The organism is Lentzea xinjiangensis (assembly GCF_900110955.1).
GTDB classification, from domain to species: Bacteria; Actinomycetota; Actinomycetes; order Mycobacteriales; family Pseudonocardiaceae; genus Lentzea; species Lentzea xinjiangensis.
Window position 1 is genome coordinate 1 of record NZ_FOFR01000027.1, and the last position, 109,087, is coordinate 109,087.

The 109,087-nt window shown below is 71.3% G+C and carries 114 protein-coding genes and 1 pseudogene; 65 read left to right on the forward strand and 50 right to left on the reverse strand.

Annotation, left to right across the window (positions count from 1 at the left end; translation table 11 throughout):
* Positions 1-125: 125 nt before the first annotated feature.
* Both BMW88_RS36220 and BMW88_RS36225 read right to left on the reverse strand, forming a co-directional pair.
* Positions 126-506, reverse strand: coding sequence for a hypothetical protein (locus BMW88_RS36220; protein ID WP_089960155.1), 381 nt, complete (start codon positions 504-506; stop codon positions 126-128).
* A gap of 438 nt (positions 507-944) precedes the next feature.
* On the reverse strand, positions 945-1,733 hold the full coding sequence (locus BMW88_RS36225; RefSeq protein ID WP_245778300.1) for an ESX secretion-associated protein EspG: 789 nt from the start codon (positions 1,731-1,733) through the stop codon (positions 945-947).
* A gap of 327 nt (positions 1,734-2,060) precedes the next feature.
* Between BMW88_RS36225 and BMW88_RS36230 the strand changes: the two genes are divergently transcribed.
* Together BMW88_RS36230 and BMW88_RS36235 are read left to right on the forward strand one after the other, a co-directional pair.
* A complete protein-coding gene (locus tag BMW88_RS36230; RefSeq protein WP_089960383.1) occupies positions 2,061-3,164 on the forward strand; it encodes a sulfite oxidase in 1,104 nt (367 codons plus the stop codon).
* Positions 3,165-3,261: 97 nt separating this feature from the next.
* A complete protein-coding gene (locus BMW88_RS36235) occupies positions 3,262-4,863 on the forward strand; it encodes an MFS transporter (RefSeq protein WP_089960159.1) in 1,602 nt (533 codons plus the stop codon).
* An 87-nt stretch (positions 4,864-4,950) separates the two neighbouring features.
* Here the strand turns inward: BMW88_RS36235 and BMW88_RS36240 are convergent, their stop codons facing one another.
* Complete coding sequence (locus BMW88_RS36240; RefSeq protein ID WP_089960162.1) at positions 4,951-5,895, reverse strand: LysR family transcriptional regulator; 945 nt, start codon at positions 5,893-5,895, stop codon at positions 4,951-4,953.
* Positions 5,896-6,001: 106 nt separating this feature from the next.
* Here BMW88_RS36240 and BMW88_RS36245 point away from each other — a divergent pair, with 106 nt between their 5' ends.
* Positions 6,002-7,390: an aminopeptidase P family protein gene (locus tag BMW88_RS36245; protein WP_089960163.1), complete on the forward strand. Its 1,389-nt coding sequence runs from the start codon at positions 6,002-6,004 to the stop codon at positions 7,388-7,390.
* On the opposite strand, the gene BMW88_RS36250 is transcribed toward BMW88_RS36245, so the two are convergent.
* A complete protein-coding gene (locus BMW88_RS36250; protein ID WP_089960165.1) occupies positions 7,385-7,891 on the reverse strand; it encodes a nuclear transport factor 2 family protein in 507 nt (168 codons plus the stop codon). The two genes, BMW88_RS36245 and BMW88_RS36250, sit on opposite strands and share 6 nt — an antisense overlap.
* Positions 7,892-7,953: 62 nt before the next feature.
* Between BMW88_RS36250 and BMW88_RS36255 the strand changes: the two genes are divergently transcribed.
* A complete protein-coding gene (locus BMW88_RS36255) occupies positions 7,954-8,835 on the forward strand; it encodes a LysR family transcriptional regulator (protein ID WP_218148348.1) in 882 nt (293 codons plus the stop codon).
* A gap of 39 nt (positions 8,836-8,874) precedes the next feature.
* On the opposite strand, the gene glpK (BMW88_RS36260) is transcribed toward BMW88_RS36255, so the two are convergent.
* Complete coding sequence (glpK, locus tag BMW88_RS36260; RefSeq protein WP_089960167.1) at positions 8,875-10,368, reverse strand: glycerol kinase GlpK; 1,494 nt, start codon at positions 10,366-10,368, stop codon at positions 8,875-8,877.
* Positions 10,369-10,393: 25 nt separating this feature from the next.
* On the reverse strand, positions 10,394-11,158 hold the full coding sequence (locus BMW88_RS36265) for an IclR family transcriptional regulator (RefSeq protein WP_089960169.1): 765 nt from the start codon (positions 11,156-11,158) through the stop codon (positions 10,394-10,396).
* A gap of 243 nt (positions 11,159-11,401) precedes the next feature.
* Here BMW88_RS36265 and BMW88_RS36270 point away from each other — a divergent pair, with 243 nt between their 5' ends.
* Genes BMW88_RS36270 through glpD form a run of 3 tightly spaced genes read left to right on the forward strand, consistent with a single transcriptional unit; the run spans position 11,402 to position 15,353 of the window.
* Positions 11,402-12,172 (forward strand): MIP/aquaporin family protein, encoded by a 771-nt coding sequence (locus BMW88_RS36270; protein ID WP_089960172.1) that lies wholly within the window; start codon positions 11,402-11,404, stop codon positions 12,170-12,172.
* A gap of 31 nt (positions 12,173-12,203) precedes the next feature.
* Positions 12,204-13,721, forward strand: a complete 1,518-nt coding sequence (gene glpK, locus BMW88_RS36275; protein ID WP_089960174.1) for a glycerol kinase GlpK — start codon at positions 12,204-12,206, stop codon at positions 13,719-13,721.
* Positions 13,722-13,739: 18 nt separating this feature from the next.
* Complete coding sequence (gene glpD / locus BMW88_RS36280) at positions 13,740-15,353, forward strand: glycerol-3-phosphate dehydrogenase (RefSeq protein ID WP_089960176.1); 1,614 nt, start codon at positions 13,740-13,742, stop codon at positions 15,351-15,353.
* Between the two features lie 34 nt (positions 15,354-15,387).
* On the opposite strand, the gene BMW88_RS36285 is transcribed toward glpD, so the two are convergent.
* The 3 genes from BMW88_RS36285 to BMW88_RS36295 all read right to left on the reverse strand — a co-directional run bounded on the left by BMW88_RS36285 (position 15,388) and on the right by BMW88_RS36295 (position 17,986).
* Complete coding sequence (locus tag BMW88_RS36285; RefSeq protein ID WP_245778307.1) at positions 15,388-16,242, reverse strand: helix-turn-helix domain-containing protein; 855 nt, start codon at positions 16,240-16,242, stop codon at positions 15,388-15,390.
* Positions 16,243-16,315: 73 nt separating this feature from the next.
* A complete protein-coding gene (locus tag BMW88_RS36290; protein WP_089960180.1) occupies positions 16,316-16,717 on the reverse strand; it encodes an SsgA family sporulation/cell division regulator in 402 nt (133 codons plus the stop codon).
* A gap of 327 nt (positions 16,718-17,044) precedes the next feature.
* Complete coding sequence (locus BMW88_RS36295; protein ID WP_089960389.1) at positions 17,045-17,986, reverse strand: pirin family protein; 942 nt, start codon at positions 17,984-17,986, stop codon at positions 17,045-17,047.
* Positions 17,987-18,018: 32 nt separating this feature from the next.
* Between BMW88_RS36295 and zapE the strand changes: the two genes are divergently transcribed.
* From zapE to BMW88_RS36315, 4 genes are all read left to right on the forward strand, one after another.
* Positions 18,019-18,987: a cell division protein ZapE gene (gene zapE, locus BMW88_RS36300; protein ID WP_218148349.1), complete on the forward strand. Its 969-nt coding sequence runs from the start codon at positions 18,019-18,021 to the stop codon at positions 18,985-18,987.
* A gap of 59 nt (positions 18,988-19,046) precedes the next feature.
* The gene (locus tag BMW88_RS36305; protein ID WP_089960396.1) at positions 19,047-19,829 is read left to right on the forward strand and encodes an ion transporter; all 783 of its coding nucleotides are present in this window, start codon (positions 19,047-19,049) and stop codon (positions 19,827-19,829) included.
* Between the two features lie 258 nt (positions 19,830-20,087).
* A complete protein-coding gene (locus BMW88_RS36310) occupies positions 20,088-20,942 on the forward strand; it encodes a geranyl diphosphate 2-C-methyltransferase (RefSeq protein ID WP_089960183.1) in 855 nt (284 codons plus the stop codon).
* A 17-nt stretch (positions 20,943-20,959) separates the two neighbouring features.
* On the forward strand, positions 20,960-22,024 hold the full coding sequence (locus tag BMW88_RS36315) for a family 2 encapsulin nanocompartment cargo protein terpene cyclase (protein WP_245778301.1): 1,065 nt from the start codon (positions 20,960-20,962) through the stop codon (positions 22,022-22,024).
* On the opposite strand, the gene BMW88_RS36320 is transcribed toward BMW88_RS36315, so the two are convergent.
* Genes BMW88_RS36320 through BMW88_RS36345 form a run of 6 tightly spaced genes read right to left on the reverse strand, consistent with a single transcriptional unit; the run spans position 22,015 to position 28,452 of the window.
* Entirely contained in the window at positions 22,015-22,905 is an 891-nt protein-coding gene (locus BMW88_RS36320; RefSeq protein ID WP_089960188.1) for an alpha/beta hydrolase, read from the reverse strand. The genes BMW88_RS36315 and BMW88_RS36320 overlap by 10 nt on opposite strands.
* Positions 22,902-23,720: a carbohydrate ABC transporter permease gene (locus BMW88_RS36325; protein WP_089960190.1), complete on the reverse strand. Its 819-nt coding sequence runs from the start codon at positions 23,718-23,720 to the stop codon at positions 22,902-22,904. The genes BMW88_RS36320 and BMW88_RS36325 overlap by 4 nt, the downstream gene beginning before the upstream one ends.
* Positions 23,710-24,597, reverse strand: a complete 888-nt coding sequence (locus BMW88_RS36330) for a carbohydrate ABC transporter permease (RefSeq protein WP_245778302.1) — start codon at positions 24,595-24,597, stop codon at positions 23,710-23,712. The genes BMW88_RS36325 and BMW88_RS36330 overlap by 11 nt, the downstream gene beginning before the upstream one ends.
* Complete coding sequence (locus BMW88_RS36335; RefSeq protein WP_089960195.1) at positions 24,594-25,787, reverse strand: ABC transporter substrate-binding protein; 1,194 nt, start codon at positions 25,785-25,787, stop codon at positions 24,594-24,596. Before BMW88_RS36335 ends, BMW88_RS36330 begins: the two co-directional genes overlap by 4 nt.
* Before the next feature lie 15 nt (positions 25,788-25,802).
* Positions 25,803-27,398: an FAD-dependent oxidoreductase gene (locus BMW88_RS36340; RefSeq protein WP_281249500.1), complete on the reverse strand. Its 1,596-nt coding sequence runs from the start codon at positions 27,396-27,398 to the stop codon at positions 25,803-25,805.
* Between the two features lie 58 nt (positions 27,399-27,456).
* Positions 27,457-28,452 carry a LacI family DNA-binding transcriptional regulator gene (locus BMW88_RS36345; protein WP_089960198.1) on the reverse strand — a complete coding sequence of 332 codons (996 nt, stop codon included), beginning with the start codon at positions 28,450-28,452 and terminating at the stop codon, positions 27,457-27,459.
* 134 nt (positions 28,453-28,586) lie between these two features.
* Between BMW88_RS36345 and BMW88_RS36350 the strand changes: the two genes are divergently transcribed.
* Together BMW88_RS36350 and BMW88_RS36360 are read left to right on the forward strand one after the other, a co-directional pair.
* Entirely contained in the window at positions 28,587-30,365 is a 1,779-nt protein-coding gene (locus BMW88_RS36350) for a hypothetical protein (RefSeq protein WP_089960200.1), read from the forward strand.
* 382 nt (positions 30,366-30,747) lie between these two features.
* The gene (locus BMW88_RS36360) at positions 30,748-31,560 is read left to right on the forward strand and encodes a mechanosensitive ion channel family protein (RefSeq protein WP_089960207.1); all 813 of its coding nucleotides are present in this window, start codon (positions 30,748-30,750) and stop codon (positions 31,558-31,560) included.
* 44 nt (positions 31,561-31,604) lie between these two features.
* Here the strand turns inward: BMW88_RS36360 and BMW88_RS36365 are convergent, their stop codons facing one another.
* Positions 31,605-31,949 carry a DUF6401 family natural product biosynthesis protein gene (locus tag BMW88_RS36365; protein WP_089960210.1) on the reverse strand — a complete coding sequence of 115 codons (345 nt, stop codon included), beginning with the start codon at positions 31,947-31,949 and terminating at the stop codon, positions 31,605-31,607.
* A gap of 118 nt (positions 31,950-32,067) precedes the next feature.
* On the opposite strand from BMW88_RS36365, the gene BMW88_RS36370 reads away from it, so the two are divergent.
* Positions 32,068-32,391, forward strand: coding sequence for a hypothetical protein (locus BMW88_RS36370; protein ID WP_143116425.1), 324 nt, complete (start codon positions 32,068-32,070; stop codon positions 32,389-32,391).
* A gap of 53 nt (positions 32,392-32,444) precedes the next feature.
* The gene (locus BMW88_RS36375; RefSeq protein ID WP_089960214.1) at positions 32,445-32,633 is read left to right on the forward strand and encodes a DUF3072 domain-containing protein; all 189 of its coding nucleotides are present in this window, start codon (positions 32,445-32,447) and stop codon (positions 32,631-32,633) included.
* 66 nt (positions 32,634-32,699) lie between these two features.
* On the opposite strand, the gene BMW88_RS36380 is transcribed toward BMW88_RS36375, so the two are convergent.
* On the reverse strand, positions 32,700-34,151 hold the full coding sequence (locus BMW88_RS36380; protein ID WP_089960217.1) for an aminotransferase class I/II-fold pyridoxal phosphate-dependent enzyme: 1,452 nt from the start codon (positions 34,149-34,151) through the stop codon (positions 32,700-32,702).
* A gap of 37 nt (positions 34,152-34,188) precedes the next feature.
* Positions 34,189-34,866, reverse strand: coding sequence for an AfsR/SARP family transcriptional regulator (locus BMW88_RS36385; protein WP_089960219.1), 678 nt, complete (start codon positions 34,864-34,866; stop codon positions 34,189-34,191).
* Positions 34,867-35,035: 169 nt separating this feature from the next.
* Between BMW88_RS36385 and BMW88_RS36390 the strand changes: the two genes are divergently transcribed.
* The 5 genes from BMW88_RS36390 to BMW88_RS36410 are packed head-to-tail and all read left to right on the forward strand — an operon-like array spanning position 35,036 to position 38,488.
* The gene (locus BMW88_RS36390; RefSeq protein ID WP_089960222.1) at positions 35,036-35,899 is read left to right on the forward strand and encodes a manganese catalase; all 864 of its coding nucleotides are present in this window, start codon (positions 35,036-35,038) and stop codon (positions 35,897-35,899) included.
* Positions 35,900-35,912: 13 nt separating this feature from the next.
* Entirely contained in the window at positions 35,913-37,127 is a 1,215-nt protein-coding gene (locus BMW88_RS36395) for an Nramp family divalent metal transporter (RefSeq protein ID WP_089960224.1), read from the forward strand.
* Complete coding sequence (locus BMW88_RS36400; RefSeq protein ID WP_089960227.1) at positions 37,124-37,552, forward strand: DUF2243 domain-containing protein; 429 nt, start codon at positions 37,124-37,126, stop codon at positions 37,550-37,552. The genes BMW88_RS36395 and BMW88_RS36400 overlap by 4 nt, the downstream gene beginning before the upstream one ends.
* On the forward strand, positions 37,531-37,989 hold the full coding sequence (locus BMW88_RS36405) for a general stress protein (RefSeq protein WP_245778303.1): 459 nt from the start codon (positions 37,531-37,533) through the stop codon (positions 37,987-37,989). Before BMW88_RS36400 ends, BMW88_RS36405 begins: the two co-directional genes overlap by 22 nt.
* A 4-nt stretch (positions 37,990-37,993) precedes the next feature.
* Complete coding sequence (locus BMW88_RS36410) at positions 37,994-38,488, forward strand: MSMEG_6728 family protein (protein ID WP_089960230.1); 495 nt, start codon at positions 37,994-37,996, stop codon at positions 38,486-38,488.
* Between the two features lie 4 nt (positions 38,489-38,492).
* Here the strand turns inward: BMW88_RS36410 and BMW88_RS36415 are convergent, their stop codons facing one another.
* Entirely contained in the window at positions 38,493-39,413 is a 921-nt protein-coding gene (locus BMW88_RS36415) for a sensor histidine kinase (RefSeq protein WP_089960233.1), read from the reverse strand.
* A 170-nt stretch (positions 39,414-39,583) separates the two neighbouring features.
* Here BMW88_RS36415 and BMW88_RS36420 point away from each other — a divergent pair, with 170 nt between their 5' ends.
* The gene (locus BMW88_RS36420) at positions 39,584-39,958 is read left to right on the forward strand and encodes an anti-sigma factor antagonist (protein WP_177221586.1); all 375 of its coding nucleotides are present in this window, start codon (positions 39,584-39,586) and stop codon (positions 39,956-39,958) included.
* A 72-nt stretch (positions 39,959-40,030) separates the two neighbouring features.
* On the forward strand, positions 40,031-41,197 hold the full coding sequence (locus tag BMW88_RS36425) for a PP2C family protein-serine/threonine phosphatase (protein ID WP_089960237.1): 1,167 nt from the start codon (positions 40,031-40,033) through the stop codon (positions 41,195-41,197).
* 71 nt (positions 41,198-41,268) lie between these two features.
* Here BMW88_RS36425 and BMW88_RS36430 read toward each other — a convergent pair whose 3' ends face one another.
* A complete protein-coding gene (locus BMW88_RS36430; protein ID WP_089960240.1) occupies positions 41,269-41,688 on the reverse strand; it encodes a hypothetical protein in 420 nt (139 codons plus the stop codon).
* A gap of 78 nt (positions 41,689-41,766) precedes the next feature.
* Positions 41,767-42,192: a hypothetical protein gene (locus BMW88_RS36435; RefSeq protein ID WP_089960242.1), complete on the reverse strand. Its 426-nt coding sequence runs from the start codon at positions 42,190-42,192 to the stop codon at positions 41,767-41,769.
* Between the two features lie 275 nt (positions 42,193-42,467).
* Here BMW88_RS36435 and BMW88_RS36440 point away from each other — a divergent pair, with 275 nt between their 5' ends.
* A complete protein-coding gene (locus BMW88_RS36440) occupies positions 42,468-42,806 on the forward strand; it encodes a VOC family protein (protein WP_218148357.1) in 339 nt (112 codons plus the stop codon).
* Between the two features lie 159 nt (positions 42,807-42,965).
* Positions 42,966-43,211 (forward strand): DUF2630 family protein, encoded by a 246-nt coding sequence (locus tag BMW88_RS36445; protein ID WP_089960243.1) that lies wholly within the window; start codon positions 42,966-42,968, stop codon positions 43,209-43,211.
* A 15-nt stretch (positions 43,212-43,226) separates the two neighbouring features.
* Here BMW88_RS36445 and BMW88_RS36450 read toward each other — a convergent pair whose 3' ends face one another.
* Together BMW88_RS36450 and BMW88_RS36455 are read right to left on the reverse strand one after the other, a co-directional pair.
* Complete coding sequence (locus tag BMW88_RS36450; protein WP_089960246.1) at positions 43,227-43,718, reverse strand: GtrA family protein; 492 nt, start codon at positions 43,716-43,718, stop codon at positions 43,227-43,229.
* 132 nt (positions 43,719-43,850) lie between these two features.
* The gene (locus BMW88_RS36455) at positions 43,851-44,759 is read right to left on the reverse strand and encodes a helix-turn-helix transcriptional regulator (RefSeq protein WP_218148351.1); all 909 of its coding nucleotides are present in this window, start codon (positions 44,757-44,759) and stop codon (positions 43,851-43,853) included.
* Positions 44,760-44,829: 70 nt separating this feature from the next.
* Here BMW88_RS36455 and BMW88_RS36460 point away from each other — a divergent pair, with 70 nt between their 5' ends.
* The gene (locus tag BMW88_RS36460; protein WP_089960248.1) at positions 44,830-45,456 is read left to right on the forward strand and encodes a class I SAM-dependent methyltransferase; all 627 of its coding nucleotides are present in this window, start codon (positions 44,830-44,832) and stop codon (positions 45,454-45,456) included.
* A 37-nt stretch (positions 45,457-45,493) separates the two neighbouring features.
* On the opposite strand, the gene BMW88_RS36465 is transcribed toward BMW88_RS36460, so the two are convergent.
* On the reverse strand, positions 45,494-46,186 hold the full coding sequence (locus BMW88_RS36465) for an NADPH-dependent F420 reductase (RefSeq protein WP_089960251.1): 693 nt from the start codon (positions 46,184-46,186) through the stop codon (positions 45,494-45,496).
* 203 nt (positions 46,187-46,389) lie between these two features.
* Here BMW88_RS36465 and BMW88_RS36470 point away from each other — a divergent pair, with 203 nt between their 5' ends.
* On the forward strand, positions 46,390-48,015 hold the full coding sequence (locus BMW88_RS36470; RefSeq protein ID WP_089960410.1) for a purine-cytosine permease family protein: 1,626 nt from the start codon (positions 46,390-46,392) through the stop codon (positions 48,013-48,015).
* Between the two features lie 31 nt (positions 48,016-48,046).
* On the opposite strand, the gene BMW88_RS36475 is transcribed toward BMW88_RS36470, so the two are convergent.
* Entirely contained in the window at positions 48,047-48,808 is a 762-nt protein-coding gene (locus tag BMW88_RS36475) for a GntR family transcriptional regulator (protein ID WP_089960252.1), read from the reverse strand.
* Between the two features lie 180 nt (positions 48,809-48,988).
* Between BMW88_RS36475 and BMW88_RS36480 the strand changes: the two genes are divergently transcribed.
* The 8 genes from BMW88_RS36480 (at position 48,989) to BMW88_RS36515 (ending at position 57,255) form a co-directional block, all read left to right on the forward strand.
* On the forward strand, positions 48,989-50,230 hold the full coding sequence (locus BMW88_RS36480) for an extracellular solute-binding protein (RefSeq protein ID WP_218148352.1): 1,242 nt from the start codon (positions 48,989-48,991) through the stop codon (positions 50,228-50,230).
* Positions 50,227-51,171, forward strand: a complete 945-nt coding sequence (locus BMW88_RS36485) for a carbohydrate ABC transporter permease (protein WP_089960255.1) — start codon at positions 50,227-50,229, stop codon at positions 51,169-51,171. The genes BMW88_RS36480 and BMW88_RS36485 overlap by 4 nt, the downstream gene beginning before the upstream one ends.
* Complete coding sequence (locus BMW88_RS36490) at positions 51,168-51,989, forward strand: carbohydrate ABC transporter permease (protein WP_089960259.1); 822 nt, start codon at positions 51,168-51,170, stop codon at positions 51,987-51,989. Before BMW88_RS36485 ends, BMW88_RS36490 begins: the two co-directional genes overlap by 4 nt.
* A complete protein-coding gene (locus tag BMW88_RS36495; protein WP_218148353.1) occupies positions 51,986-53,389 on the forward strand; it encodes a beta-N-acetylhexosaminidase in 1,404 nt (467 codons plus the stop codon). The genes BMW88_RS36490 and BMW88_RS36495 overlap by 4 nt, the downstream gene beginning before the upstream one ends.
* On the forward strand, positions 53,374-54,741 hold the full coding sequence (locus tag BMW88_RS36500) for a cellulose binding domain-containing protein (protein WP_177221587.1): 1,368 nt from the start codon (positions 53,374-53,376) through the stop codon (positions 54,739-54,741). Before BMW88_RS36495 ends, BMW88_RS36500 begins: the two co-directional genes overlap by 16 nt.
* Before the next feature lie 414 nt (positions 54,742-55,155).
* Positions 55,156-55,662 carry a hypothetical protein gene (locus BMW88_RS36505; protein ID WP_143116427.1) on the forward strand — a complete coding sequence of 169 codons (507 nt, stop codon included), beginning with the start codon at positions 55,156-55,158 and terminating at the stop codon, positions 55,660-55,662.
* Positions 55,663-56,437: 775 nt separating this feature from the next.
* Positions 56,438-56,932 (forward strand): hypothetical protein, encoded by a 495-nt coding sequence (locus BMW88_RS36510; protein WP_143116428.1) that lies wholly within the window; start codon positions 56,438-56,440, stop codon positions 56,930-56,932.
* Positions 56,933-57,006: 74 nt separating this feature from the next.
* The gene (locus BMW88_RS36515; RefSeq protein WP_089960266.1) at positions 57,007-57,255 is read left to right on the forward strand and encodes a hypothetical protein; all 249 of its coding nucleotides are present in this window, start codon (positions 57,007-57,009) and stop codon (positions 57,253-57,255) included.
* On the opposite strand, the gene kstR is transcribed toward BMW88_RS36515, so the two are convergent.
* Positions 57,248-57,823: a cholesterol catabolism transcriptional regulator KstR gene (gene kstR / locus BMW88_RS36520; protein WP_245778310.1), complete on the reverse strand. Its 576-nt coding sequence runs from the start codon at positions 57,821-57,823 to the stop codon at positions 57,248-57,250. The two genes, BMW88_RS36515 and kstR, sit on opposite strands and share 8 nt — an antisense overlap.
* Positions 57,824-57,982: 159 nt before the next feature.
* Between kstR and BMW88_RS36525 the strand changes: the two genes are divergently transcribed.
* Genes BMW88_RS36525 through BMW88_RS36550 form a run of 6 tightly spaced genes read left to right on the forward strand, consistent with a single transcriptional unit; the run spans position 57,983 to position 64,362 of the window.
* Positions 57,983-59,875 carry an acyl-CoA dehydrogenase family protein gene (locus BMW88_RS36525; RefSeq protein WP_245778304.1) on the forward strand — a complete coding sequence of 631 codons (1,893 nt, stop codon included), beginning with the start codon at positions 57,983-57,985 and terminating at the stop codon, positions 59,873-59,875.
* Positions 59,875-60,852, forward strand: coding sequence for an acyl-CoA dehydrogenase family protein (locus BMW88_RS36530; protein ID WP_089960267.1), 978 nt, complete (start codon positions 59,875-59,877; stop codon positions 60,850-60,852). The genes BMW88_RS36525 and BMW88_RS36530 overlap by 1 nt, the downstream gene beginning before the upstream one ends.
* Positions 60,842-61,969 (forward strand): acyl-CoA dehydrogenase family protein, encoded by a 1,128-nt coding sequence (locus BMW88_RS36535; RefSeq protein ID WP_089960270.1) that lies wholly within the window; start codon positions 60,842-60,844, stop codon positions 61,967-61,969. Before BMW88_RS36530 ends, BMW88_RS36535 begins: the two co-directional genes overlap by 11 nt.
* Entirely contained in the window at positions 61,969-62,853 is an 885-nt protein-coding gene (locus BMW88_RS36540) for a bifunctional MaoC family dehydratase N-terminal/OB-fold nucleic acid binding domain-containing protein (protein ID WP_089960425.1), read from the forward strand. The genes BMW88_RS36535 and BMW88_RS36540 overlap by 1 nt, the downstream gene beginning before the upstream one ends.
* Positions 62,840-63,223, forward strand: coding sequence for a MaoC family dehydratase (locus BMW88_RS36545; RefSeq protein ID WP_089960273.1), 384 nt, complete (start codon positions 62,840-62,842; stop codon positions 63,221-63,223). Before BMW88_RS36540 ends, BMW88_RS36545 begins: the two co-directional genes overlap by 14 nt.
* Positions 63,220-64,362: a lipid-transfer protein gene (locus BMW88_RS36550; protein ID WP_089960274.1), complete on the forward strand. Its 1,143-nt coding sequence runs from the start codon at positions 63,220-63,222 to the stop codon at positions 64,360-64,362. Before BMW88_RS36545 ends, BMW88_RS36550 begins: the two co-directional genes overlap by 4 nt.
* On the opposite strand, the gene BMW88_RS36555 is transcribed toward BMW88_RS36550, so the two are convergent.
* Genes BMW88_RS36555 through BMW88_RS36575 form a run of 5 tightly spaced genes read right to left on the reverse strand, consistent with a single transcriptional unit; the run spans position 64,342 to position 69,071 of the window.
* A complete protein-coding gene (locus BMW88_RS36555; protein WP_089960277.1) occupies positions 64,342-65,175 on the reverse strand; it encodes a MaoC/PaaZ C-terminal domain-containing protein in 834 nt (277 codons plus the stop codon). The genes BMW88_RS36550 and BMW88_RS36555 overlap by 21 nt on opposite strands.
* 9 nt (positions 65,176-65,184) lie before the next feature.
* Positions 65,185-66,153 carry a ferredoxin--NADP reductase gene (locus BMW88_RS36560; protein WP_089960280.1) on the reverse strand — a complete coding sequence of 323 codons (969 nt, stop codon included), beginning with the start codon at positions 66,151-66,153 and terminating at the stop codon, positions 65,185-65,187.
* Entirely contained in the window at positions 66,146-66,385 is a 240-nt protein-coding gene (locus BMW88_RS36565) for a hypothetical protein (RefSeq protein ID WP_218148354.1), read from the reverse strand. Before BMW88_RS36565 ends, BMW88_RS36560 begins: the two co-directional genes overlap by 8 nt.
* Entirely contained in the window at positions 66,382-67,503 is a 1,122-nt protein-coding gene (locus tag BMW88_RS36570) for a 3-ketosteroid-9-alpha-monooxygenase, oxygenase component (protein WP_089960283.1), read from the reverse strand. The genes BMW88_RS36565 and BMW88_RS36570 overlap by 4 nt, the downstream gene beginning before the upstream one ends.
* A complete protein-coding gene (locus BMW88_RS36575; RefSeq protein WP_089960286.1) occupies positions 67,500-69,071 on the reverse strand; it encodes an FAD-dependent oxidoreductase in 1,572 nt (523 codons plus the stop codon). Before BMW88_RS36575 ends, BMW88_RS36570 begins: the two co-directional genes overlap by 4 nt.
* 114 nt (positions 69,072-69,185) lie before the next feature.
* On the opposite strand from BMW88_RS36575, the gene BMW88_RS36580 reads away from it, so the two are divergent.
* The 8 genes from BMW88_RS36580 to hsaB are packed head-to-tail and all read left to right on the forward strand — an operon-like array spanning position 69,186 to position 76,693.
* A complete protein-coding gene (locus BMW88_RS36580) occupies positions 69,186-70,643 on the forward strand; it encodes an FAD-binding protein (RefSeq protein ID WP_089960289.1) in 1,458 nt (485 codons plus the stop codon).
* Positions 70,637-71,407 (forward strand): 2-keto-4-pentenoate hydratase, encoded by a 771-nt coding sequence (locus BMW88_RS36585; RefSeq protein WP_089960290.1) that lies wholly within the window; start codon positions 70,637-70,639, stop codon positions 71,405-71,407. Before BMW88_RS36580 ends, BMW88_RS36585 begins: the two co-directional genes overlap by 7 nt.
* Before the next feature lies 1 nt (position 71,408).
* Positions 71,409-72,296 (forward strand): acetaldehyde dehydrogenase (acetylating), encoded by an 888-nt coding sequence (locus BMW88_RS36590; RefSeq protein WP_089960430.1) that lies wholly within the window; start codon positions 71,409-71,411, stop codon positions 72,294-72,296.
* Complete coding sequence (dmpG, locus tag BMW88_RS36595; RefSeq protein WP_089960294.1) at positions 72,262-73,272, forward strand: 4-hydroxy-2-oxovalerate aldolase; 1,011 nt, start codon at positions 72,262-72,264, stop codon at positions 73,270-73,272. The genes BMW88_RS36590 and dmpG overlap by 35 nt, the downstream gene beginning before the upstream one ends.
* Positions 73,269-74,435 carry a 3-hydroxy-9,10-secoandrosta-1,3,5(10)-triene-9,17-dione monooxygenase oxygenase subunit gene (hsaA, locus tag BMW88_RS36600; protein WP_089960296.1) on the forward strand — a complete coding sequence of 389 codons (1,167 nt, stop codon included), beginning with the start codon at positions 73,269-73,271 and terminating at the stop codon, positions 74,433-74,435. The genes dmpG and hsaA overlap by 4 nt, the downstream gene beginning before the upstream one ends.
* A gap of 10 nt (positions 74,436-74,445) precedes the next feature.
* Positions 74,446-75,255 carry a 4,5:9,10-diseco-3-hydroxy-5,9,17-trioxoandrosta-1(10),2-diene-4-oate hydrolase gene (gene hsaD, locus BMW88_RS36605; protein ID WP_089960299.1) on the forward strand — a complete coding sequence of 270 codons (810 nt, stop codon included), beginning with the start codon at positions 74,446-74,448 and terminating at the stop codon, positions 75,253-75,255.
* Positions 75,255-76,157: an iron-dependent extradiol dioxygenase HsaC gene (gene hsaC, locus BMW88_RS36610; RefSeq protein WP_089960301.1), complete on the forward strand. Its 903-nt coding sequence runs from the start codon at positions 75,255-75,257 to the stop codon at positions 76,155-76,157. The genes hsaD and hsaC overlap by 1 nt, the downstream gene beginning before the upstream one ends.
* Complete coding sequence (gene hsaB / locus BMW88_RS36615; RefSeq protein WP_089960305.1) at positions 76,121-76,693, forward strand: 3-hydroxy-9,10-secoandrosta-1,3,5(10)-triene-9,17-dione monooxygenase reductase subunit; 573 nt, start codon at positions 76,121-76,123, stop codon at positions 76,691-76,693. The genes hsaC and hsaB overlap by 37 nt, the downstream gene beginning before the upstream one ends.
* Here the strand turns inward: hsaB and BMW88_RS36620 are convergent.
* Entirely contained in the window at positions 76,679-77,491 is an 813-nt protein-coding gene (locus tag BMW88_RS36620) for a class I SAM-dependent methyltransferase (protein WP_089960307.1), read from the reverse strand. The two genes, hsaB and BMW88_RS36620, sit on opposite strands and share 15 nt — an antisense overlap.
* Positions 77,492-77,533: 42 nt before the next feature.
* On the opposite strand from BMW88_RS36620, the gene BMW88_RS36625 reads away from it, so the two are divergent.
* The 3 genes from BMW88_RS36625 (at position 77,534) to BMW88_RS36635 (ending at position 79,524) form a co-directional block, all read left to right on the forward strand.
* The gene (locus BMW88_RS36625; RefSeq protein ID WP_089960309.1) at positions 77,534-77,926 is read left to right on the forward strand and encodes a helix-turn-helix domain-containing protein; all 393 of its coding nucleotides are present in this window, start codon (positions 77,534-77,536) and stop codon (positions 77,924-77,926) included.
* A 326-nt stretch (positions 77,927-78,252) separates the two neighbouring features.
* On the forward strand, positions 78,253-78,999 hold the full coding sequence (locus BMW88_RS42470; RefSeq protein ID WP_177221588.1) for a peptidase inhibitor family I36 protein: 747 nt from the start codon (positions 78,253-78,255) through the stop codon (positions 78,997-78,999).
* A 156-nt stretch (positions 79,000-79,155) separates the two neighbouring features.
* On the forward strand, positions 79,156-79,524 hold the full coding sequence (locus tag BMW88_RS36635; protein ID WP_089960311.1) for a peptidase inhibitor family I36 protein: 369 nt from the start codon (positions 79,156-79,158) through the stop codon (positions 79,522-79,524).
* Positions 79,525-79,645: 121 nt separating this feature from the next.
* Here the strand turns inward: BMW88_RS36635 and BMW88_RS36640 are convergent, their stop codons facing one another.
* On the reverse strand, positions 79,646-80,041 hold the full coding sequence (locus tag BMW88_RS36640) for a RidA family protein (protein WP_089960314.1): 396 nt from the start codon (positions 80,039-80,041) through the stop codon (positions 79,646-79,648).
* Positions 80,042-80,134: 93 nt separating this feature from the next.
* Between BMW88_RS36640 and BMW88_RS36645 the strand changes: the two genes are divergently transcribed.
* The gene (locus tag BMW88_RS36645) at positions 80,135-81,118 is read left to right on the forward strand and encodes a helix-turn-helix transcriptional regulator (RefSeq protein ID WP_089960316.1); all 984 of its coding nucleotides are present in this window, start codon (positions 80,135-80,137) and stop codon (positions 81,116-81,118) included.
* Here the strand turns inward: BMW88_RS36645 and BMW88_RS36650 are convergent.
* From BMW88_RS36650 to BMW88_RS36670, 5 genes are read right to left on the reverse strand one after another with little or no spacing between them, the layout of a single operon-like run.
* Positions 81,094-82,056 carry an acyl-CoA dehydrogenase family protein gene (locus tag BMW88_RS36650; RefSeq protein WP_089960319.1) on the reverse strand — a complete coding sequence of 321 codons (963 nt, stop codon included), beginning with the start codon at positions 82,054-82,056 and terminating at the stop codon, positions 81,094-81,096. The genes BMW88_RS36645 and BMW88_RS36650 overlap by 25 nt on opposite strands.
* Positions 82,053-82,856, reverse strand: coding sequence for an acyl-CoA dehydrogenase family protein (locus tag BMW88_RS36655; RefSeq protein WP_089960321.1), 804 nt, complete (start codon positions 82,854-82,856; stop codon positions 82,053-82,055). The genes BMW88_RS36650 and BMW88_RS36655 overlap by 4 nt, the downstream gene beginning before the upstream one ends.
* Positions 82,853-83,944 carry an acyl-CoA dehydrogenase family protein gene (locus BMW88_RS36660; RefSeq protein WP_089960324.1) on the reverse strand — a complete coding sequence of 364 codons (1,092 nt, stop codon included), beginning with the start codon at positions 83,942-83,944 and terminating at the stop codon, positions 82,853-82,855. Before BMW88_RS36660 ends, BMW88_RS36655 begins: the two co-directional genes overlap by 4 nt.
* Positions 83,944-84,774: an enoyl-CoA hydratase gene (locus BMW88_RS36665; protein WP_089960327.1), complete on the reverse strand. Its 831-nt coding sequence runs from the start codon at positions 84,772-84,774 to the stop codon at positions 83,944-83,946. The genes BMW88_RS36660 and BMW88_RS36665 overlap by 1 nt, the downstream gene beginning before the upstream one ends.
* Entirely contained in the window at positions 84,771-86,252 is a 1,482-nt protein-coding gene (locus BMW88_RS36670) for a FadD3 family acyl-CoA ligase (RefSeq protein WP_089960329.1), read from the reverse strand. The genes BMW88_RS36665 and BMW88_RS36670 overlap by 4 nt, the downstream gene beginning before the upstream one ends.
* Positions 86,253-86,306: 54 nt before the next feature.
* Between BMW88_RS36670 and BMW88_RS36675 the strand changes: the two genes are divergently transcribed.
* From BMW88_RS36675 to BMW88_RS36690, 4 genes are read left to right on the forward strand one after another with little or no spacing between them, the layout of a single operon-like run.
* On the forward strand, positions 86,307-87,380 hold the full coding sequence (locus BMW88_RS36675) for an acyl-CoA dehydrogenase family protein (protein ID WP_089960330.1): 1,074 nt from the start codon (positions 86,307-86,309) through the stop codon (positions 87,378-87,380).
* Positions 87,377-88,120: an SDR family oxidoreductase gene (locus tag BMW88_RS36680; RefSeq protein ID WP_089960333.1), complete on the forward strand. Its 744-nt coding sequence runs from the start codon at positions 87,377-87,379 to the stop codon at positions 88,118-88,120. The genes BMW88_RS36675 and BMW88_RS36680 overlap by 4 nt, the downstream gene beginning before the upstream one ends.
* Positions 88,121-88,134: 14 nt before the next feature.
* Entirely contained in the window at positions 88,135-88,731 is a 597-nt protein-coding gene (locus BMW88_RS36685; protein WP_089960334.1) for a TetR/AcrR family transcriptional regulator, read from the forward strand.
* A 14-nt stretch (positions 88,732-88,745) separates the two neighbouring features.
* A complete protein-coding gene (locus BMW88_RS36690; protein ID WP_089960335.1) occupies positions 88,746-89,876 on the forward strand; it encodes an acetyl-CoA C-acetyltransferase in 1,131 nt (376 codons plus the stop codon).
* Here the strand turns inward: BMW88_RS36690 and BMW88_RS36695 are convergent.
* The 4 genes from BMW88_RS36695 to BMW88_RS36710 are packed head-to-tail and all read right to left on the reverse strand — an operon-like array spanning position 89,860 to position 93,167.
* Positions 89,860-90,921, reverse strand: coding sequence for an NAD(P)H-dependent flavin oxidoreductase (locus BMW88_RS36695; RefSeq protein WP_089960337.1), 1,062 nt, complete (start codon positions 90,919-90,921; stop codon positions 89,860-89,862). The genes BMW88_RS36690 and BMW88_RS36695 overlap by 17 nt on opposite strands.
* Entirely contained in the window at positions 90,918-91,631 is a 714-nt protein-coding gene (locus BMW88_RS36700; RefSeq protein ID WP_089960339.1) for a CoA-transferase subunit beta, read from the reverse strand. The genes BMW88_RS36695 and BMW88_RS36700 overlap by 4 nt, the downstream gene beginning before the upstream one ends.
* The gene (locus tag BMW88_RS36705; RefSeq protein ID WP_089960342.1) at positions 91,628-92,425 is read right to left on the reverse strand and encodes a CoA transferase subunit A; all 798 of its coding nucleotides are present in this window, start codon (positions 92,423-92,425) and stop codon (positions 91,628-91,630) included. Before BMW88_RS36705 ends, BMW88_RS36700 begins: the two co-directional genes overlap by 4 nt.
* Entirely contained in the window at positions 92,400-93,167 is a 768-nt protein-coding gene (locus BMW88_RS36710) for an enoyl-CoA hydratase family protein (RefSeq protein WP_089960345.1), read from the reverse strand. The genes BMW88_RS36705 and BMW88_RS36710 overlap by 26 nt, the downstream gene beginning before the upstream one ends.
* A gap of 63 nt (positions 93,168-93,230) precedes the next feature.
* Between BMW88_RS36710 and BMW88_RS36715 the strand changes: the two genes are divergently transcribed.
* From BMW88_RS36715 to BMW88_RS36725, 3 genes are read left to right on the forward strand one after another with little or no spacing between them, the layout of a single operon-like run.
* Entirely contained in the window at positions 93,231-93,998 is a 768-nt protein-coding gene (locus tag BMW88_RS36715; protein ID WP_218148355.1) for an SDR family oxidoreductase, read from the forward strand.
* Positions 93,995-94,861: an SDR family oxidoreductase gene (locus BMW88_RS36720; protein WP_089960348.1), complete on the forward strand. Its 867-nt coding sequence runs from the start codon at positions 93,995-93,997 to the stop codon at positions 94,859-94,861. The genes BMW88_RS36715 and BMW88_RS36720 overlap by 4 nt, the downstream gene beginning before the upstream one ends.
* Before the next feature lie 9 nt (positions 94,862-94,870).
* Positions 94,871-95,866, forward strand: coding sequence for a protein kinase family protein (locus BMW88_RS36725; protein ID WP_089960352.1), 996 nt, complete (start codon positions 94,871-94,873; stop codon positions 95,864-95,866).
* Here BMW88_RS36725 and BMW88_RS36730 read toward each other — a convergent pair.
* Complete coding sequence (locus BMW88_RS36730; protein WP_089960353.1) at positions 95,850-96,977, reverse strand: steroid 3-ketoacyl-CoA thiolase; 1,128 nt, start codon at positions 96,975-96,977, stop codon at positions 95,850-95,852. The two genes, BMW88_RS36725 and BMW88_RS36730, sit on opposite strands and share 17 nt — an antisense overlap.
* Before the next feature lie 127 nt (positions 96,978-97,104).
* Here BMW88_RS36730 and BMW88_RS36735 point away from each other — a divergent pair, with 127 nt between their 5' ends.
* On the forward strand, positions 97,105-98,331 hold the full coding sequence (locus tag BMW88_RS36735) for a cytochrome P450 (RefSeq protein WP_089960357.1): 1,227 nt from the start codon (positions 97,105-97,107) through the stop codon (positions 98,329-98,331).
* Positions 98,332-98,381: 50 nt separating this feature from the next.
* Here the strand turns inward: BMW88_RS36735 and BMW88_RS36740 are convergent, their stop codons facing one another.
* Genes BMW88_RS36740 through BMW88_RS36760 form a run of 5 tightly spaced genes read right to left on the reverse strand, consistent with a single transcriptional unit; the run spans position 98,382 to position 102,825 of the window.
* A complete protein-coding gene (locus BMW88_RS36740; RefSeq protein WP_089960361.1) occupies positions 98,382-98,819 on the reverse strand; it encodes a nuclear transport factor 2 family protein in 438 nt (145 codons plus the stop codon).
* Entirely contained in the window at positions 98,816-99,676 is an 861-nt protein-coding gene (locus BMW88_RS36745) for a TIGR03619 family F420-dependent LLM class oxidoreductase (protein WP_089960364.1), read from the reverse strand. The genes BMW88_RS36740 and BMW88_RS36745 overlap by 4 nt, the downstream gene beginning before the upstream one ends.
* Positions 99,673-100,815, reverse strand: coding sequence for a thiolase domain-containing protein (locus tag BMW88_RS36750; RefSeq protein ID WP_089960366.1), 1,143 nt, complete (start codon positions 100,813-100,815; stop codon positions 99,673-99,675). Before BMW88_RS36750 ends, BMW88_RS36745 begins: the two co-directional genes overlap by 4 nt.
* A complete protein-coding gene (locus tag BMW88_RS36755; protein ID WP_089960369.1) occupies positions 100,816-101,871 on the reverse strand; it encodes a thiolase domain-containing protein in 1,056 nt (351 codons plus the stop codon).
* A 9-nt stretch (positions 101,872-101,880) separates the two neighbouring features.
* The gene (locus BMW88_RS36760) at positions 101,881-102,825 is read right to left on the reverse strand and encodes a Zn-ribbon domain-containing OB-fold protein (protein ID WP_089960372.1); all 945 of its coding nucleotides are present in this window, start codon (positions 102,823-102,825) and stop codon (positions 101,881-101,883) included.
* A 45-nt stretch (positions 102,826-102,870) separates the two neighbouring features.
* On the opposite strand from BMW88_RS36760, the gene BMW88_RS36765 reads away from it, so the two are divergent.
* The 4 genes and pseudogenes from BMW88_RS36765 (at position 102,871) to kstD (ending at position 107,606) form a co-directional block, all read left to right on the forward strand.
* Positions 102,871-103,899, forward strand: coding sequence for an LLM class F420-dependent oxidoreductase (locus tag BMW88_RS36765; RefSeq protein ID WP_089960374.1), 1,029 nt, complete (start codon positions 102,871-102,873; stop codon positions 103,897-103,899).
* A gap of 25 nt (positions 103,900-103,924) precedes the next feature.
* Positions 103,925-105,457: an acyl-CoA synthetase gene (locus BMW88_RS36770; protein ID WP_089960377.1), complete on the forward strand. Its 1,533-nt coding sequence runs from the start codon at positions 103,925-103,927 to the stop codon at positions 105,455-105,457.
* Complete coding sequence (locus BMW88_RS36775) at positions 105,450-105,905, forward strand: pyridoxamine 5'-phosphate oxidase family protein (protein ID WP_218148356.1); 456 nt, start codon at positions 105,450-105,452, stop codon at positions 105,903-105,905. Before BMW88_RS36770 ends, BMW88_RS36775 begins: the two co-directional genes overlap by 8 nt.
* A pseudogene (kstD, locus tag BMW88_RS36780) lies at positions 105,902-107,606 on the forward strand (3-oxosteroid 1-dehydrogenase). The gene BMW88_RS36775 and the pseudogene kstD overlap by 4 nt, the downstream one beginning before the upstream one ends.
* A 14-nt stretch (positions 107,607-107,620) precedes the next feature.
* Here kstD and BMW88_RS36785 read toward each other — a convergent pair.
* Complete coding sequence (locus tag BMW88_RS36785; protein WP_177221590.1) at positions 107,621-107,899, reverse strand: hypothetical protein; 279 nt, start codon at positions 107,897-107,899, stop codon at positions 107,621-107,623.
* A 116-nt stretch (positions 107,900-108,015) separates the two neighbouring features.
* Positions 108,016-108,258 (reverse strand): hypothetical protein, encoded by a 243-nt coding sequence (locus tag BMW88_RS36790; RefSeq protein WP_143116430.1) that lies wholly within the window; start codon positions 108,256-108,258, stop codon positions 108,016-108,018.
* 423 nt (positions 108,259-108,681) lie between these two features.
* Here BMW88_RS36790 and BMW88_RS36795 point away from each other — a divergent pair, with 423 nt between their 5' ends.
* Positions 108,682-109,080: an IS5 family transposase gene (locus BMW88_RS36795; RefSeq protein WP_177221422.1), complete on the forward strand. Its 399-nt coding sequence runs from the start codon at positions 108,682-108,684 to the stop codon at positions 109,078-109,080.
* Positions 109,081-109,087 lie beyond the last annotated feature (7 nt).

Consider the following 109,087-nt stretch of genomic DNA (forward strand, 5'->3'; position numbering starts at 1 on the left):
GGTGCGATCGCGACGCCCAGTTCTGCGGGTCCGTCAGGACCGGGACGTTCTCGATTCGACCGGGGTCGGTCTCGGGGGGCATGACCGCCTCGCCTCTCACGTCGGTGGCACCAGCCGGCCGCAGCTCAGCCGGCACCCATGTGCTTCTTCAGTTCGGCCTGGTGTTCCTCGTCGAGACGGGTGAAGTTCTCGATCGCCGCCACGATCGAGTTCTTCGTCTGCTCCAGCACCGCGCGGTACGCGGTCATGACGCTGACGAACGAGTACTGCTCACCTTCGGCCCGATGGGTGAACTTGTCGCGCATCTTGTCGACCACCGGGTTCGCACCCAGCGGCGCCGGACGGGCGATGCTGCTGTTCGCACGCTCGATCCACGAGTCGACCTGGTCGATCTGGGCCTGGAACTGCTTGCGGAGCTCCTCGCCCGCGGCCGGGTCGAGCTGCACCTGACCCGAGCTGACGGTCTCCCGCAACGGGACAGCGTCTTTGTCACCGACGATGTACATGCGGGCAGTATCGGTGGTTCTTCCGCGCAATGCTCGCTTTCCCCTGCACGAGTTACCAATTGAGACTCGTGTTCACAATGCGTTGTGACACAGTCAAACGGGCCTCTACCAGGTGAACGGCGTGTAACAAACGTGATCGTTTGCGCAGGTTGTGGGAGCGCTCTCCGCCTGCTGCCCGAGTGGGCGTCCCGCCCCTGTTCACACCGCAGAAGTGGAACTATGCCACAAGTCCCTGTGATCCAAATCACGTAGGGGAATACCTGGGATTTAGGGCGCTCTTGAGGTTTGTCGCGCCGGTCCGGTCTGTCACCGGATCGGGCTAATCGGTCGAACTGGGCGGACCCGTGCGGGCGCATTCCGAAGAGTACGCCCGCGACGCCGGTTCCGGGATCGGCGTGCGCCGGTTCCAAGAGGACTGACGGGCCTGCGGAACGCGCCTCACGCCAGCACGGCGTCGATCCGGGTGGCGATGCGCTCGTTGTCCGTGGGCGACAGGCTCAGCCAGCCGTCGGAGCGGACCATCAGGTACCGGCCCTGGTGGGTGTCGAACCAGTTGATGACCACGTCGGCGCGGTGCCGCCCGTGCGTCACGCCGAACTGCCCGCCGGCGACGCGGTTGGACGCGAGCTCGTCCATCTGCCTCGCGTCCTGTGCGGACAGTCCCGCCCTCAGCAGCGCCTGGCGGTCGTCGAGCTCGTCGTCGGCCGCGCCCCACGGGTCCTCGGAGTCTTCGTCGTCCTGCTCGGCTTCCTGCAGCGCGACGGCCTGCTGCAGGGTCTCGAGCCGCACGGACAGCGCGCTGCCGGGACCGGCCTCGCCCGCGGGGAGCACGCGGACGATCTCCCTGGCCAGCGCGGTCGGCCTGATCTCGGTGAGGCCGACCTCGTCGCCGTCGATCACGGCCAGCACGGCCTGGAAGCCGTTGGACGCGGCGAGCGCCCGCACGGTCCTGCCGAGCCCCGCGACGGCGTCGACGGACACCTCGTGGTCGTCGAGCACCCGGAACAGGTCGTCGAGCCGGGAGCCGGTCCCGATCCCACGCCGGCGCAGTCCCTCCAGCGTCCTGTCCTGCAGCGCTTTCCGTTCCTGCTCGGTGTCTCCCTCGCTGGGCACGTCGAGCGGGTACGGCATCCTGCCGAGCCGCAGCGTCTGCCACAGCACCTCGAACTCGCGGGTCGACAGCAAGTACTCGGGCGTGATCACGAGTGCTCGGACCTTCCTCTTCACCGGCGGCTGTCCGCGCAGTATCGAGCAGATTCCGGCGCGGTGGTCGCGGTTCGGCGCAGGCGCACCCGGCCGAGGTGGTCACCCGCCCCCCGGCGTGCAGGGGTGGGCACGCCGCGCCCGGACCGGTTCGAGGGCCCCTGAGCAGGTCTTTCGCGTGTCCTGGAAGTGTGCTCGGGCGGTCACCGGAGGGGCGGCGCCCGTCCGTTCACCCGGCTGGGCGAACTCGATCACACCTCGGTTGTGATCCGACTCACGGCCTCGTGCCTCCTGTTGAGACGGTTCCGCGATGTGGGAGGGCTGTTGTGGTGGGCCGATAGCGTCGTGCGCATGATTTCTCGCCGCGGCGTCCTGCTCGCAGCAGGACTCTCGTTGCTGCCGTCCAGGGCCTCGGCCGCGCCTTCGATCGTGAAGCCGCTGCCCGCCACCGACTTCGTCGTGCACGGCACCAACGCGGAAACGCGCTGGGAAGCCCTGCGCGGGACCGGCTCGCTGACGCCGGTCTCGAAGTTCTTCGTCCGCAACCACACCTCGACGCCGTTGCTGGACGCCACGTCGTGGCGGCTGCGGATCCACGGCTCCGGGGTCTCGCGCCCGTTGTCGCTGTCGGTGCGCGACCTGCGGGCGCTGCCGTCGTGCTCGGTCGAGGCGGTGATCGAATGCGCGGGCAACGGCCGGAGCTTCTTCACCTCGCAACAGGGCCAGGCGGTCGCGGGCACCCCGTGGAGGCTCGGCGGGATCGGCAACGCGCGGTGGCGCGGCGTGCCGCTCGGGCTGCTGCTGCGGCTCGCGGGACTGCGGGCGGGCGCGGTCGACGTGCTGCCGGCCGGGCTCGACGCCGACTACGTGACCGGCGGCGTGAACCTGGGCCGCGTGCGGCGCCCGCTGCCGGTGGCGAAGGCGCTGGACGACGTGCTGGTCGCCTATGAGATGAACGGCGCGGACCTGCCGCCCGACCACGGGTTCCCGGCGCGGCTCGTGGTGCCGGGCTGGGCCGGGATCGCGAGCATCAAGTGGCTGGGGTCGATCGAGGTGTCGACCTCGCCGCTGCACTCGCCGTGGGACACGCAGTACTACCGGCTGCTCGGTCCTGCCCATCCCCCCGAGGGGACGCCGGTGACCGAGCAGGTCGCCAAGAGCGCCTTCGAGCTGGCCTGGGGTGCCACGGTGCCCGCCGGTCGCCACGTGCTGACCGGGCGGGCGTGGGCGCCGGGCGGCGTCCGGCGGGTGGAGGTCTCGACGGACGGGCGGACCTGGCGGCGGGCGACGCTGGTGTCGCGCGGCGGCTGGACCCGGTGGCAGCTCCCGTGGCAGGCGGCACCGGGGGAGCACGTGCTGCGGGTGCGAGCCGACGACCAGCCCGACGAGTCGCCGTACAACACCCAGGGCTACCTGTTCGGCGCCGTCGTGCGGCACCCGGTGACGGTCGTCTGAGCCTTCACCACCTCAATAGCTTCAGTGTTGACCGAAGTCAATCCGGTGCGCGGCGCGCGGAGCTGCCCGCCGGCCGGGGAGGTGTGAAGATCGGCAGGTGACTGCCTCCGCTTGGGCGCCCCTGCGCCGCGGCGCGTTCCGCGCGTTGTGGCTGGCCCAGTTCGCCTCCAACATCGGCACGTGGGCGCAGACCGTCGGCGCCCAGTGGCTCATGGGTGACCTCGGCGGCAGCGCCCTGCAGGTGGCGCTGGTCCAGACGGCCACGACGCTGCCGGTGTTCCTGCTGGTCGTGCCGTCCGGAGCGCTCGGCGACATCCTCGACCGCCGGCGCGTGCTGATGTCCGGTCAGGCGCTGATGCTGGCGGGCGCCGGCGGGCTGGTGCTGCTGGCCGGCGCGGAGAGGGCGACACCCGCGAGCCTGCTCGGGCTCATCGCGCTGATGGCGATCGGGCAGGCGCTGTCGATGCCGTCGTTCCAGGCGATCCAGCCGGAGCTCGTGCCGCGCGAGGAGATCCCGCAGGCCGCGCTGCTCAACGGCGTCAACATGAACGTCGGCCGCGCGATCGGGCCCGCGCTCGGCGGCCTGCTGATCGCGCTGGCCGGACCGGAGGCGACGTTCGCGTTGAACACCGTCTCGTTCATCGGGGTGCTCATCGTGCTGGCCAGGTGGCGGCGGCCGTCGGACCACCGTCCCCTCGGCGCGGAGCACATCACCACGGCGATGCGCACCGGGGCGCGGTATGTGGGCAGCTCGCCGTTGTTCCGGCGGGTGCTCGCGCGGCTGTTGTTGTTCATCGTGTTCGGCAGCGGCCTGTGGGCGTTGCTGCCGGCGATCGCCCGCGGGCCGTTGCAGCTCGACGCGAGCGGGTACGGCGTGCTGCTCGGCAGTGTCGGCGCCGGCGCGATCGGCGGCGCGTTCATGGTGCCGAAGCTGTTGCAGCGCATGAGCAAGAACCGCATGGTGCTGCTGGCGACGTTCGTCTACGCGGCGGCGACCAGCACGGCGGTGCTGGTCGGCAGCATCGCGGTGGTGATCGTGGCGATGCTGCTGACGGGAGCCTGCTGGATCGCGACGCTCTCGACGTTCAACGCGACCGCGCAGGTCCTGCTCCCGGCCTGGACGCGGGCGCGGGCACTGGCCTACTACCAGCTGATCCTCATGGGCGGGCAGGCGCTCGGCGCGGTCGTGTGGGGTGCGATCGCGGACGTCCACGGCCTCCAGGCCGCCATGATCGTGCCCGCGGTGGCGATGGCGGCCGGTGCGCTGGCGGCGTCGCGGTGGCTGCCTCTGCTCGACCGGCCGCTCGATGTCAGTCCCGCGACCTACTGGGAGGAACCGCCCGAGGTCGACGAGACCGACGCCGGGCCCGTGCTGGTCACCGTCGAGTGGCCGGTGGCGGAGGAGAACGAGGACGACTTCATCGACGCCATGCAACGCGTCGGCAGGGCGCGCCGCCGCACGGGCGCCACGATGTGGGGCCTGTTCCGGGACACCGGCAAACCGGAGACGTTCCTGGAGACCTTCACCGTGGCGACCTGGCAGGAGCACCTGCGCCAGCACCTCGAACGCGGCACGGTCGTCGATCAGCAGAACCAGGAGGCGGCACGCGCGCTGGCCAAGGAGGCGCCGCAGGTGCGGCACCTGCTGTTCGCGGAACCCGGGAAGCCCGAGGAAGGTTCCCATAGCGGCAGGCTATGAGGGGCGGCCCTCCGGGCGCGCCTCACGGTTCGCGGGGAGTGGTGAGGCGGAGGTCGTGAGCGCGTCGCACCGGTTCGCCGTGGCGGCTCACCGCGCCGAGGCGAGGACCGCGCCCCGCTCCTCCCACCACGGCCGGAACACCGGGCTGGCCAGGGCCTGGTCGGAGTAGGCGGCCAGCACGTCGGCGAACACGCGACCGGCCTGGGCCGAGGTCAGCCGCTCCCGCCGCCAGCAGAACACCAGCCGCATCCGCAGCGGCGCCCCCGCCAGCGGCCGCACCGCCACCCCCGGACCGCCCTGCGAGGTCGGTTCCACCAGCGTCACCGCCTTGCCCGCCGCGACCAGCGGCCGCCCGGCCCCGCTCGGCATCTCGAAGCGGATCCGCGGCGCGAACCCGGCCGCCCGGCAGGCGGCGCGCAACGCCGTCAGCGACCCGTCCTCGGCACCGGGTGGCGCCACCCACGCCTCACCGGCCAGCGCGGCCAGCTCCACCTCGGGCGCGGCGGCCAGCGGGTGCGCGGCGGACAGGGCGATGTGCACCGGTACCCACGGCACCACGATCCGTTGCGCGACGCCGCGCGGCAGGCCCAGGTCGCTCTCCTCGTCGACCGCGATCACCGCCGCGTCGAGGTGGCCGTTGGCGAGGGCCAGCGCCAGCCCGGTCGACGACGGGTCCACGTGCAGCGTCACGTCGTCCAGGGTCGACTCGAGCCGGGAGTACAGCGCCGGCACGCACTCCATGTGCACCGAGCCGAACCGGGTCGGGCCGCCGCGGCTCGCCATGTCCGAGCCGAAGGCGTCCAGCTCCACCAGCAGCAACCGGGCCCGCTGGAGCATCTGGCCGCCCAGTGCCGTGGGCACGGCGCCGGCCCGGCCGCGTTCGAAGAGCTTGCCGCCCACCAGGCGTTCCACCCGTTGCAGCAGGGTGGTGAGCGACGGCTGGGAGATGCCGAGCTGCGTCGCCGCGCGCGAGAGGCTGCCCGCGTTCCCGATGGCGCAGATCGCCCGCAGGTGCCGGATCTCCAGTTCCATAGCCCGAGGCTATCGCCGTTCCGGATTGGCGGGACGTCCCGGCGGGCGGGAAGGCTGGTGGCGAGGCCGACCGGAGGGGTGCGAAGTGGCTCGGACACGCCGTGACATGGCGAAGCTGGTGGACGCGGAGGGCTTCCGCGCCCACATCCGCGAGGGCTGGGGCCCGTGGGACAGCTCGATCGACCTGCCGGAGGGCACCGCCGAGGCGGCCGGGGCGCACCGGGCGAGGCTCGCGGCGGCGTTGCCCGGCAAGCGGATCGCGCTGGCCGCGGGGCGTGCGCACGTCCGGTCCAACGACACGTTCCACGAGTTCCGCGCCGACAGCGACTTCGTGTGGCTGACCGGCTGCCAGGTCGAGGGTGCGGTGCTGGTGCTGTCCGGCCAGGACGCGACGCTGTTCGTGCCGGTGCCGTCGGAGGCCCACAGCGTCGACTTCTTCGGTGACGCCGACCGCAGCCCGTTCTGGATCGGCGCCGCGGCCGGGCCGCGGGAGTGGGGCGAGGCGCTCGGCATCACGGCCCGCCCGCTCGAAGACCTCGCGCACGCCCTGCGTGGCCGCCACCCCGGGACGCTCACGGCCAAGGGCGTCGACCCGGTGCTCGACGCGCTGACCGGTTCGCACAGCGACGAGCTGCGCACGACGCTCGCCGAGCTGCGCCGCGTCAAGGACGACTGGGAGGTCGGCCAGCTCCGCCAGGCCGTCGACGCGTCGGTGAAGGGCTTCGCCGACGTCGCCGCCGAGCTCGGCCAGGCCGTGCGCGGCGGGGGAGAGCGCTGGTTGCAGGGCACGTTCGACCGCCGGGCCCGCACCGAGGGCAAGGGTCCCGGGTACACCTCCATCGTCGCCGCCGGGCCGCACGCGCCGGTCCTGCACTGGACGCGGTGCGACGGCCGGGTCGGCGAGGACGACCTGCTGCTGCTCGACGCCGGTGTCGAGGTGAACTCGCTCTACACCGCCGACGTCACCCGCACGTTCCCGGTGAGCGGCGAGTTCTCCGCGGCCCAGCGCCAGGTCTACGACCTCGTGCACGCCTCGCACGTCGCCGCGCTCGCCGAGGTCAAGCCCGGCAACGACTACAGCGCCTTCCACCACACCGCCATGCGCGTGCTCGCCGAGGGCCTGCACGACTGGGGCCTGCTGCCGGTCGGCGTCGACAAGGCGCTGGACCCGGCCGGTCAGCACCACCGCCGCTACATCGTCTGCGGCACCGGGCACTTCCTCGGCCTGGACGTGCACGACTGCGCCGAGGCCCGGCCGGAGGCCTACCAGCAGGGCGTGCTGGAGCGCGGCATGGCGCTCACGGTCGAGCCCGGCCTGTACTTCCACCCGAACGACGAGACGCTGCCACCGGAGCTGCGCGGCATCGGCGTGCGGATCGAGGACGACCTCGTCGTGACGAGCGACGGCGCCGACGTCCTGTCCGACGCACTGCCGATCACCGCCGACGACGTCGCCGCGTGGGTGAGGAAGCAGCGCTCCCAGCCGGCTTCATGATCGGGTGCCGAGGCGTGCCGGGATCGGGGCGAGGGGGTACTGCCGCCAGAAGAACGCGTCGGCCGCGTGCTGGTCGGCGGCGAAGTTCACCGCCTCGACGATCTTGCGCCCCCGGATCCGGTAGGCGAGCGTCCACGTGATGTCCAGGCCGGCCGGCGTGGTGCTCCAGCCGCGGTGCATGTCCACGACCCAGTCGCCGTCGGCGGCCAGGAACAGGATCTCCGCGCGGAACCCCGACCGGCCGAGCTGCGCGAAGAAGGCGAGCACCTCGGTGGCGCCGACCTTGGTGCCGGCGAGCGGGTGGTGCCCGGGGATGCTCCAGCGGATGTCCGGGGCGAAGAAGGGCCGCAGCGCTTCGAGGTCACCGGAGGCGTAGGCGTCGTAGTAGCGGCGGATCAGGGTCACGTTGGGGTGCTCGGGAGCGGCCGAGGCCGCCGGCGTGGCCACGGCCGTGGCCGCCAGACCTGCCGTTCCCGCGCGGATCACGGTGCGTCGGTGCATGACCGCTACGCAACCAGCACGACCTCACGACGGTCCAATACCCGCCGCCATACGTTCCAGGCATGGACGTGGACACGCGGTTGCTGCGTTATTTCGTGGTCGTCGCGGAGGAGCTCAGCTTCACCAGGGCGGCGAAGCGGCTGTACGTCGCGCAGCCGTCGCTGAGCCGGCAGATCAGGCAGCTGGAGGCGCGGCTGGGCGCGGACCTGTTCACCAGGACCAGTTCCGCGGTCGCGCTGACGGCCGCGGGACGCGCGTTGCTGCCGGCGGCACGGCGGCAGGTCGCCGAGTGGCAGGAGTCCGTGCGGCTGGTACGCACCGCCGCGGCGGCGGAGCGGAACGTGCTGCGGATCGGGTTCGCGGCCACGGGCGGCGGTGACCTGGCGCGCAGGGCGCGGTCGGCGTTCACCCGGCGGTATCCGGGCGTGACCGTCGAGCCGAAGCGGTTCGAGTGGGGTGGCGAGGCGCGGGCGGTGCGCGACGGGCTGGCGGACGTCGCCTACGTCTGGCTGCCGGCGGAGCTGGACGGGTTGTGCTCGGAGGTCGTGGCGACCGAGCGGCGGTGGGTGGCGGTGAAGACGACGCATCCGCTGGCGTCGCGGGAGGAGGTCGGCATCGGCGACCTGCGCGACGAGCCTCTCATGTGGACGCGGGTGGCGCCGCCGGAGTGGGTCGACTGGTGGGCGGTCAACCCGCGGCCGGACGGGTCGGAGCCGGTGTGGGGACCGGAGAACGCCAACGTGGAGGAGATGCTGGAGCACGTCGCGACGACGTCGGGGGTGTGCATCGGACCGGAGTCGATGAAGAGCTTCTACGTCCACCCGGACCTGACGTGGCGTCCGGTCGTGGACATCGAGCCGTTGCGCATCGCGTTGGCGTGGCCGGAGCACTCGGCCAACGCCCTGGTGCACGCGTTCGTCGAGATCGTCCGCCGGCTGGCGTGACAGGGCGCGGGGTCTGCATCGGCGGCACCTCGGCAGGTCTCAAGTGGACGGGGTGGAGCGGGCCCACGCGAACGTGAGCTCCACGGCCCGCTTCCAGTTCGCGTACTCGTCCTCGCGGTGCCGGGCCTCCATCGCCGGGTTCCACCGCGCGGCCAGGTGCCAGTTGCGCCGCAGCCCTTCGAGGTCCGGCCAGTAGCCGGCGGCGAGCCCCGCGGCGTAAGCGGCGCCCAGCGACACGGTCTCCGCCACCAGCGGCCGCACCACGGGGATGTCCAGCACGTCCGCGATGAACTGCATCAGCAGGTGGTCGGCGGTCATCCCGCCGTCCACCTTCAACACCGGCGTCGGCGCCCCGAGGTCGGCGTTCATCGCGTCGACCACCTCCCGCGTCTGCCACCCGGTCGCCTCCAGCACGGCCCGCGCCAGGTGCCCCTTGTTGATGTAGGAGGTCAGTCCGACGACGAGCCCTCGTGCCTGCGCGAGCCAGTGCGGCGCGAACAGCCCGGAGAACGCGGGCACGATGTAGCAGCCGCCGTTGTCCTTCACCGTGCGCGCCAGCGTCTCGATCTCCGGTGCGCTGTGGATCAGCCCGAGGTTGTCGCGGAACCACTGCACCAGCGACCCGGCGACCGCGATCGAGCCCTCCAGCGCGTACGCCGGTTCGCCGCCGATCTGGTAGCCGATCGTCGTGAGCAGGCCGTGCTTGGAGCGCACCAGCTCGTCGCCGGTGTTCATCAGCAGGAACCCGCCGGTGCCGTACGTGCCCTTGATCGAGCCCTTCTCGAAGCACGCCTGCCCGAACAGCGCCGCGTGCTGGTCGCCCAGCGCGGCGGTGATCGCGATGCCGGGTACCACCCGCGTGGTTGTGCCGGAGATCTCGGTCGACGGCCTGATCTCGGGCAGCATCGGCGCCGGCACGCCGAAGAACTCCAGCAGCATCGGATCCCATTGCCGCGTCGAGAGGTTCATCAGCATCGTCCGCGACGCGTTGGTCACGTCGGTGACGTGCAGGCCGCCGTTGACGCCGCCGGTGAGGTTCCAGATCAGCCAGGTGTCCATGGTGCCGAACAGGACGTCGCCGCGTTCGGCCTTCGCGCGCAGCCCGGCGACGTTGTCGAGCATCCAGCGCAGCGACGGCGCCGAGAAGTAGGTCGCGAGCGGCAGGCCGCAGCGGTCGCGGACCTCCTCGATGCCGGGCTTGCGCCCCAGCTCGGCCACCAGATCCTCGGTGCGGATGTCCTCCCACACGATCGCGCGTCCGATCGGGACGCCGGTGTGCCGGTCCCACAGCACGAAGGTCTCGCGCTGGTTCGTGATGCCCATCGCGACGACCTGGTCGGCGGTGATCCCGGCTTGGCGCAACGCCTGCGGCACGATCCGGTCGACGTTGCGCCAGATCTCCACGGCGTCCTGCTCGACCCAGCCCGGCCGCGGGTGGTACTGGCGGTGCTCGCGCTGGGCGACCGCCACCAGCCGGGCGTTCTGGTCGAACACGATGCAGCGCGTCGACGTCGTGCCCTGGTCGACCGCCATCACAAACCGTTGCACGCCGAGCCCCTCAGTTCTCGTCGACGAGAGAAGTCGTGACCGCCTCGGCGGCCTGGCAGACCTGGCGCACGAGCGTCGCGCGCGGCCGTCCTGCGGAGTCGCACAGCCGGTCCGCGGCGCCGGAGACGCCGATCGCGCCCACCACGAGGCCGCCGGGGATCCGGATGGGCGCGGCGACGCTCGCCTCACCCGGCATGTACTCCTCGGCCTCGCCCGCCCAGCCCTGCCCGCGCACCTCGGTGAGCACCCGTTCGAGCATCTGGGGGCGCGTGATCGTCCTGCGCGTCAGCGACGTCAGCTCCCGCCGGCGCACGGTCGCCGACAGGTCCGGGTCGTAGGCGAGCAGCACCTTGCCGAGGGCCGTCGCGTGCAACGGCAGCATCGCGCCGATGCCGAGCGTCTGCACGGAGTCGTCGGGGCGGAACACGTGGTGCACCACGAGCACGGAGCCGTCGTGGTGCATGCCGATCCGCACCTCCTGACCGCTGCGCGCGGCCAGCGTGTCGGCCCAGTTGATCGACCGGGACCGCAGCTCGTTCGCGTCCAGGTAGGACGTGCCCAGGTGCAGCAGGGCCGCGCCGAGCCGGTAGCGGCCGGTCGCCTGGTCCTGCTCGACGAACTCGACCCGTTGCAGCGTGCGGAGAATCCCGTGCGCGGTACCCCGCGCGAGACCGAGCGAGTCGGCGATCTCCGTGAGACCGTGGTGGCCGGAGCCACGCGCCAGCAGCCGCAGCACGGCTGCGGCGCGTTCGATCGACTGAATGGGTCCCGGCACGCGTGAAACGTAATTGAGACGACCCGTGTCGGCAATGTCGAACCGGTATGGCCGGCATCGGCCCTGGAAACAGCCCTGAAACGCCTTGCCTGCGCGCAGCGTGACCGGCCGGTCACACGTTCGGGGGTGCGGGGTGTCGACATTGTCGAAACGCTGCCGTTGAGCAGCGGTGACGTGGCTCATTACGTTCCGCGTCAATCACCACGGGGTGATCAGCCGTTCAAGGACGAATGGGAGGCCAGCGTGGGTCTCGGGACAGTGTTCCTCAGCGAGGTGCTCGGCACGGGCATCTTGCTGTTGCTGGGTGCGGGCGTGGTGGCCAACGTGCTGCTCGCCAAGTCGAAGGGTTTCGACGGCGGCTGGCTGTTGATCAACTTCGGGTGGGGGCTCGCGGTCTTCGCCGGCGTGTACATCGCGTACAAGTCGGGTGCGCACCTCAACCCCGCCGTGACGGTCGGCATCCTCACCAGCGGCGCGGACGAGTTCGCCCCCGGTGTGCCGGTCGGCGTCGGCTCGACGCTCGTCTACTTCGCGGGTGAGATGCTCGGCGCGTTCCTCGGCGCCGTCCTCGCGTGGCTCGCCTACAAGCCGCACTTCGACGCGACGCCCGACGAGGGCCTCAAGCTCGCCGTCTTCTCCACCGGCCCGGCGATCCGCAGCTACGCCTGGAACCTCGTCTGCGAGATCATCGGCACGTTCGTGCTGGTCTTCGTCATCCTCGCGCTCGGCAAGACGCCGACCCAGCTCGGCCCGCTGGCCGTGGCGATGCTCGTCGTCGGCATCGGCGCCTCCCTCGGCGGTCCCACCGGCTACGCGATCAACCCGGCTCGCGACCTCGGCCCGCGCATCGCGCACGCCCTCCTGCCGCTGTCCTACAAGGGCACCGACGGCGAGGCCGCTCCCGCCGGTGCGACCGGCAAGAAGGACTCCGACTGGGGCTACGCGTGGGTGCCGGTCGTCGGCCCGGTCGTCGGCGGCGCGCTCGCCGGCATCGTCGCCGCGCTCGCGTTCTGACGTGTTCTGACCATCCCGAAAGGACTTCCCGATGACGCAGTACGTCCTCGCCGTCGACCAGGGCACGACCAGCACGCGGGCGATCATCTTCGACCACGGCGGCTCGATCGTCGCCGTGGGCCAGAAGGAGCACGAGCAGATCTTCCCGAGAGCGGGCTGGGTCGAGCACAACCCGGTGGAGATCTCCGAGAACACCCGGTTCGTGATCGGCCAGGCCCTCGCCAAGGCCGACCTCAACACCGGCGACCTCGCCGCCGTCGGCATCACCAACCAGCGCGAGACCGCGGTGGTGTGGGACCGTCGCACCGGCGAACCGGTCTACAACGCGATCGTCTGGCAGGACACCCGCACCCAGGCCATCGTCGAGGAGCTCGGCGCCCTCGGCGGCGGTGCCGAGCGCTACAAGGCGAAGGTCGGCCTGCCACTCGCGACCTACTTCTCCGGTCCCAAGATCCGCTGGATCCTCGACAACGTCGAGGGCGCCCGCGACCGCGCCGAGGCCGGTGACCTGCTCTTCGGCAACACCGACACCTGGACGCTGTGGAACCTCACCGGCGGCCCGAACGGTGGCGTGCACGCCACCGACGTCACCAACGCGTCGCGGACCATGCTGATGGACCTCGACACGCTGCAGTGGGACGCCGACATCGCCGCGGAGATGGGCATTCCGCTGTCCATGCTCCCGGAGATCCGCTCCTCCTCCGAGGTCTACGGCACCGGCGGCCCCGGCGGAGTGCTCAAGGGCGTACCGATCGCGGGCATCCTCGGCGACCAGCAGGCCGCGACGTTCGGCCAGATCTGCTACGAGCCCGGCACGGCCAAGAACACCTACGGCACCGGCAACTTCATGCTGCTCAACACCGGCACCGAGAAGGTGATGAGCGAGAACGGCCTGCTCACCACCGTCTGCTACAAGATCGGCTCCGAGGCGCCCGTCTACGCGCTGGAGGGCTCGATCGCGGTCACCGGCTCGCTGGTGCAGTGGCTGCGCGACAACCTCGGCATCATCGGCTCGGCCCCGGAGATCGAGACGCTGGCCCGGTCCGTCGAGGACAACGGCGGCGCGTACTTCGTACCCGCGTTCTCCGGCCTCTTCGCCCCGTACTGGCGTGCGGACGCGCGCGGCGCGGTCGTCGGCCTGACCCGGTTCGTGAACAAGGGCCACCTCGCCCGCGCCGTGCTGGAGGCGACGGCGTTCCAGACCCGCGAGGTGCTGGACGCGATGAACGCCGACTCCGGCGTGCCGCTGACCGAGCTGAAGGTCGACGGCGGCATGGTCGCGAACGAGCTGCTGATGCAGTTCCAGGCGGACGTGCTCGACGTGCCGGTCGTGCGCCCGGTCGTCGCCGAGACGACCGCCCTGGGCGCCGCCTACGCCGCCGGTCTGGCCGTCGGCTACTGGTCGTCGCTCGACGAGCTGCGCGCGAACTGGGCGGAGGACAAGCGCTGGACGCCCGAGCTCGCGGCCGACGAGCGGGAGCGCCAGTACCGCAACTGGAAGAAGGCCGTCACCAAGTCGTTCGACTGGGTCGACTCGGACGTCCGCTGACCGTCTTAGGAGCTGAAGTTGTTCGCAAGGCTGGATCCGGCTCGGCGCGCTGACGCGGTGCGCTCGTTGAGCTCCACCGAGTTCGACGTGCTCGTCGTGGGTGGTGGTGTGGTCGGCGCGGGCGCCGCTCTCGACGCGGCGTCGCGCGGCCTCTCCGTCGCGCTGGTCGAGGCAGACGACTGGGCGGCGGGCACGTCGAGCCGGTCCAGCAAGCTCGTCCACGGCGGGCTGCGGTACCTGGAGCAGCTGGAGTTCAAGCTGGTCCGGGAGGCGCTGAAGGAACGCGGGCTGTTGCTGCGCCGGCTCGCGCCCCACCTGGTGCGGCCGGTGCCGTTCCTCTTCCCCCTGAAGAAGCAGTGGGAACGCGCCTACGTCGGCGCGGGCGTGATGCTGTACGACTCGATCGGCGGGGCCGGTGCGGTGCCGATGCACCGGCACCTGTCCCGGCGCCGGATGGCCGCTGTCGGACCGTCGCTCGACTCCGATGCCTTCGCCGGCGCGATCCGGTACTACGACGCGCAGGTCGACGACGCCCGGCTGGTGCTGACGCTCGTCCGCACCGCCGCCCAGCACGGCGCGACCGTGCTGTCCCGGGCCAGGGTGACCTCGTTGCTGCGGTCCGGCGGGCGGGTCACCGGGGCCTCGGTCCGCGACGAGGTCTCCGGCGTCACGCACGTGGTCCGGGCCCGGCGGGTGATCAGCGCGACCGGCGTGTGGACCGACTCGCTCAACGCGATGTCGCCCGGCAACCCGCCGTTCCGCGTGCGGATGTCCAAGGGCGTGCACGTCCTGGTGGACCGCTCCCGGATCCGGCTGGACGGCGGGCTGATCACGCAGACCGAGAAGTCCGTGCTCTTCGTGATCCCGTGGGGCGCCTACTGGATCATCGGCACCACGGACACGCCGTACTCCGGCGCCCCCGAGGACGTCGCCGCCACTCCCGAGGACATCGCCTACATCCTCGACCACGTCAACGCCGTGCTGCGGTCGCCGTTGTCCGCGGAGGACGTCGTCGGGTCGTACGCGGGACTGCGGCCGTTGCTCGACGGAGCTTCCGGGGACACCGCCCGCCTGTCGCGCGAGCACGCGGTGGCCGAGCCGGAGCCCGGCTTCTTCGTGATCGCGGGCGGCAAGTACACGACCTACCGGGTGATGGCCGCTGATGTCGTCGACGCGGCTGTCTCCGGGCTCGGGCGCGCCGTCGCGCCCTCGCTGACCTCGCGGCTGCCGTTGTGCGGTGCCGTCGGGTTCCACGAGCTGTGGGCGGACCGGACTCGTGTCGCTGCGGAGTCCGGCCTGCCCACGTCCACTGTGGAGCGGTTGCTGCGCCGGTACGGCTCGGCCGTCTCCGACGTGCTGGCGTTGATCGCCCAGGACTCCTCGCTGGCTTCGCCCGTCGGCGGGTACCTGGCGGCCGAGATCGTCTACGCCGTGACGCACGAGGGGGCGTTGGGGCTGGAGGACGTGCTGGCCCGGCGCACCCGGATCGCCATGGAGCACCTGGACTCCGGGGCCTTCCTGGCCGAACGGGTCGGCGCGCTCGTGGCGGAGGCGCTGGGGTGGTCCGCGCAGGAGCGGGATGCCGCCGTGTCGGCCTACCTGGCCGCGGTCGGGGCGCCGGCCCAGGGGTGATCGCGCTCCGCCCGTGGACCGACGCCGTCCGGGCTCAGAGCTGGTGGGTGACCAACGTGTGCACCTGTGCGCCCTGCTCGCGGCGGAGGGCGGACAGGTGTTCGGAGATCCTGCGGCGGGACTGCGCCTCGGTCAGCGCCAGCGACTCCAGCAGGTCGAAGAGGGCCCGGCCGCGTTCCACGGCTTCCTCGTCCTGGGCGAAGAGCGTGGCGAGGTCGGACTCCGCGCAGAGCACGGGCGGGGCGTTCTCGAACTCCAGGAGCGCGCAGGACGGGTGCAGGGCCGCCGCGGTGGAGCCCGAGGGCACGATGCGCACGATCTTCGAGTCGGCCAGGAGGGCGCGGTACTGGTCCTCCATCACCCCGGCGTCGCCGAGCACCGTGTCCAGCGCCCGCTCGTGCAGGTAGAAGAGGCACTCGGGGCGGTTCGGCCGCCGCAGGACCGACTGCCTGTCGACCCGCAGCCGCAGGCCCGCCTCGCAGTCCTCCCGCGGGGCGCGGCCGGTGGCCACGTGCAGGGCCTCCGCGTAGGCCGGCGTCCGCAGGAGCGGGTGCACGGTCATGACGTCGTAGGCGGTGATCTTCGTGGCGACCGCCTCGGACATCGCGATGGTGCGGACCTCGTCCGGCGCCTGGACCACGTACGGGTCGAAGGCGTGGCGGTAGCGGCGGAGGAAGTCCTCCAGGTAGCCGGTGTCCTTGCCGCAGGCGGTGACGTACTGGGCCAGGTCGACCTCACTGGCCCTGAGCTTGCCGTGCTCGAGGGTGGAGACCTTGCTCGGGTCCCAGCCCAGCCGGTGGGCCAGGCCGCGGCCGCGCAGGCCGGTGCACCTCTGCCTCAGGCGGCGGAGCTCGTCGCCGAGGTCCCTGCTGTACGCGGTGGAAGTCATGACGGTCACGAGCTCGAACGTATGACTTGTTCGCACTCCATGAACGGGCACGTTCGGGTGAAGCCGCTCTGAGTCAGTCGAGGAGCTTGCGCAGCTCGGCGTCGAAGTCGACGTAGTCGCTCTCGCAGCCGGGGGCGACCACGTCGTAGGTGGAGTTCAGGAACTCCTGCAGCTCCGAGGAGCGCACGTGGAAGACGGCGTGCGAGACGTCGGACTGCAGCTCCAGCACGGCCGTAGTCGAGTTGTGCGGGCGCAGCCGCACGTCGCCCGTGCCGCTCGTGGTGATCAGGCCGTCGGCGAGCAGGTCGCGGCTGACGAGCCACACGGTCTCCTGGCTGCCCATGCGGAACGTCATGGTCACCGCGTGCGGGTCGTCGGCGCGGTAGCCCAGCTCGACGTCGACGGGCATGGGACGCCCGGACGGCGCGATGAACGCAAAAACGGACTCGGCGCCCACTCGTGTCACGTTCTTCATGCCCCCTTAGACGCGTGGCAACCTCCGTGGATGCCTCGATCAGGAAATGCGATCGGACCGTGATTTTCAATGGGCCCGAAGTATGACTTCCGGCATCCAGGCGTAACTTCCGCTTGAGATTTGCGTCACTGAATCCGCTGACCTGCGTGTTTGTTCAGGCTCTGTCTCGTTACGGACAGCTTCGAAAAGTGATGAATCGGACAGAGTGGCCCTCTTGGTCCTCTTCCGGCCGCCATTCGGCGTAGTCCTGAGGCGCTTTGTGTAGTGGATTGAGCACAGCCAGTGATGCGAATTGTGCCGGTGTCGAATTCGACTGCCCGGACGTCGTCAGGCCGGGTTGCCACGCGGACGCAACCTGCCGCCGGGCAGGGGCGGCGCGGGCAAGCGGCCGCCGTCGTAGCCCTCCACCCGGCCGAACCTGTCGGTCCCGGCCTGCCACTCGTCCCGGTAGGCCGCGATCTCCTCGTGCGTGCGCCCCACGAAGTTCCACCACATCACGATCTCCTCGCCGAACGGCTCGCCGCCGAGCAGCACGACCCTCGCGCCCTCGCGGGTCGCGAGCGCCAGCTCCGGGCGGCCGGTGCCGGCGTAGCCCAGCTCGCCGGGGGCCAGCGCGGTCCCGCCGACGGTGACGTCGCCGGTGTCGAGCAGGACGCCGTGCTCGAACGACTCGGACACGGCCAGGGTCAGCTCCGTGCCGGCGGGCAGGACGACCTCCGCGCCGAGCACGGGCGTGAACGTGGCCACCGGCGAGGCCGAGCCGGCCAGCGAGCCGAGGAAGACGCGCACCGAGGCACCGTTCACCTCGACCGCCGCGGGGACGTGGTGCTGGAAGTCGCGCGGGGCGTCGCGGTGGGCGTCGGGCAGGGCCAGCCAGAGCTGCACGCCGTGCAGCACGGCCGAGGCCGCGGTGGACACCTCTGAGTGGGCGATGCCGCGGCCGCCGGTCATCAGGTTGAGCTCGCCGGGGCGCACGTGCGCGTGGACGCCGTGGCTGTCGCGGTGCTCGATCTCGCCGGTGAAGAGCCAGCTCACGGTCTGCAGGCCGGTGTGCGGGTGCGGGGCCACGTCCATGCTCACGTCATCGGGGCCGTAGTGGTCGCAGAAGCACCAGGCGCCGATCAGCGAGCGCTGCTTCTGGGGCAGCGTGCGGCGCACCCGCATCGCGCGCGGGCCGCCCAGGGGCACGTCCCGCGGGGGCAGGACCTCCACGCCGCCGGGGGAGGAGGCGCACGTCACTTCGGCGGGCTCGGTCTCGACATTGCTCACGGGCACGATCGTAAGCTGGGGCGGGGGGAACAGTGGATCTTCACGCCAGGCTGCTCGACCGGGTGTCCGGCACGGGCTACGAGCTGGACGACGCCCAGCTCGCTGCCGTCGCGCGGCTGGCGGAGCTGGGACAGCGGCGCCGCGGGGTCTACCTGCACGGGCCGGTCGGGCGGGGGAAGAGCTTCCTCGCGGACGCGCTCTTCGACGTCCTGCCGGTGCGGACCAAGCGGCGGGTGCACTTCCACGCGTTCTTCCAGGAGCTGCACGAGCGGATCTCGCAGCGGCTGCACCGGCGCGGCGCGGTCGCGAAGGCCGTGCGGGAGCTGCTCGGACGGGCCGAGGTGCTCGCGTTCGACGAGTTCCACCTGCACGACGTCGGCGACGCGATGCTGATGACCCGGCTGCTGGAGGAGCTCCGACAGCGGGAGGTGATGATCATCGCGACCTCCAACTACCCGCCGGACGGGCTGCTGCCCGACCCGCTCTACCACCACCTCTTCCTGCCGGGCATCGCGCTGGTCGAGCAGCTCATGGACACCGTCGAGCTCACCGGTGACGTCGACTACCGGCTCGTGCGCGGCCGCGCGAGGTCGCGGTTCGAGACCGGTGAGGTCCGCGCGCACGCCGAGGCACCGGGCGAGCCCGTGGTGCTCGACGTGGGCGGGCGGGCGATCACCGCGCTCGGAGTCGCGGGCGGCCAGGTCTGGTTCGACTTCGGCGACCTGTGCGCGACACCCACCTCGACGCGGGACTACCTGGCGCTCGCCGGCCGCTTCCGCGACTGGGTGATCATGAACGTGCCGCGGCTGCGGACCGCCGACCGCGAGGCGCGGCAACGGTTCGCGAACGTCGTGGACGTCCTGGTCGACGCGGACGTGCGGCTGACGCTGGTGAGCGACCACCCGCTGCGCGAGATCATCGGCGGTGAGATCGTCGGCGGTGAGCTCCGCGACCTCGCCCGCACCGCCAGCCGGCTGGAGCTGATCAACACGACCGGGTGAACAGTTGGACCACCTCCACGGCCGATAGCTTGCACAACCCCTGTGCCAGGAGAGTGAAGATGCTGCGCGCCCGCGTGGGCTCGGTTGTGGAGAGCAACCGGTTCCAGATGTTCATCCTCGGCGTGATCGTGGTCAACGCGATCACGCTCGGTGCCGAGACGTCGACGGTCCTGCACGCGGGGTTCGGTCCCGTGCTGGCGGCGATCGACCACGTCGCGCTCGCGATCTTCGCGGTGGAGCTGGCCGCGCGGCTCTACGCGTCCGGCCGGAGGTTCTTCCGCGACCCGTGGAACGTCTTCGACCTCGTGGTCGTCGCCGTCGCGCTCATCCCGGCCGCGGGCCCGCTGGCGGTGCTGCGCAGCCTCCGGATCCTGCGCGCGCTGCGGCTCGTCGCGATGGTGCCGAGCATGCGCCGCGTCGTCACCGCGCTGGTGCGGTCGATCCCCGGGCTGGTCTCGCTGTCGGGCTTGCTGGTGCTGCTCGTCTACGTCGGCGGCGTGATCGCGAGCAACCTGTTCGGCGACACCGGCGACCCGCGCTTCTCCGGCCTGGGACCGACCCTGCTGACGCTGTTCCAGATCACCACCGGCGACGGCTGGTCCGACGTGATGCGCGACCTGATGGACGAGAAGCCGTTCGCCTGGGTCTTCTTCCTGATCTACTTGCTGGTCGGGTCGTTCACGATGCTCAACCTGTTCATCGCGGTGGTGTGCAGCGCGATGCAGGAGGAGATCACGCTGCCCGCCCAGCGCTCCGGCTCCCACGACGACCTGTTGCTGCGGGAGGTCATGGCGTTGCGGGACGAGGTGCGGGCACTGAGGTCCGCCGCCGTCGAGAGGTAGTGCCGGAGCCGTCGTCACGACTTGGCCGTTGAGGTGGACCGCGGCCGTCCCCGATCATCCGGTCGGGCGCGGAAAACCCACGAAAGAGGTGACGCGGACCCGGTCGCGCGCACTAAGGCGTGCAACCGGGAGCATCTCCCGGGGTACCCGTTCGTGACCGAACCAAGCCTGAACGGTGGATCGCCGATTGGGCCGAATGCTGCAAAGGTCAATGCTGTTCGGCAGCGAGCATCACCACGAACAGGAGCCACTCAGGTCATGGCGAGCCCCACTGTGAAGCCGGTTCTGCGCACCGACTACCAGCGTTCCGTCGCGGACTACTGGAACAGGGAGAAGGACCCGGTCAACATCAAGCTCGGTGAGGTGGACGGGCTCTACCACCACCACTACGGGCTCGGGCAGTACGACCCGGCGGTGCTGGAGGCCCCCGCCGAGGTGCGCGACAAGGCGATCATCGCCGAGATGCACCGGCTGGAGACGGCACAGGCGGAGGTGCTGCTCGACGCGTTCGGCACCGTGCCCGCGGGCGGTCATCTGATGGACGGCGGTTCCGGCCGCGGCGGCACGAGCTTCATGGCCAACGCGCGGTTCGGCGTCCAGGTCGACGGCGTCAGCATCTCCGAGCAGCAGGTGGCGTTCGCCAACGAGCAGGCCAGGGAGCGCGGTGTCGCGGACCAGGTCCGGTTCCACTTCAAGAACATGCTCGACACCGGCTTCGAGACGGGCTCGTTCACCGGCATCTGGACCAACGAGACCACGATGTACGTGGACCTCCAGCAGCTCTACGGCGAGTTCGCGCGGCTGATCGCGCCCGGTGGCCGGTACGTCTGCATCACCGGGTGCTACAACGACCTGACGGGCGGCCGTTCGCGCGCGGTGAGCCAGATCGACCAGCACTACATCTGCAACATCCACCCGCGCAGCGCGTACTTCAAGGCGCTGGCGGACAACGGGTTCGTGCCGATCAGCGTCATCGACCTCACGCCGGACACCATCCCGTACTGGGAGCTGCGGGCGAAGTCGTCGGTCGCGACCGGCATCGAGGACCCGTTCCTGACGGCGTACAAGGAAGGCAGCTTCCACTACCTGCTGATCGCGGCCGACAGGATCTGATGGAGATCGTGGCTGACATGAGAGGCCTCCTCTCCGGGCCGTCCGGGCTGGGCACCTCCGCTGCCCGGCTCGGGCGGCCCGAGGCCGTCACGGCGCCGCCGGAACCCGGCTACGCGGAACGCCCGTGGGGCGACGGCACGGCGCCGCCGTTGTACGTGCCGGTGGTCGAGCGGGAGGACGCCCTGCTGGCCGCCGCCGTGGACGAGCGCCTGGTCACCTGGGCGGGCGAGTGCGGGTTCGCGGAGCCGGAGCGGTTCCTGGGCGGCATGTTCGGCCGGCTCGCCGTGCTGACCCACGTGGACACCGACGACGTCGAGCAGCTGCTGATCGCCGCGAAGCTCAACGCGGCGTGGTGGGCGGCCGACGACCTCTACGCCGACAGCACCGAGATGGGTGCCGTCCCGGCCGAGCTCCCGCCCCGCCTGGCACTGGCGATGGCCGCGATGGACCCGGTCGCACCCGCCGCCGAGTTCACCGTCGAGCTGGAGGAGGCGCTGGCCGCCGACCCGGTGCTCGTCGGCCTGCGGTCGGGCATGGCGCACCTCTCGTCGCGCAGCACGCCGACCGTCGTGCAACGGGTCTGCTACTCGACGTTCGCGATGTTCGTGTCCTGGTCGGCTTACGCGGCGTGGCGGCACACCGGTGACTACCCGCCGGCGTGGCAGTACCTCGCGACCCGGCAGCACGACACCTTCTACACGTCGATGACGCTGATCGACGCCGTCGGCGGCTACGAGCTGCCCGCGCCGCTGTACTACGACCCGCGCGTGCGGCAGCTGCTCACGGCGGCGGGCACGGCCTCGGTGATCGTGAACGACCTGGTGTCGGTGGAGAAGGACGCCGCCGACGAGAAGCCGGTCTGCAACATGGTGCTGCAGATCGCGGCCGACCGGAGGTGCTCGATCGCCGAGGCCACCGAGCGGACCGTGGAGCTGCACAACCAGCTGGTCCGCGACTTCGAGGCGGGGCACCGCCAGCTGCTCGCGATCCCGTCGCTGGAGCTGCACCGCTTCCTGAAGGGCACGAGGGCCTGGATGGGCGGCGGCTTCGAGTGGCACACCACGCACCCCCGCTACCGGTAGAGCACGCGCCCGAGCCACGCCATCCGCGCGGCTCGGGCGCGCTTCGACAGCGCCGCCTCCGGCACGAGCTGGTCGAACCCGTGGCAGCCACCAGGCCACACGTGCAGCTCGGCGTCCCCGCCCACGCGCCACGTCCGGACCGCGTAGTCGACGGCCTCGTCGCGGAACAGGTCCGCGGAGCCCACGTCCACGTAAGCCGGTGGCAGACCGGAGAGATCGGTTGCTCGAGCGGGTGCGGCGTACGGTGAGACGTCCGGCCCGCCTCGCGCGTCACCGAGCAACGCCGTCCACCCGGTGATGTTCGACGCACGCACCCACGTGTTGCCGTCGGGGAACTCGTGGCTGGACGGGGTGTCACACCGGTCGTCGAGCATCGGGCACATCAGCAGCTGACCGCGCACGGCCGGTCCGCCGAGGTCGCGGGCCATCAGCGTCACCGCCGCCGCCAGCCCGCCGCCTGCCGAGGTGCCCGCGACGACGGGGGAGCCGAAACCGTTGCGCGCCATCCACTCCAGGACGGTGAAGCAGTCGCGCACCGGCGCCGGGTGCGGGTGCTCGGGCGCCAGCCGGTACTCCGGCGACACGAGCACGACGCCCAGCTCGGTGACCCACTCCGCGAGCACGTGCAGGTCCGTGCGCCGGGTACCGGCGACCATGCCGCCACCGTGCAGGTGCAGGACCGGGGGACCGGACGCGCCGGCAGGCCGCAGCACGAGCACGGGCACGCCGTCGGCGTCGCTCTCGGCGAACGTCACCGCGCCGCCTCTGGCGAGCTCGGCGTCGGTGACGACCCGGCCGCCCGCGCGGACCACGGCGAGGTTCGAGGGCAGCACGGGCGGCAGGGTGAGGTCGACCGCGGCGGCGATCTCCGGATCGATCACCCCTTCACGCCCGTGTGCGCGAGACCCTCGATGAACTGCCGTTGCGCGAGCACGAACACCACCAGGACCGGCACCGCCGTCATCGTCGCCGCCGCCAGCTGGACGTTCCACATGGGACCACCGTAGATGTCGACGAACTGGGTCAGCGCCTGCGGCAGCGTGTACATGTCCGGGGTGGACAGGTACACGATCGGTTCCAGGTAGAGGTTCCACGAGTGCAGGAACGTGAAGATCGCGACCGCGCCCAGCGCGGGCCTGGCCAGCGGCAGCGCCACCCGGCAGAAGATCCCGGCGCGGCCCAGCCCGTCCATCCGCGCCGCCTCCTCGAGCTCCGGTGGCAGCGCGAGGAAGAACTGGCGCATGATGAAGATCGCCAGCACGCAGGGCGCGCCGAGGACCGGCACGATGATCAACGGCCAGTGCGTGTTGGTCAGCCCGAGCGACTGGAAGAACCGGAACAGCGGCACGATCGTCACCTCGCTCGGGATGAGCAGGCCGGTCAGCACCACCACGAACAGCGCGTTCTGACCGGGGAACCGGATGCGCGCGAACGCGTAGCCCGCCATCGCGGCGACGGCCATCGTGCCGGCCGTGACGATCACCGCGATGTAGAGGCTGTTCCAGTACTGCTGACCGAACGGCTGCATCCGGAACACCTGCGAGTACGTCGAGAACGTCCACTCCGACGGCAGCAGCGACTCGGAGAAGATCTCGCTGATCGGTTTCATCGACGAGGTGACCATCCACCAGGTCGGGAACACGAACGGCACGCACAGCAGGCACAACAACCCGTAGAGCGCGACCTTACGACTCATGCAGCACCCACCTCCGGCGCATCCGCCACTGCAACAGGGTCAGCGCGGCGACGATGACGAACAGCAGCACCGAGATCGTCGCGCCGTAGCCGAAGTGGTGGAACTGGAACGCCTGCTGGTACAGGTAGTAGATCAGCACGGTGGTCGACGTGCCGGGACCGCCCTGCGTGAGCACGGCGATCTGCGCGAACACCTGCAACGAGCCGACGATCGTGATGATCGACGTGAGCAGGATCGTCGGGCTGATCAACGGGATCGTGATGCGTAGGAACCGCGTCCACGGCCCGGCCCCGTCGATCTTCGCCGCCTCGTACAGCGACGCCGGCACCCCTTGCAGCGCCGCGAGGAACAGCACCATGTTGAGACCGGCGTTCTTGACCACCTGGACGACGACCACCGACACCATCGCGGTGGTCTCGCCGCGCAGCCAGTTCGGGCCGTCCGCGCCGAAGAGCCCGAGCAGCCCGTTGACGCTGCCCTCCGGTTGCAGCATGAGCTGCCACACCAGCGTCCACGCCACCAGCGACACCAGCACGGGGGAGAAGAACAACGTGCGGAACAGGGTGGTGCCGCGCAGCTTCTGGTTGAGCAGCACCGCGAGCAACAGGGCCAGCGACAGGTTCAGCACCATCAGGCCGGTGGCGAACCAGGCCGTCGCCACCAGCGACTCACGCAGCTTCTCGTCCGCGAGCAGCCGTTCGTAGTTCTCCGTGCCGATGAACTCGAACGTCCCACCGAGCACGTTCCACTCGTTGAGGCTGTACCAGCCGACCATCCCCAATGGGATCAGCACGAACGCGAGGCTGCCCAGCAGCGCGGGCGCGACGAACAGGTAGCCGACGAGGTTGTCGCGCCTGCGGTACGTCCAGAACGTCACGACCGCTCCAGCAGCGGCTTGATCTTCGCGCACACCCCGTCGAGCACGCTGTCCACGTCGGCGTCCGGCTTCCACATCGGGTCCAGTGCGGCGCGGATCGTCTGGTTCAGCTCCTCCTGGCCCTGGTGGCTCGGCTTCACCACGCCCTTGCCGATGCCGTCGATCACGACCGACTGCAGCGCCTCGGGCTTGATGAGCGGGTTGCTCTTGGCGAGCGTCTCGGCGTTGAGCAGCGAGGAGCGCGCGGGCGGGAAGAACTGCGCGAGCTTGGCCGAGTTGGCCGCGTTGGTGAGGAAGCCGAGGAAGTCCGCGGCCGCCTCGGCGTTCTTGGAGCGCTTCAGCACGCCGACACCCGCCTGGCCGATCACCGCGTAGTCGCCCTTCGGGCCCTTCGGCAGCGGCAGCAGGGTCCAGCCGAACTTCGCGTCCTTCAGCGCTCCCGCGCGGGAGATCTGGCTGACCGCCATCGCGGCGTTGCCCGCGAAGAAGTCCACCGTCGTGCCGGGGCCGGGGATCGCCTTGGCCGTGAAGATCGCCCTGTGGATGAACGCCATCGCGTCCTTCATCTCCCGGCTCGCGAACCCGCACGACCTGCCGTCCTCGCTCCACGCGTTCGCGCCCCAGCCGCGCCAGATCGCGGACAGCACCGCCCAGTTCTGGTACTTGAAGTCCGGCAGCACCAGGTTCTTGCCCGCCGAGGCCGCAACCGCCTGCTCCCAGGTCGACGGTAGCTGTCCGACGAGGTCGGTGTTGACGAACAGCCCGAACGGCGAGGTGGAGAACGGGTAGGCGAACAGCTCGCCGTCCTTCTCCCACAGCTTCGTCGCCGACGGCACCAGCTCGCCGGCCTGTTCGATCTCGGCCTTGATCGGCGCGAGCGCACCGGAGGAGACGAAGTCCGGCGCCGACTCCTCCAGGATCCACGCGAGGTCGGGCGCGTTGCCGCCGGCGATCTGCGTGGTGAGCGTCGTGGTGTAGCCGTCGGCCGGGATCGAGTCGAACTTGATCTCGGTGACGTCCGGGTGCGCCGCCCGGTACTCGGCGGCGATCTCGTTGAGCAGCCCGAGATGCGCCTCGTTGGCGGTCCACACGGTCATGCGCAGCGTTTTCGGGCCGGACTGGGCCGTGGAGCCGCTGCACGCGGTGAGGGCGAGCAGTGCGGCGACGATCAACGCGGTAAGTCTCGACATCGTTGTCTCCCTGCGTCAGTAGCCGGACACGTCCGGCCAGCGGAGCTCGACCCCGTCGCGTTCCAGCCGCTGCTGGAAGTCCGCGAGCAGGCCGGGGGTGTTGCGCACCGCGCGAGGGGTGACTCGGTGCGCCAGGCAGAAGTCCGCGAGCGCGCCCGCGACCTCGCCGACGTTCCACTCGACCGGGTGCAGCCGGTGGGAACCGTTGGTGATGTGGGTGGTGCCGATGTTCTTGCCGGCGGGCAGGAGGTTGTCCACCCGCACGGGGAGCAGCGCGCCCAGCGGGATCTCGAACGGGCAGCTCGCGACGTCGAGGTAGTTGTCACCGCCGGTCGAGGGGTGCAGGTCGATGCGGTACATGCCGACCCCTACGGCGTCGGCGTGCCGCACCGCGCCCTTGTCGCCGCGCACGGCGAGCGACAGGTCCTGCTCGACGATGGTGTACTCGGCCCTGATCCGCCGCGACTCCCGGATGTAGGGCGCCTGGGCGAGGCCGTCCGCGCTGCCGGTGACGTCACCGCGCAGCCGCAGGCCGGGGAAGCCGGTGCCGCCGTCCGGCCGCGGAGCCTCGGTCTGCAACCAGTACAGGACCGACCGCGAGAGCTCGCGTGCCGCCGCGACGTGCGCGCCGGCGTCCGGTACGTCGATCACGGGCGACTCGAAGTAGTCGATCATCGGCCAGTTGACCAGGCAGATGTCGCTGTCGTACGCGCCGTCGACGAAGTTGCGCCGCGCGGCGATGCGCCGGAACGTCCAGAGGTTGCTGTCGCCGGCGCACAGCCGCTGGTCGGAGACGACCGTCAGCGGGTCGTCGTCCGGGTTCGGCGTGAAGGTGCGTTCGGCGGTGGTCAGCGTGCGCGGGTCGGGGGAGCGGAACGACAGCATCCGGTCGCCCCAGTAGGACGGCTGGTAGTTCCGCCAGAAGTCGTACCGGGCCGGCTTGTCGATCGTGTGGTCGCCGTCGACGTGGTCGATCGCGAAGCACACCGACATGGCCTGCATGTTCGCCGGCTGCGCCACCTCGGGCGCACTCGGCTCGCCGGTGTCCAGCGCGGACTCGAAGCCGGTGACGTACTCCACGCCCGCCAGCGGGAGCAGCTCACCGGTCTCGGTCGCGTCGAGTACGTACGGCGCGGACAGCTCGACGTGCTCGCCGCGGTGCTCGACGGTGACCGACACGATCCGGTCGCCGTCGGTGCGCGCGGAGACCGGCCGGCAGGGCTGCAGGACGGTGAGCCTGCCGCTGCCCCGGTACGGCGCCAGCATCTCGTCGATCACGGCGACGGCGACGCGCGGTTCGTGGCAGAGCCGGCTCACGTTGCCCGCACCGGGGTTGAGCTCGCGCCATGCCCGTGCCCGCGCGGTGAGGGGGTAGTGGCGGCGGTAGTAGTCGCGGATGCCGTCGCGCAACGCCCGATAGCTCGCGGTGACGCCGAAGCGCTCGACCCAGCTGTGCTCGTCTGGCGGCACGGCCTGGCTGGTGAGCTGCCCGCCGAGCCAGTCGAACTCCTCGGTGAGCACGACCCGGCGGCCGGCGCGCAGCAGCGCCAGTGCGGCGGCGACCCCGCCGAGCCCGCCGCCGACGATGACGGCGTCTGTGTTGTCCTGCACCAGGTTCCTCCTGATCAACCGAGCGAATCGGGTTCCTCGGGGACGGTGGGCAACGGGCTCAGGCGCGGCCGAGCGTCGTGCCCTCGACGAACTCGCAGGCGAGCAGCTCCTGCGGGGTGGTGCCGTGCTCCAGCACCTCGGTCAGCGCCTGCACCGCGCGCCGGCCCATCTCGCGCCGGGGGATGTGGAACCCGGTGAGCGCCACGTCCTCCTGCGCCGGCCGGGTCGCCGCGCCGAGCGTGAGCACGGAGAGGTCTCCGGGGACCGACAAGCCGCGCTCGCGGGCGGCGAGCACGAGCTCGGCGCCGTCGGAGACCTCCTCGGCGAGCACCGCCGTGACGCCGGAGCCGAGCAGCTGGCCGAGCCCGGCGAACGGCAGGTGCGTGCCCTCGACGCCATGTGCCGCAACGGCTGCCTGAAAACCGCGCAACCGGTCGGCTGAGGACTCCGCGCCCGTTCCGGCGCCGGCGTAGGCGAACCGGCGATGGCCGAGGGCGACCGCGCGGTCCACCAGGTCGCGCACGGCGGCGGGGTAGTCGGCGCCGACGTGCGGCACCGGGCCGCCCGCGTCGTCGCGGCGGCCGATCGAGACGAACGGGACGGCCTCCGCGACGAGCTGGGCGAGGTCGTCGCGGTCGACCGTGCGGCCGAGCAGCACGCACCCGTCGGCGAGCCGGATCCTGCTGTCGTCGTTGAAGATCCGCCGCTTGCCCCCCGCGGCCCTGGCGCTGGTGAACAGCAGCAGGTCGCAGCCGGCCTCCTCGGCCTGCTCCTCGATGCCCTCCAGGAACGGCTGGTAGAAGTCCGCGCGGGTGCTCGGGAACACGGCCTCATAGGTGAACACGCCGAGGATGCGGTTGCGGTGGTCGTGCAGCCTGCGCGCGATCGGGTTGGCGACGTAGCCGGTCCGGCGGATCACCTCCAGCACCCGCGCGCGGGTCTCCGGCGCGATGCGGACGCCCGCGTCCTGCCGGTTGTTGAGCACCAAGGACACCGTGGCCTGGCTGACGCCCGCCATCCGCGCGATGTCCTGCTGGGTGAGCCTCTTGGCCATGAGCACCTGCCAATTCGAATCGGCAGGGAGTCTGCGTCAGCGTCGTGCCTGCCGTCAACCCTGTAATAATTCGAATTAGCATCTTGACGGGCGCTGCCGGGCGAGCGAGGGTGCTCCGCCAAGGAGGTAGGCCCGTGAACGCATTCAGCCGTCGCAGCCTGATCACCGGTGCCACCGCGATCGGACTGCTCGCCACCATGCCGTCAGCCGCACTCGCCCTGCCGGCGCCCCCGCCCGTCACACCCGACCGGCGCTCGTTCGCGCCGGAGGAACAACGGTTCGCGCAGTACCTGATGCTGGTCTCGCCGATGGTCGCCGACATGACCGGCGACGGCTTCTTCGCCGGGGGCTGGTGGCGCAGCCCCAACGCCCCGTACAACGCCCGTGTCCAGGAGCACGTCTACACGCTGGCGTGGTTCGCGACCCAGTCCCGGCCGTGGAACCCGTACCGCGGCAACGCGAACCTCGTCTCGGCTCTGGACGCCGGGCTCGGCCACTACCTCGGGCTCCAGCACGCCGACGGCTCGTGGCCGGAGTACTCGGCGACCCAGCACTCGCTCGCGGCCACCGGGTTCGGCATGGGCTACCTGAGCAAGACGAACGCCCTGCTGCGCCGCGCGGGGGTGCTGCCGGGGCGGCAGGCCCAGATCAGCGCGGCGCTGCGGCGGGCGATGACGTGGTTCCTCGACCCGTCGAACGACACCGTCTGGCAGTCGCCGCTCACCTGGGCGAACCAGACGACCGCCGGGCTCGCCGGCGCGGCGCTCGCGCTGAAGCAAGACCCGGACACCCTGCTGCGGCAACGGTTGACCGAGGCGTTCACCCGCCTCGCCGCGACCGGGCAGAGCCCCGCCGGGTTCTTCTACGAGGAGAGCGGCGCGGACACCAACTACAACTTCGAGGTGATGCTGCCGGAGATGGCCGACGCGTGGCGGCAGACCGGCGACGCGACCCTCGTCGCGATGGCGCGCCGGTACACCGAGTGGCTCGGTTACAACCTGCTGCGCGAACCCGACGGCTCCGGCTGGTTCGCGAACATCGCGCCGAACTCGCGGACTTCGTCCCGGTTCTACGCGGACGTGCGGCCCGATCCCGAGCGGACCGCGCTGAACAACCAGTTCGTCCCGGTGGTGCCGGACCTAGCCGCGTTCCTGTCCAGCCGGGAGGACCTGGCCGCGGCGCGGACCGCCTGGGCGGCCGACCCGGCTCCCGTGCCGCCGCTGGTCAAGCCGGACACCTCACCGCGGGTCCTGACGCACGCGATCTACGGCGAGCGGTACCCGAGCCGTGCCGAGAGGACGGCCGCGATCGCCCGCCTTCCCCAGCACCGCGCGCACTTCACCGAGCGGCGCAGCGACCAGGGGCAGGACTTCCTGTTCGTGCGCCGGCCGAAGTTCTACGTCGGCGGGTACTTCGGCGCCCGGCGGGCGACCTCGCTGGCGCGCACCGGGCTCACGTTCCTGTGGCACCCGGTGGCGGGCACACTCGTGCAGTCCATGAACAACAACAACCACGCGTGCTGGGCGACCGTCCTTCCCGGCCAGGTGCCGGACTCGAACGGGCCGCAGCAGGCCGAGTTCCTCGGTGGCGAGCCGTACCGGTTCCGCTACCGCACGCCGTCCGGGTCGGTCGTGACCGAGGTGGCGGTGGGCGATCGGATCGTGCGGTCGGTGCGGGCGACTTCGGCCGCGACGGAGCAGATTCCTTTGGTGGTACGCGATTCCGACACCGTGGTGCTCGACGCGCGCGGTCTCACGCTCACCCGTGGGCGGGTGGTGGTGCGGTTCGACTGGGCCAGGACCCTCGAACCGCGGCTGCGGACGGCGTCCTCGATCACCTACCCCGGCCGCCGCCTGCAGATCCTGACCGTCCCGCACGACGGGACCCTCACCCTCGTGGTTTCAGCGAGTTAGTCCACTTAGGACATACCTTCACCCTTATGTCGCAACGCCATGGCGAATGTTCGTGCTGCTCACGGGGTATTCGTTGATCCCAAACCCCACAGGTTCCACCGCTCACACGCGAGGGAGTGGTTGTGATGGCACACGTGCGTCATTTGATCGACGTCCGCACTGGTGACGAATTCGATCAACCGGTTCCCTACGGCCTGGTGTACCCGGTGTGCACCGCGGACGGGTCCGCGCCTCCCAGTCAGCGGGGCCGGACGTGGGAACACCTCGTGGCGTGTGATCGCGAGCTGCGCCCCGCGTCGTGAAATCCGTGTGAGGACCACCCGCGCCGGGTATTGCCTGGTGCGGGTGACCCTGTCGGGCGCCCGTGCGAAGGGAGTTCGACATGGACTTCGGACAAGGGCTCACCGACGCCTGGCGGGCCGTGGCGACGTTCGTGCCCAAACTGGCGGCGTTCCTGCTCATCCTCCTGATCGGCTGGTTCGTCGCCAAGGCGGTGGCGAAGCTGGTGGACAAGGTGCTCGAACGCGTCGGCTTCGACCGGCTCGTGGAGCGCGGCGGCGTGCGGCAGATGCTCGCGCGGAGCAAGTACGACGCCTCCGACCTGATCGCGAAGCTGGTCTACTACGCGCTGCTGCTGATCACGTTGCAGATCGCGTTCGGCGTGTGGGGCCCCAACCCCGTCTCCGAGCTGCTGACCGGCATCGTGGCGTGGCTGCCGAGGGCCGCGGTCGCGATCATCATCGTCGTCGTGGCGGGCGCGATCGCCAGTGCGGTCAAGGACTTCATCGGCGGCGCGCTGGGCGGTCTGTCCTACGGGCGGGTGCTCGCCAACATCGCGTCGGTGTTCATCTGGGCACTCGGCATCATCGCGGCGCTGAACCAGATCGGCGTCGCCACCACGGTGACGACCCCGGTGCTCATCGCGGTGCTCGCCACGGTCGGCGGCGTGATCGTCGTCGGCGCGGGCGGCGGCCTCATCCGGCCGATGCAGCAGCGGTGGGAGCTCCTGCTCGGCCGGGCCGAGCAGGAGCTGCCGCAGGCGCAGGCCCAGGCGGAGGCCTACCGGCGCGGTCGTGAGGACGCGGTCCGGGCCGGTGCGGACACCACCGCGGAGACCACGGCCGTGCCGGTCGCGCCGCGGCAGGTGCCGGTGGAGGACCCGGTGCTCGGCGCGCGGAGGCCCGAGGACCGCTGAGCGGAAGGCTGACGAACGGGGCGCACGCCGGTGCGCCCCGTTTTTCACATGAGCCCGGAAAGCGGTTCGCGGGTCAGCGGCTTCAGGTCGTGCACGTGCGCCAACTGGCAGACCGCCATCAGCCGGACGCCGAGCCAGGACGTGGGGGACCACGCCGGGTTGTCGTGCAGCAGCCCGCGCCCGTAGGAGGCGAGGAGCACGACCGCGCCCACCGCGCCGGCGCCCTCCACGCCGAGCAGGAGGATGTCGCGCACCGCGGCGGCGTGCTGGTCGACCTCGGCGGCGAGCGCGGGTGTCAGGGCGAGGGCCGTCCAGCCCGCCATCCCGATCCGGTCGGACAGCTCGGAGATCCACCGCCGCGCGTTGTTCTCACGCCAGGTCGCACGCATCCCGCCACCGTAGTCACGCGCGGTGCAGCCCCGGTGGAGGGGGCTCGGTGCGGGTAGTCTGACGCCGAGCGTCAAGCAGCCGGCGCGCCGTGTCCGGCTGTGGAGGCAGGTGATGACCATGACCACCGAACTCGGGGGCAAGGCACCGCGCGGGCTGCGCGCGACCGCGCTGGAGAAGCTCGACGACGCCGTCTGCGCCGCGCTCCGCGACAGCGAGGTGGAGCACGCCCGCGAGGTGCTGAGCACCGCGCTCGCCCGGTGCGCGGCCGCGGAGGCCGTCGTACCGGCCCAGGTCCGCGCGTGCGTCGAGGCCGCTGACGACCACCTCGGCTACGGCGAGTGCATGGAGGCGCGGACGTTGCTGACCGTCGCCCACCACCTGCTGACCCCTGTGCACGTGCCGCGTCCCTCGCGACCCGGTGATGTCGCGTTGGGTGGTTGACCCGCTGTCGTCCTGGGTATCTCGAACGGGCGTTCGAGTGAAAGGGGACGATCGTGAACCGCACGCCGGAGAAGGACCCGCAGGACTGGACGACCGGTGACGAGCCGATGACCGGCCCGCAGGAGTCCTACCTGAACACCCTCGCCCAGGAAGCGGGCGAGGAGGTGCCGGGCGAGCTGACCAAGGTCGAGGCGTCCCAGCTCATCGACCGGCTGCAGGAGAAGACGGGCCGGGGAACCTGACCACCGCGCCGCACGGGAACGCCGGCCGGGCGTGAGCTGCCCGGCCGGCGTTCCCGTGCGTCGTCGTCAGCTCTTCTTCCTCGCCACCACCCGGATGGTCTCGAGCTCCGAGTCGGACGGGTCCGGCAGCTCCATGCCGGCCGCGAGCCCGCTGCGCACGTAGTCCAGCACCTCGGTGGTGATCACCTCACCGGGCAGGATGGCGGGCGCGCCCGGCGGGTAAGGCGTGATCATCTCCGCGGCGATCCGCCCCGCCGCCCGCTCCGCCGGCACCTGCTCGACCTCCGCGAAGAACGCGTCGCGCGGCAGCATCGCCGTCTCCAGCTGCAGCTCGTCGGGAGAGGGCAGGTCGACGGGCTTCGGCGTGGGCAGGTCGGCCTTCGTGAGCGCGCTCAGCGCGTCGACGAGCACCTTCGCCGTCTCGGGGTCGTCGGCGTGGGTGAAGTGGGCGACGACCCGGCGGTGGTCGGAGAGACCGAGGGTGATGCGCCGGTTCTCCCGCAGCCAGTCCGTCGCCTGGTAGCCGCTGATGTTCAGCCCGGACACGTCGATGACCATCTTCAGCGGGTCGGCCGAGTCCACCAGGTCGTCGAACCGCATGACGTGCAGCCCCGGCAGGTCGTCGATGGCGGACCGGGTCGACTCGGCCAGCGCCAGCACGGCGGTCAGCAGCTTCTCGCCGTGCTGCACCATCTGCCGGCGCCAGCCGTCGAGGGTCGCGTAGACGAGCGAGCTCGGGCTGGTCGTGCCGAGGATGTCCTCACGCGACTTGAGCACGGCCGGGTCCACGAGATCACCCTGCAGGTGGAACACCGAGCTCTGCTCCACCGCGGCGCCGGACTTGTGCACGCTCGTCACGACCACGTCGGCGCCCGCGTCCATACCCCACGGCGGCAGCTCACCGTGGAACGGCAGATGCGCGCCCCACGCCTCGTCGACGATCAACGGCTTGCCGAAGGAATGGCACACGTCCGCGATCGCCCGGATGTCACCGCACGTGCCGTAGTCGGTCGGCGTGACCAGCAACATGCCCTTGGCCTCCGGCTCGGCCTCGAACAGCTCGCGCACCCGGTCCGGGCTCGGCGGGTGGGCCAGGTGCCGCTCGGCGTCCCAGTTCGGGCTGATCCACACCGGCGCGACGCCGCTCAGGATCAGGGCCGACACCACGGACTTGTGCGCGTGCCGCGGCACGATGAGCTTCTCGTGCGGCCCGGCCACCGACAGCATCGCGCTCTTGACGGACAACGAGCTGCCGCACGTGGAGAAGAACGCGTGCTCGGCGTGTACCGCGTCCGCCATCAGCTCCTGCGCGTGCTCCACGACGCCACCGCGCATGAGCCGGTCGTCGAGACCGTTGACCGCCACCACGTCGGCCTCGAACACCTCCCGGCCCAGCACGTCGAGGACTCTGGGGTCGACGCCCTTGCCCTGGCGGTGTCCCGGCGGCGTGAACGGCACGTAGCCGCGCTCGTGGAACTCCTGCAACGCTTCCAGCACCGGTGCTCTGCTGTGGTCCATGCCGGGGGGAGTAGCCCGAACGGGCGTACCTCGAACCTCAGCGCAGCAACGTTCGCACGAGCTCGTGAATGTGGGGGGACGGTTCCATGCCCAGCTCGGCTCGGAGCTGCGTCCGGTAGGTCTGGTACTGGCGGACGGCCTGCGCCGGGTTGCCGTCGGCGAGGTGCAGCTCGACCAGCGTCCGGTGTGCGCTCTCCCGCAACGGATCGGTCTGCACGGCCGCGAGCGCCGCCTGGTGCGCGTGGTGGCGGTCTCCGTCCGACCGGAACCGCTCGCTGAGCGCCTCCAGCGCGCGCAACCGCGCCTGCCGCCACCACTCGCGCTCGGCCTGCACCCACGGCTGCCACCAGCCGGGCAGCAGGTCGGCCTTGAACAGCGCCAGGGCCTCGGGACTCGCGCCGGGCGCCTCGGCCACGGCGGTTGCCCGCCGGAAGTCGACCTCGACCTCCCGGCCGAGGGCGAGCGCGTCCTCGGTGGCGACGACCAGCGGCGTCGCCGGTTTGACCAGCCGCCACAGCGTCGACCGCAGGCAGGCGGCCGCGCGTCGCTCGGTCGCACCCGGCCACAGCAGCGTCGCGGCGACCGGCCGCGGCACCGGGCCCTCGCGCAGGGCCAGCAGCGCGAGAAGCCGGCGCGCGCCGGGAACGACGTGGACCGGACTGTGCTCGCAGTCCAACCGGAAGCCGTCGAGTAGCTGGATGTGCAACCCCGTCATGCGAGGCCGAGTGCCCTGTTATTGCGCACTCACACACCTCGCCGCGAAATTGCTCTGTCCTGACCAGCGGCGGTGACGCGGTCGTGTCGTGCGGGTGCCGCGATCGAGCCGTTCGAGTCACGGCCGCCGCCTAGCTTCGCTCTCGACCCCACAGCACACGGGAGGCGAGATGTTCCTGCACACCAGCAGGTTGCAGTTCGAGGCGAAGCCCGACCGCCCGGACGCGCACTACGCGCGCAAGCTCCAGGAGCTCATCGGCGGCGCGTACGGCGAAATGACCGTGACGATGCAATACCTCTTCCAAGGCTGGAACTGCCGGATGGAGGGCAAGTACAAGGACCTGATCATGGACGTGGCCACCGAGGAGATCGGCCACGTCGAGATGCTCGCGACGATGGTCGCGCGTCTGCTCGAGGGCGCGCCGTCCGAGGTGACCGCGAAGGCGGTGGCCGACGACCCCGTCATCGCGGCGGTGATCGGCGGGATGGACCCGCAGCAGGCCATCGTGAGCGGCGGCGGGCCCACGCTGTCCGACAGCAACGGCGTGCCGTGGAACGGCCGCTTCATCGTGGCCAGCGGCAACCTCATGGCCGACTTCCGCGCGAACGTCGCGGCGGAGGCGCAGGGCAGGCTGCAGACGGCCCGGCTCTACAACATGACCGACGACACGGGCGTGCGGGACATGCTCAAGTTCAACCTCGCCCGCGACACGGCCCACCAGAACATGTGGCTCGCCGCGATCGAGGAGCTGCAGGAGGACGGCCTCGAAGGCCCGATCTCACCGAGCGCGCTGTTCGACGAGGAGTACGCCGAGCACGCCAGCACGATCTGGCACAACTCCGACGGGCCCGCGGGCGCCGAGGGCGGCTGGGCGTCCGGCACCACCCCGGACGGCGCGCACGAGTTCTCCTACGTGATGGACCCGGAGCCGTTGGGGGGCAAGGCGTCCGCACCGGCGCCCGACCCGCTGCTCTACGCCACCAGCCCGGCGAACCTCGGGCTGATCGAGAAGGCCATCCGCAAGCTCACCTGAGGAGGACCAGCAGATGGTCGGCATCACGGTGCCAGCTCGCGTCCGGTCGGCGGCCGTCGTCATGGGCCCCGCGTTCGTCGTCGCGGTCGCGTACGTCGACCCCGGCAACTTCGCGACCAACATGGCGGGCGGCGCGACGCACGGATACCTGTTGTTGTGGGTAATCGTCAGCGCCAGCGCGCTGGCCATGTTCATCCAGTACCAGTCGGCGAAGCTCGGCATCGTGACCGGCCGCAACCTGCCCGAGCTCTGCCGCGAGCACTACCCGCGGCCGGTGACCCGGCTGCTGTGGGTGCAGGCGGAGCTGGTGGCGATGGCCACCGACCTGGCGGAGTTCGTGGGAGCGGCGGTCGCGCTGAACCTGTTGTTCGGCGTGCCGCTGCTGCCCGCCGCCATGATCACCGCGGTGGTGTCGTTCGGCATCCTCGCGCTGGCTCCGCTGCGGCGCCGCCGGTTCGAGTCGGTGATCATCGGCCTGCTCGCCGTCGTGCTCGGCGGGTTTTTGTACCAGACCCTGCACCTCGGGCCCCTGACCGGCGCGGCGGCCGGTCTGGTGCCGGGGTTCGCGGGGGTGGACAGCGTGCTGCTGGCCACCGGCATGCTCGGTGCCACGGTCATGCCGCACGTGATCTACCTGCACTCGGCGCTCACGCAGCGCCACCACCGGCCCGGCGACCTGCGCGGTGTCCTGCGGACGAGCCGGGCCGACATCCTCGTCGCCCTGGGCATCGCCGGGGCGGTGAACGTCAGCATGCTCGTGGTCGCGGCCGGCGCGTTCCACCAGGCCGGCGCCCCGCGGGAGTCGCTCGAGGACATGCACTCCGGCCTCGGGCAGCTGCTCGGGCCGGGCGCGGCACTGGCGTTCGCGCTGGCGCTGCTCGCCTCCGGTCTCGCCGCGTCCAGCGTGGGCACCTACTCCGGCCAGGTCGTGATGGAGGGCTTCCTGCGCCGCCGCATCCCGCTGTGGCTGCGCAGAGCCGTGACGATGGCACCGGCGCTGGTCGTGCTGGGCATCGGCGTCGACCCGACGAAGGCGCTGGTGATGAGCCAGGTCGTGCTGTCGTTCGGCATCCCGTTCGCCCTGGTGCCGATGGTGCTGCTGGCCCGTCGCCGCGACGTCATGGGAGCATCGGCGAACCGGCGCGCGGTGACGGCGATCGGCGCGGTGGCGGCGCTGGTGATCTCCGCGCTGAACCTGTTCCTGCTCGTGAGGACGGTGATCGGATGAAGGCCGCGGTCGTGCTCGGAGTGGGGATCGGCGGGTTCATCGACGGGATCGTGGTGCATCAGCTCCTGGGCTGGCACCACATGCTCTCCGGCTGGTACCCGAGCTCGGACATGCAGCTGATGATGGTCGGCGACGGGCTGTTCCACCTGCTGTGCCTCGTCATCGTGCTGATCGGCGTGGCGCTGCTCAACCGCACCGCACCGCTACCCGAACGGGTGCTGCTCGGCGGGATCCTCGCGGGCTGGGGCGTGTTCAACTTGGTGGAGGGCGTGGTCGACCACCTGGTCCTGGGCATCCACCACGTGCGTCCCGGACCGGACCAGCTGGCGTACGACCTCGCCTTCCTCGGGTCGGGACTGCTGCTGGTGGTGTCGGGAGTCCTGATCGCGGGTAGACGACGGGTGTGGAAATCAAGCACGAGGTGACGGCCAGGACCGAGTCCAGCGTGCTGGCGAGCTTCGCCGACTACGTCGAGGCCCAGCGGCTGGTCGACAGGATGTCCGACGACGGCTTCCCGGTGGAGAGCGTGCGGATCATCGGAGACGGTGTCCGCACGGTCGAGCAGGTGACGGGCCGGATGACACGGGGCCGCGCGGCGCTCGCGGGAGCGGCGAGCGGCGCCTGGTTCGGTGTGTTCATCGGACTGCTGTTCGGCCTGTTCACCGCCGGTTCGGGGTGGCTGTGGTTCCTCCTGATCAGCCTGGTGATCGGCGCGTTCTGGGGTGCGGTCTTCGGCTTCGTGGCGCACTGGAGCACCCGCGGTCGGCGCGACTTCTCGAGCGTCATGACCCTGCAGGCCCAGCGGTACGAGGTGCACGTCGACCAGGCGGTGGCCGCCCAGGCGGCCAGGTACGTGCTCTGAGCCCATGCAGACCTTCCTGCCGTTCCCGGACTTCACCGCCTCGGCCCGCGTGCTGGACCAGCGGCGGCTCGGCAAGCAGCGGGTCGAGACGCTCCAGGTCCACCGCGCGCTGGTGGTGCCCGGCCACGGCTGGCGCCACCACCCCGCGGTGAAGATGTGGGCCGGGTACGAGGAGGCGCTCGTGCGGTACGGCCTGGAGATGTGCGCGCAATGGCGGATCTCCGGGTTCTCCGACACGTGCGAGGCCACGATGAGGTCCGATCTGGCCGCGGCCCGCGGGATCACCGCCGTGCGGACGCAGGACGAGCTGGCCGACGCCGGCGAGCTGCCGTGGTGGCTGGGCGACCAGGCGTTCCACCGGAGCCACCGGTCGGCGCTGGTGCGCAAGGACCCCGCCTACTACCGGCGGTTCTTCCCCGACGTGCCGGACGACCTGCCGTACGTGTGGCCCAGGGCGGAGCGGCCGGTGGAGGCTCGCCGGGGGTCGGACGGCGGGTGAGCCGTCAGGCCGTCCCGCCCACGCTCACCCGGACGGTGAACCCGTCCTCGTCGCGCCCCATCGACACGTAGTCGCACGTGCGGTGCAGGATCCACAGCCCGAGGCCGGCCGACCGGGTCGCCGTCGTCGGCAGCAGCCCGGCCAGGGGGTCCGACGGGCCGGGCCCCTGGTCCGTCACCGCCATGACCACGCGCGACGAGTCCGCCCACAGCCGTACGCGCACCGGCGCGACGCCGTGGGTCAGGCCGTTCGTGACGACCTCGCTGGCCGCGTAGACCACGTCGTGCGCGTTGTCCTCGGTCAGCGCGAGCGCGGTGATGGCCGCGCCGACCGCCTCGCGCACCGCGGCGGGGGTCGGGTTGACGAGCTCGAGCAGCGGCCTGCCCCGTTCCAGCGAGTCCGGGGTCTGCGCCGGGCACGGGTGGCCCTCGCGGAAGCCGGGGTTCGCCTCGTGCCCGCCGGTGGCGGTGGCGATGTTCGGGTGGATGCGGACCACGTCGGCCAGCACGTCGGCGGGGGTCGTCCGGGTGTCGTACGGGCACAGGCCCCACACCGGGAAGTCTGCGAAGGCCCGGTTCGCGGCGACCTCGTAGCGGGCCCACCAGTTCCAGGACGCGCCCATGCCTGGATGCGGCACGTCCCCGACTACGCGCATCTGCCGTGCGCCTGCGTCGGTGTGCTCGTGGAAAAGTTCGCGATACGTGGCGATAGCGTCGGACGGGCGGGCGTACTGGTCCGCGGCCGGCAGGTACATGACGGCGGCGTCGCGGCCGAGCGCGCCCCGCAGCAGCGTGGTGTTCGTGCCGGTGCACGCCACCAACGCCGCTTCGCCCGCGCGAAGGCCTTCCTCGAGGAAGGGCACGACCAGCGCGAGGAAGTCGTCGTCGGAGCCGTAGAAGGCGGTCTCGTGGAAGAAACCGGTCACAGGGACCGATGCTACGCGGGCCTCCCACGGGGCCGTTCCCGGGAACCTCCACTCCGTTCACACTCCAGGGGCACCGCGGAAGCGCAAGCACACGCAGACTGCGCTACCGTCGACTGCGGGTTGAGCAGACAGCCCTTGTGACGGTCGTGCCGTCCCATATGGAGGTCTGTGTGTTCACCGACGGTGAAGTCCCCTTCCGCGCCACCAGCGAACGAGTGGGAGCCGCCGTCATCGTCCGCGTCGCCGGTGAGCTCGACTGCTCGACCGCGGACCCGCTGGCCGACTGCCTGAGCGCAGCGGTGCGCGCGGTCGAGCCGCCCGCGCCCGTGGTGGTCGATCTGACCGCCGTGCGGTTCCTCGGGGCGCGGGGTATCGGTCTGTTGCTCGACCGCCAGGACACGTGCCTGCGGCGTGGCAGCGCGCTCGCGGTCGTCGCGACCACCCCGGCGGTGCTGCGGCCACTGCGGGTGCTGGGCCTGCTGAGCGTGCTGGGCGTGCGGTCGAGCGTCGCGGCCGCGCTCACGCCGTCCGGGGTGACCGTGTAGTCCCTTCCCGGACGACCCGGGCCGCGGCGGATTCGGGAAGGAGGAGAGCCCACGGACGACCCGTCGTACGCCATGCTCGCGAAGCTGCTCCAGGACAGCCACCTCATCACCCTGGAGCAGCTACCGGGGCAGGTCGGGAAGCGGGCCGCCGGCGCGGGCTTCTCGGAGATCCTGATCCTGCTCGCGGACCTGCGGGAGGAGACGCTGGTCGCGGTCGATCCCGACGGCGCGCGGTCGTTCCCGGTGGACGCGAGCCTCGCGGGCCGGGCCTTCCGTGACGTCACGCTGGTCATGAGCCCGCGAGAGGGTGGCCGTCACTTCTGGATCCCGTTGCTCGACGGCACGGAACGCATCGGCGTGCTGGGCGCGACCGCCGCGGACGACTCCCGCGCCACCCTGGACAAGCTGGACGCGTTGGCCTCCCTGGTGGCGTTGATGCTGGTCAGCAAGCGCCCGCACAGCGACACCTACCAGCGGCTGGTGCGCACCCAGCCGATGACGGTCGCCTCCGAGGTCGTGTGGCCGCTCATGCCACCGCTCACCTTCGCCACCGACAACCTGGTGATCACCGCCGTGCTGGAACCCGCCTACGAGATCGGTGGCGACGCCGTCGACTACGCCATCACCGGCGACGTCGTGCACCTGTCGATGTTCGACGCGATGGGGCACGACCAGTCCGCCGGCCTGACGGTCGCGCTCGCCACGGGAGCGTGCCGCAACCACCGCCGCCGCGGCAGGGGGCTGGCCGACACCAGCATCGCCGTGGACGAGGTGATCGGCGAGCAGTTCGGCGGCCGGCGGTTCGCCACCGGCATCCTCGCCGACCTCGACTACCGCACCGGCAGGCTCACCTGGGTCAACCGCGGCCACCCGCCGCCGTTGCTGATCCGCCAGGGCCGCTGGATCCGCCAGCTCGCGTGCCGCCCCTCGCCGCCCATGGGGTTCGGGCTGCCCACCACGCCCGTGCTGTGCCATGAGCACCTGGAACCCGGCGACCGGCTGCTCTTCTACACCGACGGCATCGTCGAGGCCCGCGACAGCAAGGGCCGCCAGTTCGGCCTGCGGCGGTTCACCGACTTCGTGATCCGCCGCGAGGCCGACGGCTGTTCGGCACCCGAAACGCTGCGTCGCCTGATGCGCACCGTGCTCGACCACCAGAGCGGACGCCTGCAGGACGACGCGAGCGCGCTTCTCGTGGAGTGGCAGCACGGCCGCGAGAAGTCCGTGGTCGTGAGCTAGCGGGCTGCCACCCCGTGACGTGGAGCAGGGCGCCTCGCGAGGCGCCCTGCCGAGCGTGAACTGCCGGGCCGCTAGAGCATCGGCGGCATCAGCCGGTAGCTCTCCGCGTAGTACTCGTCGGTGCGCCGGCGGTAGTCGTCGTGGTTGTCCGCGTCGTACTCGGGAGCGTTCTTGATCTGCTCCTTGGTGCGGTCGACGTAGACCTTGCGCTCCTGGTGGTCCACGCGCTGCACGGTGCCGACCGGCAGCACGACCTTGCGACCGAAGATCCACGGTCCGGTGTCGACCATCAGGCAGTCGTGCGGGACGTTGGCGTTGTCCTCGTCCACCTCGCCGATGCCGCCGTCGGTGGCCTCGACGTCGTAGCCGATCAGACCGGTGTCCGGGCGCTGGGCGAGCTCCTGCTGGGCGAGCTCCTGCTCGTCGTGCTCGGGTCCGCCGGCCCACGACGGGTCGCGCCACACCCACGGGACGAACGGGACTGGCTGCATCTCGGTCTCCCTGTCGTCGGAGGATGCTTCTTCCGTGACCCCGTCCGGCTACCCGGCCCGCCTGAGCACCAACCGCCGTCAGTGGTCGTCGCGGGTCAGGCCGTCCACCACGAGGGACAGGCCGATGCCGAGCATCCACACGTCCTTCGCGAGCCCGATGCCCTGCTCGGTCGGCCAGATGCTGCCTTCGCGCCGCATCCCCGGTGTCTTCGCGTAGAGGCCGAGCAGCGCCCCGGCGAACCCGGACAGCGCGGCTCCGGCGACGACCGCGGGGACGAACGGCGCGAGCAGCACCGCCCCGGTCGCGATCTCCCCGGCCGCGAGCAGCTTCGCGAACCGGCGGGCGTCGATCTTGTTCAGCACCGGGTAGGTGCTCGCCGCCCAGCCGTGCAGCTGTTCGGCCGTCTCCTGGTCGGCACCGCGCTTGCCGAGCCCGGAGTGCAGCACGAAGGCGCCGGTGGCGACGCGCGCGGGCAGTTGCCGCAGGAGCGAGCGGCTGATCATGTCCTGACCTCCTCGGTGACGTCCCGGTCGCGTTCGGCGACCGAATCAGCCGGGTACCGCGAGGCAGGGGCGGCAAACCGGGGCGCGTCCCGGCCACCCGTGAGCGCGCAGCGTGCTCGCGCCCGGCGGACGAAGGTGCCTGCGCCGGGAGGGTTCCAGGCCTGCTGCGGATGTCCGATGTGGAGCCGTGGTGTGCCGGTCGATCGGATCCGATGAGTTCGTGTCGCGCGCGTGGTCCACCCTCCCAACCGGATCGGGAGGTGGACCGCGTGGACATGCACAGCGTGATGTGCGTGAGCGACCTGGGGAGGTCGTTGCAGTGGTACGAGGTGTTCTTCGGACGCCCGGCGGACGAGGTGATCGGCGAGGAGCACCTGTGGCGGGTGGGGGAGAACGCCTACCTCGTCGTCGACGCCGGTGACGCGCGGTCGGCGCGCGTGGGCGGGTCGATGGTCACGTTCGGGGTGACGCTCGCGGAGTTCGGCGGGACGCTGGACCGGCTCACGGCCCAGGGCATCTCCCACGAACCCATCGAGACGTACGCCAACGGCGTGCGGCACGTCGAGGTGCTCGACCCGGACGGCAACAGCCTGTCACTGGCCGCCGCGCCGTAGTTCACCCGGATGTGGGTCCGCGTTCACCCCGTCTGGCACCCAGGGCGGCATGGAGTTCTGGTTGTCGTCGTCGTGATCACCGCCTTGGTGGCGTAGGCATCTACCTGGTCGCCCTCCACTCACTGCGCACCTGCCGGAGGGTCGTCGTAGAGTCGGGGCATGAGCGACGAGAACGTGCTGGGCCGCATCAACGAACTGGTCGAAGAAGAGCACGAGCTCCGTCAGCAGCTCGCCGCCGGCGAGATCGGCACGGACGAGGAGCACGCGCGGCTGCGTTCGGTCGAGGAAGCCCTCGACCAGTGCTGGGACCTGCTGCGGCGGCGCCGGTCGGCACGGTCGCAGGGCGAGGAGCCCGAGGACGTGCAGGCTCGTTCCGTCGGTCAGGTGGAGGGCTACCTGCAGTGAGCGGACCGCGGTGGGTCAGCGTTCTTCCCCGGCGTCGCGGAAGATGATCCAGCGCATCACGCTGTACATGAACACGGCCTCGCACGCGCCGGCGATGATCCGCGAGAGGTGGTACTGGACGCCGATCGCGGCCAGCCCGCTGCCCACGCCGAGGATGCACGCCAGGTAGTTGATCAGGATCGCCACGGCCCACAGGCCGGCCTGCGGGCCGACCGGCGCGTGGGAGCGGAAGTTCAGCGCTCGGTTGAGCACGAAGCTGAGCCCGAACGCCAGGACGTAGGCGACCGAGAACGCGAGCGGCACCGGCAGGCCGAGGCCGCTGCGGAACAGCGTGAGCAGCAGCAGGTCCACGGCGAACGTGAACCCGTTGATCAGCGCGAAACCGAGGAGGCTGGGCGCGACGACGCGGGAGAGCCCGAACGGCAGCCGCCCGACGACCACCTCCATCAGGTCGTGGAACCTCGTCCCGAGGTCGCTCCCACTGGTCGTCCGCTGCCCGCCGGTCATGGCACGACGGTGCCACGGCGGTGAGAGGCGGAACCGTTGAAACGGCCACCGCTCGCCGGGTCGTCCGCAGGAGTTCAGCCGTCGTCCCGGCCGCGTTCGAACGATCTTCACCCGGATGGCCGACCGGTAGGGTCAGCCGTTGGCCCTCCGCCAGGACGTCGGGCTCATCCCGTGCAGCTTGCCGAACGTCCTGGCGAAGTACCCGGCGTCCGGGAACCCCACCTGCCGCCCGATGTCGCTCACGGGCAGCTCCGTCACCGCCAGCAGCCGCCGCGCCTGGACCATCCGGCGCTCGGTGATCCACTCCTGCACCGTGCGGCCGGTCCTGCGGCGCACGGTCGACGTCAGGTGGCCGGGGGAGATGCTGACGGCGGCGGCGACCTCCCGCAGCGACAACGGTTCCGGGTAGCGGCGCTCGATCACGTCGAACACCTCGGCGAGCAGCGGTTCGGCGTTCTCGCGCAGGTCGCCCACCACGTCCGCGGCCAGCCGCGAGACCCCGACGAGCAGCAGCACCAGGTGCGCGGACACGGCTTCCCGGTAGCCCTCACGGCGTTGCTGGAGCTCGTCGTGCAGTGCCTCGATGCGAGCGGTCCACTCGTCTCGCTGGTCCTGCGGCACCCGCAGCCGCAGCGCGCCGGTCGCGCCGCCGCGGACGAACGGGAACAGCAGCGGATGCGTGCGCCACGCCAGGTGTGCGCCGGGGGTGTCCGGGCCGAGCGCGTCGGCGGTGAAGAACACGCCCCAGCCGTGCGCGCCGACGAGGTCGTCGCTGTGGGCGCTGCCCATGACGTCGCCGGGTGCGATGACGAACAGGTCGCCCGCCTCGACGTGGCGGACCTGCCTGCCGGTCCGCACGACACCGCCGGCGGCGCCGAAGTACGCGATGCCCGGGAAGTCGTGCGAGTGCGCCTCGTGCGCGCCGTTGATGCCGGTGTCGTGGCCCAGGCGCATCACCGCCACCGCGAGCTCGCCGGGCACGTGCTGCCACGCGTAGGTCGCTGGCTGGTCGTCGTTCAACGGCGTCCGTCGGGTTCGCACCATCGAATCGTCCCACTCAAACCGTGAATCGGCACAGAAACCGTGCTGCCGAGCCCGCCACAATGAGTTCATGACCGAAAAATCGTCCCAGGAGCGGGACTACCTGCCGGGCATGGGCAAGCACTACCTGCTGCCCCTCTACGACGTGGTGCACAAGGTGTCCGGGCTCGGCCGCGTGCACGCCGAGATGGTCGCCGCGGCCGGTCTGCGGGACGGGCACCGCGTGCTGGACGTAGGCTGCGGAACCGGAAACCTGTTGCGCGCCACCGGTCAGCGGCACCCCGGCGTGGAGCTCACCGGCGTCGACCCGGATCTCAAGATGCTGGCCAGGGCCGAGCGCAAGCTGCGCCGCGCCGGGCTGAGGGCGCGACTGGACCGGGGGTTCGCGCAGGAGCTCACCTTCCCGGACGGCTCGTTCGACCGGGTCTTCTCCAGCCTGATGCTGCACCACCTCGACACGTCGTCGAAGGACGAGATGCTCGCCGAGGTGCGCCGGGTGCTGCGGCCGGACGGCCTGCTCGTGCTCGCCGACGCCGTGCTGCACGGCCACAGCCACGGCCACGAGCACCTGCGGGACAACGTCGGCGACGCGGTGGCGCAGCGGATCGCCGCGGCCGGGTTCACCGTCGAGCCGACGCGCACCCGCAAGCTGCGGGCGTTCGGCGTGGTGGGGATCGAGGTGGCGCGAGTCCACTGAGGAGAGTCCGGGGCCGGGTGCCGGCCCCGCGGAAGCTTCAGCCGATGACCCGGTGCGCGTTCCGCAGGTTGCGCACGAGCTCCTCACGGCTCTGCCCGTCGACGCTGTGGCTCCACATCGGCGTTCCGGGGGCGCTGCGCCAGGACTCGCTCAGCGGGCTGTTGTCGACCGCGTCGAACCCGAGGTCGTCGTACAGGCGGGTGACGAGCTCGGCGGCTTCCGGGAAGTCGCTGGAGACGACCAGCGCCTTCCGGTCGGCCGCGCCGGCCGGCCTGGCCAGCCGGACCACGGCGGGCAGCTCGTCCTCCTGGCCGCGGAGCGGGTGCCGTTCGTGGAACTGGACGTGCGTGAACGCCTTCACGACCTTCGACGCGGGCAGTTGCTCCTGCCGCAGCTCGTGGACCGTCTTGTGGCCGAGGTCGACCTCGGGGTAGCTCCCGTCGCGCCAGGCCATGTAGTTGTTGATGTCGATCACGACCTTGCCCGCGAGCTCCTCGGCCGGCAGCCGGTCGCCGGGCGCGTACGGGAACGCGATGATCGCGAAGTCCGCCGCGGCCGCCGCGTCCGCGACGTGCGCGGCGCGCGCCCGTGACCCCAGCTCGCCGACGAGGCCCGCGAGCGTCTCGGGTCCCCGCGAGTTCGCGATCACGACGTCGTGGCCGGCCGCGACCAACGCCCTGGCGAGGGTGCTCCCCGCCTGCCCCGCGCCGATGATGCCGATGACTGCCAAGGTCTTCTCCTCGTGCGGTGGGGAGGTGCGTTGCCGAGACGGGACGGCTGCGGCTGGCCTCAGTGCTGGGCATATTTTTGTATCGATCGATACGGAAACAAGGTAGCACGCGCGAAGCGGGACGTGTCGACCGTGGCGGGCGTCACATGCCCGTGACATGAGCGGTGATCGGTGGCAACGCGTGCTTCGTAACGTCGGGAGCCATGACGGCTGACCAGGTTGTGGAGCGTGCTCCGGCCCTCGGCGCGTCCAGGGAGACGCTCGAGGACTACACCCTGCGGTTCGCTCCTCGCACGTACCGGCGCTGGACACCGTCCGTCGTCGGGGCGTCCGCGCTGGGCGGCATCGCCTACATGGCCGACTTCTCGATCGGCGCCGGGATCGGCCTCACCCACGGCACCGGCAACGCGTTGCTGGCCATCGGGTTCGCGGCGCTCGTCATCTTCGTGACCGGCTTCCCGCTGGCCTACTACGCCGCGCGGTACAACATCGACCTCGACCTGATCACCCGCGGTTCCGGCTTCGGCTACTACGGGTCGGTCATCACGAGCGTGATCTTCGCGAGCTTCACGTTCATCTTCTTCGCGCTCGAGGGCTCGATCATGGCCCAGGGCCTGCGGTACGCGCTGGGCCTGCCGCTGTGGCTGGGCTACCTCGTCTCCACGCTGGTGATCATCCCGCTGGTGATCTACGGGATGAGGGTGCTCGCGAAGCTGCAGAGCTGGACGAACCCGTTGTGGCTGCTGCTGATGGTGGCGCCGCTGCTGTACCTGGTGATCTCGGAGCCGGACTCGGTGAGCCGCTTCCTCGCGCACGGGGACGGCGTGAACACCGCCGCTGTCATGCTCGGCGCCGGCGTGTGCCTGTCGCTGATGGGGCAGATCGGCGAGCAGATCGACTACCTGCGGTTCATGCCGCCGCGCACGGACGAGAACCGGCGGGCGTGGTGGACCGCGACGGTCCTCGCCGGGCCGGGCTGGGTGGTCTTCGGCGCCCTGAAGCAGGCGATCGGCGTGTTCATGGCCGTCTACGTCCTCGACGCGGTCGGGAAGGTGGCGGCGGTCGAGCCGATCGAGCAGTTCACCGGCGTGTTCAAGCAGTTCATGCCGCCCTGGCTGGTCGTGCCCCTGGCGCTCGTGCTCGTCGTGCTGAGCCAGGTGAAGATCAACGTCACCAACGCCTACTCGGGCTCGCTCGCGTGGACGAACTCGTTCACCCGCGTCACCCGGCGCTACCCTGGCCGGCTGGTGTTCGTCCTGGTGAACCTCGCGATCGCCCTCGTGCTGATGGAAGCGGACATGTTCAGCTTCCTCAACAAGGTCCTGAGCTTCTACTCGAACTGCGCGATGGCGTGGGTCGTCACGGTGGCGACGGACATCGCGGTCAACAAGTACGTGCTGAAGCTGTCGCCGAAGCAGCCGGAGTTCCGCCGGGGCGTGCTGTACGCGGTCAACCCGGTCGGCGTGGGATCGTTCCTGGCGTCGTCGGTCCTGTCCATCTCCGTCTACTTCGGACTGTTCGGCCCGGCCGTGCAGCCGTACTCACCCCTGGTGGCGGTGGGCATCCCGATCCTGCTGACACCGTTGCTCGCCGTGCTCACCCGCGGCCGCTTCTACCTGCGCCGCGGCGACGACGGCATCGCCGAACCGCTGCTCGACGCCGGCGGCAACCCGAGCGGGACGCGCTACGACTGCGTCGTGTGCGGTGAGCCGTACGAGCGGCCGGACATGGCGGCGAGCGCGGCGGGAGGCGAGATCTGCTCGCTGTGCCTGAGCACCGACCGCGACGGCCGCCACGTCCTGCCGGCCGGCCGACCTCACCGCGGGTAGGTCAGTCCTCGTCACGCGCGGTCCGGGGTGGTCAGAACGGGTCGTCGCCGAACCGCGCCTGCACGTTCACCGTGTTGCGCGGCGAGTCCCCGAGCGTGAGCCGGGAGACGATCCGGTACCGGTCGCCCCGGTAGATCGAGTGCACGTACTCCACCTGCCGGTCCAGGGAGTCCGTGGTCAGCCGCTCGAACAACAGCGCGGGCGCGAGCACCGGCACCCCGAGCAGCGCGGCCTCCGACTCGTTGACGACGGTCGGTTCGATCGACTGGACCGCGTCGCGGACGTGCACGCCGTGCTCGCGCAGCCGGTCGTAGAAGTCGCCGGACTCCATGTCGTGCAACGTGAGCGAAGGCGCCGCCTCGGCCGGGACGTGCAGGTGCTCCAGGGCCATCGGCTCGCCGTCCACCAGTCGCAGGCGGGCGATGTAGTGGATCTCGGCGGCGGGGGAGAGGCGCAGGCGCCGGCCCACCCTGGCGCCCGCCGGGATGCGGGCGTGTTCGAGGACGCGGGACGACCAGGTGCCCGAGGCGCGGGGCAGCGACATGGAGCCGGTGGCGGACACCATCTCCTGGGTGATCTTGGCTCTGGCCACGAAGGTGCCGCGGCCGTGCTGGCGGACCAGGAGGCCGGTGTTGACCAGTTCGTCCACGGCCGAGCGCACGGTGGGGCGCGACACCTTGAGTTGCTGGCACAGCACGCGTTCGGCGGGGATCGGGGCGCCCGCCGGGTGGGTCTCGATGAGCTCGAGCAGGTAGTCGCGGACCTGCTCGCGCTTCAGGATCGCTTCGGCCATGCCTCTCCCGCCTCGTCGGCGGCCAGTATCGCATACCAGTGGTAAGCAACCACCTCGCCCAAGATCGAGAGCGCTCTCATGCGTCCGAGCTGGGTATTGACCCGGTAAGTGGTCTGTGCCACTTTCTACCTCACCCGTGGAGACCTGACCAATTGGTCATATCCCAGCGAGAGGTGAGTCGTGTCGCGCACCGCTGCCTTGCTCGTCCTGGCGCTCACGTTGTCCGCCTGCGGCACGTCCGCGGGAGGGGGTGACGAGAAGCAGGAGATCACCGTGTGGCTGATGAAGGACACGGCCACCGAGGAGTTCGTGTCGGAGTTCGAGAGCGAGTTCGAACGCGACCACGCGAACCTCGACCTGAAGGTCCAGGTCCAGGAGTGGAACGGCATCACGCAGAAGGTGACCAGCGCGCTCGCCAGCACCGATCCGCCGGACGTCATCGAGGTCGGCAACACGCAGGTCGCGCAGTACGTCGCCAGCAAGGGCGTCACGGACCTGTCCGGCCGCAAGGGCGAGCTGCGGGGCGACGACTGGATCCCCGGCCTCGCCGAGCCGGGTGCGGTGGACGGCAAGCAGTTCGGCGTGCCGTTCTACGCGGCCAACCGGGTCGTGATCTACCGCAAGGACCTGTTCGAGGCCGCCGGGGTCGCGGTGCCCAAGACCCGCGACGAGTGGCTCGCCGCCACCGCGAAGCTCGACCAGGTCCCGGACCAGCAGGGCATCTACCTGCCGGGGCAGAACTGGTACACGCTCTCCGGCTTCGTCTGGGACGAGGGCGGCGACCTCGCCGCGCAGGACGGCGGCACCTGGAAGGGCACGCTGAACACGCCGGAGGCGTTGGCCGGCATGGACTTCTACAAGAGGCTGCAGGCGCTGGGCGACGGGCCGAAGGACTCCGACGAGGCCAAGCCGCAGCAGACAGACGTGGTGGCGGGCGGCAAGGTCGCGCAGTTCATCGCGGTGCCCGGCGCGGCCAAGCTCGTCACGAAGGCCAACCCGGCGCTGGAGGGCAAGCTCGGTTTCTTCCCGATCCCCGGCAAGACCGCGGACCAGCCCGGCGCGGTGTTCACCGGCGGCTCCGACCTGATCATCCCGCTCGCGTCGAGCAGGCAGGACGGCGCCTACGAGGTCGTCAAGGCGCTCACCGGCGAGAAGTGGCAGGTGGAGCTCGCGAAGGCGATGAACTACGTGCCGAACCGCAAGTCGCTCGCCGGAGCGGTCGGCGGGGACCCCGGCACCGCGGCGATGGCGCTCGGCGCGGCCAACGGGCACGCCACCCCGAACTCGCCGAACTGGGCTGCGGTCGAGGCGCGCAACCCGATCAAGGAGTTCCAGACCGCCGTGCTGACCGGAGCCGACCCGAAGGCCGCTGCCGCGAAAGCGGACGAGGTCATCACCCAAGCGCTCAACTCCGGCAAATGACGCTCGTCGCCGAACGGCCGGTGCGGACCCCCGCGCCGGCCACCCCGAAGCGCCGCAGGCGCCCGGTGCTGCCGTACCTGCTGATCGCGCCCACCCTGCTCGCCACCGCGTACCTGCTGCTGTACCCGCTGGTGCGCAACGTGATCATCTCACTGCAGGAGTTCGGGCTGCCGCAGCTCGTGCGCGGGGACGCGAAGTTCGTCGGGCTCGCCAACTACGCGCGGGTGCTGTCGGACCCCGAGTTCTGGGCCGTGGTGCGCAGGACGCTGTGGTTCACCGCGATCAACGTCGTGCTCATCATGGTGCTGTCCACCCTGGTCGCGCTGCTGCTGGTCCGGCTGGGCAGGTGGCTGCGGCTGCTCGTGATGGGCGGCCTCGTGCTCACCTGGGCGACGCCGGTCATCGCGGCCACGACGGTGTTCCAGTGGCTCTTCCAGTCCCGGCTCGGCGTCGTCAACTGGGCGCTGGTCGCGCTGGGCTTCGAGGAGTACCGCGACTACACCTGGTTCGCCGACGGCGAGGCGACGTTCGGCATCCTCGTGGCGCTGATCGTGTGGCAGTCGATCCCGTTCGCGGCGATGTCGCTGTACGCGGCCATGATCACCATTCCGCAGGAGCTCTACGAGGCCGCGCGGATGGACGGCGCCGGGGCGTGGCGGGTGTTCTCGACCATCACCTTCCCCATGCTGCGGGCCATGTTCGGGCTGATCACCTGTCTTGAGGTGATCTGGGTCGTCAAGGCGTTCGTGCAGATCTGGGTGATCAGCCAGGGCGGTCCGGGGCAGGCCACGACGACGCTGCCGGTCTACGCCTTCCAGGTGGCGCAGTCGTTGCAGCGCTACGACCTGGGCGCGGCCGTGTCGATGCTCATGGTGGTGCTGCTGGTGCTCGCGCTGCTGGCGTACTTCCGCCAGCTCTACCGGCAGGAGCGGGAAGCATGATCGGCCGGATCTCGCGGACTACGGCGGCGCTCGTCGTCTTCGCCGTCTCGGTCTTCCCCGTGTACTGGATGGTGCTCACCGCCTTCAAGCCCACCAAGGACATCCAGAGCGCGACACCGACGTTCCTGCCGCTGCCGATCACGTTCGAGCACTTCGGCACGGCCATTGCCGCGAAGGGGTTCTTCTCGTTCTGGCGCAACAGCCTCCTGGTCGCCGGCGGGGCGGTGCTGCTGTCGTTGCTCGTCGCGCTGCTGGCGGCGTACGCGGTCGCCCGGTTGCAGTGGAAGGGACGCAGGGGATTCATCCTCATGGTGTTCGTCGCGCAGATGACGCCGTGGGAGGCGTTGCTCATCCCGATCTACGTGATCGCCAGGGACACCGGCATGCTCGACACCCTCTGGATGCTCACGCTGGTCTACTTCATGATCACGCTGCCGTTCACCGTCGTGACGCTGCGCGGGTTCCTCGCCGCGATCCCGGTCGACCTGGAGGAGGCCGCGCAGGTCGACGGCTGCTCCCGCGCGCAGGCGTTCCGGCGCGTGGTGTTCCCGCTGCTCGCGCCGGGGTTGCTGGCGACCTCGCTGTTCGGCTTCATCACCGCGTGGAACGAGTTCGCCTTCGCCAACGTGCTGATCATCAAGGACCAGGACGACCGCACGCTGCCGGTCTGGCTGTCGTCGTTCAACAACACCTTCGGCACCGACTGGGGGGCCACGATGGCGGCCTCGACGCTGTTCATGCTGCCGGTGCTGCTGATCTTCATCGTGTTGCAGGGCCGGGTGACCACCGGCATCGTCGGAGGGGCGGTGAAGGGGTGATCGTTCCACTGCCGACGAGGATGGTGCGGCGCAGCAGGGGCTTCACGCTGGACGGCGGCACGAGCGTGCGGGCCACGCCCGGCGCGGAGCCCGCGGCGAGGCTGCTGCGGGCCCTGCTGCGGCCCGCCACCGGCCTGCCGCTGCCGATCGCCGGCCACGGCCAGATCGTCACCGCCCTGGACGCCAAGCTCGTCGGGCTCGGCGCGGAGGGCTACGCGCTCACCGTCAACGAGCACGGCGTCCTGCTGCGCGCCGGCACCGCGAACGGCCTGGCGCACGGCGTGCAGACCATCCGCCAGCTCCTGCCGGCCGAGGCGCTGCGGCCGAGCCGGGTGTCCGGAGTGGACTGGACCTTGCCCGGCGCGGACATCCGCGACGTGCCCAGGCTGCCGTGGCGCGGGTTCATGCTCGACGTCGCGCGCCACTTCCAGCCGGTGCCCGTGGTGCGCAGGGTCATCGACCTCATGGCCCTGCACAAGCTCAACGTCCTGCACCTGCACCTGACCGACGACCAGGGCTGGCGCATGCCGGTGCCGAGCCACCCGCTGCTCACCTCCGTCGGCGGCTGGCGCAGCGAGACCAACGGCGACGGCGAGCCGCACGGCGGCACCTACACCCGCGCCGAGCTGGAGGGCCTGGTCGCCCACGCGGCCGAGCGCGGCATCCGGATCATGCCGGAGATCGAGATGCCCGGCCACGCCCGCGCGGCGCTCGCCGCCTACCCGGATCTGGGCGTCGTGCGGGAGCCGTTGCCGGTGTGGACCCGGTGGGGCATCAGCGACTCGGCGTTCGGGCTGCACGCGCTCGGCTTCGTCCGCGAGGTGCTGGCCGAGGTGCTGGAGGTGTTCCCCGGCTCGCACGTGCACCTCGGCGGCGACGAGTGCCTGCTGCCGGAGGACGTGCACGGCGAGTTCCTCCGCCGGGCCGCGGAGTACGTGCTGGACCGGGGCCGGATCCCCGTGGCGTGGGAACCGACGGGCGACACGCGCTCCGTCGTGATGCCGTGGAAGGACGAGACCCAGGCCGCCAAGGCGCTCGCGCTGGGCCAGGACGTCGTGATGGCCCCGCACACCTCCACCTACCTCGACTACCCCCGGTCCGACGACGGCGCAGAACCACCCGGCCAGCCCGGGTTCGTCGTGACCAGCCGCGACGTCTACCACGTGCCACTGCCCGACGGAGTGCTCGGTGCCCAGTGCCAGCTGTGGACCGAGCACGTCCGCACCAGGGAACACCTGGAGTACCTCGCGTTCCCGCGACTTGCCGCGCTGGCCGACACCCTCTGGTCCCAGCGCCCCGAGTGGGAGGGCTTCGCAACCCGGATGCGCCACCACTCGACAAGGCTCGCCGAACTGTCCGTCCCTGCCGAAGTGAGGAGAGAACCTTGCGAGCACTCCTAGCCGCCTCCTGCGCGGCCGTGGCCGTCGCCGCACTGGTGGTCGCGCCGAACGCCTTCGCCGCCGACGCGATCACCGCCCAGTACCGGACCAGCGCGTCCGGTGCCACCGCCGACCAGGTCGAGCCCTGGCTCAAGCTGGTCAACTCCGGCACCACGAGCGTGCCGCTGTCCGAGATCAAGGTCCGCTACTACTTCAGGAGCGAAGCCCCGGACGTGGGCTACCGCTTCGCCTGCTCGTGGGCGGTGCGCGGCTGCGGCAACGTCACCGGCCAGTTCGGCACCCTGACCGGCGGCCCTGCCGACCGCTACCTGGAGGTCGGCTTCACCTCCGGCGCGGGCACGCTGAACCCCGGCGCCGACTCGGGCGACCTGCAACTGCGGTTCCACCGCACGAACTGGGGCCCCATCACGCAGACCGACGACTACTCGTTCCGCGGCGAGAGCACGTACTCGGCGTGGAACCGCGTGGCCGTCTACCGCGGCGGCACCCTGCTGTGGGGAACGCCGCCCGGCGGCACCGCGCCGACCACGACGACCACCACGTCGGCGCCGCCGAACCCCAACGGCCCCAAGATGTTCGACGACTTCAGCTACACGAGTTCGAGCGACTCCCGCATCGGCCAGCGCGGCTGGACCGTCCGCTCGGGCGCCGGCGGCCCCGGTGTGCCGGGCGCGGAGTGGGACCCGTCGCGGGTGACGTTCCCGACCGTCGACGGCCAGAAGGTCATGCGCCTCGACTCGTGGAACAACGGTTCCGCCGCGCGCCAGACGGAGATGTTCCACCAGCGGAAGTTCTTCGAGGGCACCTACGCGTCGAGGGTGAAGTTCAGCGACGCGCCGGTGTTCGGCCCGGACGGCGACCACGTCGTGCAGACGTTCTTCACCATCACCCCGCTCAACGCGCCGATGGAGCCGAACTACGGCGAGATCGACTTCGAGTACCTGCCCAACGGCGGCTGGGGCGAGCCGGCCAACGTCATGTACGAGACCACCTGGGAGACCTACCAGAACGAGCCGTGGGTCGCCGACAACATCCACAACCTGCAGCGCCAGAGCTACTCCGGCTGGCACGACCTGGTCTTCACGGTCAGCGGCGGGCGAGTGAAGTACTACATCGACGGCAACCTGGTCGCCGACCACGGCGACAAGTACTACCCCGAGACGCCGATGTCGATCAACTTCAACCTGTGGTTCATCTCCGGCGGGCTGCAGGGCAGCTCGGCTGAGCGGGCCTACCAGCAGGAGGTCGACTACGTGTACTTCGCCAAGGACCAGGTGCTGAGCCCGGCCCAGGTGAGGACGGCGGTGCAGGACTACCGCAACGCGGGCGTCGCGCACGTCGACAACGTCTGATCGTGCCGCCCTGGGCCCCGCGTGGGCCCAGGGCGGTCATCGCGGTTCAGCGGACGCACGCGGCGTGAGCGGGAAAGCGCCGTAGAACCCCGGTCCGTTCGCGCGCATCGCATTCATGCCGCGGGCGGGCGCTCGCGCACCGGGCGGACCAGTCCGACCGAGGGCAGCGCTTCGACGTTCGCAAGAGGATGACCGGACGGCCGGTGGAGCTTGCCGGTGCCCCCTGATCGCACACCGGGGCCGCAAGCCGGTAGTGGTTGCGAGATACCGGTTCATCACGGTGTTGCCGGTTCGGGTCCTGGTGCGGGATCGGGGCGATCGTGTAGGTGAAGTGTGGAGGTTGTCGCTGTCATCGCGGATCCGATGCCGCCAAAGTGACGCGGGTCGGAAAGGCGACCAACGGAGGGGACAGCGATGTCTTTCAAGAGACGAGCCATGCGGAGCGGAGCGACGGCCGCCGGGATCGCCCTGGCGCTGGCGCTGGTCACGCCGGCCGTGGCGGAGACGAACGGCGGTGTCCGGTTCGATGGTGGGCGGGCTTCCGCGGCACCGGTATCGCCCGTGGGGATCACCGCGACCATCATCAACCGGGAGCCGGTGCCCGCCAACGGCAGGGTCAACTGCTTCAACTACTGGGGGACGTTCAAGGCCGGCACGTACGTCATCGTCGTCGACTGGGCGACCAGCGCCAACCACGAGTGCTTCGGCATCGCGCCCGACCGCACGATCTGGCACGCCTGGCCCGGTTCAGGCGGCTGGAGGGTCATGCCCGGCAATGGCCGCGCCGACTTCGTCGACACCGTCGGGGAAGACAGCACAACCGGGCGGCGCCAGGTCTCGGTCTGGGTCGTCAACTCCGGGTACTGGTGCCAGGACTACTGGCCCACCAAGTGGACTGCCTCGTGGTACCGCTGCGCTTGAGAGGTTGACGGATCGAGCCGTTGCCGTGGGGGCCGGTCCCGTGCCCCCGCGGCCGGCTGGTCCCGTCGCGGCGTGACACCACCGGATCCGCCAGTTGATCCGGGCCTTCGCACGTGTTGTCCGGACCTGCCCGCCGGGCCGCAGGGCGGCCGCGATCCGGGGCGCCCACGGCAAGATCGGGGTGTTGTTCCGCGCACGTCGTTACCCGAGCCGGTGGTAGGCGAGCGGTTCCGGAAAGCAGCTCGGCCGTGAACGCGCAGCGCCGTATCGGGATGTGGGCTGATCAGCAGGACCGTCGGGACGCGGCGTGCGGATGATGTCGCGCTCTCGCACCTGCGCTCGTCGGATGCGTTTCCGGGACCACCTCCACGCCGGCTTCACCGCCGACTGGGAGACCGCCTGCACGCAACCCGAAGCGCGAAGTGCGCTCCCTCTGGCTGTGTCGTGTCCGGCCGGAAGAGGACAGCGGTAGCTCTGCCGGCCCCTTCAGACATACTCTCGCCGTGGTGCTCGTGCCCGTCGTGTCCGCGCCAACGCACGGCCGAGGCGCTCACGGCGTAGACCTCCTGATCCGCTCGGGGACGAGGTGTCGTGCTCCTCCGGCCGGACCGCGATGTCGACCGTGCTCAGCACCGACGTGAAAGGCGGCCGTACCCGTTCCACCTCTGGTGCCTGCGGCGACTGCAGCCTGACCGGTGATCTCCGATCGGCCAACGGCAGAGGGGGAGCAATTGCTGGGCTTCGTCGACACTCGCGCCCGTGCCTGGTGGGCACCGTGGTAGGCCTGGTCCCATACCTGCTGGTACTGGTCCTTGTCCTCGTTTTGGGCGTCTGCTACTGGCGGTGGCGGCCGGAGCCACCCGACCCGGCGGTGCTGGCCCGCATCGCGGAAACGCAGGCGCTGTTCCGCGAGGGAAGCAGACTCCTCAAGGAGGACGGCAACTGGTCGGACCGGCATCGGGCTCGCGACATCTTCAGCAAGCTGCGCCGTGTCGACCTCGGCACCTATCTCGCCGCGCTGTCCGCCATCGTCCGGGAGCCGGCGCTGGACCACGGGGCGGTGGTGGTGGCGCTGAAGGTGGGCAGGCCCGGCTCCGAGGACGTCATGCTGGAGGCCCTGCGCCGCAACCGGCAGATCTGGCTGACGGAGCACTATCTCAACTCCGGATCACCCGACCTGTACCACGGCGCCGTCAAATGGGTAGCGCGGCGCAATTGCAGAATGTCCACACGACCGGGCGGGCTGGGCTCGGCGTGGGGGCAGTTCTGAGCCGTCACCGCGCGGGAAGACAGGGTGCTCGTGGGTGCGCGGACCGGTGCGGCGTCCGAGGACCTCGTCGGGCGGTGGGCCGGCGTCCCGCCGCCCGCATCCCGGCCGAGAAGGCCGTCGAGGCGCAGGACGACCCGATCCGCGTGCCCCACCGGGGCGAGTGGCACGCGGAGCTCGCGGATCTTCTCCGCGAGAAGAGCAGGCCGAACCGGATTCATGCGGAACCGGACACGTGGCGGACCGCATCCGATCTCCTCAGCCCCTCCGGCCGGGGGCGACTGGCCCGTGCGGTGCCGACGCTGCGTCGGGAGCGGCTCACTTGAGCAGCAGGCGCACCGTCAGTTCGAGCCGGTTCGCGACGTCGGTGGCCGTCGCCCGCCGGGTGACCCACGCGACCAGGTTCGAGAGCCACACGTCGCCGATCACGCGGGCGATGGCCTTCTGCTCGTCGGTCGGCGGCTCGTCGCTCATCGCCTTCGTGAACATGCTCTCCATCAGCCAGGCGACCCGGTCGACCTCGGCGCCCGCGGAGGCGTCGGCGAAGGTGAACGCACGCGTCATCGCCTCGGTGAGGTGCGGGTTGCGCTGCAGGCCGCGGGTGATGCGGCCGAGGACGAACAGCACGCGCTCGTAGGCGCTGTCGCCGGGGACCGTGGTGCGGTCCATCTTCTCCTGGGCGCGCTCCAGCTCCACCGCGAGGCTCGACACGAGCAGGTGGACCTTCGACGGGAAGTAGCGGTACAACGTGCCCAGCGCGACGTCGGCCCTGTCCGCGACGGCGCGCATCTGCACGGCGTCGAACCCGCCCTTGGACGCCAGCGCGATGGTCGCGTCGACGATCCTCTTGCGCCGCTCGCGCTGGGCGGCGGAGCTGAGCTCCTCGCCCGCCATGAGGGCGTCCGTGCGCGACTTCGAAGGTGACACGGAGATGATCCTCCTGAAACGTGTTGCAGCAGCTTTCCCATAGTACTCGATCGGTTTCTCGGGCATGATCTGTTGCCGGAAATAGAACACGTTCTATAAACTTCTTCATGTACTGGAGGAGGCAGCGTGCCGATCGCCACGACCGGGGAACAGCGAACGTTGCGGGACAGCGTGGACGCGGCCCGGGGCAGGTGGGCCGATCTCGTCGGCGTCGGCTTCTTCGAGGTGACGCGGGAGGGCGGCACGGTCGCCGATCTCGCGGTGATGCTGGAGCGTGCGGCCGAGAACCTGGTGCCGGGGCCGTTGCTGCCCACGGCACTCGTGTCCGTGCTGTTCCCGGACTTCGAGGGGGTGGCGGGCTTCGGGTTCTCGCCGCGGCACGTGGTGGGGGCGGCCGAGGCCACGCACGTCCTGGTCGAGCAGGACGGGTGGGTGCTCGCGCCGGTCGAGCAGGTCACCGCGCTCGAGTCCGTCGACCTGTCCCGTTCGCTGGGGTCGGTGGTCGTCGGCGCCGGGCGGGAGGTCGAGGACCCGACCGACCTCGCCGTCACGTTGATGGCGGCCGAGGCGAGCGGTGTGGCCACGTGGTGCCTGAACACCGCTGTGGAACACGCCGGGCAACGCCGCCAGTTCGGGCGCGTCATCGGGTCGTTCCAGGCCGTGAAGCACCTCTGCGTGGAGATGCTGTGCCGGGCGGAGCAGGCGAGCTCGGTGGCGTGGGACGCGGCCCGGTCGGTGGGGGAGGACGAACATCCGCTGGCCGCCGCGGTCGCCGCCGCCGTCGGGTTCGACGCGGCGGTCCGCAACGCCAAGGACTGCATCCAGGTCCTGGGTGGCATCGGGTTCACCTGGGAGCACGACGCCCACCGCTACCTGCGGCGGGCCCTGGCGTTGCACCAGCTCGCCGGCGGGGTCGCGCGGTGGCGCCTGCGCGTGGCGGAACTGGCGCTGGCCGGGGCGCGCCGATCGCTCGACGTCCGGGTCGAGTCCGATCCGGAGGTGCGCGCGTTCGCCGAGGAGATCGCCGCGCTCGACCCCGCCGCCCAACGCGAACGGCTGGCCCGCAGCGGTTTCCTGGTGCCGCACTGGCCGAAGCCGTACGGGCAGGACGCCGATCCCAAGCGGCAGGTGGTCGTCGACGCCGAGTTCGCCCGCGCCGGGGTGCGCAGGCCGGACCTGGTCATCGGTGGCTGGGCGGGGCCGACGATCCTGCGGCACGGCACCGCGGAGCAGCAGGAACGGTTCGTGGGCCCGACGTTGCGCGGCGAGATCACGTGGTGCCAGCTGTTCAGCGAACCGGAGGCGGGGTCGGACCTGGCGTCGTTGCGCACCAGGGCCGTCAGGGTGGACGGTGGCTGGCGGCTCACCGGGCAGAAGGTGTGGACGTCGCTCGCGCACCAGGCCGACTGGGCGATCTGCCTGGCCCGCACGGACTCCGAGGTCCCGAAGCACAAGGGCATCACCTACTTCCTGGTCGACATGCGTGCTGACGGTCTCGACGTGCGGCCGTTGCGGGAGATCACCGGTGACGCGCGGTTCAACGAGGTCTTCCTCGACGACGTGTTCGTGCCGGACGACTGCGTGGTCGGCGAGGTGAACAACGGTTGGCGGCTCGCGCGCACGACCCTGGCCAACGAACGCGTCGCGATGGGGTCGTCGCTGGGCGAGCCGCTGGAACGGGTCCTGAGGTCCCCCGCCGCGGCGAGTCACCCGGAACGACTGGGCGCCCTGGTCGCCCAAGGGCTCGCGGTGTCGGTGCTGGACCTGCGGGCGAGCCTGCGAGTGCTGGACGGGCAGGAGCCGGGCGCGGAGTCCAGCGTGCGCAAGCTGGTCGGCGTGCGGCAGCGGCAGGACGTGGCGGAGTTCGCCGTCGACCTGCTCGGACCGGACGGCGCCGTCGCGAGCGAGCAGATGTACGAGTTCCTGCTGTCGCGGTGCCTGAGCATCGCGGGCGGGACGACGCAGGTGCTGATGAACCTGGCAGGTGAACGCGTTCTCGGTCTACCGAGGGAGCTTTGATGGACTTCGAGCTCGACGAGACCCAGCGGGAGATCGCCGCACTGGCGGCCGACGTGCTCGGGAGGGAGGGCGACGCACCCTGGAAGGCGCTGGGGGAGGCCGGGTTGCTGGCCCTCGCCGTTCCGCAACGGCTCGGTGGCGACGGGCTCGGCCTGCTGGAGACGGCCGTGCTGCTCACCGAGGTCGGCCGCCGGGCGGTCGGCGTGCCCGCGCTCGCGACCCTCGCGTTGGGCGTGCTGCCGATCGCGCTGTACGGGACGCGAGAGCAGCAGGACGAGGTGTTGCCGCTGGTCACCGAACAGCACGGGGCGCTGACAGCGGCGCTGAGCGAGCCGTCCGCCCCACTACCGGTCGTGCCGGGCACCACCGCGGGACCGGACGGGATCACCGGCACGAAGATCAACGTCCAGCAGGCCGCCACGGCTCGGCGGATCCTGGTCACCGCCACGGCGGAGGACGGGCCCGGCGTCTTCGTGGTCGACCCCGCGCGACCTGGGGTGTCCATTTCGGACGGGTCGGTGCGGTTCGAGGGCGCGCGCGGTGAACCGCTGCGAGCCGGTGCGGCCGAAGCCATCCGCAGGTTCGCGCTGGCAGGAGCCTGCGCGGTCGCGGACGGCGTCCTGGCGGGAGCACTCGAACTGACCGTGCGCCACGTCGGCACCCGCCACCAGTTCGGCAAGCCCCTGGCCACGTTCCAGGCCGCCGCGTCACTGGTCGCGGACGTCTACATCGCCGCACGCACCCTCCACCTGGCCGCGGTGGCTGCCTGCTGGAGCCTCGACGACGCGGACCTCGACATCGCCGCCTACTGGCTCGCCGCGGAAGCCCTCCCCGCCGTCCACGCGTGCCACCACCTGCACGGCGGGCTCGGCCTCGACATCACCTACCCGATGCACCGGTACTACGGCATGGCCAAGGAGCTGACGCGGTTCGTCGGCGGAGTGGAGCACCGCTTGGGAGCCATCGATGTTCATTGACCTCACCGCGGCACAACGCAAACTGCGCGACGAGCTTCGCGAGTACTTCGCGAACGTCATGACCGCCGGCGAACGCGAGGCCATGCTCACCGAACGGCACGGCGAGACCTACCGCGAGCTGGTCCGCAGGCTCGGCCGGGACGGACGGCTCGGCGTCGGCTGGCCGCGGGAGTACGGCGGGCTGGGGTTCGGGCCGGTCGAGCAGCAGATCTTCGTCAACGAGGCCGCTCGCGCGGACGTCCCGCTGCCGTACGTGACGCTGCAGACCGTCGGGCCGACGCTGCAGAGGTTCGGGACGCAGGAGCAGAAGGACTTCTTCCTGCCGAGGATCCTCAAGGGCGACCTCCACTTCGCCATCGGCTACACCGAACCGGACGCCGGTACGGACCTGGCGGCGTTGCGCACCAAGGCAGTGAAGGAAGACGACCACTACGTCGTGAACGGCCAGAAGACGTTCACGACCGGCGGCCACGACGCGGACTACGTGTGGTTGGCCTGCCGCACAGGGGCGCCGGACTCGCGGCACAAGGGCATCACGATCCTCGTCGTCGACACCACCGGCCCCGGCTACTCGTGGACGCCGATCATCACCTGCGACGGCGCGCACCACGTGAACGCCACCTACTACAACGACGTCCAGGTGCCCGAGTCCCGCAGGGTCGGCGAGGAGAACGAGGGCTGGCGCCTGATCACGACCCAGCTCAACCACGAACGCGTGATGCTCGGCCCGTCCGGGCGGATCGGCGCGCTGGTGGAACGGGTCCACGGCTGGGCCTCCGGACGCGGGTTGCTCGCCGAACCGGACGTGCGCAGGGCACTGGCCGAGGCGCGCGCCGTCGTGCGGGTGAACGAGCTGCTCAACTGGCAGGTCGCGAGCGGGGACGTGGAGGTCGCGGACGCCAGTGCCACCAAGGTGTTCGCCGCGGAACGGACCCAGCGCGTCGGCAGGCTGCTGGAGGAGCTCGTCGGACGCCACGGCGCCGACGCGGAGCTGGTCCGGTGGCTGGACGTGCAGGCGCGGCGCAACCTGGTGCTGACCTTCGGCGGGGGAGTGAACGAGATCCAGCGGGAGCTGATCGCGAACATCGGGCTCGGACTGCCGCGGGTGGTGCGATGATCGACATCGAGGAGGAGGCCGCGCGCATCGCCGGACAGGGCGGATCGGCGCCGCGGCTGGCACGCGACCCGGTCAACCTGCCGATGATCAACAACTGGCTGGAGGCCATCGGCGACGAGCACCCCGGCTACACCGAGGTCGCTCCACCGGCGATGGTGCAGGTCTGGACGATGGCGGGGCTGCGCGGCCAGCGCTCGGCGGACGACCCGCTCGGGCAGATGATGGCCATCCTCGACGAGGCCGGGTACACGTCGGTCGTCGCCACCAACAGCGACCAGACCTACCACCGCTACCTCAAGGTCGGCGAGCACCTCTCGGTGACGACGAGCCTGGAGGACGTGACCGGTCCGAAGAGGACGGGACTGGGCGAGGGGTGGTTCGTCACGACCAGGAGCACCTGGTACGTCGGTGACGAACCGGTGGCCGAGATGCGGTTCCGCGTGCTGAAGTACACGCCCGCGTCGAAACCCGAGCCCCAGCCGGGACCGCGGCAGGCGCAGGCGATCCGGCCGGCCGTCAACCGGGACACCGAGTACTTCTGGGAAGGCTGCCGCCAGGGGGAGCTGCGCATCCAGCGGTGCGGCGGTTGCGGGCTGCTGCGGCACCCGCCCGGCCCGATGTGCCCTGAGTGCGGTGCGACGAAACCGAAGTACCTCGTCTCGGCCGGTTGCGGCGTGGTCTACAGCTACGTCGTGCACCACCACCCGCAGGTGCCCGGCAGGCGGACGCCGTTCGTCGTCGCCCTGGTCGAACTGGACGAGGGCGTGCGGGTGCTGGGCGAGCTGGCCGGCGAACCGGCCATCGGGCTGCCGGTCGAGGTCGTGTTCACGGAGGTCGACGACGAGCTGACGATGCCGAGCTGGAGGCCCCGTGCGGATCGGTGATGCCCTGCCCGAGTGGCACGTGGAGGCCACGCCCACGTTCGTGATCAGCACCGCGCTGGCCACCCGCGACTTCCAGGACGTCCACCACGACCGCGACCGCGCGGTCCAGCGGGGGTCGAAGGACATCTTCATCAACATCCTCACGACGACCGGGCTCGTGCAGCGCTACGTCACGGACTGGGCGGGCCCCGAGGTGCTGGTGCGGCAGGTGGACATCCGGCTCGGCGCACCCTGCTTCGCCTACGACACGCTGAAGTTCTTCGGCCAGGTGATCGGGCGCGAGGAGCGGGACCTGACCGTCGAGGTGGTCGGCAGGACCGCCCACGGCGACCACGTCACCGGAACCGTGCGGATCGAGGTGCCCGCGTGAACGCCGCGATCGTGGGAATCGGCGCGACGGACTTCTCCAAGGACTCCGGGCGCAGCGAGCTCCGGCTGGCGGCGGAGGCCGTCCGCGCGGCACTGGAGGACGCGGGTCTCGCACCATCCGATGTGGACGGTCTGGTCAGCTTCACCATGGACACCAACGCCGAGATCGCGGTCGCCCGCGAGCTGGGCATCCCGGGGCTGACGTTCTTCAGCCGCGTCCACTACGGCGGCGGGGCGGCGTGCGCGACCGTCCAGCAGGCCGCGATGGCCGTCGAGACCGGCATGGCGGAGGTCGTCGTGTGCTACCGGGCGTTCAACGAACGCTCCGGACACCGGTTCGGCCAGGTCCAGGCAGCAGCGGCGGCGAACATCGACAACAGCTGGTCCTACCCGGTGGGACTGGGCACACCGGCCGCGATGGTCGCCATGTTCGCCCGCCGGTACATGCACGAGTACGGCGCCACGAGCGAGGACTTCGGCCGTGTCGCGGTGGTCGACCGCAAGCACGCCGCCACGAACCCGCGCGCGTGGTTCCACGACCGGCCGATCACGCTGGCCGACCACCAGGCGTCCCGCTGGATCGCCGAACCGCTGCGGCTGCTGGACTGCTGCCAGGAGAGCGACGGCGGTGTCGCGCTGGTCGTGACGTCGGCCGGACGTGCCCGCGACCTGCCGAACGAGCCCGCGCTCGTCGAGGCCGCGGCTCAGGGCAGTGCCGCGGACCAGTTCACGATGACCAGCTACTACCGCGACGACCTGACCGGGCTGCCGGAGATGGGGGTCGTGGCGAGAGGCCTGTGGCGGAGGTCCGGCATCGGTCCGTCCGATGTGGATGTCGCCGTGCTCTACGACCACTTCACGCCGTTCGTCCTGGTGCAGCTCGAGGAACTGGGTTTCTGCGGCAGGGGCGAGGCCAAGGACTTCGTGGCGTCCGGAGCCCTGGAGCTGACCGGCTCGCTGCCGCTCAACCCCCACGGCGGTCAGCTCGGCGAGGCCTACCTGCACGGCATGAACGGCATCGCCGAGGCCGTGCGGCAGGTTCGCGGCACCGCGGTGAACCAGGTCGCGGACGTCGAGCACGTCCTGGTCACCGCCGGGACCGGCGTCCCGACCAGCGGCCTAGTCCTCGGCCGGGGTTAGCACCGCGCCGGTGAGCACGGGGCGGTCCGCGGCGGACGTCGTCAGCACGAGCCGCGGACCGTCCCGCCACACCCGCGTCGTCAGCGTCTCGCCGGGGAAGACCACGCCCGCGAACCGCGCCCCGAACGACGAGACCTGCTCCGGCCCGTCGAGCACGGCGTCGGTCACCGCCTTGCACACCACGCCGTAGGTGCACAGGCCGTGCAGGATCGGCTGGTCGAACCCGGCCCGCCGGGCGAACTCCGGATCGGCGTGCAACGGGTTGCGGTCGCCGCACAGCCGGTAGAGGTACGCCTGCTGCGGCAGGGTCGGCGTCTCGACCACGAAGTCCGGCGCGCGGTCCGGGACCCCGGCCTCGCCCGACGGCCCGCGGTCGCCGCCGAAGCCGCCCTCACCGCGGGCGAAGATGCTCGACCGGGTGGTGAACAGGGCGGTCCCGGCCGCCGTCACGGCCGTCGCCTCCTGGATGATGACCGCCGCCTTGCCCTTGTCCCACACGTCCGTGATCCGCGTCCGCAGCACGGCCGCGCCCTCGGCCGGGAGGGGAGCGTGCACGGTGATCTCCTGCGTGCCGTGCAGCACCCGCGCGAGGTCGATGTCGACACCGGGGAACGAGACTGCGGGTGGCGCGGTCTCGTGGAACCGGGGCGCGACGACGCCGAACGTGGGCAGCACCCGGAGGTCCCGCTCGTAGACGTAGCGGAGTTCCGTGGCGCCCAGGGCGAGGTGGTAGAGCAGCACGTCGGAGTGCGTCCAGGAGAACTCCACCTCGGGCAGTTCCGCCCCGATCGCGACGGCCGGGTCGATCGGCATCCAGCACCCCTAGTCGTAGGTGATCCGCACGGTGTCGGTGACCGGGACCGACTGGCACGCCAGCACGATGCCGTCGGCGATGTCCTCGGAGTCGAGCACGTCGTTGCCGAGCATCTTGACCTCGCCGTCGACGAGCCGGCACGCGCACGCGCTGCACGCGCCCTCCCGGCACGAGTACGGCGCGTCGAGACCCTTCTCCAGCAACAGGTCGAGCAGCTTCGTCCGCGCGGGCCAGGGGAACCGGTGCCGCTCGCCGTCCAGCTCCACCTCGACGACGGCGTCCGGCCGGTCGCCGGTCACCGCGGGCACCTCGGTGAACGGATCGCTCGACAGCGACACGAACTTCTCGACGTGCACGACGGGAACGTCGTGCAGCGCCTGGCGCGCGGCCTCCATGAACGGCGCCGGGCCGCAGACGAACGCCTCGTCGCAGGAGCGGACGAACGCCCGCAGCCCGTCGAGGTGCGGCAGCCCCTGCACCGACTCCAGCCAGTGCACGACCGTCAGCCGTCGCGGGTGCGAGCGCGCCAGCTCGTCGAGCTCGCGCGCGAAGATCACCGAGGACTCGTCCCGGTTGGCGTAGAACAGGAACACCCGTCCGGCGCCCTGCCCGAGCACCGCCCGGACGATCGACATGATCGGCGTGATCCCGCTGCCCGCGGCGAAGGCGAGCACCGAGCCGTCCAGCGACGAGGGCGTGAAGACCCCGGCCGGCGCCAGCACGTCCAGCTCGGTCCCAACGCGCACCTGCGAGCACATCCAGAGCGAGCCCCACCCGTCCGGCGTGCGCTTCACCGTGATCTTCAACGGCTCACCCGGCGCGCTGGACAGCGAGTAGCACCGCGCGACCTCACCGGCCCGCACGGTCAGGAACTGGCCCGGCCGTGGCGTGAAGTCCGCCCCGGACAGCACGAAGGACCGCGCGTCGGCCGTCTCCTCGATCACGGCCTCGACCCGCACCCGGTGCACCTCAGCCATCGGCGACCTCCAGCACCCCGTCGCGCGCGGCCTTCTCGATGCCGTCGCGCAGCCGCAGGCAGGACGGCACCAGCGCGGACCGCGACCCGCGCAGCTCAGGACACGCGCTCGTGTCGGACAGCCACTGCACGCTGGTGTGCTGCGGGCTGTTCTTCCGCACCAGCACCCGGTTGCCGCAGTCGCACCACACGGGCACCATCCCGCCGGTCAGGAACTCGTCGCGCTCGCTCATGACCGCTGACGAGCGAGGTTCTCGGCGACCTCCTGCTCCCACACCTCGACCGCCCGGCTCGTGTCGACCTCGAACTCGAAGCGCCGCACCATGTCGTCGGTGACGTCCTCCACGTCGACGTAGAACTGCTCGTACCAGCGCCGCAACTGGTAGACCGGACCGTCCTCCTCGCACAGCAGCGGGTTGTCGATGCGCGTCTTGTTCTGCCAGATCCGCACGTCCTGCAGGAACCCGGCACCGATGCCGCGCGCGAACTTGGCCGCGATCTTGTCGGCGTGCACGTCGTCGACCCCCGGCAGCTTCTTCACGATCGCGCCCCACTGGAGCTTGAAGGAGGTCGGCGAGATCGGGTAGTGGCAGTTGATCAGCACCGTCTCGATCTCGAGCCCCCGGTAGTCGTTCCACAGGTAGTCGATCATGTAGGACGGCCCGTGGTACGCGGCCTCGGAGCGGACCTCGACGTCGCCGGTGTAGTTCGAGCCCATGGCGACGTCCGGGCGGCCGCGCGTGGTGAGGTACTGCGCGGCGACGTGGCCTTCCAGCACGTTCTTGAAGTACGTGGGGAACGCGAAGTGGATGTAGAAGAAGTGGGCCATGTCGACGACGTTGTCGATGATCTCGCGGCAGTTCGCGCCCTCGATCACCACCGAGTCCCACGTCCAGTTGCTCCACTCGTCGCTGAACGCGGCGTCGATGCGCGGGATCGTCACGTGCTCCGGCGGCGGGTTGCCCTGCGGGTCGTTCCAGACGAAGAGCTGCTTGTTCTCCTCCAGGGTGATCCACGACCTGGTGCGCGCCCGCAGCGGGACCCGCTTGGCGTAGGGGATGGCGGTGCAGCGGCCGTTGCCCGCCCAGCGCCAGTCGTGGAACGGGCAGGCGATGGTGTCGCCCTTGATCGTGCCCTGGGTGAGGTCGCCGCCCATGTGCCGGCAGTACCCGTCGAGCACGTTGATCCTGCCGTCGCCGGTCGCGAACACGACGAGCTTCGTGCCGAACGCCTCCACGGCGTGCGGCTCGCCGTCGCGGAAGTGGGAGGCCAGGCCGAGGCAGTGCCAGCCGCGCGCGAACCGCGCCGGAGGTGCGCCGGTGTCGATCGTGCGTACGGCGTCCTGCGTCATGACGTTCCTCCAGAGATGTCGAGGCCGGCGAGGTAACCGAACGTCATCGCCGGTCCGAGGGTGGCGCCCGCGCCCGCGTAGGTGTGCCCCATCACCGACGCGCTGGTGTTGCCGGCCGCGTACAGGCCCTCGATCACCGAACCGTCCTCGCGCAGCACCCGCGCGCGGGCGTCGGTGCGCAGGCCGCCCTTGGTGCCGAGGTCGCCGGGCACGATCCTCACCGCGTGGAACGGGCCGGTCGTGAGCGGCGCCAGGTTCGGGTTCGGCCGGTTGCGCGGATCGCCGTAGTAGCGGTCGTACGCGCTGTCGCCGCGGTGGAAGTCGGCGTCGGCCCCGTCGACGCAGAGCGTGTTGAACCGCCGCACGGTCTCGACGAGCTCCGGCAGGTCGGCCTCCTGGGCGAGCTCCTCCAGGCCGGGCGCGGTGAGCACGGCGTCGCGCCAGCGCCGGGGCAGGGGGCGGCGCGGCGGGATGCCGCAGAACGGGTAGCGGCTGCGGTAGGAGTGGTCGAAGACCAGCCAGGTCGCTCCGGTCATCGCGTTGACCACGTCGATGTAGGGCGCCGACTCGTTGACGAACCGGCGCCCGGTCTTGTCGACGAGCACGCAGCCGGGCAGCGACCGTTCCGCGAGCAGGAAGAACGGGCCGCGCGGCAGCGGGACCGACGGGCCCCACCACGCGTCGTCCATCAGCGCGACGGCCGCGCCGGCCCGGAGGCCGGCCTCGATGCCGTCGCCGGTGTTGGCCTTCGCGCCGACCGTCCACTCGGTACCGACGTGCTGGTGCCGCTTGCGCATCTGCTCGTTGTGCTCGAACCCGCCCGATGCCAGGACGACGTGGTCGGCGAGGATCAGCCGGTCGCCGGCGACCACCCCGGCGACCCGGCCGTTCTCGTGGTGCAGGTCGGTCATCGGGGTGTTGAGCCGGACCTCCACGCCGAGCTCGGTCAGCCCGGCCCGCAGCCCCGCCGCCAGCGCCTGGCCCATCGTCAGCCGGGTGCCCGGCAGGAACCGGCGGGCGAAGACCTTGGCCGCGGTGAGCAGACCGCGCGGGTGCCGACCGACCAGCGTCAGCCAGCGGTAGTCGGTCTGGGTGATCACGATGCCCGCCGGTGCCGGCACGTACGGAGGTTCGAGCTCGTCGAGCACGCCGGCCAGCCGGCCGGTGCGGAGCGGCAGGGGTTCGACGGACCGGCCGCGCGGGTGCCCGCCCGGTGCCTCGGGGTAGTAGTCGGCGTAGTCGCGGACCCAGCGGAACTCCAGCGGTGTGTGCGCGCGGACGAACGCGAGCATCGCCGGTCCGGCCGCCAGGAACGCGTCCCTGAGCTCCGCCGGGACCTCGGGGGCGAGGTGCGCGAGGTAGGTGCGGGCCCGCTCCGGTGAGTCGGGCACGCCGGCCGCGGCGACCACCGCGTTGTTCGGCACCCAGATGCCGCCGCCGGACCGCGCCGTCGACCCGCCGTAGTGGGCGGCCTTCTCGACAACGAGGGTCCGCAGGCCGTGCGCAGCGGTGCAGAGGGCGGCCGTCATGCCTGCCGCGCCACTGCCGACGACGATCACGTCGTACATCGCACCTCCCGGACGCTCTTACTAGAACAGGTTATAGTTCTGCGCCGGTTTGGCGCTATGGTGTAGGAGTTCCAGGCAGACCGGCTCGCCAAGAACGTGTTTCTGGAGGGTTGTGTGGAGGTCACCGCCGACGTGGTCGTCATCGGCTTCGGAGCGGCCGGCGCGTGCGCCGCCGTCGAGGCCGCGGCGGCCGGTGCGTCCGTGGTGGTGCTGGACCGGTTCGCCGGCGGCGGCGCGACCGCGTTGTCCGGCGGGGTCGTCTACGCGGGCGGTGGGACGCGCCAGCAGGTGCAGGCCGGTGTCACCGACTCGGTCGACGCCATGGAGGCCTACCTGCGCACCGAGGTCCGGGACGCGGTGTCCGCGCCGACGTTGCGCCGGTTCTGCGAGGACAGCGCGGAGGCGCTGGCCTGGCTGGAGGACCGGGGTGTGCCGTTCTCCCCGGCCCTCAGCCCGTTCAAGACCTCCTACCCGACCGACGACCACTACCTGTACCTGTCCGGCAGCGAGGACGCGTGGCCCGACCCGGCGCCGCGCGGGCACCGGACGAAGGCGAAGGGGACGTCCGGCAAGGTGTTCTTCGCCCGGCTCGCGGAGGCGGCCCGGCGGGCGGGCGTGCGGATCCTGCCGCAGACGCGCGCCCTGGACCTCGTGGTCGAGAACGGCCGGGTGGCGGGCGTGCGGTGCCGAACCCTCACCGGTCTTCCCCGCGCCGTGCACGCGGCCCTGTCCAGGGCGGGCGCGAAGCCGTGGCTGTACTACCCGCCTCTGGGCAGGGCGCTGTTCGGACTGGCGGCGCGGCTCGAACGGTTCGGCCGCCCGGCGGTGGTCCACGCCGGGCGGGGTGTGGTCATCGCCGCCGGGGGCTTCATCTCGAACCGGGCGCTGGTGCGCGAGCACGCCCCGCTGCACCGCGGCGGCCTCGCGCTGGGCACCCCCGGTGACGACGGCGCCGGGATCATGCTCGGTGTCGCCGCGGGCGGGAGGACCGCGCGGATGGACAAGATCTCCGTCTGGCGGTTCATCACACCGCCCAGCGCGTTGCAGCGAGGGGTTCTCGTCGACGCGGACGGCCGGCGGTTCGGTGACGCGACGCGGTACGGCGCGGCCATCGGGGACGAGATCGTCCGCCGCGGCGGCAGGGCCTGGCTGTTGGTGGACGACGACGTCCTGCGCGTCGCGCGAGCGCAGGTGAAGACGCAGACCGCGCGGTTCCAGCGCTGGCAGGTCCGCTACCTGCTGGGCCGCGGGCTGGTCACGGCGCCGACCGTCGAGGAGGTCGCGGCCAAGGCGGGGATCGGGGTGCCGGAACCCGTCGGCGTGCCGCCCTACTCGTTGATCAACGTGTCGGTGCGCGCCGGTTTCGGCTACCCGTGCCCGATGCTCACCCTGGGTGGGCTGGTCGTCGACGAGGACACCGGTCAGGTGCGCGGCGTTCCGGCCCTGTACGCGGCGGGCCGGTCGGCGGTCGGGGTGTGCTCGGAGTCCTACGTCAGCGGGCTCGCGCTCGCCGACTGCGTCTTCTCCGGCCGCCGGGCGGGACACCACGTCGTGCAGGAGGCCCAGTGCTGACCACTCAGGACCGGGAGGCGGCCGCCGAGCTGCTGAGGGCGGCGGAACGCGACCGCGTGCCGATCAAACCGCTCGTCGAGCTGTACCCCGGCATCGACGTCGTCGACGCGTACGAGATCCAGCTCCTCAACGTCCGGCACCGCAACCGCGACGTGATCGGCCACAAGGTCGGCCTGTCGTCGTTGGCGATGCAGGAGATGATGGGCGTCGACGAGCCCGACTACGGCCATCTGCTCGACGACATGCAGCTCGCCGGCACGGCGGACGTCTCGGCCTACCTGTACCCGAGGGTCGAGGTGGAGATCGCGTTCCTGCTCGCCCGCGACCTGCCGGGGGAGGGCTGCACGGTCGAGGACGTCCTCGCCGCCACCGAGTTCGTCGCGCCGGCCATCGAGCTGATCGACAGCCGGATCGAGGACTGGCGGATCGGTCTGCAGGACACCATCGCGGACAACGCCTCGTCGGCCGGGTTCGTGCTGGGTCCCGAGCGCGTCCGTCCGTCCGATCTGGACATCGGCGGCGTCGTGGCGACGTTGCGCCGCAACGGCGAGGTCGTCGCCGAGGGACGTGGTGACGCCGTGCTGGGCGATCCGGCGCTCGCCGTCGCGTGGCTCGCGGGGAAGGTCGCGAGCTTCGGCGTCCGGCTCCTCGCGGGTGACGTCGTCCTGCCCGGCTCGTGCACGCGGGCGGTCGACGCCCGGCCGGGCGACGAGTTCCACGCCGAGTTCGCCGGACTCGGTGCTGCCGTCCTGAAGTTCGAGTGAGGTGACCAGGGTGAAGGCGGCCATCGTCGGCTCCGGCAACATCGGCACCGACCTGCTCCACAAGCTCCGGCGCTCGCCCGTGCTCGAGCCCCGCTGGATGGTGGGGATCGACCCGGCGAGCGAGGGGCTGCGCCGGGCCGCGTCGCTCGGCCTGGAGGTCTCGGCCGGCGGCACGGAGTGGTTGCTGCGCCAGGACGAGCTGCCGGACGTCGTCTTCGAGGCGACGTCCGCGGCGGTGCACCGGGCCAACGCCCCGCGCTACGCCGAGGCCGGCATCCGGGCGATCGACCTGACCCCGGCGGCGGTCGGGCCGTACGTCGTCCCGCCGGTGAACCTCGGCGAGCACGCGGACGCGCCCAACATCAACCTGATCACCTGCGGCGGCCAGGCCACGATCCCGATCGTCCACGCCGTGTCGCGGGTCGTTCCCGTGTCGTACGCGGAGGTCGTCGCCAGCGTCGCGTCGGTGTCGGCGGGACCGGGCACGCGCGCCAACATCGACGAGTTCACCCGCACGACCAGCCGCGGCATCGAGGCGATCGGGGGAGCACGGCGCGGCAAGGCGATCATCGTGCTCAACCCGGCCGACCCGCCGGTGGTCATGCGCGACACGATCTTCTGCGCGATCCCGCCCGACGCCGATCCGGACCCGGTCACCGACTCGATCGCGCGGATGGAGGCGGAGGTCCGGTCCTACGTGCCCGGTTTCCGGCTGCTGGGCGAACCGCAGTTCGACCCCGGCCGGGTGGCGATCTTCGTGGAGGTCGCGGGTGCCGGCGACTTCCTGCCCGCCTACGCCGGGAACCTCGACATCATGACGGCCGCCGCGACCAGGGTGGGGGAGGGGATCGCCGATGCAGCTGCGGCTGACCGACACGTCACTGCGTGACGGCTCGCACCACAAGCGGCACCAGTTCACCGTCGACGACGTGCGCTCGGTCGTGGCGGCGCTGGACGACGCCGGGGTGCCGGTGATCGAGGTGGCGCACGGCGACGGGCTGGGCGGGTCGTCGTTCACCTACGGCTTCAGCCTCACGCCGGAGCAGGAGCTGATCAAGGCCGCGGCGGAGACCGCACGGCGGGCCAGGATCGCCGTGCTGATGCTGCCGGGCGTCGGGGTGAAGGACGACATCCTGGTGTCGCGGGACAACGGCGCCTCGATCGTCCGGATCGCGGCGCACTGCACCGAGGCGGACGTCTCGGTGCAGCACTTCGAGCTGGCCAGGGCACACGGGCTGGAGACCGTCGGGTTCCTGATGATGGCGCACTCGCAGCCGCCGGAGGCGCTGGCGAAGCAGGCCCGGATCATGGCCGACGCCGGTTGCCAGTGCGTCTACGTGGTCGACTCGGCGGGGGCGCTGGTGCTCGAGCAGGTCTCCGACCGGGTGGCCGCACTGGTCGCCGAGCTGGGAGACGACGCCCAGGTCGGCTTCCACGGGCACGAGAACCTCGGGCTCAGCGTCGCCAACTCGGTCGCCGCGGCACGGGCCGGGGCCGCGCAGATCGACGGCAGCGCGCGCGGATTCGGTGCCGGCGCGGGGAACACGCCGCTGGAGGCGTTCGTCGGCGTCTGCGACAAGCTCGGGTTCTCCACCGGCGTCGACTTCTTCAAGATCGTGGACGCGGCCGAGGACGTCGTCCGGCCGGTCATGCCCGAGGAGTGCCTGCTCGACCGCATGGCGCTGGTGATGGGGTACGCGGGCGTCTACTCCAGCTTCCTCAAGCACGCCTACGCGCAGGCCGAGCGCTACGGCGTCTCCGGCGCGCGGATCCTCGTCCGCGCGGGCGAGCGCAAGCTCGTGGGCGGGCAGGAGGACCAGCTGATCGACATCGCACTGGAGCTGAGCAGGGAGGAAGCCCGATGAGCGAGGAAGTCCTCGGCAAGGTGCGAGAGCTGCTGCCCGTTCTGGCCGATCGCGCGGAGGAGGCGGAGGAGCTGCGCAGGATTCCGCCGGAATCGGTGAAGGCGTTGCAGGAGACCGGGTTCTTCCGGATGCTGCAACCCGTGCGGTACGGCGGCCTCGAGTCGCACCCGCTGGACTTCTACACCGCGGTCAGGCTGATCGGGAGCGCCTGCGGGTCGACGGGCTGGGTCGCGTCGGTGCTCGGCGTGCACCCGTGGCACGTCGGCCTGTTCGACGTGCGCGCGCAGGAGGAGGTCTTCGGAGAAGACCAGGACACCCGTATTTCGTCGTCGTACGCGCCGACGGGCCGGGCGACACCGGTCGCGGGCGGGTTCCGGTTCAGCGGCAAGTGGAGCTTCTCGTCCGGCTGCGACCACGCCACCTGGGTGCTGCTCGGCGGCCTGGTGATGAACGACGAGGGCAAGCCCGTCGACTTCCGCACGTTCCTGCTGCCGATCGCCGACTACACGATCAACGACGTCTGGGACGCGGTCGGGCTGCGCGGCACCGGCAGCAACGACGTCGTGGTCGAGGACGTGTTCGTGCCGGAGCACCGCACGCTGAGCATGATGCACACCGCGCGATGCGTGTGTCCCGGCCAGGAGGTCAACCCCGGCCCGCTCTTCCGCATGCCGTACGGGACGATCCACCCGTACGCGATCACCGCGCCGATGATCGGCATGGCGGCTGGTGCGTACGACCTGCACGTCAGTGCGACCCGCGAGCGCGTCCGGGCCGCCTACCTCGGTGAGAAGTCGGTCGACGACCCGTTCGCCCAAGTGCGGATCGCCACGGCCGCGAGTGACATCGACACCGCGTGGTGGCAGCTCGAGAAGGACGTCAACGACGAGTGGGAGCACGCCGTCGCCGGCACGAAGATCCCGATCGGCCTGCGGTTGCGGGCGCGTCGCGACCAGGTGCTCGGCAGCGCGCGGGCGATCTCCGCGATCGACCGGCTGTTCGAGAGCGCGGGCGGCAAGGCGATCAACGCGACCCTGCCCCTGCCCCGGTTCTGGCGCGACGCGCACGCCGCACGGGTGCACGCGGCCAACGACCCGGAGCGCGTGCTCGTGCTGTACGGCAAGAACGAGCTGGGCATCCAGGTCCGCGACGGGCTGTTCTGAGGGGACTGCGGTGAGAGTTCGGTTGCACTACCACGAGGCCGGCGCGGACAACGCCGAGACGCTGGTCCTGCTGCACGGCGGCGGCCCCGGCGCGTCGGCTCTGAGCAACTTCCGCGCGAACATCCCGGTGTTCGCGAAGTCGTTCCGCGTGCTGGCCGTCGACATGCCCGGCTACGGCCGGTCGGACAAGCCCGCGGAGCACGACCAGTACTTCTCGTTCGCCGCACGGGCCCTGAAGGACCTGCTGGACGACCTGGGCGTCGAGCGGGCCCACCTCCTCGGCAACTCGCTCGGCGGTGGCACCGCCGTCCGGTTCGCCCTCGATCACGGGAAACGAGCGGGACGGCTCGTGCTGATGGGACCGGGCGGGTTGGCGTTGAACGTCTTCTCACCCGATCCGACCGAGGGCGTGCGCAAGCTCGGCGCGTTCGCCAGGACACCCACGCGGGAGAAGATCGAGGAGTTCCTGCGGATCATGGTGTTCGACCAGTCCCTGATCACCGACGAGCTCGTCGACGAGCGGTTCGAGGCGGCGGCGAGACCGGAGTCGTTGCGCGCCATGGCCGCACTGGGCAAGTCGTTCTCCGGTCCCGACTTCGAGCAGGGCATGCTCTGGCGCGAGGCCCACCGGCTGCGCCAGCGGGTGCTGCTGGTGTGGGGGCGCGAGGACCGGGTCAACCCGCTCGACGGCGCGCTGGTGGCGCTGAAGCTGATCCCACGAGCCCGGCTGCACGTCTTCGGCGGGTGCGGCCACTGGGCGCAGCTCGAGAAGTTCGACGAGTTCAACAGGCTGGCGCTCGACTTCCTCGGGGAGGCGTGATGGGCATCCGTTCGCTGGGCTACCTCAGGATCGAGGCCACCGACATGGCCCGGTGGCGCGAGTTCGGGCTGAAGGTCCTCGGCATGGTCGAGGGCAGGGGCTCGGTGGAGGGCGCCCTGTACCTGCGGATGGACGACTTCCCGGCGCGGCTGGTGATCGTGCCCGGCTCCCGGGACCGCTTGCGGGTGTCCGGCTGGGAGGCCGCCACCGAAGCGGAGCTGGAGGACGTGGCGAAGCGCCTGGCCTCGGCCGGGGTGACCTACGTCGAGGGCTCGGCCGAGGACCTGGCGGAACGACGGGTGAACGGGCTGATCAGGTTCGACGACCCGTCCGGCAACACCCTGGAGGTCTTCTGCGGCGCCGCGCTGGAACACCGGCGGGTGGTGTCGCCGTACGGGCACCGGTTCGTGACGGGGGAGCAGGGCCTCGGGCACGTGGTGCTGTCCACATCGGACGACGAGGCCGCGCTGCACTTCTACCGCGACGTGCTGGGTTTCCGGCTGCGCGACTCGATGCGCCTGCCGCCGCAGCTCGTCGGCAGGCCGGCCGGCGGACCACCGGCATGGCTGCGGTTCTTCGGCTGCAACCCGCGCCACCACAGCCTCGCGTTCCTGCCGATGCCGACGCCGAGCGGGATCGTGCACCTGATGGTCGAGGTGGAGAACACCGACGACGTGGGCCTGGCGCTGGACCGCGCGACGCGGCGCGAGGTGCCGATGTCGGCGACGCTCGGCAGGCACGTCAACGACCTGATGCTGTCGTTCTACATGAAGACACCCGGCGGGTTCGACGTCGAGTTCGGCTGCGAGGGCCGGCAGGTGTCCGACGAGGACTGGATCGCCCGGGAGAGCACGGCGGTGAGCCTGTGGGGACACGACTTCAGCGTGGGCAACCGGAAGTAGCCGCCCGCTACCGCTCCGTCCTCGGCCACTTCTGCACCGGGGTGACCGTGGTGACCGGCACGTCCGCGACAGGACCTGTCGGCTTCGCCTGCCAGGCCTTCGCCGCCCTGTCGCTGGACCCGCCGCTGGTGCTGTTCTGCCCGCAGCGGACCTCGCGGAGCTGGGCGGCGATGGCGCCGGCGGGCTCGTTCTGCGTGAACGTGCTGGCGGAGGACCAGCGCGAGGTGTCGGCGGTGTTCGGCAAGGCGGGCGCCGACAAGTTCGCCGGAGTCGCCTGGACGCCGTCGCCCACCGGCGCACCGGTGCTCGACGGCGTCGTGACCTGGGTCGACTGCGAGGTGTTCGCGGTGCACGACGCCGGCGACCACCACGTGGTCATCGGCTCCGTCGTCGGCCTCGGACCGGTGCGCGACGCGCGGCCGTTGCTGTTCTACCGCGGCCGGTACGCCGCGCAGGCCGAGCTGGACCCGCGCGGCTGGTCCGGCGGGGTGCTGGACACCCTGCTGACGTGGCAGCGGCAGTCAGAGTGGAGCTGACGCGGTGACCTGCCAGCACGCGGCCGGGATGCGCACCTCGTCACCGTGCACGAACTCCCCGAACGCCGCCCGGGCCGACTCGACCATCCTGCCGCGCTCGGACTCCTCCGCTTCCCGCAGGGCACGCGCGATCGGGCCCATGTTGCTCAGGTACGGCACGAGCAGCTCCGCGGGCAGCACGCAGGTCCGGTCCACCGGCAGGATCTCGATCCCGTCCCAGCCGCCCCGCTCGAGGACTTCGCGCGTCCTGCCGGCGTCCGCGAGCGAGAACGGTCCCGGCCCGTCCGGGTCCGGGGCCACAGCCGCGGGAGCCAGCGACGCGGCGATCCGGGACGCGGTCGCCATGAACGGGTTCTCCTCCACCGCGCGCCACGTGACGAAGGTCAGCTCACCGCCCGGCACCGCGGCGCGCAGCAGGTTGCCGAACGCCGCCACCGGGTCGGCGAAGAACATGACGCCGAACCGCGACACCACCAGGTCGAAGCGCTCCTCGAACGCGTGGACCTGCGCGTCCGCCTCGACGAACTCCGCCTTCCCGTGCTCGCGCGCCGCGGCGAGCATCGTCTCGGAGATGTCGACGCCGACGCAGACCGCACCGGTCGCCTCGGCGATCGCCCTCGTCACGGCACCGGTGCCGCACCCGACGTCGAGCACCCTGCGGCGCGGCCGCGCCAGCGCCGCCTCGACGAGCACGTCCTGGAACGGCTGGAGCACCAGGCCCACCATGTCCTGCGCACGGGCCCAGCCCTCGCCCGCCGCTCGCCACCAGGCCGCCTGTTCGCTGTTGACCTCTGTCATGCTCGTACCGTCCTACTTCAACCCGGCTTGAGGTCAAGTGTCGTGGACGAGATCGGGATCGGCGACGTGGTGCGCCGCTCGGGCGTGCCCGCCTCCACGCTGCGCTACTACGAGGAGCGCGGCCTGATCGCCCCGGTGCGCAGGCAGGGGCTGACCCGCGTGTACGCGCCCACCGTGCTGGAGCAGCTCGCGTTGATCGCCGTCTGCCGGTCGGCCGGGTTCTCGCTCGACGAGGTGGCCCTGATGTTCACCCCGGACGGCCGCCCGAGCCCGAACCGCGCGATGCTCGCGGCCAAGGCCGACGAGCTGGACGCGACGATCCGCAAGCTCTCCTCGATGCGCGACGACCTGCGGCACGCGGCGGCCTGCCCCGCGCCCTCGCACCTGGAGTGCCCGAGCTTCCGGCGCGCGCTCGGGTTGGCTCAGAACTCCTGATCCGACGACGGGCTGCGCGGTCGGCGCGGCGATCGCCCGAACCCGCAACGCCGGTCAGCGCTGTCCCCGGCGCCGCTGCCACCACTTCACGGCGATCGCCGCGGCGAAGAGGCCGGCGGGGAGGAGGAGGATCCAGGGCGAGTCCGGAATCCAGTCGTATCGCCCTGGTATTTCGGCGAACAGGACCATGGAGTTGACCTACCCCCGGTGCGACCGCCCGCAAACAGCACCCGCAAAACGTGGCGCATCACCTGAACGTGTAAATGCTGCCGCTGGGTCAACGCTGCAAGACTGCCGGTGTCGCGGACCGTCACATGGGGGGAACCATGGGTAGCGAGACGACCAGAGCCGGACGCAGGGGGCGGGTGGCCAAGGCCCCCGAGGGCGACGAGCCCGCGGCGGTCTTCGCCCGGCAGTTGTGGGAGCTCAAGCAGCAGGCGGGGGACCCGTCGTACGACGCGATGCGCCAGGATCACGGCGCGCTGGCGTCGAAATCGGCGTTGTCGGCGGCGGCGCGCGGCGCGCAGCTACCGTCCTGGGAGACGACGTGGGAGTTCGTCCGATCGCTGGAGGTCGGTGTGCTCGGTCAGGACGAGCAGCGGGTCCGTGCGCGGTGGAGACAGCGGTGGGACCGGGCGGCCGCCGTGCCGGCCCCCGTCACACCCGCGGAACGTCCCGCGGTGCCGGCCACGGGGAGGCAGCGCGAGCGGTGGGTGCTGGGTGCGGCCGCCGCGATCGGGGTCTTGCTGGTCATCGCCCTGTGGCCGCGGCCGGACCGGCCGGTGCCCGCCACGATCGCCGAGCCGTGCGAGGCGACGTGGCTGTGCCTGTACCGCAACATCGGCTTCGACGACATGAACTTCCGCACCCAGCGGCAGAACGCGTGCTGGCGCCTCGCCGACTACGACCTGCAGGACGCGGTTTTCTCCTACGACAACAACATGCCGGTCGCCGGCCGGTTCTACGACTCGGCCAAGGCCGAGGCCGGGAACATCCGTGCCGGTGACAGCAGCCGGGACAGTTCGGCGCTGACCGGCGCGCAGTGGTTCTGCACCGGCTCCGCCAGGCCGTGACCTGACCGGCGTGCGTCGCGAGCCAAAGCGTTGAGCTGCGGGAACGAGGTCCATTTGGCTGTGGCCAAAGCCCGTTCGAAAGTTCTCTTCCGGCGTCGCCGGAATGCCTTCTACGGTTCGCCCGATCGCATTTTTCCGGTGATGGAGGGGTGACCGATGAACGTTTTCCGAATCGGTGTCGCTGTCGTTTTCTCGCTGGCGACGGTGATGGCGGTGTCCGCGCCGGCCACGGCGCTGCCCGCCAGGAGCCAGGTGTGTCCGTCCGGGTACGTGTGCCTCTACGAGCACAACGACTTCAACCGGGACGCGGACGGCCGGATGCTGAAGTGGAACCTGGCCGGGGAGAAGAAGCTGGAGGACTGGGGCTTCCGCGACAAGACCTCCAGCATCAGGGACAACCGCAGCGGGGGAGTGCGGGCCACGAACGTGCTCGCCGGGCGGCCGGACCAGCACAAGGACTACAACGGCAACTACTCCTCGCTCGGCGACTGGAACGACAAGATCGACAGGATCACGTTGCCGTAGGCACAGGTCTCGCCCCGCGGTGGGCCTGACCGGCTCACGCGGACCGGCGGTGCTCAGGGGTGCGACCCGAGGTCCGTGCGTTGCCCGCACCGGCTCGCCCGGTGCGGGCAACGCACGTCCGTCACGCGACGGCGGTTCCCTCCAGCTCCACCATCAGTCCGGGTAGCGCCAGCCCGGTCACCCCGAGCACGGTGGTGGCCGGAGCCACCCCGGCGGCGCCCAGCCGGGCGGCCAGCACGCCGTAGTGCCCGAACAGCAGGTCGACGTCCGTCGCGTAGACGGTGAGCCGCACCAGGTTCGCCAGCGACATGCCGGCCTCGGCGAGCACGGCCGCCAGGTTGTCGAGGCTCAACGCCAGTTGCGCCGCCAGGTCACCGGCGTGTTCGGGCTCGCCCTCGGCGCTCATCGCGGCCTGCCCCGAGCAGTACAGGGTCCTGGTGTGCCCGGCGACGACCTCGCCCTGGTGGTAGCCCAGCTCCACCGACCACGGCCACGGGTTGACCGCCGTTCGTTCCACTGCCACTTCAGCTCCATTCAGCACGGACGTTGCAGCGGCAGCCTGGCAACGAATCACGACATCCTGTGTCGTGTATTTGCGTAGAGTTCGCGCGTGCGCGCCGACCGGCTGGTCTCGCTGGTGCTGCTGTTGCGCCGGCGCGGCCGGCTGTCCGCGGCCACGCTGGCCCGTGAGCTGGGAGTGTCCACGCGGACCGTGCTGCGCGACATCGACGCGCTGTCCACGGCGGGCGTGCCGGTCTACGCGGAACGCGGCCGGCACGGCGGGTTCGCGCTGCTGCCGGGGTTCCGGACCGAGCTCACCGGCCTGAACCACGACGAGGCGCTCGCCCTGCTGGTCGCGGGGTCGCGGCGGGGCGCCCAGGTGTTCGGGCTGGGCTCCGCGCTGGCCTCGGCGGTGCTCAAGGTCGTCGACGCGCTCCCGGACAGCCAGCGCGCCGCCGCGACCGGGGTCGCCGAACGGCTGCTGATCGACCCGGAGACCGACCTGCTCTCCCGCCGCGTGGCCGCGGACGACGAGGTGCCAGAGGCGGTGGTCGCCGAGATCCGCGGGGCGGTGTTCGCCGGGCACAAGCTGCGCCTGCGCTACGCCGCGGCGGGAGGGCAGCCGCGGTGGCGCACGGTGGACCCGATCGGCCTGGTGACCGTGCGCGAGCAGGGGTACCTGCTGGCGACCAGGTCGGGCGCGGACCGCACCTACCGGCTGTCGTGGGTGCTGGCCGCCGAGGAGCTCGACGAACCCGCGGAACGGCCCGACGACGTCGATCTGGACCGGGCGTGGCAGGACCGCGGCACGCGCTTCCGCGCCGGTGACGACCAGGTCGTCGTGCTGGTGCGGGTCCACCCCGCCCGGCGCGAGGAGCTGGTGGGAACCGCGGTGGCCGTCCTCGCCGAGAGCACCGACGAGGACGGCCGGCTCCGGCTGGAGGTGGCGTTCCAGGACGCGCGGCACGCCGAATGGGCGCTGTGGCAGCTCGCCACCGACGCCGAAGCGCTGGAACCGCGGTGGCTGCGCACCTCCCTGCACGACCGCGCCGTCGCGGTCGCCACGCGTTACGGGGACAGCCGCCGGAGGTGATCGCGCGGGCTGCCGAACAGCTGCGCGCTGCCGTGCGCCCGCTTGAGGTACAGGTGCGCGTCGTGCTCCCAGGTGATCGCGATGCCGCCGTGCAGCTGAACCATCTCGGCGGCGACCTGGAAGAACGCCTCGGAGCAGTAGACCTTCGCGACCGCCGCGGCCACCTCGCCGGTCGCCGCCAGCGCGGCCGAGCGCGCGGTCTCCACGAGGACGTGCAGATCGGCCATGCGGTGCTTCAACGCCTGGAACGAGCCGATCGGGCGGCCGAACTGGACCCTGGTCTTCGTGTGCTCGACGGTGAGCTCCAGCGCTCGCGCGGCGGCGCCGACCTGTTCGGCGCTCAGCGCGGCCAGGGCGATGTCGCGCACCTCGGGTGACCACGGTCCCAGCCGGGTCGCGGTGGCGCCGGCCAGGTGGACGGTCGCGAGGCGGCGGGTCGGGTCCATCGCCGGCGTGTGCTCGCGGGTCACGCCGGGCTCGCCGAGGTCGATCTCGTACAGGGAGACGCCGTCGGCCAGCAGCAGGATCTCGGCCAGGTCGCCGTCGAGGACGTAGCGCGCGGTGCCGTCGACCGTGGTCTCGCGGTTGTCCCACGGCCAGACGAGGGCGGCCACGACGCCGTCCGCGATCCGCGGCAGCAACCGGCCGCACGCGTCCTCGTCACCCGTCGCGAGCAGCGCCCGCGCCGCGAGCGTCGACGAGAGCAGGGGAGCGGGGGTGAGGGTGCGGCCGAGCTCTCCCAGCGCCACGTGCGTTTCCGGCAGTCCGGCGCCCGAGCCGCCGTAGCGCTCGGGGATCGGCAGCACGCCGATGCCGCACAGCCGCCCCCACAGGTCCTCGTCGTACCCGCGCGGGGTCTCGATGGCCGCGCGGACGTCGGAGTGCTTGTCGAGCAGGCCGCGGACGGCGTCGCGCAGCGCGAGTTGTTCCGGTGTCACAACGCCTCCAGCACGCGCGCCCGATGTGCCGACGGGCTGCCCCACGCCGTGCGCAGGGCCCTGGCCTGCAACAGGAACCGGCCGAGCCCGTGCTCGGCGGTGTAGCCGATCGCGCCGTGGACCTGCAGGGCGGTGCGGGCGGCGGTCCAGGCGGCGTCGGCGGTGGCGACCTTGGCGGCCGAGACGTCCCGCGCCGACATGGTCACCGCGGCGCCGAACACCAGGGGGCGCGCCAGTTCCAGACCGATCAGGACGTTCGCGAGGTGGTGCTTCACCGCCTGGAACGAGCCGATGGGGCGGCCGAACTGGGTGCGCGCCAGGACGTGGGAGGTGGTCATCTCGAGCATCGCGCGGCCGAGGCCGAGGAGCTGCGCCGAGCACGTCAGGACGCCGAGGTCGAACGCGCGCGTGGCGGGCACGCCCGTGGCGACCACCGCGCCGCCGGTGAGGGGGAAGAGCCGTCTGGAGGGATCCACGGACGGCAGTTCCGCGGTGGGTGTGCCTTCCCGGACGGTGTCTCCCTCGACGAGGTAGTAGCGGCCGGCCTGAACGGCGTGCGGCATCGCCGGGGGGAACGCCGCGGAACCGGGAGCGACGCCGAGCGCCGGGGTCACGACCAGCGACTCGATCAGCGGCCCCTCCACGGCGTGGTGCCCCAGCTCCTCGAACAGCACCACGAGGTCGGCCGGGTCCGTCACCCCGTCCACCCCGAGGGCGGTCAGGTCGCGTCTCCCCGCGGCGAGGAACCCGTGCAGCACCGAGGCGAAGCCGGTCTGCTCCGGTGACAGCGCGAACATCATCGCGGCAGCCCCAGGAGTCGTTCGGCGATCACGTTGCGCTGGATCTCGTTGGTGCCCGCGTAGATCGGGCCCGCGAGGGAGAACAGCCAGCCGTCCCGCCAGCCGGGGGCGGTCTCGCCGAGCAGGTCGAGCGCCGTCTCGTGGATCGCCACGTCCAGCTCGGACCAGAACACCTTCGTGACGCTGGCGGCGGGCCCGGACGGCGGGGCGGCCAGCGCGCCGAACGTGTGCAGCCGGTAGGCCTGCGCGCCGATCCACGCGTCCACGACCCGGTCCCGCACCGCCGGGTCGGGGTTCTTCCGGTACAGCTCGACGAGCCGGCTCGCGGCGGCGGTGAACCGGCCGGGACTGCGCAGGGTCAGGCCGCGTTCGTTGCCCGCGGTGCTCATCGCCACGCGCCAGCCGTCGCCGGGAGCCCCGACGACGTCGCGGTCCGGCACGAAGACGTCGTCCAGGAAGATCTCCGCGAAACCGGGTTCGCCGTCGAGCTGGCCGATCGGCCGGACGGTCACGCCCTCGGCGCGCAGGTCGAAGAGCAGGTAGGTGAGCCCGCGGTGCCGTCCGCCGGGGCCCGATCGGAACAGGCCGAACGCCCGGTCCGCGAACGCCGCCCGCGAGCTCCAGGTCTTCTGCCCGCGCAGCACCCAACCGCCGTCGCACCGCACCGCGGTGCTGCGCACCGCCGCGAGGTCGGACCCGGCCTCCGGCTCCGACCAGGCCTGCGCCCACACCTCGTCGCCGCGCGCCATCGGGGGCAGGACCCGCGCCCGCTGCTCGTCGGTGCCGTGCGCGAACAACGTCGGCGCCAGCAGGAAGATGCCGTTCTGCGAGACGCGGCCCGGAGCGCCCGCCGTGTGGTACTCCTCCTCGAACACCAGCCAGTCCAGCAGCGAGGCGTCCCGGCCGCCGAGCTCGGCGGGCCAGGACACGACCGACAGCCGTTCCGAGGCGAGCAGCCGTTCCCACGACCGGTGCTCCTCGAAGCCCTCCGCGGTGTCCATGGAGGACAGCGGCCGGACGTGGGCGGCGAGCCACGACCGCACCTCGGCCCGGAAGGCGCGCGTGGAATCGTCCAAGTCGAGGTCCATCAGCCGGAGGCCTCCTTCATCGCGCGGGCGTCCATGCCCGCCAACGCGTCCGCGCCGACCTCGGCGTTGTGCGCGTGGGCGAAGTGGTGCAGGCCGAACACCGAGTCCATCCCGGCGCGCAGGCCCATCAGGTCCTCGGACTGGTTGACCGCCTTCTTGGCGAGCGCCAGCCCGAACCGCGGCATCGACGAGATGCGCCCGGCCAGCTCGAACGTGGTCTCCTCCAGCGAGGAGCGCGGCACGACGCGCGAGACCATGCCCCACTCGTAGGCCCGCTGGGCGGAGAAGCGGTCGCCGGTGAAGAGCACCTCCTTCGCGGCGCGCGGCCCGAGCACCCACGGGTGCGCGAAGTACTCGACACCCGGAATGCCCATCCGCACCACGGGATCGGCGAAGAACGCGTCCTCGGCGGCCACGACGAGGTCGCACACCCAGGCGAGCATCAGTCCGCCCGCGACGCACGCGCCCTGCACCATCGCGATCATCGGCTTGGGGATCTCCCGCCACCGCCGGCACATGCCGAGGTAGACCTCCATCTCGCGGGCGAAGCGGAGGTCACCGCCCTGCTTGCCGGTGTGGTCCCACCACAGGACGGCCTTGCGCTCGAACGGCACGTCGGCGTCCCTGCCGGGGGAGCCGATGTCGTGGCCCGCGGAGAAGTGGTCGCCGGCGCCCGCCAGCACGACGACCTTGACCTCGTCGTCGTCGACCGCGCGCGTGAAGGCCTCGTCCAACGCGTAGGTCATCGCCGAGTTCTGCGCGTTGCGGTACCGCGGGCGGTTCATGGTCACGACGGCGACCGCCTCCCGCCGCTCGTACTCCACTGTCACGCGTTCTCCTTGCGCAGTAGGTGTTTGAGGACCTTGCCCATGGCGTTGCGGGGCAGCGCGGGGTGGAACTCGACGGCGCGCGGCACCTTGTAGTTCGCGAGCCGCTCCCGGCAGAAGCCGATCACCGCGGCCTCGGTCAGCCCGGCGCCGTCCGACGTGACGACGTGCGCCACCCCGACCTCGCCGAGCCGCGCGTCGGGCCGCCCGACGACGGCCGACTCGGCCACCCCCGGCAGCCGGGCCAGCGCCTGCTCGACCTCGGCCGGGTAGACGTTGAAACCGCCGCAGATGTACATGTCCTTGAGCCGGTCGGTGATCGAGAGGTAGCCGCGCTCGTCGATCCGCCCGACGTCCCCGGTGTGCAGCCACCCCTCGTCGTCGACCGCCGCGGCCGTCGCCTCCGGGTCGTCGAGGTAGCCGAGCATCACGTTCGGCCCGCGCAGCAGCACCTCGTCCTCGTCGCCGAGCCGGAGCTCGAACCCGGCCGTCGGTGCCCCGCAGGTGTGCGCGACCGTCTCCGGCGAGTCGGACGGCCGGCACATCGTGGCCACGACGGCCTCGGTCAGCCCGTACGCGGTGAGCACGGCGGAGAAGCCGAGCTCCGAGCGCATCCGCTCGACCAGCGCCACCGGCACCACCGCGGCGCCGGTCACCGCGAGCCGCAGGCTGGACAGGTCGGACGCGCCGCGGCCGGGGTGCTCCAGCAGCGCCTGGTAGATCGTCGGCGGGCCGGGCAGGACGGTGATCCGTTCCCGCTCGACCAGCCGCATCGTCCCGGCGGCGTCGAACACCGGCTGCGGCACGATCGTCGCACCGCTGAGCAGGCAGGCCAGGATCCCGGCCTTGTAGCCGAAGGTGTGGAAGAAGGGGTTGACCACGAGGTAGCGGTCGGCCGGCGTCAGCCCGGCGCACGACGCCCACGCGCGCGCCACCCCGAGCGACTGGCGGTGCGCGCTCATCGCCCCTTTGCTGCGCCCGGTGGTACCGGACGTGTACATGACGTCGCAGAGCTGGTCCGCGGACAGCACGGGCAGCTCCACGTCGGCCCCGGCCCACTCGACGGGTGACCGCACGAGGACCGGCGGCAGGTCCGGTGTCAGCGCCCGCAGTTCGGCCAGCCGGTCGCGGCCGAGGAACTCGCCCTCCACGACCAGCGCACGCGCGGCGCTGCGCCGCAGCACGTCGAGCGCCTCGCCGGCGGTGAACCGGGTGTTGACCGGCACCAGCGCCGCCCCCGCGCACACCGCCCCGAGCGCCGCGACCACCCAGTGGGCGGAGTTGGGCGCGCACAACGCCACCCGGTCGCCCGGTCGCACGCCCATCCCGGAGAGGGAGCGCGCCGCGGTCAGCACGGCCGTCCGCAGCTCGCGGTAGGTGAGGCGAACCTCCCCGTCCACCAACGCTTCCGCGTCGCTGTACGAAGCAGCCGCGTGGTCGAGCACGGCGGAAACCGTGTCCCTGCTTGGATCGTCGGTCACCAGCGACCTCCCGGACCCTCCAAAGCAAGTGCTTGGTAGGTTAGAGTATGGCGCATGGAGTCCTTCCGGCGCGAGGTCCGGGAATGGTTGTCCGCCAACCTCGTCGGTGAGTTCGCGCGGCTGCGGGGCCTGGGCGGTCCCGGCCGCGAGCACGAGGCGTTCGAGGGACGTCTGCGGTGGCACCGGCACCTCGCGGCACACGGGTGGACGTGCCTCGGCTGGCCGGGCGAGCGGACCATCGCCGAACAGGTGGTGTTCCACGAGGAGTACGCCGAGGCCGACGCGCCCGCGAAGGTCGACATCGTGGGCGAGGGTTTGCTCGGCCCGACGCTGATCGCATTCGGCACACCGGAGCAGAAGGCGCGCTTCCTGCCGCGGATCCGTTCGCTCGACGAGCTGTGGTGCCAGGGCTACTCCGAACCGGGCGCGGGCTCGGACCTCGCGGGCGTGTCGACGCGGGCCACCCTCGTGGGCGAGCAGTGGGTGGTCGACGGTCAGAAGATCTGGACGTCGAACGCGCACCACTCCGACTGGATCTTCGTCCTGTGCCGCACGGAACCGGGTTCCCGGCGCCACCACGGCCTTTCGTACCTGCTGGTGCCGTTGCGCCAGCCCGGTGTCGAGGTGCGGCCGATCCGCCAGCTCACCGGCACGTCGGAGTTCAACGAGGTCTTCTTCGACGGCGCGGTGACGGCGCGCGAGAACGTGGTGGGGCAGCCGGGCGAGGGCTGGAAGGTCGCGATGGCCACCCTCGGGTTCGAACGCGGCACCGCGATGCTCGGCCACCAGGTGGGCTTCCGCCGTCAGCTCGACGCGATCGCCGCCAGGGCGCCCGAGGACGAACGGCTCACCAGGGCGAGGGTCGAGCTGCACGTCATGCGCTCGCACACGCTGCGCACCCTGAGCGATGAACCGGGCCCGGAGGCGTCCGTGCTGAAGCTGTTCTGGGCGGGCTGGCACCGCAGGCTCGGTGAGCTCGCGATGGACTCGCTCGGGCCCGAGTCGATGATCGACGGCAACGAGTGGCAGCGCCTGTTCCTGTTCAGCCGCGCGGAGACGATCTACGGCGGATCCGACGAGATCCAGCGCGAGGTCATCGCCCACCGGATCCTGGGACTGCCGCGGTGAACGGCCACGAGCTGCTGACGGGCAAGGTCGTCGTGGTGACGGCCGCGGCGGGCACGGGCATCGGCTCGGCGACCGCGAAGAGGTGCCTCGAGGAAGGCGCCACGGTGGTCATCAGCGACTGGCACGAGCGCCGCCTCGGGGAGACCCACGAGGCGCTCGGCACCGACCACGCGATCCCGTGCGACGTCACCGACGAGCAGCAGGTGCGCGCACTGGTCGATGCCACGGTCGAGCGCTACGGCCGCATCGACGTGATGGTCAACAACGCGGGTCTGGGCGGTGAGAGGTCCGTGCTGGACATGAGCGACGACGAGTGGTCGCGGGTGCTGGACGTGACGCTGACCGGCACGTTCCGCTGCACCAGGGCGGCGCTGCGCCGGATGGTCGCCCAGCGCGGCGGTGTGGTCGTCAACAACGCGAGCGTCGTCGGGTGGCGCGCCCAGCGCGGCCAGGCCCACTACGCCGCGGCGAAAGCCGGGGTCATGGCGCTCACCCGGTGCGCGGCGCTCGACGTGGCCGGGCACGGCATCCGGGTGAACGCGGTCGCCCCGAGCTTGGCGGCGCACCCGTTCCTGGCCAAGGTCACCAGTGAGGAGCTGCTGGCCGAACTGGCGTCCCGGGAAGCGTTCGGGCGCGCCGCCGAGCCCTGGGAGGTCGCGAATGTGATCGTGTTCCTCGCCAGCGACTACTCGTCCTACATGACGGGCGAGGTCGTCTCGGTGAGCAGTCAGCACCCGTGAGGAAGGGAAGACCGATGAGCAGCCGCAGGCAGGAACTGCTCGCGCTGGCGGCGAGGATGTTCGCCGAGCGCGGGTACGGGCAGACGACCGTGCGCGACATCGCGGACGCGGCGGGCATCCTGTCGGGCAGCCTGTACCACCACTTCGACTCGAAGGAGTCGATGGTCGACGAGATCCTGCGGACCTTCCTCGACGAGCTGTTCACGCGGTACCGGGAGATCGTCGACGCGGGTCTCGGCCCGCGGCGGGCGTTGAAGGCGCTGGTCGTCGCGTCGTTCGAGGCGATCGACACCCGGCACGCCGCGGTCGCGATCTACCAGAACGAGTCGAAGCACCTCATGCCGCTGGAGCGGTTCTCCTACCTCGAGGACCGCAACGTGGAGTTCCGCAAGCTGTGGACGGTACTGCTGGAGGACGGGATGAGCGCGGGCGTGTTCCGCGCCGACCTGGACGTGGACCTCGCGTACCGGTTCATCCGCGACACGGTGTGGGTGGCCGTGCGGTGGTACCGGCCGGACGGCGGGCTGTCGGCGGAGGCGGTCGCCGGCCAGTACCTCGCGATCCTGCTCGACGGCATCGCCACGGGTCGCCGGACGAGCTCCAAGACGTAGAAGGAGGGCCCCTCGTGGCCGAGGCGTACATCATCGAGGCTGTGCGGACCCCGGCGGGCAGGCGCGGCGGCGGGCTCAGCCACGTGCACCCCGCCGATCTGGGCGCGCACGTGATCACCGCGCTGCTCAACCGCGTCGACGTCGACCCGACCGACGTGGACGACGTGATCTTCGGGTGCGTGGACACCATCGGCCCGCAGGCGGGGGACATCGCGCGGACCTCGTGGCTCGCCGCGGGGTTCCCGGAACAGGTGCCGGGCGTGACGGTCGACCGGCAGTGCGGGTCGAGCCAGCAGGCGGTGCACTTCGCGGCGCAGGCGGTGATGAGCGGCACGGCGGACGTGGTCGTCGCCGGTGGCGTGCAGAACATGTCGCAGGTGCCGATCGGGTCGGCCATGACGGTGAGCCCGGTCGCCGGGTGCGCGGGCTGGCAGCACCGCTACGGCGACGAGGAGGTCTCCCAGTTCCGGGCGGCCGACCTGATCGCGGTGCGGTGGGACCTCTCGCGGCGGGAGATGGAGGAGTTCGCGCTGCGCAGCCACCTGCGGGCGATCACCGCGAGCAAGGAGGGCCGGTTCGACCGGGAGATCGCGCCGGTCGACGGCGTCGCGGCCGACGAGTGCCCCCGTCCGGACACGAGCGCGGAGAAGATGGCGGCGCTGGCACCGCTGCGGCCGGGCGGGCGGACGACGGCCGCGCTGTCGTCGCAGATCTCCGACGGGGCCGCGGCGGTGCTGGTGGTGTCGGAACAGGCCGTGCGCCGGTACGGGCTGATGCCGCGGGCCCGCGTGCACCACCTCTCGGCCCGCGGGTCCGACCCGATCTACATGCTGACCGCGCCGATCCGGGCGACGAGGCACGCCCTGGAGCGCGCCGGGATGTCGATCTCCGACATCGACCTCTTCGAGATCAACGAGGCGTTCGCGTCGGTGGCGCTGGCGTGGGCCAAGGAGCTGGAGGTGGACCTGGGCCGGGTGAACGTCAACGGGGGAGCGCTCGCGCTGGGGCACCCGATCGGCGCGACCGGCGCGAAGCTGTTCACGACGTTGCTGCACGAGCTGGAGCGCTCGGGCGGCCGGTACGGGCTGCAGACGATGTGCGAGGGCGGCGGCCAGGCCAACGTGACGATCATCGAACGTCTCTGAGGAGCCGTCCCATCCGGGCGATGACCTCCTCGGCGTCCGCGACGACCGCGGTGATCAGCTCCTCGCACGTGGGCAGGTCGGTGAGCAGCCCGGCGACCTGTCCCGACGCGAGCACGCCCGCGTCGGTCCTGCCCTCGACGAGACCGGCGCGCAGCAGCATCGGCGTGTTCGCGGCCATGATGACCTGCGCCCACGTCAGCTCCCTGCCGTGCTTGAGCGCGAGACCCTCGCGCACCATCGCGGACCAGGACAGCCCGGTGTGCCCGCGGAACCTGGCGGCGTTGGCGAGCGCTCCGGCGAGGCCCCGCAGCCGCCCGGAGCGTTCCAGCCGGTCGACGAGGCCGGTGCGCAGCACCCGGTGCGGCAGACCGTCCACCCTGGTGGTCACCACCGTGCCGGTCAGATCCCGGCGCAGGTAGGCCTGCTTGACCGCGTTCGGGACCGTGCTCTCCCTGGTGAGCAGGAACCTCGTGCCCATCGCGACGCCGGCCGCGCCGTACGCGAGGGCGGCGGCGAGCCCCCTTCCGTCGAAGAAGCCACCGGCCGCGACGACCGGGATGCCGACGGCGTCGAGCACGCTCGGGAGCAGCAGGGTCGTGGCCACGCCACCGGTGTGGCCACCGCCCTCACCGCCCTGGACGATCACCGCGTGGGCGCCCCACCGCGCGACCTTCTCCGCGTGCCGGGCGGCACCGACGGACGGGATGACGACGACACCGGCGTCGCTCAGCTTGGCGATCATGCCGGGTTTCGGGGCCAGCGCGAAGGACGCGACCCGCACCCGTTCGCGGATCAGCAGGTCGACGCGGTCGCCGGCGTCGTGCGCGTCCGCGCGGAGGTTCACCCCGAACGGGCGCGAGGTGCGGGAGCGGGTCTCCCTGATGGCGGCTTCGAGCTCGGCGTACGTCATCGTGGCGGAGGCGAGGATGCCGAGCCCGCCCGCCTCGGCGGTCGCGGAGACCAGGCGCGGCCCGGCGACCCAGCCCATCCCGGTCTGCACCACCGGGTGCCGGACACCGGTGAGGTCGGTCAGCGCGGTTCTCACGACGGGACTTCCCCCTCCCGCCTGCCGTCCGAGTCGAGCGCGGTCCTGATCAGCTCCAGCTCCCCGGCCGTGGGGAGCCGGGTCCGCACGACGTCCTCGACGACCAGCGCGAACGACGTCCGCTCCCGCACCTCGTCGACGGAGACGCCGGGGTGGGTGGAGATCAGCCGCATCGCGTGGTCCGGGGTGTCGAAACCGAGCACGGCGAGGTTCGTCACGACGCGGTGCACGTCGTGGAACGGCCCGGTGGCGCGGTCGTACCCGACGCCGCAGACCACGTCGACGGCCTCGACGAACACGCGGGGGCTGTGCCGCGGCACCCAGTAGCTCGTGCGGTGGTTGACCGTGTTGCCGGGCGCGCCGCGGAACCCGAGGAGCTGCCGCGCCGGCTGGGCGTGGTCGCCGATCGCGGAGATGTTCTGGTTGCCGAACCGGTCGATCTGGTTCGCGCCCATCACGACGTGCCGGCGGCCGTGCGCGACGACGTCGAACACCTTCCGGTACGGCAGCCATCCCTCCACAGTGGAGTCCGGCCTGAGCAGGAACGCCTCGCCGTCGCTGAGCAGCAGGTCGGGTTCGGTGGTGAGCCGGGCCAGTCGCGCGCCGAGCGACGGGATGAACCCCATCGGGCTCGCGAGCGTCTCACCGGCGCCGGCGAACAGGTCGGCGCACGCGGCCACGCAGACCTCGGCCCTCGTGATGTCGTTCATGCCAGCGGCCTTCCGCGGAACTCCTGCCACTTCCGCGGGTCGGCGGCCGCCTCGGCGTAGTCGCGCTGCAAGGCCTCGTCACGGCCGTAGTCGGGGACGCAGCTCGTGAAACCCGCGCCACCGGGGGCCTCCACGACGCCGTCGACCATCATCCGGTTGAGCAGCAACGTCTGCGGAGGCCCGTCGAAGGTCTCCACGATCCGCTCGCAGGAGACGTAACGCCGTTCCGCGGCCAGGCAGAACAGGTCGTCGAAGTACGGGTCCGGGCCGAGGTACTGGGCGTTGCCGTGCCGGTCCGCGCGGTTGAGGTGCACCAGCGCGACGTCGAGCTTCAGCGCGGGCATGGCGACCAGCTCCTCGCCGTCGTCGTAGGGCGACCGCACGGTCTTGATCCGGGGCGCGTACTTGAGCACGTCCGACCCCAGGCCCGCCCTGATCGGCAGGAACGGCAACCGGTGTCCCGCGGCCCGCAGCCCGGCCTGGAGCATGCCCTCGTCCAGCTCCAGCACGTCGATCGCGCCGGTCTCCCTGGCCCGCCGGAACCACGGGTCGTAGGGGATCGAGTCGAGCGAGACGAAGCCGTGGACCAGCTCGCGCACCTTGCCGGCCGAGCAGAGCAGCCCGACGTCCGGGCCGCCGTAGCTCACCACCGTCAGGTCCGTGACGTCCGACCGCAGGACCGCCTCGACCAGGGCCATCGGCTTGCGCCGCGAGCCCCAGCCGCCGATGCCGACGGTCATCCCGCCCTCGATCCGGCCGGCGACCTCGTCAGCCGTCATTCGCTTGTCGCGCATGGTTTCCGTCCAGGAAGGCCTGCCGGGCGTGGTCCGGCACGCCGGTGAGGTTCAGCTCGAAGGTGAAGCCCTGCTCGAAGCGGTAGCTCTGGTGCACGCGCTGCGGGTCGATGCCGTTGATCGCCTCCTTGGCCGCGCGGATCACCGCCGGGTCCTTCCTCGCGACGTCCCCGGCGATCTCGCGGGCCGCGTCGTCCAGCCGCTCGCGCGGCACGACCTCGTAGACGCTGCCGTGGTGGTGCAGGGTGTGCGCGCTGACGGTGCGGGCCGTGTAGAACAGCGTCCGCATGAGGTGCTGGGGAACGAGCCTGGCCAGGTGCGTGGCCGCGCCGAGCGCCCCGCGGTCCACCTCGGGCAGCCCGAACGTGGCGTCGTCGGAGGCGACGACGATGTCGGAGTTGCCGACCAGCCCGACGCCGCCGCCGAGGCAGAAGCCGTGCACCGCCACGACCACCGGCACCTCGCAGTCGTAGACGGCCGCGAAGGCCTTGGCGCAGCCCCGGTTCGCGCCGATCAACGCCTCGAAACCCGGCGAGCGCTGGATCTCCTTGAGGTCGACGCCGGCGCAGAAGCCGCGGTTGCCGGCTCGCAGGACCACCACCCGCGCCCGCGGGTCCCTCCCCGCGCCGGTGACGGCCTCCGCCAGCTCGAACCAGCCGCGCACCGGGACGGCGTTGACCGGCGGGTAGTCGATGGTGATCTCGATGATGCCGTTTTCGGTGTGGCTGCTGGAGATCCCCATCGCGCCGCCTTCCGAACCAAGCGATTGCTTGGTAACTTAGCAGTGCCGGAGCGACCGGGGTAGGTGCTGGTGGAACTGGACCTCGACGGAGCAGTGGTCCTGGTGACGGGCGGCGTGCGGGGTGTCGGTCTGGGCATCACCCGCGCGTTCCTGTCCGCGGGGGCGGTCGTCGTGACGTGCGCCCGGCGTCGTGCCGAGGTGGTGGGCGCGTCCTTCCTGGAGTGCGACGTCCGCGACCCGGACCAGGTCTCCCGGCTGGTGAGCGGGATCGTGCAGGACTTCGGCCGGTTGGACGTGCTGGTGAACAACGCGGGCGGGGCGCCGTTCACCCTGGCGGACGGCGCTTCGCCGCGCTTCCACCGGAAGGTCGTCGAGCTGAACCTGCTGGCGCCGTTGCTGGTGTCGCAGGCGGCGAACGCGGTGATGCGGTCGCAGCCGTCGGGCGGCTCGATCGTCAACGTGAGCAGCATCAGCGGCCGCCGCCCGTCGCCGGGAACCGCCGCCTACGGCGCAGCGAAGGCAGGCCTGGAGAACCTGACGGCGTCGCTGGCCGTCGAGTGGGCGCCGCACGTGCGGGTCAACGCGTTGGCCGTGGGCATGGTGCGCACCGAGCAGTCCCATTTGCACTACGGCTCCGACGCCGGCATCGCGGCAGTGGAGAAGACCGTGCCGCTGGGCCGCTTGGCGACACCGGAGGAAGTGGGCGCGTGTGCGGTCTTCCTCGCCTCACCGCTGGCTTCGTACGTCAGCGGCGCGACGTTGCTCGTGCACGGCGGGGGAGAGGCGCCCGCGTTCCTGGCCGTCGCCGACACCGATGGGGGTTCGTCATGAGGTTGTGCGAAGACCGGGTCGTCATCGTGACAGGCGCAGGGCGGGGCATCGGCCGTGCGCACGCCTTGGCGTTCGCCGCCACCGGCGCGCGGGTCGTGGTGAACGACCTGTCCCCGGGCCCGGCCTCGGAGGTGGCCGAGCTGATCGGTCCGCGGGCGGTCGTGAACACCGAAGACGTGGGCACGTGGTCCGGCGCCGAACGGGTGGTCGACGCGGCGGTCAACGCGTTCGGCAGGCTGGACGTGCTGGTGAACAACGCCGGGATCGTCCGCGACCGGATGCTGGTGAGCTGTGGCGAGGACGAGTGGGACGAGGTGGTGCGCGTGCACCTCAAGGGCCACTTCGCACCGCTGCACCACGCCGCGGCCCATTGGCGTGGTGTGCACAAGGCAGGCGGCGGGGTCTCGGGACGAGTGATCAACACGTCCTCCGGCGCCGGCCTCTTCGGCAGCGTCGGACAGGCGAACTACTCGGCGGCCAAGGCGGGGATCGCCGCCATGACCCTGGTGGCGGCGGCCGAGCTGGCGCGCTACGGGGTCACGGTGAACGCGATCGCGCCGGCCGCCAGGACCAGGATGACGGAGCAGACGTTCGCCGCGACGATGACGCCACCGGAGCACGGGTTCGACGCGATGGCGCCGGAGAACGTCTCACCGCTGGTGGTGTGGCTCGGCAGCGAGGAGGCCGCCGGCGTGACCGGCCGGGTGTTCGAGGTCGACGGCGGGCGGATCTGCGTGGTGCACGGGTGGCGGCGCGGCCCGGAGGTGGACAAGGGCGCCCGGTGGGCGCCGGAGGAGCTGGGCGGGGTGGTCCGCGACCTCGTCGCCGCCGATGACCCGGTTCCGGTGTACGGCGCGGAGTAGCGTGATCAGGTGGACTCCTTGCACGGCGCACGTGTTGCCGCTCATGATGCCGTCTCCGCCGCGTTGAGCCGGTGTGGTCCTGCTGAGCTGCGGGAGCTCGTGGAACGGGCGAAGCCGTTGGGGTCCGGTATCGGCGGCTCTTCGAGCCTGATGGAGGTCGGTGGGATCCCCGTCTTCGTGAAGCGGCTGCCGCTGACCGATCTCGAGCTGCTGCCGGAGAACGTCCGGTCGACGGCGAACGTCTTCGGGCTGCCGACCTCCTGCCACTACGGTGTGGGGCTGATCGGAGGGCCGGGTTTCGGGGCGTGGCGGGAACTGGCCGTGCACACCATGACGACCGGCTGGGTGCTCTCCCGGGAGTACGAGGGCTTCCCGCTGATGTACCACTGGCGGGTGCTGCCCCATCCCGGGCAGTCGTTGCCCGATGAACTGGCCGATGTGGACGAGGTCGTCGCCTACTGGGGCGGCTCACCGGAGCTGCGCGGCCGCCTGGAGGCGCTGAGGGACGCGTCGGCGAGCATCGCGTTGTTCCTGGAGTACATCCCGCAGAACCTGCACGACTGGCTGGGTGCTCAGGTCGCGGCTGGTGACGAGGCGATCGTACGGGCCTGCCGCCTGGTCGAGGAGCAGCTGCGGGCCGGGGTCTCGTTCATGAACTCCCGCGGTTTGCTGCACTTCGACGGCCACTTCCAGAACATCCTGACCGATGGCGAACGGTTGTACTTCGCCGATTACGGGCTCGCGATCTCCTCCCGGTTCGACCTGTCCGAGGAGGAAGCCGGCTTCCTCGCCGACCACCGGGACTACGACCTCCGCTACACCGCCACCCACCTGTTCCTCTGGCTGACCACCGCGCTGCGCTCGGCCGCGGTGCCACCCGAGGTCGCGGCCCTGCTCGCCCGGCACGCACCGGTAGCCGGGGTGATGACGGACTTCTACCGGAGGTTCCGGTACGAGAGCCGGCAGACGCCGTACCCGGCCGGCGAGCTCAGATCCGTTCGATGATCGTGCCGGACGCCATCGCCCCGCCCGCGCACATCGTGATCAGCGCCGTCGTGGCATCGCGCCGCTCCAGCTCATGCAGCGCCGTCGTGATCAGCCGGGTTCCCGTGCTGCCGACCGGGTGACCGAGCGCGATCGCGCCACCGTTGACGTTGACCCGGTCCGGGTTCGGCCGGTGCACCGCCGCCCACGACAGCACAACGGACGCGAACGCTTCGTTGACCTCGAAGAGGTCGATGTCGGTCATCTTCATGCCGCTGCGTTCCAGCAACCGCGTCGTGGCGTCGACCGGTCCGTCCAGGTGGTAGTACGGGTCGGACCCGACCAGGCACTGCGTCACGATCCGGGCCCGCGGGCGCAAGCCGTGCGCCCGCGCGAACTCCTCGTCCACGACCAGCACCGCCGACGCGCCGTCGGAGATCTGGGACGACGTTCCCGCGGTGTGCACCCCGCCGGGCACCACGGGTTTCAGCGCGGCCAGCGCCTCGAGCGACGTCTCGCGCAACCCCTGGTCGGTGTCGATCAAGTCCTCACCGGCCTTGACCGGCACGACCTCCGCGGTGAACCGGCCGGCCGCCCACGCCGCCCGCGCGCGGTTCTGCGACTGGACGCCGAAGCGGTCGACCTCCTCGCGCCCGATGCCGCGCCGTTCGGCCACCCGTTCGGCCGCGACGAACTGGTTGGGCAGGTCGATGGTCCACGAGGCGGGACGCGGCGAGCCGGTCTCGCCGACGTTGCTGCGCAGCGGCACCCGGCTCATCGCCTCGACGCCGCACGCGACGCCGCAGGAGATCGCGCCCGCCGCGATCAGGCCGGCGACGAGGTGCGTGGCCTGCTGCGCCGAGCCGCACTGGGCGTCGACGGTCGTGCAGCCGGTGGTCCGCGGCAGGCCCGCGTGCAGCCACGAGGTCCGGGAGATGTTGTTCGACTGCTCGCCCGCCTGGGTGACGGTGCCGCCGACGACCTGTTCGACGGTGGACGGGTCAACGCCTGTCCGGTCGAGCAGGCCCCGTTGCGCCGCGCCGAGGAGCTCGGCGGCGTGCAGGCCCGACAACCAGCCGTCGCGCCGCCCGATGGGCGTGCGCACCGCTCCCACGATCACCGGACTGCCCACGCGAGCCTCCTCCGCCTGGAAAGTAGAACACGTTCTGCTGCGTCATCAGATTGGCCGCATGGGGGCTTCAACACAAGGCGCAACCGTGTTTGAATCAGATAGAACGTGTTACATCCAGGAGGTTCTCGTGAGCAAGCCGCGCATCCCCGAAGGCTTCGACTTCACCGACCCCGACATGTACGCGAGTCGTCTGCCCCTGGAGGAGCTCGCCGAACTGCGCAAGACGGCGCCGATCTGGTGGAACGCCAAGCCGCCGGGCCAGGGCGGGTTCCCCGACGAGGGCTACTGGGTGGTGACCAGGCACCACGACGTCAAGGAGATCTCGCGCAACAGCGAGCTGTTCTCCAGCCGGGAGAACACGGCGATCATCCGGTTCCGCGACGACATGCCGCGCGACAACATCGAGATGCAGCGGCTGCTCCTGCTGAACATGGACCCCCCGACGCACACCAAGGTGCGCGGCATCATCTCCCGCGGCTTCACGCCGCGGGCGGTCGGCAACCTGCGGGACGCGCTCGCGGAGCGCGCCGCGCGGATCGTGGCGGAGGCGCTGGACAAGGGGAGCGGCGACTTCGTCACGGACGTGGCGTGCGAGCTGCCGTTGCAGGCCATCGCGGAGCTGATCGGCATCCCGCAGGAGGACCGGCGCAAGATCTTCGACTGGTCCAACCAGATGATCGCCTACGACGACCCCGAGTTCGAGGTCGAGCCGCTCGCCGCGGCCACGGAGCTGCTGGGCTACTCGTGGACGATGGCGGAGGACCGCCGCAAGTGCCCGCGCCAGGACATCGTCACCAAGCTCGTCCAGGCCGATGTGGACGGTGCCGGTCTCGCGTCGGAGGAGTTCGGCTTCTTCGTGCTGCTGCTCGCCGTCGCCGGCAACGAGACCACCCGCAACGCCATCACGCACGGCATGAAGGCGTTCTTCGACCACCCCGACCAGTGGGAGCTGTTCAAGGCGCAACGTCCCGCGACCGCCGCCGACGAGATCGTCCGGTGGGCCACGCCGGTGGTGTCCTTCCAGCGCACCGCGATGGCCGACACGGTGCTGAGCGGGGTGGAGATCAAGCAGGGGCAGCGGGTCGGGATGTTCTACTCCTCCGCGAACTTCGACGAGGAGGTGTTCACCGACCCGCAGCGGTTCGACATCACCCGCGACCCCAACCCCCACCTCGGGTTCGGCGGCAGCGGCGCGCACTTCTGCATCGGCGCGAACCTCGCGCGGCTGGAGATCGACCTCATCTTCAACGCGATCGCCGACGCCATGCCGGACATCCGGCAGGTCGCCGAACCGCGCCGGCTGCGCTCGGGCTGGCTCAACGGCATCAAGGAGTTCCGCGTCCGGTACGCGTGAGCCGCTCGGCGGGCCCCTCCCGCCGGAGGGGCCCGCCGCCTCAGGGGTGCTCAGGGGGTGCGCAGCGTCGCGAGGGCCCGTTCGGTCTCCCAGAACGCGCGCATCGACCGGATCAGCCCGTCCTCGCCGACGTGGTAGACGAACACGCCCTCGGTGTCGACGCGCGCCCCGCCCGGCAGGAACGCGGAGATGACCCCGACGTTCGCGCACTCCGAGCCCGCCGCGAACGAGTCGTGCACGGCGAACTCGAAGCGCTCCACGTTGGCGATCGCGAGGTCCCAGAACGCCGAGATCGCCTCTTTGCCGTGGTGCCCCTTGCCCTCGGCGTCGAACATCGACGGGCCCACCGGGTCCTCGACCACGGCGTCCTCGGCGAACAACGCCAGCCACTCGTCCTTCGCACCCCGCGTCACGGCGTCCATCGAACGCCACGACGCCACTCGCGCCGGGGTTTCGGTCTTGGAGGCCTGCCAGCTCACCGCGGTCATGCGAACTCTCCGATCACCTCGTCGGCGAAGCGCCGAAGTCCGTCCTTCTTGGCTTCCAGGCTGCCGTCGAACCCGACGCCGTAGAACAGCCACGGCACGACGATCACGTCCGTCACGCCGATCTCGTCGAGCTGCCGGTACCCGTCGAGGCCGGACCGGTCGATGCACACGGCCTGGACCTCGAACGGCCGCTCGAACGCGCCCAGGTCCGTGAGCTGGGCGATCACCGTCTTCAGATCGGCGAACTTGATCATCGCGGACGTCCAGCCGTCGCCCGCCCTGGCGGCCCGCTTCAGCGCCGCGGGGGAGTGGCCGCCGACGTAGAACGGCACCGGTTCGGTCGGCGCCGGCGACATCTGCAGCCGGTCGAAGTCGAAGTAGTCGCCGTGGTGCTCGACCATCCCGCCGCCGAGCACGAGCTTCAGGACGTCGATCATCTCGTCGACGCGCGGCCCGCGGTTCTTGAACGGCACGCCGCACCACTCGAACTCCTCCGGCGACCAGCCCAGCCCGACGCCGAGCCCGAACCGGTTGCCGGTCAGGTGCGCGACCGAGCCGATCTGACGGGCCAGCAGCAACGGGTTGCGCGAGCCCAGCTTCAGTACCTGGGTGTAGAAGCGGATCCGGGACGTCACGGCGCCCATGGCGGCGGCCGCCACGAACGGGTCCACCCACGGCGTCTCGGCGTTCCACATCCGGGAGCCGTCGGGGGTGTAGGGGTAGTCCGCGGAGACCTTCTCCGAGAAGAAGAGCGAGTCCGGCAGCGCGATGTTCGCGTACCCGCACTCCTCGGCGGTGCGGGCCAGCTCGGTGAGCTGGTCGAGCGGACTCATGGCGATGCCGACGGTGAACTTCATGGCTTCTCCGATCCGACGACCCACATGGCGAAGAACTGCGATCCACCGCCGTACGCGTGTCCCAGGGCCACCCGCGCGCCGTCGACCTGGTGTTCGCCGGCGGTGCCCATGACCTGCATGGCGGCTTCGGCGAACCGCAGCAGCCCGGACGCGCCGATGGGGTTCGACGAGAGCACGCCGCCGCTCGGGTTCACCGGCAACCGGCCGCCGATCTCGGTCTCGCCCGCCTCGGTGAGCTTCCAGCCCTGCCCAGCCTCGGTGAAGCCGAGGTTCTCGAGCCACATCGGCTCGAACCACGAGAACGGCACGTAGATCTCGGCGGCGTCCACTTCGGACAACGGGTCGGTGATCCCCGCCTGCCGCCACAGGGCGCGGGCGGCGTCCTGGCCCGCCCTCGGGTTGACCTGGTCGCGCCCGGCGAACGTGGTGGGCTCGGTGCGCATCGCGGTCGCGCGGATCCAGGCGGCTTTGCCGGAAGTCGGTGCCGAGGAGATGACGACGGCGCAGGCGCCGTCGGACGAAGGACACGTCTCGTCGTAGCGGATCGGGTCCCACAGCATCGTGGAGGCGCGCACCGACTCGACGGTGATGTCCGGCTGCTTCAGGTGCGCGTAGGGGTTCAGCGCGCCGTTGCGGCGGTCCTTGGCGGCGACCATCGCGCCGACGTGCTCGGGGGCGCCGGCGCGGCGGATGTAGGCCCGCACGTGGGGTGCGAAGTAGCCGCCGGCGCCGGCGTGCACCGGCATCGTGAACGGCGTCGGCACGGACAGCGCCCACATCGCGTTGGACTCGGACTGCTTCTCGAACGCCACCGCGAGCACGCGGTCGTGCACACCGGACTGGACGAGCGAGGCGGCGACGTTGCCGGTGGTGCCGCCGACCGAACCGGCGGTGTGCACGCGCAGCAGCGGTTTCCCGACGGCGCCCAGCGCGTCCGCGAGGAACAGCTCCGGCATCATCACGCCCTCGAACAGGTCGGGCGCCTTGCCGAGCACGACCGCGTCGACGTCCGGCCAGTCCACTCCGGCGTCGGCCATCGCGCGGTCGATCGCCTCGCGGCACAGGCCCGCCATCGACACGTCGAGGCGCTTCGCGGCGTGGTGCGTCTGGCCGGTGCCGACCACAGCTGCCGGTCGCATCTACTGCCGCCCTTCCATCACGCAGACGAGGTTCTGCTGGAGCAGTGGCCCGCTCGTGGCGTGGCCCAGCACGCGCGAAGCCGATCCGTCGTGCACCCGGCGGGCCGCCTCGCCGATCCGCGCGAGCCCGGCGGCGAACATCGGGTTGCCGGCCAGCACGCCGCCGGACGGGTTCACCACGACGTCGTCGCCCAGCCCGAGCGCCTGGCGCAGCAGGATCTCCTGGTGGGTGAACGGCGCGTGCAGCTCCGCCACCTCGACGTCCTCCGCCCCGGCCGCCTTGCCCGCGGCCACCGCGGACGGCGAGGTCGTCAGGTCGCGGGTGCCGAACGACGGCGAGTCGGTCCGGTGCTCGAAGCCGGTGATCCACGCCGGCCGCTCGCACAGCTCCCGCGCGCGGTCACCGGCCGCCAGCACGATCGTCGCGGCGCCGTCCGTGATCGGCGCGCAGTCGTGGCGGCGCAACGGGTCCGCGACGTAGTCCGCGGCCAGCAGCTCGTCGACGCCGAACCGGCCGGACAGCTGCGCCAGCGGGTTGGACAGGGCCGCCGCGCGGCTCCTCACCGCCACGGACGCCATCGACCGCTCGTCCCACAGCCCGCTCTCGATGCCCATCCGCGCCTGGATCCCGGCCAGACCGAGCGAGTCCGGCCAGAGGGGGGTGACGACGTACGGGTCGAGCTGCATCGCCATGACTCGCCGCAACTGGCCCGCCGACGACTTGCCGAAGCCGTAGACGAGAGCTGTGTCGACCTCACCGCACAGCAGCTTCACCCACGCCTCGTACAGCGCCCAGGCCGCGTCCATCTCGACGTGCGACTCCATGATCGGCGGAAAGGCGCCGATCGCGTCCACCGCCGACACGAACGAGAACGCGCGCCCCGCCAGGTAGTCCGAGGAGCCCGAGCACCAGAACCCGATGTCGGACTTCGTGAGCCCCAGCCCGCCGAGCACCTCGTGGAAGATCGGCACCAGCATCTCGACCCCGTTGGTGGTGCCGTCGGTCTCGCGCACGCAGGGCGTCTGCGCGAACCCCACCACCGCCACCTCACGCATGCGAGCCCCTCACAGGTGCCGGGAGTAGGAGTCGAACGGCGCGTCCGGCTCGCCGGAAGGCCTGAAGTGGTCGATGTTCTGCATCGACGGGCCCCACTCCTCGCGGGGCTTCCACACCGCCTCGACGCGCATGCCCATCCGCACGTCCGCGGGCGCGACACCGAGCAACAGGTGCAGGAACGGGATGTCGGCGCCGTCGAGCAGCACGTAGGCCGAGACGTACGGCGGCGGGATGCGCTGGCCGAGGAACGGCACGTTCACCACGCAGAACGTCGTGACGGTGCCGCGGTCGCCCAGCTCGACCCGGTCCGTGGTCGGCACGCCGTCGGTGGGGCAGGCGGGCCGCGGCGGGAAGTAGACCTTCTCGCACACCGGGCAGCGCTGCGCGATGAGCCTGCCCTCCATGAGGCCGCGCAGGAACGGGTCCTCGGTCGGCGAGGCGGAGTGGGTGTAGCGCAGGTGCACTGGCGTGGTGACCATCGTGACGTCGTCGGCCTCGGCCGGCGGGTCGGCGGGCTCGTCGGAGATCTCGAAGCACTCGATGTCGGTGATCGCCCCGACGCGTTCGCCGCGCCACCTCGCGCGCACGCGGGTCCCGGTGGCCATCCGGTCCGGTGACCCGGCGTCCACGGCGTGCAGCAACGAGGTGTCCGCGCCGTCGAGCTGGATGAGCGCCCACGCGAACGGCCGGGCGAGCGGCTGGCCCTCCAGCGGCTCGGGGATCCACGACCACCCGCGCACGGCACCGGTCGCGGCCACGTCCACGAACTCCGACAGCCGCTGCGCTGTCACCGGGTCGTACTCGAGCGGCGGGACGTGCACGCGGCCGTCCGAGCCGCGGATCCCGGTCACCCTGCGGCGGCGCAGATCCGAGAGGAACCGGCCCAGCGTCGGGCCGGTCGAGCGCGTGTAGTCGAAGCCCACGTCGAGCGGAGCACTCAGCGGCCGAGTCACAGATCAAAGTGAAACAGGTTCTCGAAATGGTGGCAAGATGGGTGCATGAAGCTCGGTCTGCAGCTCGGCTACTGGGGCGCCGGCCCACCCTCGAACGCCGCCGAACTCGTGGCGGTGGCGGAAGAGTCCGGCTTCGACGCGGTGTTCGCGGCCGAGGCGTGGGGCTCGGACGCCTTCACCCCGCTGGCGTGGTGGGGATCCGGCACGCGGCGGGTGCGCCTGGGCACGTCCGTCGTGCAGATGTCGGCCCGCACCCCGGCGGCGTGCGCGATGCACGCGCTGACGCTGGACCACCTGTCCGGAGGCCGGTTCGTGCTGGGGCTGGGCGTGTCCGGGCCGCAGGTGGTGGAGGGCTGGTACGGCCGGCCGTTCGCCAAACCCCTTGCCAGGACCAGGGAGTACGTCTCGATCGTGCGGCAGGTGCTGGCCCGCGAGGCGCCGGTCGCCAACGACGGGCCGCACCACCCGTTGCCCTACCGGGGGCCCGGCGCGCTCGGCCTGGGCAAGCCGCTCAAGCCCATCACCCACCCGCTGCGCGCCGACCTGCCGATCTGGCTCGGCGCCGAGGGGCCGAGGAACGTCGCGCTGGCCGCCGAGGTCGCCGACGGCTGGCTCGCGATCTACTACGCGCCCCGGCTCGCCGGCATGTACGACGAGTGGCTCGGCGAGGGGTTCGCCAAGGCGGGCCGCGGCAGGGACGGCTTCGAGGTCGCGGCCACCTGCCAGGTCGTCGTGACGGACGACCCGGTGGCGGTCAGGACCACGCTGAAGCCGTTCGTCGCGCTGTACGCCGGCGGGATGGGCGCGCCGGGGATGAACTTCCACGCCGAGGTGTTCACCCGCATGGGATACGGCGAGGCGGTGGCGGACGTCGGCAGGTTGTTCCGGGCCGGGCGCAAGGACGAGGCGGCGCAGGCGGTTCCGGACGAGCTGGTGGCCGAGATCAGCATCGTCGGGACCGCGGGGCAGGTGCGCGAGGAGGTCCGCCGGTGGGAGGAGGCCGGTGTCACGACGCTGCTCGTCGGATGCCGGGACGGTGCCTCGATCAAGGCTGTCGCCGAGGCTTGTCAGTAGGTGAAACGCGTTCTAGTTTGAGGGTGTGGTCACAGGACTCTGGAACATCGCCGCCGATCGGCCGGACCTGACCGCGCTGGTCGGTCCGAGTGGTCGCGAGGTCACCTACTCCGAGCTCGCGGACGCCGCGAACCGCTACGGGCGCGGGTTCCAGGCCCTGGGGCTCGAGCCCGGCGACAGCATCGTGCTGATGCTGCCCAACAGTTCCGAGCTGGTGGCGGTGTACTTCGCCGCCTACCAGACCGGTTTGTACGTCGTGCTGGTCAACTGGCACCTGACCGGCGCGGAGGCCGGCTACCTCGTGCGGGACAGCGGCGCCAAGGCCTTCGTCGCCCACGAGCGGTTCGCGGCCGCCGCGGCGGAGGCGTCGGCGAGCCTGCCCGCCGCCGCGCGGTTCGCCGTCGGCGAGATCGACGGGTTCCAGCCGCTCGCCACGCTCGGGGAGGGGCAGCAGGGCCGCCCCGACGTCCGCACGACCGGATCCCCGATGCTCTACACCTCCGGCACCACTGGCCGGCCCAAGGGCGTGCGCAGGCCCTTGACCGGTGCCGACCCGGACGTCGTTCCCCCGTCGGCGCAGTGGTTCTTCGGCATCTTCGGGATCGAGCCGCACGACGGGCACGTGCACCTGTGCGGCTCACCGCTCTACCACACCGCGGTGCTGAACTTCGTCGTCATCTCCATCCAGCTCGGGCACACCGCCGTGCTGATGGACCACTGGGCACCGGAGGAGATGCTGCGGCTGATCGAACGGCACAAGGTCACCCACAGCCACATGGTGCCGACGCAGTTCCACCGCCTGCTCGCGCTCCCCGACGACGTCAAGGCCAAGTACGACATGTCGTCGCTGCGCGCGATGATCCACGGCGCCGCACCGTGCCCGATCGAGGTCAAGCGGCGGATGCTCGACTGGTGGGGCCCGGTCGTGATCGAGTACTACGCCGCCACCGAGGGCGGCGGCACCGCCATCACGGCCCAGGAGTGGCTGCGCAAACCGGGATCCGTCGGCCTGCCGTGGCCGACGTCCGAGATCAAGATCCTCGGCGAGGACGGCGGCGAGCTGCCAGCGGGGGAGCGCGGCCTGGTCTACATGCGGATGGGCGACGCGACGTTCGAGTACCACAAGGACGCCGAGAAGACCCGCGCCGCCCGCGTCGGCAAGCTGTTCACCTTGCAGGACATCGGTTACCTCGACGAGGACGGCTACCTGTTCCTGTGCGACCGCAAGTCCGACATGATCATCTCCGGCGGCGTGAACATCTACCCTGCGGAGATCGAGGGCGAGCTGGTGTGCCACCCGAAGGTCGCGGACGTGGCGGTGTTCGGGGTCCCGCACCCGGACTGGGGCGAGGAGATCAAGGCCGTCGTGCAGCCCGCGGACGGCGTCGAGCCCGGTGAGGCGCTGACCAGGGAGCTGCTGGAGTTCGCCGGCACGAGGCTCGCGAGGTTCAAGCTGCCGCGGACCATCTCGTACCTGGCCGAGCTGCCGCGCGACCCCAACGGCAAGCTCTACAAGCGCAAGCTGCGCGACCTGGAGGGGAGTGGCGGCGGTGCGTGACCTGATCAGGATGACGCCCGCCGAGGTCCGGTCGTTCCTCGAAGGGCAGCGGACGCTGGTCGTCGCCACCATCGGCCGCACCGGCGTGCCGCACCTCGCGCCGATGTGGTTCGCCTTGCCCGACGGCGACATCGCGTTCTGCACCGACCGCAAGTCGCAGAAGGTCGTGAACCTGCGGCGCGACCCGCGCTGCAGCGTGCTGGCCGAGGCGGGGGAGACCTACGACCAGCTGCGTGGCGTGCACATGGAGGGGGTCGCGGAGTTCACCCCCGACCTCGGCCGGGTCGTGGACGCCGTGGTGGCGCGCAACTTCGGCGAGGTCGGCGCCGACGAGACCGCGCGGGAAGCGTTGCGCAAGGCCATGTCGAGGCGTGTCGCCGTGCTCTTCCGCCCGGTGCGGACCGCGAGCTGGGACCACCGCAAGACGATGTCGGGAGCGACCCCATGACCCTGAACCGCCGTCAGGTGCTCGCCGGAGCCGGTCTCGCGCTCACCTCCGGAGTCGCCAGACCCGCCTCGGCGGCCGCACCGGACGAGTTCGACGTCGTGGTGGTGGGCTCCGGCGCGGCGGGCATGACCGCCGCCCTGACCGCAGCCGAACGCGGTCTGAGCTGCGTGGTCCTGGAGAAGGCGCCGACGTTCGGCGGGTCCGCCGCACGCTCGGGCGCGGGGATCTGGATCCCCAACAACGAGGTCGTCCTCGCCGCCGGCGTGCCGGACACCCCGGCGAAGGCGGCGCGGTACCTCGCCGCGGTCGTCGGCGACGTCCCCGCCGAGCGGCAGCAGGCGTTCCTGGCCCAGGGACCGCGGATGATCTCGTTCGTCCTGCGCAACAGCCCGCTGCGCTTCCGGTACATGGACGGCTACAGCGACTACTACCCGGAACTGCCCGGCGGCATCGCGCGGGGCCGGTCGATCGAGCCGGACGTGCTCGACGGCCGCGTCCTCGGCGCCGAGCTCGCGAACCTGAACCCGCCCTACCTCGCGCCACCGCCGGGCATGGTCATCTTCGGCGCGGACTACAAGTGGCTGGCCCTCGCCCTGGTCAACGCCAAGGGTGCCGCCACGGCCGCGGCGGCGCTGGCCCGCGGCACGGCGGCGGCGCTGGCGGGCGAGAAACCGCTGACCATGGGACAGGCGCTGGCCGGCGGTCTGCGAGCGGGGCTGATGCAGGCACAGGTCCCGGTGCGGCTCAACACCGGCCTGGAGGACCTGCACGTCGAAAACGGTGCGGTCAGGGGAGTGCTGACGGCACGGGGCCTGGTGCGGGCACGCCGTGGCGTGATCCTGGGCTCCGGCGGCTTCGAGCACAACGCGGCCATGCGCGCCCGGTACCAGCGCCAGCCCATCGGTACCGAGTGGACGGTCGGCGCGAAGGAGAACACCGGCGACGGCCACCGCGCGGGCCAGCGGGCGGGCGCGGCGGTCGACCTGATGGACGACGCCTGGTGGGGCCCGGCGATCCCCGTGCCCGGCACCCCCTACTTCTGCCTGGCCGAGCGCACCCTGCCCGGTGGCCTGATGATCGACGCGGCGGGCCGGCGCTTCGTCAACGAGGCGGCGCCCTACAGCGACGTCGTGCACGTCATGTACGACAGGAACCCGACGCGGCCGTGCATCCCGGCGTGGCTCGTCGTGGACCAGAACTACCGCAACAGGTACCTGTTCGCCGATGTCGCGCCGGCGTTACCGCTGCCGGAGGACTGGTACCGGTCGGGCGCGGTCGTGCGGAACTGGTCGCTCGACGGGCTGGCGTCGGACATCGGTGTTCCCGGCGCCGCCTTGCAGGCGACCGTGAGCCGGTTCAACCACCAGGCGCTCACGGGCAGGGACACGGACTTCCGGCGGGGTGACTCCGCCTACGACCACTACTACACGGATCCGGCGGTGATCCCGAACTCGTGTCTCGCGCCGTTGTGGGCGCCACCGTTCTACGCCTTCAAGATCGTGCCCGGCGACCTGGGGACGAAGGGCGGGCTGGTCACCGACGCGCGAGCCAGGGTGCTGCGGCCGGACGGGACGGTGGTCCCCGGGTTGTACGCGGCCGGCAACGTCAGCGCCGCGGTGATGGGGCGGAGCTACGCGGGAGCCGGGTCGACGATCGGACCGGGCCATGACGTTCGGCTACATCGCGGCCAACGACGTCTAGGACGCGGCGAGGAGCTACTCCCACAGGAGCAGCAGCGCGAGCACGATGCCGCCGTCGAGGCCGATGCCGCGGGCAACGTACGGCGCGATGAACCCGAACGCGGCGAGCAGGATCGGTGGCAACGTGCCGAGCAGCCCGACGCCGATGTTCGACATCGGGATGTCCACCCGGATCTCGCCGAGGATCGGCGACACCGCCGCAACCACTTGGCGCAGGGTGAGCGCGACGAGCGCGATGCCCAGCAGCGCGGCCACGCGTCCCGCCCACAGCGGACGGTGACGGTGCTCGGACATCCACCGATCTTGAAGTTCCTGGCAGAACAAACGGGCATGTCGCCTAACGGGATCAACGGTTGCGGTCGAGCCCGCAACTCGTTGGTCGAGATTGGTGCCGGGCGGCCGCGTCGACCTCAGTTCCCAGGCTGCTGCGGCTTCGTCACCGGCCGGCCGTTGTAGTAACCGCCCAGGCAGATCAGCTCGTCCGGGGTGCTCTCCGAGATGGGTAGCGGGAGACCCCCACCGATCAGGCACTGCACCACCGAGATCTCCGCCGGCTCGGGATCCGGCTGCGCCATCGCCGGGCCGGCGACGCCCACCACCGCGCCGACCGCCAGCGAGACCGCCGCCGGAACCGTCATCATCGTCCGTCGCATCGCGACTCCCTTGTTTTCGACTGCACTCCCCTGACGCACCTTGTCTACCCGGACGGACCCGGAAGATCCGCGGCTTCACCCTTCCGAGCGATCAGAACCATTCAGCTAGGGAGCCGAAGTACCACCGAGCAGCCAGAACCACACCCGTACAACCTGTCGATCGGCAGCCGCTTCCGCCCTGGACTGCGCGGCACCCCTGAGCAGCTCGCTGATCGTCGGCCGGCACGACCGGGACGGCCCGCGACGCGGCCGGTGCGGGTGATCGCGGACAGGTTCCGTGCGCTCGCCACCCGCTACGACAAGACCGCCTTGTCCTACCAAGCCATGATCGACCTGGCCACCCTCACCCTCTGGCTTTGAGGACGGGCCCTAGGGCCCGTCCTCAAAGCTGGTTGCTCTGACATGCTTTGATCTTGTGTCGTGGTGCGCAGGCATGAGCTGACTGATGAGCAGTGGCAGGCGTTGCAGCCGTTGTTGCCGGTGTCGGGTGCGAAGGGTCGTCCGCGGGTGGATGACCGGCGTGTGATCAACGGGATGTTGTTCAAAGCGAAGACCGGGGTGTCGTGGCGTGATCTGCCGGAGCGGTACGGGCCGTGGAAGACGGTCTACAACCGGTTCTGGCGCTGGTCACGCAACGGCACCCTGACCATGCTGGTGTCGAAGGTGCGGGTGATCGCGGAGGCGATCGACGAGCTGGACCGGGAGGTGTCGGTCGACTCGAGCATCGTGCGTGCCCATCAGCACGCGGCCGGTGCCCGCCGTCGTCCGCGTGCGCACACAGGGGGCGAGCGGGTCGTGTGGCGGGCAGACCGAACCAGATGATCATGCT

What these genes read in the sequence shown, in the direction of transcription:
- BMW88_RS36220 (WP_089960155.1), bottom strand. Translation starts at nt 506, where the DNA reads ATGTACATCGTCGGTGACAAAGACGCTGTCCCGTTGCGGGAGACCGTC.
- BMW88_RS36230 (WP_089960383.1), top strand. Translation starts at nt 2,061, where the DNA reads ATGATTTCTCGCCGCGGCGTCCTGCTCGCAGCAGGACTCTCGTTGCTG.
- BMW88_RS36240 (WP_089960162.1), bottom strand. Translation starts at nt 5,895, where the DNA reads ATGGAACTGGAGATCCGGCACCTGCGGGCGATCTGCGCCATCGGGAAC.
- BMW88_RS36245 (WP_089960163.1), top strand. Translation starts at nt 6,002, where the DNA reads ATGGCGAAGCTGGTGGACGCGGAGGGCTTCCGCGCCCACATCCGCGAG.
- BMW88_RS36250 (WP_089960165.1), bottom strand. Translation starts at nt 7,891, where the DNA reads ATGCACCGACGCACCGTGATCCGCGCGGGAACGGCAGGTCTGGCGGCC.
- BMW88_RS36255 (WP_218148348.1), top strand. Translation starts at nt 7,954, where the DNA reads ATGGACGTGGACACGCGGTTGCTGCGTTATTTCGTGGTCGTCGCGGAG.
- glpK (WP_089960167.1), bottom strand. Translation starts at nt 10,368, where the DNA reads ATGGCGGTCGACCAGGGCACGACGTCGACGCGCTGCATCGTGTTCGAC.
- glpK (WP_089960174.1), top strand. Translation starts at nt 12,204, where the DNA reads ATGACGCAGTACGTCCTCGCCGTCGACCAGGGCACGACCAGCACGCGG.
- BMW88_RS36285 (WP_245778307.1), bottom strand. Translation starts at nt 16,242, where the DNA reads ATGACTTCCACCGCGTACAGCAGGGACCTCGGCGACGAGCTCCGCCGC.
- BMW88_RS36290 (WP_089960180.1), bottom strand. Translation starts at nt 16,717, where the DNA reads ATGAAGAACGTGACACGAGTGGGCGCCGAGTCCGTTTTTGCGTTCATC.
- BMW88_RS36305 (WP_089960396.1), top strand. Translation starts at nt 19,047, where the DNA reads ATGCTGCGCGCCCGCGTGGGCTCGGTTGTGGAGAGCAACCGGTTCCAG.
- BMW88_RS36310 (WP_089960183.1), top strand. Translation starts at nt 20,088, where the DNA reads ATGGCGAGCCCCACTGTGAAGCCGGTTCTGCGCACCGACTACCAGCGT.
- BMW88_RS36315 (WP_245778301.1), top strand. Translation starts at nt 20,960, where the DNA reads ATGAGAGGCCTCCTCTCCGGGCCGTCCGGGCTGGGCACCTCCGCTGCC.
- BMW88_RS36325 (WP_089960190.1), bottom strand. Translation starts at nt 23,720, where the DNA reads ATGAGTCGTAAGGTCGCGCTCTACGGGTTGTTGTGCCTGCTGTGCGTG.
- BMW88_RS36335 (WP_089960195.1), bottom strand. Translation starts at nt 25,787, where the DNA reads ATGTCGAGACTTACCGCGTTGATCGTCGCCGCACTGCTCGCCCTCACC.
- BMW88_RS36345 (WP_089960198.1), bottom strand. Translation starts at nt 28,452, where the DNA reads ATGGCCAAGAGGCTCACCCAGCAGGACATCGCGCGGATGGCGGGCGTC.
- BMW88_RS36360 (WP_089960207.1), top strand. Translation starts at nt 30,748, where the DNA reads ATGGACTTCGGACAAGGGCTCACCGACGCCTGGCGGGCCGTGGCGACG.
- BMW88_RS36365 (WP_089960210.1), bottom strand. Translation starts at nt 31,949, where the DNA reads ATGCGTGCGACCTGGCGTGAGAACAACGCGCGGCGGTGGATCTCCGAG.
- BMW88_RS36370 (WP_143116425.1), top strand. Translation starts at nt 32,068, where the DNA reads ATGACCACCGAACTCGGGGGCAAGGCACCGCGCGGGCTGCGCGCGACC.
- BMW88_RS36380 (WP_089960217.1), bottom strand. Translation starts at nt 34,151, where the DNA reads ATGGACCACAGCAGAGCACCGGTGCTGGAAGCGTTGCAGGAGTTCCAC.
- BMW88_RS36385 (WP_089960219.1), bottom strand. Translation starts at nt 34,866, where the DNA reads ATGACGGGGTTGCACATCCAGCTACTCGACGGCTTCCGGTTGGACTGC.
- BMW88_RS36390 (WP_089960222.1), top strand. Translation starts at nt 35,036, where the DNA reads ATGTTCCTGCACACCAGCAGGTTGCAGTTCGAGGCGAAGCCCGACCGC.
- BMW88_RS36395 (WP_089960224.1), top strand. Translation starts at nt 35,913, where the DNA reads ATGGTCGGCATCACGGTGCCAGCTCGCGTCCGGTCGGCGGCCGTCGTC.
- BMW88_RS36400 (WP_089960227.1), top strand. Translation starts at nt 37,124, where the DNA reads ATGAAGGCCGCGGTCGTGCTCGGAGTGGGGATCGGCGGGTTCATCGAC.
- BMW88_RS36410 (WP_089960230.1), top strand. Translation starts at nt 37,994, where the DNA reads ATGCAGACCTTCCTGCCGTTCCCGGACTTCACCGCCTCGGCCCGCGTG.
- BMW88_RS36425 (WP_089960237.1), top strand. Translation starts at nt 40,031, where the DNA reads ATGCTCGCGAAGCTGCTCCAGGACAGCCACCTCATCACCCTGGAGCAG.
- BMW88_RS36430 (WP_089960240.1), bottom strand. Translation starts at nt 41,688, where the DNA reads ATGCAGCCAGTCCCGTTCGTCCCGTGGGTGTGGCGCGACCCGTCGTGG.
- BMW88_RS36435 (WP_089960242.1), bottom strand. Translation starts at nt 42,192, where the DNA reads ATGATCAGCCGCTCGCTCCTGCGGCAACTGCCCGCGCGCGTCGCCACC.
- BMW88_RS36440 (WP_218148357.1), top strand. Translation starts at nt 42,468, where the DNA reads ATGCACAGCGTGATGTGCGTGAGCGACCTGGGGAGGTCGTTGCAGTGG.
- BMW88_RS36445 (WP_089960243.1), top strand. Translation starts at nt 42,966, where the DNA reads ATGAGCGACGAGAACGTGCTGGGCCGCATCAACGAACTGGTCGAAGAA.
- BMW88_RS36450 (WP_089960246.1), bottom strand. Translation starts at nt 43,718, where the DNA reads ATGACCGGCGGGCAGCGGACGACCAGTGGGAGCGACCTCGGGACGAGG.
- BMW88_RS36460 (WP_089960248.1), top strand. Translation starts at nt 44,830, where the DNA reads ATGACCGAAAAATCGTCCCAGGAGCGGGACTACCTGCCGGGCATGGGC.
- BMW88_RS36470 (WP_089960410.1), top strand. Translation starts at nt 46,390, where the DNA reads ATGACGGCTGACCAGGTTGTGGAGCGTGCTCCGGCCCTCGGCGCGTCC.
- BMW88_RS36475 (WP_089960252.1), bottom strand. Translation starts at nt 48,808, where the DNA reads ATGGCCGAAGCGATCCTGAAGCGCGAGCAGGTCCGCGACTACCTGCTC.
- BMW88_RS36485 (WP_089960255.1), top strand. Translation starts at nt 50,227, where the DNA reads ATGACGCTCGTCGCCGAACGGCCGGTGCGGACCCCCGCGCCGGCCACC.
- BMW88_RS36490 (WP_089960259.1), top strand. Translation starts at nt 51,168, where the DNA reads ATGATCGGCCGGATCTCGCGGACTACGGCGGCGCTCGTCGTCTTCGCC.
- BMW88_RS36505 (WP_143116427.1), top strand. Translation starts at nt 55,156, where the DNA reads ATGTCTTTCAAGAGACGAGCCATGCGGAGCGGAGCGACGGCCGCCGGG.
- kstR (WP_245778310.1), bottom strand. Translation starts at nt 57,823, where the DNA reads ATGGCGGGCGAGGAGCTCAGCTCCGCCGCCCAGCGCGAGCGGCGCAAG.
- BMW88_RS36530 (WP_089960267.1), top strand. Translation starts at nt 59,875, where the DNA reads ATGGACTTCGAGCTCGACGAGACCCAGCGGGAGATCGCCGCACTGGCG.
- BMW88_RS36535 (WP_089960270.1), top strand. Translation starts at nt 60,842, where the DNA reads ATGTTCATTGACCTCACCGCGGCACAACGCAAACTGCGCGACGAGCTT.
- BMW88_RS36555 (WP_089960277.1), bottom strand. Translation starts at nt 65,175, where the DNA reads ATGCCGATCGACCCGGCCGTCGCGATCGGGGCGGAACTGCCCGAGGTG.
- BMW88_RS36560 (WP_089960280.1), bottom strand. Translation starts at nt 66,153, where the DNA reads ATGGCTGAGGTGCACCGGGTGCGGGTCGAGGCCGTGATCGAGGAGACG.
- BMW88_RS36565 (WP_218148354.1), bottom strand. Translation starts at nt 66,385, where the DNA reads ATGAGCGAGCGCGACGAGTTCCTGACCGGCGGGATGGTGCCCGTGTGG.
- BMW88_RS36570 (WP_089960283.1), bottom strand. Translation starts at nt 67,503, where the DNA reads ATGACGCAGGACGCCGTACGCACGATCGACACCGGCGCACCTCCGGCG.
- BMW88_RS36575 (WP_089960286.1), bottom strand. Translation starts at nt 69,071, where the DNA reads ATGTACGACGTGATCGTCGTCGGCAGTGGCGCGGCAGGCATGACGGCC.
- dmpG (WP_089960294.1), top strand. Translation starts at nt 72,262, where the DNA reads ATGCAGCTGCGGCTGACCGACACGTCACTGCGTGACGGCTCGCACCAC.
- hsaA (WP_089960296.1), top strand. Translation starts at nt 73,269, where the DNA reads ATGAGCGAGGAAGTCCTCGGCAAGGTGCGAGAGCTGCTGCCCGTTCTG.
- hsaC (WP_089960301.1), top strand. Translation starts at nt 75,255, where the DNA reads ATGGGCATCCGTTCGCTGGGCTACCTCAGGATCGAGGCCACCGACATG.
- BMW88_RS36620 (WP_089960307.1), bottom strand. Translation starts at nt 77,491, where the DNA reads ATGACAGAGGTCAACAGCGAACAGGCGGCCTGGTGGCGAGCGGCGGGC.
- BMW88_RS42470 (WP_177221588.1), top strand. Translation starts at nt 78,253, where the DNA reads ATGGGTAGCGAGACGACCAGAGCCGGACGCAGGGGGCGGGTGGCCAAG.
- BMW88_RS36635 (WP_089960311.1), top strand. Translation starts at nt 79,156, where the DNA reads ATGAACGTTTTCCGAATCGGTGTCGCTGTCGTTTTCTCGCTGGCGACG.
- BMW88_RS36655 (WP_089960321.1), bottom strand. Translation starts at nt 82,856, where the DNA reads ATGATGTTCGCGCTGTCACCGGAGCAGACCGGCTTCGCCTCGGTGCTG.
- BMW88_RS36660 (WP_089960324.1), bottom strand. Translation starts at nt 83,944, where the DNA reads ATGGACCTCGACTTGGACGATTCCACGCGCGCCTTCCGGGCCGAGGTG.
- BMW88_RS36675 (WP_089960330.1), top strand. Translation starts at nt 86,307, where the DNA reads ATGGAGTCCTTCCGGCGCGAGGTCCGGGAATGGTTGTCCGCCAACCTC.
- BMW88_RS36685 (WP_089960334.1), top strand. Translation starts at nt 88,135, where the DNA reads ATGAGCAGCCGCAGGCAGGAACTGCTCGCGCTGGCGGCGAGGATGTTC.
- BMW88_RS36700 (WP_089960339.1), bottom strand. Translation starts at nt 91,631, where the DNA reads ATGAACGACATCACGAGGGCCGAGGTCTGCGTGGCCGCGTGCGCCGAC.
- BMW88_RS36705 (WP_089960342.1), bottom strand. Translation starts at nt 92,425, where the DNA reads ATGCGCGACAAGCGAATGACGGCTGACGAGGTCGCCGGCCGGATCGAG.
- BMW88_RS36710 (WP_089960345.1), bottom strand. Translation starts at nt 93,167, where the DNA reads ATGGGGATCTCCAGCAGCCACACCGAAAACGGCATCATCGAGATCACC.
- BMW88_RS36720 (WP_089960348.1), top strand. Translation starts at nt 93,995, where the DNA reads ATGAGGTTGTGCGAAGACCGGGTCGTCATCGTGACAGGCGCAGGGCGG.
- BMW88_RS36740 (WP_089960361.1), bottom strand. Translation starts at nt 98,819, where the DNA reads ATGACCGCGGTGAGCTGGCAGGCCTCCAAGACCGAAACCCCGGCGCGA.
- BMW88_RS36745 (WP_089960364.1), bottom strand. Translation starts at nt 99,676, where the DNA reads ATGAAGTTCACCGTCGGCATCGCCATGAGTCCGCTCGACCAGCTCACC.
- BMW88_RS36750 (WP_089960366.1), bottom strand. Translation starts at nt 100,815, where the DNA reads ATGCGACCGGCAGCTGTGGTCGGCACCGGCCAGACGCACCACGCCGCG.
- BMW88_RS36755 (WP_089960369.1), bottom strand. Translation starts at nt 101,871, where the DNA reads ATGCGTGAGGTGGCGGTGGTGGGGTTCGCGCAGACGCCCTGCGTGCGC.
- BMW88_RS36765 (WP_089960374.1), top strand. Translation starts at nt 102,871, where the DNA reads ATGAAGCTCGGTCTGCAGCTCGGCTACTGGGGCGCCGGCCCACCCTCG.
- BMW88_RS36785 (WP_177221590.1), bottom strand. Translation starts at nt 107,899, where the DNA reads ATGTCCGAGCACCGTCACCGTCCGCTGTGGGCGGGACGCGTGGCCGCG.
- BMW88_RS36790 (WP_143116430.1), bottom strand. Translation starts at nt 108,258, where the DNA reads ATGCGACGGACGATGATGACGGTTCCGGCGGCGGTCTCGCTGGCGGTC.